The organism is Pseudomonas sp. NPDC087358 (genome assembly GCF_044900785.1).
In the GTDB taxonomy this organism is placed as follows: Bacteria; Pseudomonadota; Gammaproteobacteria; order Pseudomonadales; family Pseudomonadaceae; genus Aquipseudomonas.
Genome location: NZ_JBJDOA010000018.1, coordinates 1 through 106,000, shown reverse-complemented (window position 1 = coordinate 106,000; position 106,000 = coordinate 1). Strand labels below are relative to the sequence as shown.

General features: G+C 60.7%; 88 protein-coding genes. 44 read left to right on the top strand and 44 right to left on the bottom strand.

From position 1 onward, the window contains the following. The 5 genes from ACI2KS_RS27755 to ACI2KS_RS27735 form a co-directional block, all read left to right on the top strand. A partial coding sequence (locus tag ACI2KS_RS27755) for a 30S ribosomal protein S15 (protein WP_400610995.1) occupies positions 1-120 on the top strand: 120 nt, incomplete at its 5' end. Between the two features lie 207 nt (positions 121-327). Then, the gene (gene pnp / locus ACI2KS_RS27750) at positions 328-2,433 is read left to right on the top strand and encodes a polyribonucleotide nucleotidyltransferase (RefSeq protein ID WP_404624233.1); all 2,106 of its coding nucleotides are present in this window, start codon (positions 328-330) and stop codon (positions 2,431-2,433) included. Positions 2,434-2,728: 295 nt separating this feature from the next. Further along, the gene (locus ACI2KS_RS27745; RefSeq protein WP_404624232.1) at positions 2,729-3,079 is read left to right on the top strand and encodes a BON domain-containing protein; all 351 of its coding nucleotides are present in this window, start codon (positions 2,729-2,731) and stop codon (positions 3,077-3,079) included. A gap of 1,048 nt (positions 3,080-4,127) precedes the next feature. Continuing rightward, positions 4,128-5,126: a response regulator gene (locus tag ACI2KS_RS27740; protein ID WP_404624231.1), complete on the top strand. Its 999-nt coding sequence runs from the start codon at positions 4,128-4,130 to the stop codon at positions 5,124-5,126. Positions 5,127-5,129: 3 nt separating this feature from the next. Next, positions 5,130-6,089 (top strand): diguanylate cyclase, encoded by a 960-nt coding sequence (locus ACI2KS_RS27735; protein ID WP_404624230.1) that lies wholly within the window; start codon positions 5,130-5,132, stop codon positions 6,087-6,089. A 2-nt stretch (positions 6,090-6,091) separates the two neighbouring features. Here ACI2KS_RS27735 and ACI2KS_RS27730 read toward each other — a convergent pair whose 3' ends face one another. The 9 genes from ACI2KS_RS27730 to ACI2KS_RS27690 form a co-directional block, all read right to left on the bottom strand. Beyond that, on the bottom strand, positions 6,092-6,271 hold the full coding sequence (locus tag ACI2KS_RS27730) for a hypothetical protein (RefSeq protein WP_404624229.1): 180 nt from the start codon (positions 6,269-6,271) through the stop codon (positions 6,092-6,094). Positions 6,272-6,320: 49 nt separating this feature from the next. After that, positions 6,321-7,124, bottom strand: a complete 804-nt coding sequence (locus ACI2KS_RS27725; protein ID WP_404624228.1) for an ABC transporter ATP-binding protein — start codon at positions 7,122-7,124, stop codon at positions 6,321-6,323. A gap of 35 nt (positions 7,125-7,159) precedes the next feature. Next, the gene (locus tag ACI2KS_RS27720; protein ID WP_404624227.1) at positions 7,160-7,948 is read right to left on the bottom strand and encodes an ABC transporter permease; all 789 of its coding nucleotides are present in this window, start codon (positions 7,946-7,948) and stop codon (positions 7,160-7,162) included. Next, on the bottom strand, positions 7,945-8,856 hold the full coding sequence (locus ACI2KS_RS27715) for an ABC transporter permease (RefSeq protein WP_404624226.1): 912 nt from the start codon (positions 8,854-8,856) through the stop codon (positions 7,945-7,947). The genes ACI2KS_RS27720 and ACI2KS_RS27715 overlap by 4 nt, the downstream gene beginning before the upstream one ends. Before the next feature lie 4 nt (positions 8,857-8,860). Further along, positions 8,861-9,976 (bottom strand): ABC transporter substrate-binding protein, encoded by a 1,116-nt coding sequence (locus tag ACI2KS_RS27710; RefSeq protein ID WP_404624225.1) that lies wholly within the window; start codon positions 9,974-9,976, stop codon positions 8,861-8,863. Positions 9,977-10,012: 36 nt separating this feature from the next. Beyond that, on the bottom strand, positions 10,013-10,924 hold the full coding sequence (locus ACI2KS_RS27705) for a TauD/TfdA dioxygenase family protein (protein WP_404624224.1): 912 nt from the start codon (positions 10,922-10,924) through the stop codon (positions 10,013-10,015). A gap of 417 nt (positions 10,925-11,341) precedes the next feature. Then, positions 11,342-12,103, bottom strand: coding sequence for a hypothetical protein (locus ACI2KS_RS27700; RefSeq protein ID WP_404624223.1), 762 nt, complete (start codon positions 12,101-12,103; stop codon positions 11,342-11,344). A 280-nt stretch (positions 12,104-12,383) separates the two neighbouring features. Then, positions 12,384-13,271, bottom strand: a complete 888-nt coding sequence (locus ACI2KS_RS27695; RefSeq protein WP_404624222.1) for an SMP-30/gluconolactonase/LRE family protein — start codon at positions 13,269-13,271, stop codon at positions 12,384-12,386. A 64-nt stretch (positions 13,272-13,335) separates the two neighbouring features. After that, positions 13,336-14,160, bottom strand: a complete 825-nt coding sequence (locus tag ACI2KS_RS27690) for an NAD-dependent epimerase/dehydratase family protein (RefSeq protein WP_404624221.1) — start codon at positions 14,158-14,160, stop codon at positions 13,336-13,338. 274 nt (positions 14,161-14,434) lie between these two features. Here ACI2KS_RS27690 and ACI2KS_RS27685 point away from each other — a divergent pair, with 274 nt between their 5' ends. The 6 genes from ACI2KS_RS27685 (at position 14,435) to ACI2KS_RS27660 (ending at position 21,636) form a co-directional block, all read left to right on the top strand. Next, the gene (locus ACI2KS_RS27685) at positions 14,435-15,307 is read left to right on the top strand and encodes a substrate-binding domain-containing protein (RefSeq protein ID WP_404624220.1); all 873 of its coding nucleotides are present in this window, start codon (positions 14,435-14,437) and stop codon (positions 15,305-15,307) included. A 110-nt stretch (positions 15,308-15,417) separates the two neighbouring features. Continuing rightward, a complete protein-coding gene (locus tag ACI2KS_RS27680; protein ID WP_404624219.1) occupies positions 15,418-16,929 on the top strand; it encodes a sugar ABC transporter ATP-binding protein in 1,512 nt (503 codons plus the stop codon). Positions 16,930-16,933: 4 nt separating this feature from the next. Continuing rightward, positions 16,934-17,893 (top strand): ABC transporter permease, encoded by a 960-nt coding sequence (locus ACI2KS_RS27675; protein WP_404624245.1) that lies wholly within the window; start codon positions 16,934-16,936, stop codon positions 17,891-17,893. A 118-nt stretch (positions 17,894-18,011) separates the two neighbouring features. Beyond that, positions 18,012-19,097 carry an alcohol dehydrogenase catalytic domain-containing protein gene (locus tag ACI2KS_RS27670; RefSeq protein WP_404624218.1) on the top strand — a complete coding sequence of 362 codons (1,086 nt, stop codon included), beginning with the start codon at positions 18,012-18,014 and terminating at the stop codon, positions 19,095-19,097. A gap of 266 nt (positions 19,098-19,363) precedes the next feature. Then, entirely contained in the window at positions 19,364-20,896 is a 1,533-nt protein-coding gene (locus tag ACI2KS_RS27665) for an FGGY-family carbohydrate kinase (protein ID WP_404624217.1), read from the top strand. A gap of 2 nt (positions 20,897-20,898) precedes the next feature. Further along, on the top strand, positions 20,899-21,636 hold the full coding sequence (locus ACI2KS_RS27660; protein WP_404624216.1) for an SDR family oxidoreductase: 738 nt from the start codon (positions 20,899-20,901) through the stop codon (positions 21,634-21,636). 136 nt (positions 21,637-21,772) lie between these two features. Here ACI2KS_RS27660 and ACI2KS_RS27655 read toward each other — a convergent pair whose 3' ends face one another. Beyond that, complete coding sequence (locus ACI2KS_RS27655; protein WP_404624215.1) at positions 21,773-22,792, bottom strand: LacI family DNA-binding transcriptional regulator; 1,020 nt, start codon at positions 22,790-22,792, stop codon at positions 21,773-21,775. Between the two features lie 274 nt (positions 22,793-23,066). On the opposite strand from ACI2KS_RS27655, the gene ACI2KS_RS27650 reads away from it, so the two are divergent. Beyond that, positions 23,067-24,272 carry an MFS transporter gene (locus tag ACI2KS_RS27650; protein WP_404624214.1) on the top strand — a complete coding sequence of 402 codons (1,206 nt, stop codon included), beginning with the start codon at positions 23,067-23,069 and terminating at the stop codon, positions 24,270-24,272. 3 nt (positions 24,273-24,275) lie between these two features. Then, positions 24,276-24,740 (top strand): metallophosphoesterase family protein, encoded by a 465-nt coding sequence (locus tag ACI2KS_RS27645; protein WP_404624213.1) that lies wholly within the window; start codon positions 24,276-24,278, stop codon positions 24,738-24,740. 331 nt (positions 24,741-25,071) lie between these two features. Here ACI2KS_RS27645 and ACI2KS_RS27640 read toward each other — a convergent pair whose 3' ends face one another. The 3 genes from ACI2KS_RS27640 to ACI2KS_RS27630 form a co-directional block, all read right to left on the bottom strand. Continuing rightward, positions 25,072-25,863: a substrate-binding domain-containing protein gene (locus tag ACI2KS_RS27640; protein ID WP_404624212.1), complete on the bottom strand. Its 792-nt coding sequence runs from the start codon at positions 25,861-25,863 to the stop codon at positions 25,072-25,074. Positions 25,864-26,243: 380 nt separating this feature from the next. Beyond that, positions 26,244-28,166: a methyl-accepting chemotaxis protein gene (locus ACI2KS_RS27635; protein ID WP_404624211.1), complete on the bottom strand. Its 1,923-nt coding sequence runs from the start codon at positions 28,164-28,166 to the stop codon at positions 26,244-26,246. A gap of 255 nt (positions 28,167-28,421) precedes the next feature. Continuing rightward, the gene (locus ACI2KS_RS27630) at positions 28,422-28,925 is read right to left on the bottom strand and encodes a phage infection protein (protein ID WP_404624210.1); all 504 of its coding nucleotides are present in this window, start codon (positions 28,923-28,925) and stop codon (positions 28,422-28,424) included. A gap of 446 nt (positions 28,926-29,371) precedes the next feature. Between ACI2KS_RS27630 and ACI2KS_RS27625 the strand changes: the two genes are divergently transcribed. Beyond that, entirely contained in the window at positions 29,372-30,550 is a 1,179-nt protein-coding gene (locus ACI2KS_RS27625; RefSeq protein WP_404624209.1) for an acyltransferase family protein, read from the top strand. Between the two features lie 53 nt (positions 30,551-30,603). On the opposite strand, the gene ACI2KS_RS27620 is transcribed toward ACI2KS_RS27625, so the two are convergent. Continuing rightward, positions 30,604-31,851 (bottom strand): TIGR03862 family flavoprotein, encoded by a 1,248-nt coding sequence (locus ACI2KS_RS27620; protein ID WP_404624208.1) that lies wholly within the window; start codon positions 31,849-31,851, stop codon positions 30,604-30,606. Between the two features lie 242 nt (positions 31,852-32,093). Further along, positions 32,094-33,011, bottom strand: a complete 918-nt coding sequence (locus ACI2KS_RS27615; RefSeq protein WP_404624207.1) for a histone deacetylase — start codon at positions 33,009-33,011, stop codon at positions 32,094-32,096. 127 nt (positions 33,012-33,138) lie between these two features. On the opposite strand from ACI2KS_RS27615, the gene ACI2KS_RS27610 reads away from it, so the two are divergent. The 3 genes from ACI2KS_RS27610 to ACI2KS_RS27600 all read left to right on the top strand — a co-directional run bounded on the left by ACI2KS_RS27610 (position 33,139) and on the right by ACI2KS_RS27600 (position 35,285). Next, positions 33,139-33,702 carry a GNAT family N-acetyltransferase gene (locus ACI2KS_RS27610; RefSeq protein ID WP_404624206.1) on the top strand — a complete coding sequence of 188 codons (564 nt, stop codon included), beginning with the start codon at positions 33,139-33,141 and terminating at the stop codon, positions 33,700-33,702. A gap of 123 nt (positions 33,703-33,825) precedes the next feature. Further along, on the top strand, positions 33,826-34,695 hold the full coding sequence (gene tesB / locus ACI2KS_RS27605; protein ID WP_404624205.1) for an acyl-CoA thioesterase II: 870 nt from the start codon (positions 33,826-33,828) through the stop codon (positions 34,693-34,695). Further along, positions 34,692-35,285 carry an HAD family hydrolase gene (locus ACI2KS_RS27600; protein WP_404624204.1) on the top strand — a complete coding sequence of 198 codons (594 nt, stop codon included), beginning with the start codon at positions 34,692-34,694 and terminating at the stop codon, positions 35,283-35,285. The genes tesB and ACI2KS_RS27600 overlap by 4 nt, the downstream gene beginning before the upstream one ends. Before the next feature lie 731 nt (positions 35,286-36,016). On the opposite strand, the gene ACI2KS_RS27595 is transcribed toward ACI2KS_RS27600, so the two are convergent. Continuing rightward, positions 36,017-37,006, bottom strand: a complete 990-nt coding sequence (locus ACI2KS_RS27595) for an alpha/beta hydrolase (protein WP_404624203.1) — start codon at positions 37,004-37,006, stop codon at positions 36,017-36,019. 4 nt (positions 37,007-37,010) lie between these two features. After that, positions 37,011-37,898, bottom strand: a complete 888-nt coding sequence (locus tag ACI2KS_RS27590) for a neutral zinc metallopeptidase (RefSeq protein WP_404624202.1) — start codon at positions 37,896-37,898, stop codon at positions 37,011-37,013. Between the two features lie 587 nt (positions 37,899-38,485). On the opposite strand from ACI2KS_RS27590, the gene ACI2KS_RS27585 reads away from it, so the two are divergent. After that, on the top strand, positions 38,486-38,992 hold the full coding sequence (locus ACI2KS_RS27585) for a Bro-N domain-containing protein (protein ID WP_404624201.1): 507 nt from the start codon (positions 38,486-38,488) through the stop codon (positions 38,990-38,992). A gap of 33 nt (positions 38,993-39,025) precedes the next feature. Here the strand turns inward: ACI2KS_RS27585 and ACI2KS_RS27580 are convergent, their stop codons facing one another. The 4 genes from ACI2KS_RS27580 to ACI2KS_RS27565 form a co-directional block, all read right to left on the bottom strand. Further along, positions 39,026-39,970 carry a LysR family transcriptional regulator gene (locus ACI2KS_RS27580; RefSeq protein ID WP_404624200.1) on the bottom strand — a complete coding sequence of 315 codons (945 nt, stop codon included), beginning with the start codon at positions 39,968-39,970 and terminating at the stop codon, positions 39,026-39,028. Positions 39,971-40,041: 71 nt separating this feature from the next. Next, positions 40,042-41,568, bottom strand: a complete 1,527-nt coding sequence (locus ACI2KS_RS27575) for a tripartite tricarboxylate transporter permease (RefSeq protein ID WP_404624199.1) — start codon at positions 41,566-41,568, stop codon at positions 40,042-40,044. After that, positions 41,565-42,098 (bottom strand): tripartite tricarboxylate transporter TctB family protein, encoded by a 534-nt coding sequence (locus tag ACI2KS_RS27570; RefSeq protein WP_404624198.1) that lies wholly within the window; start codon positions 42,096-42,098, stop codon positions 41,565-41,567. The genes ACI2KS_RS27575 and ACI2KS_RS27570 overlap by 4 nt, the downstream gene beginning before the upstream one ends. Before the next feature lie 62 nt (positions 42,099-42,160). After that, complete coding sequence (locus tag ACI2KS_RS27565; RefSeq protein WP_404624197.1) at positions 42,161-43,177, bottom strand: Bug family tripartite tricarboxylate transporter substrate binding protein; 1,017 nt, start codon at positions 43,175-43,177, stop codon at positions 42,161-42,163. Between the two features lie 461 nt (positions 43,178-43,638). On the opposite strand from ACI2KS_RS27565, the gene ACI2KS_RS27560 reads away from it, so the two are divergent. The 7 genes from ACI2KS_RS27560 to ACI2KS_RS27530 all read left to right on the top strand — a co-directional run bounded on the left by ACI2KS_RS27560 (position 43,639) and on the right by ACI2KS_RS27530 (position 52,681). Beyond that, the gene (locus tag ACI2KS_RS27560; protein ID WP_404624196.1) at positions 43,639-44,988 is read left to right on the top strand and encodes an MFS transporter; all 1,350 of its coding nucleotides are present in this window, start codon (positions 43,639-43,641) and stop codon (positions 44,986-44,988) included. Next, positions 44,981-45,937, top strand: a complete 957-nt coding sequence (locus tag ACI2KS_RS27555) for an amidohydrolase family protein (RefSeq protein WP_404624195.1) — start codon at positions 44,981-44,983, stop codon at positions 45,935-45,937. Before ACI2KS_RS27560 ends, ACI2KS_RS27555 begins: the two co-directional genes overlap by 8 nt. Continuing rightward, positions 45,934-46,938 carry a 4-hydroxythreonine-4-phosphate dehydrogenase PdxA gene (locus ACI2KS_RS27550; RefSeq protein WP_404624194.1) on the top strand — a complete coding sequence of 335 codons (1,005 nt, stop codon included), beginning with the start codon at positions 45,934-45,936 and terminating at the stop codon, positions 46,936-46,938. Before ACI2KS_RS27555 ends, ACI2KS_RS27550 begins: the two co-directional genes overlap by 4 nt. 382 nt (positions 46,939-47,320) lie before the next feature. After that, the gene (locus tag ACI2KS_RS27545) at positions 47,321-48,643 is read left to right on the top strand and encodes an MFS transporter (protein ID WP_404624193.1); all 1,323 of its coding nucleotides are present in this window, start codon (positions 47,321-47,323) and stop codon (positions 48,641-48,643) included. A 37-nt stretch (positions 48,644-48,680) separates the two neighbouring features. Next, positions 48,681-49,856, top strand: coding sequence for an L-rhamnonate dehydratase (locus ACI2KS_RS27540; RefSeq protein ID WP_404624192.1), 1,176 nt, complete (start codon positions 48,681-48,683; stop codon positions 49,854-49,856). 237 nt (positions 49,857-50,093) lie between these two features. Continuing rightward, positions 50,094-51,089 carry an AraD1 family protein gene (gene araD1, locus ACI2KS_RS27535; RefSeq protein ID WP_404624191.1) on the top strand — a complete coding sequence of 332 codons (996 nt, stop codon included), beginning with the start codon at positions 50,094-50,096 and terminating at the stop codon, positions 51,087-51,089. An 11-nt stretch (positions 51,090-51,100) separates the two neighbouring features. Continuing rightward, positions 51,101-52,681 carry an aldehyde dehydrogenase (NADP(+)) gene (locus ACI2KS_RS27530; RefSeq protein WP_404624190.1) on the top strand — a complete coding sequence of 527 codons (1,581 nt, stop codon included), beginning with the start codon at positions 51,101-51,103 and terminating at the stop codon, positions 52,679-52,681. Positions 52,682-52,869: 188 nt separating this feature from the next. On the opposite strand, the gene ACI2KS_RS27525 is transcribed toward ACI2KS_RS27530, so the two are convergent. From ACI2KS_RS27525 to ACI2KS_RS27515, 3 genes are all read right to left on the bottom strand, one after another. Next, entirely contained in the window at positions 52,870-54,162 is a 1,293-nt protein-coding gene (locus tag ACI2KS_RS27525; RefSeq protein WP_404624189.1) for an MFS transporter, read from the bottom strand. A gap of 302 nt (positions 54,163-54,464) precedes the next feature. Beyond that, a complete protein-coding gene (trmA, locus tag ACI2KS_RS27520; RefSeq protein WP_404624188.1) occupies positions 54,465-55,550 on the bottom strand; it encodes a tRNA (uridine(54)-C5)-methyltransferase TrmA in 1,086 nt (361 codons plus the stop codon). Continuing rightward, positions 55,547-56,839, bottom strand: coding sequence for an NCS2 family permease (locus ACI2KS_RS27515; RefSeq protein ID WP_404624187.1), 1,293 nt, complete (start codon positions 56,837-56,839; stop codon positions 55,547-55,549). Before ACI2KS_RS27515 ends, trmA begins: the two co-directional genes overlap by 4 nt. 410 nt (positions 56,840-57,249) lie before the next feature. Between ACI2KS_RS27515 and ACI2KS_RS27510 the strand changes: the two genes are divergently transcribed. From ACI2KS_RS27510 to ACI2KS_RS27475, 8 genes are all read left to right on the top strand, one after another. Next, the gene (locus ACI2KS_RS27510; protein ID WP_404624186.1) at positions 57,250-57,774 is read left to right on the top strand and encodes a (2Fe-2S)-binding protein; all 525 of its coding nucleotides are present in this window, start codon (positions 57,250-57,252) and stop codon (positions 57,772-57,774) included. After that, on the top strand, positions 57,771-58,757 hold the full coding sequence (locus tag ACI2KS_RS27505; RefSeq protein WP_404624185.1) for an FAD binding domain-containing protein: 987 nt from the start codon (positions 57,771-57,773) through the stop codon (positions 58,755-58,757). The genes ACI2KS_RS27510 and ACI2KS_RS27505 overlap by 4 nt, the downstream gene beginning before the upstream one ends. Then, complete coding sequence (locus tag ACI2KS_RS27500) at positions 58,757-60,976, top strand: xanthine dehydrogenase family protein molybdopterin-binding subunit (protein ID WP_404624184.1); 2,220 nt, start codon at positions 58,757-58,759, stop codon at positions 60,974-60,976. The genes ACI2KS_RS27505 and ACI2KS_RS27500 overlap by 1 nt, the downstream gene beginning before the upstream one ends. A 306-nt stretch (positions 60,977-61,282) precedes the next feature. Then, positions 61,283-62,224, top strand: a complete 942-nt coding sequence (gene choX, locus ACI2KS_RS27495) for a choline ABC transporter substrate-binding protein (protein ID WP_404624183.1) — start codon at positions 61,283-61,285, stop codon at positions 62,222-62,224. A 138-nt stretch (positions 62,225-62,362) separates the two neighbouring features. Further along, entirely contained in the window at positions 62,363-63,298 is a 936-nt protein-coding gene (locus ACI2KS_RS27490) for an alpha/beta hydrolase (RefSeq protein ID WP_404624182.1), read from the top strand. A gap of 365 nt (positions 63,299-63,663) precedes the next feature. Then, positions 63,664-65,103 (top strand): cytochrome ubiquinol oxidase subunit I, encoded by a 1,440-nt coding sequence (locus ACI2KS_RS27485; RefSeq protein ID WP_404624181.1) that lies wholly within the window; start codon positions 63,664-63,666, stop codon positions 65,101-65,103. Between the two features lie 3 nt (positions 65,104-65,106). Next, positions 65,107-66,114 carry a cytochrome d ubiquinol oxidase subunit II gene (gene cydB, locus ACI2KS_RS27480; protein ID WP_404624180.1) on the top strand — a complete coding sequence of 336 codons (1,008 nt, stop codon included), beginning with the start codon at positions 65,107-65,109 and terminating at the stop codon, positions 66,112-66,114. 65 nt (positions 66,115-66,179) lie between these two features. Next, on the top strand, positions 66,180-66,347 hold the full coding sequence (locus ACI2KS_RS27475; protein WP_404624179.1) for a DUF2474 domain-containing protein: 168 nt from the start codon (positions 66,180-66,182) through the stop codon (positions 66,345-66,347). A gap of 171 nt (positions 66,348-66,518) precedes the next feature. Here the strand turns inward: ACI2KS_RS27475 and ACI2KS_RS27470 are convergent, their stop codons facing one another. Beyond that, entirely contained in the window at positions 66,519-67,643 is a 1,125-nt protein-coding gene (locus ACI2KS_RS27470) for a methyltransferase (protein ID WP_404624178.1), read from the bottom strand. A gap of 160 nt (positions 67,644-67,803) precedes the next feature. Beyond that, positions 67,804-68,040 carry a helix-turn-helix transcriptional regulator gene (locus ACI2KS_RS27465; protein WP_404624177.1) on the bottom strand — a complete coding sequence of 79 codons (237 nt, stop codon included), beginning with the start codon at positions 68,038-68,040 and terminating at the stop codon, positions 67,804-67,806. Between the two features lie 336 nt (positions 68,041-68,376). Between ACI2KS_RS27465 and ACI2KS_RS27460 the strand changes: the two genes are divergently transcribed. Next, on the top strand, positions 68,377-69,153 hold the full coding sequence (locus tag ACI2KS_RS27460; RefSeq protein ID WP_404624176.1) for a ferredoxin--NADP reductase: 777 nt from the start codon (positions 68,377-68,379) through the stop codon (positions 69,151-69,153). A 156-nt stretch (positions 69,154-69,309) separates the two neighbouring features. Here ACI2KS_RS27460 and mscL read toward each other — a convergent pair whose 3' ends face one another. Next, positions 69,310-69,759: a large-conductance mechanosensitive channel protein MscL gene (mscL, locus tag ACI2KS_RS27455; RefSeq protein ID WP_404624175.1), complete on the bottom strand. Its 450-nt coding sequence runs from the start codon at positions 69,757-69,759 to the stop codon at positions 69,310-69,312. A 197-nt stretch (positions 69,760-69,956) separates the two neighbouring features. On the opposite strand from mscL, the gene radA reads away from it, so the two are divergent. After that, positions 69,957-71,327 (top strand): DNA repair protein RadA, encoded by a 1,371-nt coding sequence (radA, locus tag ACI2KS_RS27450; RefSeq protein ID WP_404624174.1) that lies wholly within the window; start codon positions 69,957-69,959, stop codon positions 71,325-71,327. Between the two features lie 196 nt (positions 71,328-71,523). Here radA and ACI2KS_RS27445 read toward each other — a convergent pair whose 3' ends face one another. Continuing rightward, on the bottom strand, positions 71,524-71,892 hold the full coding sequence (locus ACI2KS_RS27445) for a PilZ domain-containing protein (protein WP_404624173.1): 369 nt from the start codon (positions 71,890-71,892) through the stop codon (positions 71,524-71,526). Positions 71,893-72,027: 135 nt separating this feature from the next. On the opposite strand from ACI2KS_RS27445, the gene ACI2KS_RS27440 reads away from it, so the two are divergent. The 3 genes from ACI2KS_RS27440 to yjiA all read left to right on the top strand — a co-directional run bounded on the left by ACI2KS_RS27440 (position 72,028) and on the right by yjiA (position 75,433). Beyond that, entirely contained in the window at positions 72,028-74,097 is a 2,070-nt protein-coding gene (locus ACI2KS_RS27440) for a carbon starvation CstA family protein (protein WP_404624172.1), read from the top strand. Between the two features lie 26 nt (positions 74,098-74,123). Beyond that, positions 74,124-74,321 carry a YbdD/YjiX family protein gene (locus ACI2KS_RS27435; RefSeq protein WP_404624171.1) on the top strand — a complete coding sequence of 66 codons (198 nt, stop codon included), beginning with the start codon at positions 74,124-74,126 and terminating at the stop codon, positions 74,319-74,321. A gap of 125 nt (positions 74,322-74,446) precedes the next feature. Further along, entirely contained in the window at positions 74,447-75,433 is a 987-nt protein-coding gene (gene yjiA, locus ACI2KS_RS27430; protein WP_404624170.1) for a GTPase, read from the top strand. A 138-nt stretch (positions 75,434-75,571) separates the two neighbouring features. On the opposite strand, the gene glyA is transcribed toward yjiA, so the two are convergent. Both glyA and ACI2KS_RS27420 read right to left on the bottom strand, forming a co-directional pair. After that, positions 75,572-76,825, bottom strand: a complete 1,254-nt coding sequence (glyA, locus tag ACI2KS_RS27425) for a serine hydroxymethyltransferase (RefSeq protein ID WP_404624169.1) — start codon at positions 76,823-76,825, stop codon at positions 75,572-75,574. Between the two features lie 557 nt (positions 76,826-77,382). Next, positions 77,383-81,222, bottom strand: a complete 3,840-nt coding sequence (locus ACI2KS_RS27420) for an EAL domain-containing protein (RefSeq protein WP_404624168.1) — start codon at positions 81,220-81,222, stop codon at positions 77,383-77,385. Positions 81,223-81,604: 382 nt separating this feature from the next. Between ACI2KS_RS27420 and ettA the strand changes: the two genes are divergently transcribed. Next, a complete protein-coding gene (ettA, locus tag ACI2KS_RS27415) occupies positions 81,605-83,269 on the top strand; it encodes an energy-dependent translational throttle protein EttA (RefSeq protein ID WP_404624167.1) in 1,665 nt (554 codons plus the stop codon). Positions 83,270-83,461: 192 nt separating this feature from the next. Here ettA and ACI2KS_RS27410 read toward each other — a convergent pair whose 3' ends face one another. Then, positions 83,462-83,959, bottom strand: coding sequence for a GreA/GreB family elongation factor (locus ACI2KS_RS27410; protein ID WP_404624166.1), 498 nt, complete (start codon positions 83,957-83,959; stop codon positions 83,462-83,464). Positions 83,960-84,044: 85 nt separating this feature from the next. Then, positions 84,045-84,404: a hypothetical protein gene (locus tag ACI2KS_RS27405; protein WP_404624165.1), complete on the bottom strand. Its 360-nt coding sequence runs from the start codon at positions 84,402-84,404 to the stop codon at positions 84,045-84,047. Positions 84,405-84,632: 228 nt separating this feature from the next. On the opposite strand from ACI2KS_RS27405, the gene ACI2KS_RS27400 reads away from it, so the two are divergent. Together ACI2KS_RS27400 and ACI2KS_RS27395 are read left to right on the top strand one after the other, a co-directional pair. Next, positions 84,633-85,841 (top strand): multidrug effflux MFS transporter, encoded by a 1,209-nt coding sequence (locus ACI2KS_RS27400; protein ID WP_404624164.1) that lies wholly within the window; start codon positions 84,633-84,635, stop codon positions 85,839-85,841. 677 nt (positions 85,842-86,518) lie between these two features. Further along, entirely contained in the window at positions 86,519-87,211 is a 693-nt protein-coding gene (locus ACI2KS_RS27395; protein ID WP_404624163.1) for an ArsR/SmtB family transcription factor, read from the top strand. A gap of 120 nt (positions 87,212-87,331) precedes the next feature. Here the strand turns inward: ACI2KS_RS27395 and ACI2KS_RS27390 are convergent, their stop codons facing one another. From ACI2KS_RS27390 to ACI2KS_RS27380, 3 genes are all read right to left on the bottom strand, one after another. Then, positions 87,332-88,285, bottom strand: a complete 954-nt coding sequence (locus ACI2KS_RS27390) for an adenosine deaminase (RefSeq protein ID WP_404624162.1) — start codon at positions 88,283-88,285, stop codon at positions 87,332-87,334. Between the two features lie 79 nt (positions 88,286-88,364). After that, on the bottom strand, positions 88,365-89,333 hold the full coding sequence (locus ACI2KS_RS27385) for a 2-oxoglutarate and iron-dependent oxygenase domain-containing protein (protein ID WP_404624161.1): 969 nt from the start codon (positions 89,331-89,333) through the stop codon (positions 88,365-88,367). A 121-nt stretch (positions 89,334-89,454) separates the two neighbouring features. Continuing rightward, a complete protein-coding gene (locus tag ACI2KS_RS27380; RefSeq protein ID WP_404624160.1) occupies positions 89,455-90,552 on the bottom strand; it encodes a BMP family ABC transporter substrate-binding protein in 1,098 nt (365 codons plus the stop codon). Positions 90,553-90,888: 336 nt separating this feature from the next. Between ACI2KS_RS27380 and ACI2KS_RS27375 the strand changes: the two genes are divergently transcribed. Further along, positions 90,889-91,980, top strand: a complete 1,092-nt coding sequence (locus ACI2KS_RS27375; protein WP_404624159.1) for a calcium:proton antiporter — start codon at positions 90,889-90,891, stop codon at positions 91,978-91,980. A 126-nt stretch (positions 91,981-92,106) separates the two neighbouring features. On the opposite strand, the gene ACI2KS_RS27370 is transcribed toward ACI2KS_RS27375, so the two are convergent. The 9 genes from ACI2KS_RS27370 to ACI2KS_RS27330 form a co-directional block, all read right to left on the bottom strand. Beyond that, positions 92,107-93,462 carry an 8-oxoguanine deaminase gene (locus tag ACI2KS_RS27370; protein ID WP_404624158.1) on the bottom strand — a complete coding sequence of 452 codons (1,356 nt, stop codon included), beginning with the start codon at positions 93,460-93,462 and terminating at the stop codon, positions 92,107-92,109. Positions 93,463-93,774: 312 nt separating this feature from the next. Beyond that, positions 93,775-94,461 carry an SDR family oxidoreductase gene (locus ACI2KS_RS27365; protein WP_404624157.1) on the bottom strand — a complete coding sequence of 229 codons (687 nt, stop codon included), beginning with the start codon at positions 94,459-94,461 and terminating at the stop codon, positions 93,775-93,777. A gap of 115 nt (positions 94,462-94,576) precedes the next feature. Then, positions 94,577-95,503, bottom strand: a complete 927-nt coding sequence (locus ACI2KS_RS27360) for an ABC transporter permease (RefSeq protein WP_404624156.1) — start codon at positions 95,501-95,503, stop codon at positions 94,577-94,579. Beyond that, positions 95,503-96,603 carry an ABC transporter permease gene (locus ACI2KS_RS27355; RefSeq protein WP_404624155.1) on the bottom strand — a complete coding sequence of 367 codons (1,101 nt, stop codon included), beginning with the start codon at positions 96,601-96,603 and terminating at the stop codon, positions 95,503-95,505. The genes ACI2KS_RS27360 and ACI2KS_RS27355 overlap by 1 nt, the downstream gene beginning before the upstream one ends. 22 nt (positions 96,604-96,625) lie before the next feature. Continuing rightward, positions 96,626-98,194 carry an ABC transporter ATP-binding protein gene (locus ACI2KS_RS27350; RefSeq protein WP_404624154.1) on the bottom strand — a complete coding sequence of 523 codons (1,569 nt, stop codon included), beginning with the start codon at positions 98,192-98,194 and terminating at the stop codon, positions 96,626-96,628. 619 nt (positions 98,195-98,813) lie between these two features. Continuing rightward, positions 98,814-99,395, bottom strand: a complete 582-nt coding sequence (locus tag ACI2KS_RS27345; RefSeq protein ID WP_404624153.1) for an IMPACT family protein — start codon at positions 99,393-99,395, stop codon at positions 98,814-98,816. Between the two features lie 36 nt (positions 99,396-99,431). Continuing rightward, the gene (locus ACI2KS_RS27340; protein WP_404624152.1) at positions 99,432-100,091 is read right to left on the bottom strand and encodes a TetR/AcrR family transcriptional regulator; all 660 of its coding nucleotides are present in this window, start codon (positions 100,089-100,091) and stop codon (positions 99,432-99,434) included. Between the two features lie 83 nt (positions 100,092-100,174). After that, entirely contained in the window at positions 100,175-101,560 is a 1,386-nt protein-coding gene (locus ACI2KS_RS27335) for a uracil-xanthine permease family protein (protein WP_404624151.1), read from the bottom strand. A gap of 208 nt (positions 101,561-101,768) precedes the next feature. Then, complete coding sequence (locus ACI2KS_RS27330) at positions 101,769-102,689, bottom strand: LysR family transcriptional regulator (RefSeq protein ID WP_404624150.1); 921 nt, start codon at positions 102,687-102,689, stop codon at positions 101,769-101,771. A gap of 149 nt (positions 102,690-102,838) precedes the next feature. On the opposite strand from ACI2KS_RS27330, the gene ACI2KS_RS27325 reads away from it, so the two are divergent. Then, complete coding sequence (locus ACI2KS_RS27325; RefSeq protein WP_404624149.1) at positions 102,839-104,185, top strand: aspartate aminotransferase family protein; 1,347 nt, start codon at positions 102,839-102,841, stop codon at positions 104,183-104,185. Between the two features lie 69 nt (positions 104,186-104,254). After that, the gene (locus ACI2KS_RS27320) at positions 104,255-105,748 is read left to right on the top strand and encodes a CoA-acylating methylmalonate-semialdehyde dehydrogenase (protein ID WP_404624148.1); all 1,494 of its coding nucleotides are present in this window, start codon (positions 104,255-104,257) and stop codon (positions 105,746-105,748) included. The last annotated feature ends 252 nt before the right edge of the window (positions 105,749-106,000 follow it).

Here is a 106,000-nt window from a genome sequence, read left to right as displayed (position 1 = left end):
CACTCCCGTCGTGGTCTGATCCGCATGGTTAACCAGCGTCGCAAGCTGCTGGACTACCTGAAAGGCAAGGACGTGAGCCGTTACAGCGCTCTGATCGCTCGCCTGGGTCTGCGTCGCTAATCAGCGATTGCGCTAGAGGTTGGTTGTCTGTCGTACGTTGGTGGGTTTCCCACTGGCGTATGGCGGGCTCCCAGCCTCAAGTTTTATCTGGATACACGTTTTATCCGTCGCACGTACATCTGGACTGCCGAAGGGTCCGATTCCCCTCGCTGCCCAAGAATTCGCAAGAAACCAGTTCCCCAAGAGCCACAAAGAAGGTAGGACACCGTGAACCCGGTAATCAAGAAGTTTCAATTCGGTCAATCGACCGTAACCCTGGAGACAGGCCGCATCGCCCGTCAAGCTTCTGGTGCAGTATTGGTCACCGTTGACGACGACGTCACCGTGCTCGTGACTGTGGTCGGCGCCAAGCAAGCAGACGCCGGCAAAGGCTTCTTCCCGCTCTCCGTTCACTACCAGGAAAAAACCTACGCTGCCGGCAAGATCCCTGGTGGCTTCTTCAAGCGTGAAGGCCGTCCTTCCGAGAAGGAAACGCTGACCTCGCGTCTGATCGACCGTCCGATCCGCCCCCTGTTTCCCGAAGGCTTCATGAACGAAGTGCAGGTTGTCTGCACCGTCGTTTCCACCAGCAAGAAAACCGATCCGGACATCGCTGCGATGATCGGTACCTCGGCTGCCCTGGCCATTTCCGGCATTCCTTTCGACGGCCCGATCGGCGCCGCTCGTGTGGCTTTCCACGAAAGCACCGGTTACCTGCTGAACCCGACTTACGAACAACAGAAAGCTTCGAGCCTGGACATGGTCGTTGCCGGTACTTGCGAAGCTGTGTTGATGGTTGAATCGGAAGCCAAAGAGCTGACCGAAGACCAGATGCTGGGCGCGGTACTGTTTGCTCACGATGAGTTCCAGGTGGTGATCAAGGCGATCACAGAGCTTGCGGCCGAAGCGGCCAAGCCAACCTGGACCTGGGCGCCGAAAGCCGAAGCCACTGAACTGCTGGGGGCCATCCGCTCCGAGTTCGGCGCTGCGATCTCCCAGGCCTACACCATCACCGTCAAGGCCGACCGTTACGCTCGCCTGGGTGAGCTCAAGGATCAGATCGTCGCCAAGCTGGCTGTTGAAGAAGGCAGCCCGTCCGCCAGCGAAGTCAAAGCTGCGTTCGGCGAAATCGAATACCGCACCGTTCGCGAAAACATCGTCAACGGCCAGCCACGTATCGACGGCCGCGACACCCGCACCGTACGTCCGCTGAACATCGAAGTTGGCGTTCTGCCCAAGACCCACGGTTCGGCGCTGTTCACCCGTGGCGAAACCCAGGCTCTGGTTGTTGCAACACTGGGTACCGCCCGTGACGCACAGCTGCTGGACACCCTGGAAGGCGAGAAAAAAGACCCGTTCATGCTGCACTACAACTTCCCTCCGTTCTCGGTCGGTGAGTGTGGTCGCATGGGTGGCGCTGGTCGTCGCGAAATCGGTCACGGCCGTCTGGCCCGTCGTTCGATTGCAGCCATGCTGCCTGCCGCTGACGTGTTCCCGTACACCATTCGCGTTGTCTCGGAAATCACCGAGTCCAACGGTTCGAGCTCCATGGCTTCGGTCTGCGGCGCTTCCCTGGCCCTGATGGATGCCGGCGTTCCGATGAAGGCACCGGTTGCCGGTATCGCCATGGGTCTGGTTAAAGAAGGCGAGAAATTCGCCATCCTGACCGACATCCTGGGTGACGAAGACCACCTGGGCGACATGGACTTCAAAGTAGCCGGTACCGCCAAAGGTGTTACCGCGCTGCAGATGGACATCAAGATCAAGGGCATCACCGAAGAAATCATGGAGATCGCCCTGGGCCAAGCCCTGGAAGCTCGCCTGAACATCCTTGGTCAGATGAACCAGATCATTGGCCAGTCGCGTACCGAGCTGTCGGAAAACGCTCCGACCATGATCGCGATGAAGATCGACACCGACAAGATCCGTGACGTCATCGGTAAAGGCGGCGCGACCATTCGTGCCATCTGTGAAGAGACCAAGGCTTCGATCGACATCGAAGACGACGGCTCGATCAAGATCTTCGGCGAGACCAAGGAAGCGGCTGAAGCAGCACGTCAGCGCGTCCTGGGTATCACCGCAGAAGCCGAGATCGGCAAGATCTACGTCGGTAAGGTTGAGCGCATCGTCGACTTCGGCGCATTCGTCAACATTCTGCCTGGCAAGGACGGCCTGGTGCACATCTCCATGTTGAGCGACGCTCGCGTTGAGAAGGTCACCGACATCCTGAAAGAAGGTCAGGAAGTCGAAGTCCTGGTACTGGACGTGGACAACCGCGGCCGTATCAAGCTGTCGATCAAAGACGTCGCAGCAGCCAAGGCGTCGGGCGTTTAATCACACCCTGCCTCAGCTGTTGAAAAGAGCCCCTCGGGGCTCTTTTTTTTCGTGCGCAATTAACGGGTTACGCCTGAGATTTCAGCTGGAGGATGAGTCAGAACATGCATCTTGCAACTGGAACTTTCCGTAAACGGGCAATCTGCACGATGGACGAGAATGGCTATATTCATAACCCATTGATTTATATGTATAAACTACGATTCTGCCGGTTGGCACAGCGCTTGCGATATACCTTGTAACCCTGCGGCCAACGAGGTTGGCGCAGATTCTGAGAAAAACAGGAGTTACTCGTATGAAGAAGTTCGCTATTGCTGCCGCTACCGCCACTGCTCTGACCCTGACCCTGGCAAACGTAGCCATGGCTCAGACCTCTACTCAAGCTCCGATGGTCGTAGCTGCTGGTGAAATGACCAAAGCCAAGGAAAGCACTTCCGATACCTGGATCACCACCAAGGTCAAATCCGACCTGCTGACTGAAAAAGGCATCCCAGGCTCCGACATCAAGGTTGAAACCAACAAAGGCGTGGTTTCCCTGTCGTCGACTGTAGCCGTCACTGATGCTCAGAAAAAAACAGCTGTAGCCATCACCAAGAAAATCAAAGGCGTGAAAGCCGTGTCGGCTGACGGCCTGAAAGCCGAGTAACCAGATTTCAAAGAACCGTGAGAAAAGACGATTGACGGCCAGGGAGGCCGTTGGTTGGTCGATTGAAGGTTCATGCGAAGGCCATATGGATGTGGCCATTACAAGCCCTGGCGTTCGCCGGGGCTTGTTCTATTCAGGCAAATGATAATCCCAAAACCACTCAGTGCTCGGCATGTTTAAACTGCACCGGGTGCGTATCACCTGTCATAAAGTATTCACTTCCCTTCATTGCAATCTGTCGAGGTCTCGGCCGGTTGTGTCATAACTATTATGTCTTCGCCGGTAGCGAATATTCAGCGATGCACTTGCAGTGCGGCTGTTAATTCCACGACAGCGACTACCCCAGCAATCCCGCTGCAACCGTCCAAATATGTTTATGTAGATTTTAATACGGATAATAAAAAATCCAACGAAAACATGGCTTTGCGCCATTATTGGATGTATTCGACGTTTGTGCAGTGTTCCGCTCACAGTCGTCAGCCCTGCCGCTGCATCACCAGGCCAGGCAAGCGGGGAGCAATTGATCGCCCCCACGCGTACCGCGAATGCGCGCTTCAGACCCATGTGCCGCCCAAGCCCGCGAGCGAGACGGTGCGCTTGAGGTGCGCTGTATCTGCCGCGTGCACTCTTTTGTGGCCGTTGATGCCATACCCGACCTGCCTAAACATGCGTCCGGTTTACCAGCCATTACACAGGTCGGACGTTCGCCGGCCGGTGTTCAGAGCTCACTAAGTTAAGTGTTAACTTGAATTCGCTAAAATGTCAGGGGAGTTGACTGTTATCACGCAGTTGGAGGTTGATCTGTTGGAATATTGACGTCACAAAACAAGCGGTCGGCCGTTAAATATCATGTGGATCAAGGATATAACTACTGAGCATAGATATTGCATACCACCCAGCCCGCAGTTAGATGAGTGAAGAATGTACCCACTTGTGCCGACAGGTTTCCTGAGAGGTCAGGGCGTGCGTGGGTTAACGTGGCAAAGTAACTAAATGCACTGATACTCCGGGCGATGCCTGAAACTCTTTTGCAGTGAGATTGAAAGCGATGCCCATGATTCCCTTGCTGATTTGCGACGACTCCAATATGGCTCGCAAACAGTTGATAAGGGCCTTGCCTTCCGATTGGGGGGTGTCGGTCACGACAGCAACCAATGGACATGAGGGCCTTGAAGCCATCCGTCAGGGGCTCGGTCAGGTGGTTTTACTGGACCTGACCATGCCGGACATGGATGGCTATCAGGCACTGGCTGCCATTCGCGCAGAAAACCTGCAGGCCAAGGTTATCGTGGTTTCCGGCGACGTTCAGGAAGAGGCCGTGCGCCGCACCCTGGAACTCGGTGCATTGGCTTTCCTGAAAAAACCTGCCGACCCACAGGAGTTGCAGCAGACCCTGGAGCGTCTCGGTCTGCTGGGGCAACCGGCCCAAGCCGTCGCTGTTTCGCCGACAGCTGACCACGCGGCGATCAGTTTCCAGGACGCCTTCCGCGAAACCGTCAACGTCGCCATGGGTCGCGCTGCCGCCTTGCTTGCGCGGGTGCTGGGGGTGTTCGTGCAGTTGCCGGTGCCCAACGTCAACATGCTGGAGGTCGGCGAGCTGCATATGGCACTGGCCGATGCGCAGGGCAGCGATCGCCTGACTGCGGTCTGTCAGGGTTACATCGGCGGTGGCATCGCCGGCGAAGCGCTGTTGCTGTTTCACGATTCGGAAATTGCCGACATGGCGCAATTGATGAAGATTCCGGACAGCGATTATTCCGATATGGAGATGCTGCTGGACTTGTCATCGATTCTCATCGGTGCTTGCCTGAGCGGGATCGCCGAACAGATCGACATCGCGTTTTCCCAAGGCCACCCGCAGGTGCTCGGCGCGCACAGTGGCATCGAGGAGTTGATTCGCATCAATCAGCAACGCTGGAAGAAGACCCTGGCTGTGGAGATCAGTTACAGCCTGGAAGGTCACAACATTCATTTCGACCTGTTGATGTTGTTCACCGAAGACTCGGTAGAGCGGCTTTCCCGAAAACTCGCCTACCTGATGAGCTGAGTCATGAACGATCGTATCGACATCAAAGAGCTGCATTGGCTGCTGACCATCACCCAGAGCATCGACGTCGGCGTGGTGGTGCTCGATCAGGACTATCGGGTCCAGGTGTGGAATACCTTCATGGAAAACCGCTCCGGCGTGCTGCCCTATGAAGCGGCGAACCGTTCGTTTTTCGAGCTGTTCCCCGAGGTCAATCGCGACTGGCTGAAAAAGAAGGTCGACAGCGTGATCACCCTGGGCACCCCGGCGTTCACCATCTGGGAGCAGCGCCCGTACCTGGTGCGCTTCAAGAGCTATCAGCCGATCACCGGGCAAGAAGATTTCATGTACCAGAACACCACGATGTTTCCCCTGCGCTCGACCACGGGCGATGTGACCCATGTCTGTCTGGTGATCTACGACGTCACGGATGTCGCGACCAACCGTCTGCAATTGCAGGCGGCCAACCGCGAACTGCAGAAGCTGTCCAGCACCGATCGCTTGACCGGCCTGTACAACCGGGGCCACTGGGAGGAAGCCCTGCGTCTGGAGTATGCCCGGCATGTGCGTTACGACACCTCGGCGGCTTTGGTGATGTTCGACATCGATCACTTCAAACGAGTCAACGACACCTATGGCCACCAATGCGGTGACAAGGTGATCCAGCGCGTGGCGGACGTGATCCGCGAGCACATTCGCGATTCCGACATCGCCGGGCGTTACGGAGGGGAAGAATTTGCGGTGCTACTGCCCGACACCGATAAATACGGCGGCGGCATGTTCGCCGAGCGACTGCGCGTGGCCATTGAGGCGCAGGAAATCATTCACGAAGGTGAAGTCATCCGCTGCACCATCAGCCTGGGCGTGGCCGACATGAACGTACCGTTAAGCGAGCACAAGACCCTGATCGAATGGGCGGATCAGGCGCTGTATGCCTCGAAGAAAAATGGGCGCAATCAGGTGTCGTTGCACGAAGCGGGGTGATGTCAGGCCTGGACCTGAATGTTGTAACGGTCTTTGATTCTGCCGAAGGCGTGGGAGTCCGGCTTGCCGACGATCTGCCGGGCACCGGCAGTAGTTTCTGCCAATAGGGTCTGGCTGACACAACCGAGGCGTTGGATTTTACTGCCGGTGCCCGGCAGATCGCTGGCAAGCCGAGCTCCCACGGCCTGCGGCCAGAACCAAAGCTGGCAGGCATTCTTACCCCGGCCGGCCTCAAGACAACTCGGCGAAGTCACTCAACACATCATCGCGCAGGGCAATGAAGCGTGCGTCGCTGCGATTGCGCGGGCGTGGCAGGTCGATGTCGACGATGCGCCTGATGCGGCCTGGGTGCGGCTGCATCACTACCACGCGGTCCCCCAGGTACACCGCCTCATCAACGTCGTGGGTGACGTGGACCATGGTGATTTTTTCCTGCTGCCAGATGTGCTGCAGCTCTTTTTGCAAGCGCGTGCGGGTCAGGGCGTCGAGGGCCCCGAAAGGCTCGTCGAGCAACAGCACGCTGGGTCGGTTTACCAGGCCGCGGGCAATGGCCACACGCTGCGCCATGCCGCCTGAAATCTGGTGCGGATACGACTCGGTGAAGTCCTGCAGCCCGACCAGCTGAATATGCTCGCGTACCGTCTCGCGCTTCTGCGCGGGGCTCAGTGGCGCGTTCTTCAGGCCCACGGCGACGTTCTGCTCCACCGTCAGCCAAGGGAACAGGCGGTGGTCCTGAAACACGATGCCGCGTTCAAGGCCGGTGCCTTTGATGGGTTGGTCGTCCAGCAGGATGCGCCCGTCGAACTCTTCATCAAGACCAAGAATCAGCCGCAGCAGCGTCGATTTTCCGCAGCCGCTGGCGCCGACGATGGTGATGAACTCGCCGGGGGCGATGTCCAGCTGGACGTTGTCCAGTACTTGCAGTTGCGTGTCGCTGCTGGCGCTGGAGAAACGTTTACTGATGTTCTCCAGGCGCAGTCCGTTGCCCTGCTGGGCACTGAGAGAATGAGCTGCGAGAGGATGACTGATGGACATGCGATGTTCCCTTTGAATGTGTGATGGAAGCGATATCAGCGAGTGGCAATGCCGTACAGGCGCTGCATGCGCCGCTCAAGCTGGCGCGCCAGGACGTTCAGCGCCCAGCCGACCAGGCCGATGATGACCATGCCGAACAGCACCAGATCCATCATGAAATGTTCGCTGCCGTCGATCAGCGTGTTGCCGATGCCATCGCCCGATACCAGCAGGTATTCGGCGCCAATGGTCGCCAGCCACGAATAGACCAGCCCCAGGTAGATGCCGGTGAAGATCGACGGCAGCGCGGCAGGCAGCATCACCCCGATGATGGTCTGCCAGCGGCTGAAGCCGTACACCTTCGCCACCTCCAGAAAGGCCGGCGGCACGTTGCGCAGGCCGTCGCAGGTATTGACCACCACCGGCACCAGCGCCGCCAGCGACAAAAACACCACCTTGGCGACGTCCCCCAGGCCGAACCACACCGAGATCAGCGGGATCCAGGCGAACAGCGAAATCTGTTTGAACGTGTTGAAGCTCGGCCCGACCAGTCGCTCGAACAGACGCGAGAAGCCCAGCAGGCAACCGAGCACCAGACCCAAGGTGGTGCCGATGAAAAAGCCGCTGAGATTTCGCGCCAGGCTCGACGAAATGGCCCGCCAGAATTGCCCCGACGAAACCTGCTCCCATGCGGTGATCGCGACCTTTTCTGGCGAGACCAGCAGGCCCGACGTGCTCCAGCCCTGACTGGCCACCAGCCACCACACAGCGATGGCCGCAATGGGCACGACCCAGCCGCGATAACGGTGTCGTCCAGCGTTGTGAGTGCCTGCCAATGTGCTCATCCCAGCCTCCCCGGGGTGCTCGCCCGACCTTTGTTCAAACGCCGTTCGATGTATTCAAAGCCGCGATCGATCAACAAACCGACGGTGCCAACCACGACCACGGCCGCCATCACCAGGTCGAGCTGAAACAGTTGCCGCCCGTAGGCGATCAGATAACCAAGGCCTTCGCTGGAAGCCAGCAGCTCCACCACCACCAGCGATAACCACGCCTTGGTAAAGCCCAGGCGCAGACCGGTAAAGATCGGCGCGACGGCCGCAGGCAGGACGATATCGGTGACGATCTGGCGCTGACTGAAGCCATAGGCGCGGCCGACCTCCACCAGACGCTTGGGCACCTGGTGAAACGCCTGCAATGTGCACAGCGTCACCGGCACCAGCGCGGCGTGGGCGATCAGCACGTATTTCAGCGGCTCGCCGATGCCGAACAGCAAAAGGGCGAAGGGCATCCAGCCCAGCACCGGGATCTGCACCAGGGCGTTGAAGGTCGGCAGCAGATAGTCCTCGACGGTTTTCGACAGCCCCATCGCCAGGCCAAGGCTCACGCCCAGCCCTGAGCCGATCATAAAACCCACCAGAACCCGCTGCAGGCTGGCCGATGCGTTGAGCCACAGATCGCCAGTGCTGATCAGATCAGTGAGCGTTTGATAAACGAAGGCGGGCGGTGGCAGCACCTGCTCCGACAGCCAGCCGCGTTCAGTGCCCAGGTACCACAGGCCGAGAAGGGCCAGCGGCAACAACCAGGGCAGGGCGGCGTTCAGTGCGCGGGAACGCCAGGCCGATCGAGGAGGTGAGGCAACCGAGACCCGCCGCGCAGGCCGGGCCGGGAAATGGGGCAGGCGCTCGACGGGGGCCTTGTGCCTGGCCGGCGCCTGTTGCTGGTCGAGTGCCGTCGCAGTGGCTCTGGCCATGGCATCAGCCTCCGTTACTGATCGGTTTGGTCGAGGCCGTGGCGTTACCCGCCGGCTGCTTGCCATCCGCGCCATAAGCGGTCCAGAAACCCTCAAGCCCCTTGGCCTTGAGCGCCGTTTCCAGGTATCGGGTCTCGAACCAGCCATCGATGCTCACCGGCCGACGAATCATTTTTTCCTCCTTGGCCTGATCGGCCACCGCTTGATAGCGCGAGCGCAGGAACTCGTCCACCAGCGGCGAGGAGCTGTCGCGCAGGCTGATGTGCCCGAAATCCGCCTGCAGTGACGCCACCGGCTCGTTGGTCTTGGCCCACTCGCCGATCACCGCATCGCGGTTGCTTTCCTCGGACTCCCACCGGGCGGCGTCGACCAGGGTATCGACCACTTTCTGTACGTTGTCCGAATGCTCCTTTTCATAATCGCCGCGGACCACCAGCGCGCACTGGCGGGTGTAGCGCACCTCGTTTTTCGGGTTGTCGAAGATGATGTCGATCAAGCCCTGATCACGCAGCTTGAACAATTCTCGACCCCCGAATGCAGCATCGACACCCTTGGATGCCAGTGCGGCCTGGCTGCTGCCGCTGTCCAGGTTGATCACCTTCATGTCGCGTTCGGTCAGGCCGTGATCAGCCAGCAGATTGATCGAGACCAAATGGGCATTGGTGCCCCGGAATACCGCGACTTTCTTGTCCTTGAGGTCTTCGATGGACTTGATGTCCGAGCCTTTGGGCACCGCCAGATAGACGTTGGAGCGCACGCCGATTGCGGCCAGCAGCTTGGTGTCCAGGCCGTTGGCGCGACCCACCACTTGCGGCAGGTCACCTTCGTAGGCGAAATCCAGTTGCTTGTTCGACAGCGCCTCGTTCACCGCAGGCCCGGCGCCCTTGAAAAAGAACCACTGGATCTCGGTGCCGGTACCGGCGAAGGCCTTTTCCAGCAGCTGCTGGTTACGCACGATGCCCAGCGGCGAGCCACTGAACGTCACCGGATCGCCGCCACCGGCGCTGGCTACGCCGATGCGTAACACGTCGGCCTCGGCCAAGGGCATCATCAGCAGCGCCGCCAGTGCGGTAGCTACGCTTTTTGTGCTCAATACTGATGTTCGCTTGGCCTTTGCCATGACGGTTTCTTCCTTTGAAAAATGATAGAGGAGCGATCAGGCAGCCAGGTGTTTCTTGTCGGCTTCTGTCTTGGGCGAAAGGGTTTCGGGCGTCGGCTTGATCGCCTGGCTGGAACGTCCGTCGACGCCCACCGGAATGTCACCTGCGACGGTGGTGCGGCGCACGATGCGCTGCGCCTGGCCGTAGTCGTTGATCGCGATGTGCTGGGTGGCGCGGTTGTCCCAGATCACCACGTCGCCCTCGCTCCAGCGCCAGCGCACGGTGTTGTCGATCTGCGTGATGCGCTCATGGAACAGGCGGATCAGCTGTTTTGAATCGTTGCTGCTGACGCCCTGGATCTGTTTGACGAAATGCCCGAGCAGCAGGCTGCGCTCGCCGGTTTCCGGATGCACGCGCACCAGCGGATGCTCGGTTTCATAGACCTCGGCGGTGAACTGCTCGCGGTAGCGCTTGACCCCGGCTTCGCCGGTATCGCGAGGGGCCGCATAGTCGTAGACATTGGTGTGCAGGGCCCGCAGGTTGTCGGCCAGCGCTTTGAGCGGCTCAGGCAAGTCCGCGTACGCGGCTGCGGTGTTGGCCCACACCGTATCGCCGCCATAGGGAGGGATCACCACGCCGCGCAGGATAGAAATCTTGGGGTAGTTGGCCACGAAGGTGACGTCGGTGTGCCAGGAGTTGGCGCGGGTTTCCCTGGAGTCCAGATTGAGAATCGCACTGCTCTGATCGGCCGAGCGCACGGTGGGATGGGGAACCTGATCGCCGAAGCGGCGGGAGAAGCTTTCATGCTGCTCGTCGTTGAGGAACTGTTCACGGAAGAACAGCACCTTGTGTTTCAACAGTGCCTGATTGATGAAGTCGAAGTCTTGCTCCGAGATATCACCGCCCAGCTTGATGCCGTTCAACTCGGCGCCGATTCGGCCTGCCACGGGTTTGATCTGAATCGCCATGTCCTGAACTCCTGTCTAGGTTGTTGTGGCTCAGATCATAAAGATATAAATCAGCAGTCCGCTAATCACCTTTTGTCATAAATATAGAAGAAGAGTTTATGCGAGGGATTTATGAAGATAACCAAACTTCATAAGGATAGTTCGAATGATGAGTGTTGCTTCTGATTCTGGCCGCAGGCCCATAGGGGCGGGCTTGCCCGGCGAGTTGCCGGGCACCGGCAGTAAAACCCGCGCCATTAGCCTGTCGGACATACTGCATTTACGGGACTTGCTGGCGCTTCGCGCCAGATCGTGGCTATCTGGCCAGGCGCGATAAAAATCCCCTGTGGCAGCATGGCTTGCCAGCGGTGGCGTTCGTGAAATCGCCACTGCCGGCAAATCAGACACGTCCGGTCGGACTGCTACCCACGTCGCGCCTCACGTCTGCGGAACGTCCTCACCCATCTCCTGCTCCTCGAGTGTCCCCAGCGATTTACGCAACCGACTGGCCAGTGAGCTGCTGCCATGGACGTTGTGATAATGAAACACCGCGGTAGCGCGCAGGGCGTCTTCGGCCACCGGCAGGTTGGTGTGCAGCGAGCGGTAGCCCCAGAACAGATACATGTGGCCAGGTTGCATGGAAATGCGGGTGAAGGCGTCACTCTCGTTGCTGAACTTGTTCTTCAGATAACGCTGCGCCCACTTGTTATCCACCAGCACCTTGTCCAGCAGGTTGCGCGCGTAGCTACCCCTGATGGGGCGCCGGCTGGGTATCATCAGCAAATCGCCGCGCTCGCCGCTTTCAGGCATGCACAACGGCAGGATGGTGGTCAGCACGAAGGAGTCGTAGTGGAAAATCAGCGATTCCCTGCGCCCGCCATTGCCGGTCAGGCAGCGCAGCGTCTGGGTCATGCCGGTGTCCGCTGAAGGTTCGCCGGTAACGCCGGCAACGATGCGCCGGCACAGGTCGACGAATTCCCGCGAGCCCCCCCAGTCATGAAGGTGCGATCCGGCCACGGCCTGGCGTCCGGAGAGGGCCACATAATCGTTGCCGGCTTCGGCCACGGTTCGGGACACCAGTGCTTGTAAATCCTTTAATTGAGACGGGCTGGCCCAGCCCGGCAAGACAGCGTATCCGTCACTGTCGATGGCCTTGATCAGGCTCAGAACCTGAGCATCCGAGAATGTCGAGTAAGGCATCGGGGTAACCTCAGTGCGTGGTCTTTGTTGCGTTTAGCCCCCCGGACCTACGACTCGAGATGTACCGTTTCAGCTGGGCGAAGCGAGAGACTAGCACCTAGCACAGGTTTTTTTACGTGCAAAGAAGAAATATTTCCAATTGTGTTTTTTCACCCCGAAATGCGGGTTTTTCTGTCCGTTTTTGATACAGATCGGCGCATGACCGCCACCCTGCCTGGGGAGCGGGGTGTAACGATCATGTGTCACAAGTCATTTCCGAATGCGCCTGGGTCCTTGAGGGTCACGCTTTGAATCGAGGCTCCTCGATGCCCTGCACGCCGAGCCGAAGGGCGAACACGCCGCCCGCCAGAGGCTGATCACTCAGGTCGCCAGCCGGACGAATGGAAGTGACGAACAACGTGTCCAGATCACGCCCGCCGAACGCGCACATGGACGGCTTCTTTACCGGCACCGCCACTGAGCGGTCCAGCGTGCCTTCTGGCGTGAAGCGGTGGATCAGACCTTCGTCGTTGCCGCAGATCCAGTAGCAGCCATCGGCGTCGACTGCCGCGCCGTCCGGGCGGCCGGGGAACTGTTTCATATCCACGAAAAGCCGCCGGTTGTGCGGCGTGCCCGTGTCAGTGTCGTAATCGAACGCCCAGATCCTCTGCACCGTAGGATGCGAATCGGAGAGGTACATGACCTTGCCGTCCGGGCTGAAACCCAGACCGTTGGGGACGATCATGTCGGTGATGTGGGGATCGAGTGGCCCCTGCTGGCCGCCGTCGTAGCGATAGAGAGAACCCACCGCGCACGCCTGGGCCATGTCCATGAACATGGTGCCGGCCCAGAACCGACCCTGACGGTCGCAGCGGCCATCGTTGAAGCGCATGTCGGGCCGCGGATGTTCAACGTCGATCAGGCGCTGCGAGGCGAGGGTGCCGTCGTCTTGCGGGCGCACCCGGAACAGCCCGTCTTGCATGGCGGCCAGCCAGCTGCCATCGCCGTAGCTGGCGATACATGCCAGCATCTGCGCTGCTTCCCAGCTGTGCGATTGACTGTCCACCGGGCTCCAGCGGTTCAGGCGCCGGGCCGGAATGTCGACCCAGTACAGCGCCTGTTCCTGCGCATTCCAGACCGGGCACTCGCCCGTAGCGTTGCGTGCATCGAGAATCAATTCTGCCTGCATGGCGATCATTCCGGGTGTAGAGAGGCACACGCCGATCATGCGACCGGCTCATCAGGATGGACGTTTATTCGTCGCCGAAAGGCCCGGACGCCACGAATGCGCCGCCCTGATAGACCATCGCCGGATCGTCAGCGGCGGGCATCGGTTGGGTTTCGACAGCGGCGCGGAACTGCTCGGAACTGTCCTTGGGCTGATAGCCCAGATGACTGGCCAGGCGATTGTCCCACCAGACTTTGCTGTTATCGGAGGCGCCGTACACCACGGTATGGCCGACGTTCGAGGTGAACAGGCCACGCTGGATCAACTGCGTCAGGTCGTCATAACTCAGCCAGCTGCTGAGCATTCGGCGGTTCTGCGCTTCGGGGAAAGAGGAGCCGATGCGGATGCTCACGGTTTCGATGCCGTACCGATCGAAATAGAAACTGGCGACATCTTCGCCATAAGATTTGGACAGGCCGTAGTAACTGTCCGGACGGCGCATGGCGCTGGCGTCGATGGTCTCGTCCTGACGGTGAAAGCCGATCACATGATTGGAACTGGCAAACACCACACGCTTGACGCCATGCCGACGGGCCGCTTCATAAATGTGGAAAACCCCGCAGATGTTCGGGCCCAGGATTTCTTCGAAAGAACGTTCAACCGACACGCCGCCGAAATGCACGATTGCGTCCACGCCTTCGACCAGTTGATGCACTGCCTGCTTGTCGGCCAGATCGCACAGCTGCACTTCTTCATGGGGGCCGGCAGCGGGTGCCATTTCGGCGATATCGGATAGCCGCAGTACCTTGGCAAACGGTCGCAGGCTCTCGCGCAGCACTTTGCCGAGACCGCCAGCGGCGCCGGTCAGCAAAATCCGGTTGAAAGGCGTGTAGGCATTGGATTGAGTCATCGTGGGAAGCCCTGATCTGGTGTTGTTGTTATAAAGGTCATATGTTGTCGTATGACATGGCGGGATTATCGACAGCGCTCGTCGGGGTTGTCAACGCGGACGTCCCTGTTGGTTGCGAACCCCGGTTTTCTCTGCTAGTTTCAAAAATGTTAACGATGACATTTCCGCCTTAACAATAAAAACAACGGGATTTTTCGCTATGACAATCCGCCTCAAGAAGGGCTTTTCCGCCGCCCTTTGTTCGCTCGCCGTGGCTGTAGCGTGCGCCAGCTCCATGACCGTTCATGCTGCCGATGCCGCCAAGGCCGGCCCGCTGAAAATCGGTGCCTCGTTTCAGGAAATCAACAACCCCTATTTCGTGACCATGAAGGATGCCCTGCAGGACGCCACCGCCAGCATTGGTGCGACCCTGTTGGTCACCGACGCGCGTCATGATGTCTCCAAGCAGATCAGTGATATCGAAGACATGCTGCAAAAGGGCATCGACATCCTGATCATCAACCCGACCGATTCGGTGGGTGTGCAATCGGCCGTCAAGCAAGCTCATGACAAGGGCGTGGTGGTGGTCGCCGTGGACGCCCAGGCCAATGGCCCGCTGGATTCGTTCGTCGGCTCCAAGAACTTCGACGCCGGCGTCCAGGCCTGTGATTACCTGGCCAAGAACATCGGCGGCAAGGGTGATGTGGGCATTCTCGATGGCATTGCGGTGGTGCCGATCCTCGAACGCGTACGCGGTTGCAAGGAAGCGCTGGGCAAGTACCCGGACATCAAGATCGTCAGCATCCAGAACGGCAAGCAAGAGCGTGATCAGGCGCTGACCGTGACCGAAAACATGCTGCAGGCACAACCCAACCTCAAGGGCTTGTTCAGCGTCAACGACAATGGCTCGCTCGGCGCCCTGGCGGCTATCGAGTCCAGCGGCATGGACGTCAAGCTGACCAGCGTCGACGGCGCGCCGGAAGCGGTGAAGGAAATCCAGAAGCCGGGCAGCAAGTTCATCGCCACCTCCGCTCAATATCCGCGCGATCAGGTCCGTCTGGCGCTGGGGCTGGCGCTCGCCAAGAAGTGGGGCTCGCAGGTCCCGGCGACCATTCCGGTGGACATCCTGCTGGTGGATCAGGCCAAGGCCAAGACCTTCTCCTGGTAACGGGCGTGTCGCCGCTCGCCTGACCCTCTGTGGCCGGGCGAGCCACACGGTTCGAGGCTGCTCCGTTTTCATCCGGAGCAGCGCTGTGATTGTGCCGCAACGAGGTGCGCATGAGCTGCCTTCTGCAATTGGAAAACATCTGTAAAAGCTACCCCGGCGTGCATGCGCTCAAGTCGATAAACCTGATCGTCGAGCGCGGCGAAATTCACGCCTTGCTGGGTGAGAACGGTGCGGGTAAATCCACGCTGATGAAAATCCTCGCCGGCGTCGAGCATCAGGATCTGGGCAGTATTCGTATCGATGGCGCGGAGCAGCATTTCGCGACCTACAACGAAGCCATCGCCGCGGGCATCGGTATCGTCTTTCAGGAGTTCAGCCTGATCCCTTACCTCAATGCCGTGGAGAACATCTTCCTCGGTCACGAGATCGTCAACGGCCTGGGGCTGCTTCGTAAAAACCAGATGCGCGAAAAAGCCATCGCCCTGTTCGACCGTCTGGGGGTCAAGATCAATCTCGATTGCTCGGTCGAGCACCTGAGCGTCGCCGAGCAGCAATTCGTCGAAATCGCCAAGGCGCTGGCCCTTGAGGCGCGCCTGCTGATCCTCGACGAGCCGACTGCGACCCTTACGCCGTCCGAGGCCGAGCTGCTGTTCGACATCATGCGCGAGCTGAAAAGCCAGGGCGTGGCGGTCATCTTCATCTCCCACCACCTGGAGGAAATCTTTCAAGTCTGCGATCGGATCAGTGTGCTGCGCGATGGCGCCAACGTCGGTGCGCTGACGGTGGCCGACAGCGATATCGACACATTGGTGGAAATGATGGTCGGGCGACGTCTGGAGGCCAGTTTTCCGCCCAAGCCGACCCAGGCGCGCGGTGACGTCGTGCTCGAGGTGCGCGACATTCAGCTGGTGCGCAATGGCCCGCACAACCATTTCAGCCTGCACCGCGGTGAGATCCTCGGCTTCGCTGGCCTGGTCGGCTCCGGTCGTACCGAGCTGGCCTTGGGCGTCATCGGCGCGCTGCCGGTGATCAGCAAGGATGTGCTGCTGCGGGGCAAAGCGGTGCACCTGAACGACCCGGCGCAAGCGCTGGCCAACGGCATCGGGCTGTTGCCGGAAAGCCGCAAGAGCGAGGGCCTGATTGTCGATTTCAGCATCCGCGAGAACATCTCGCTGAACAATCTGGGCAAGTACGAGAGCGCTGCGCATCTGCTCGATCGGCACAAGGAAGACACCACCACCGCCGCGCTCATGAAGCAGCTGTCGATCAAGGCGCCGACCTGCGAAAGCCGAGTACTGAACTTGAGCGGCGGTAATCAGCAGAAGGTGGTGATCGCGCGCTGGATCAATCACCACTGCGACATTCTGATCTTCGACGAGCCCACCCGAGGCATCGATGTGGGCGCCAAGGCGGAGATCTACAACCTGATGCGCAAACTCACCGAACAAGGCTTCGCGATCATCATGATCTCCTCGGAACTGCCGGAAATCATCGGCATGTGCGATCGCGTGGCCGTCTTCAACAAGGGCGCCATCGTCAACGTGCTGGAGTCATCGGCGATCAATCCGCAAGAAGTGATGCGCCATGCCACCGGGAGTCAGAACAGTGAACACCTCCATTAAAACCATGACCACCCAACCCAACCGCATGAAGGTCAACTTCGCCCAGCTGATCCGCTCGCCTGCCTTCTATCCCTTCGTCGGGTTGGTGGTGGTGACGGTCTTCATGATCTTCGCCAGCGACAAATTCCTCACTGGCGCGAATCTGGAAAACATCGCCCGACAGGTGTCGATCAACGCCATCATCGCCGTGGGCATGACCTGCGTGATCCTTACCGGCGGCATCGACTTGTCGGTAGGGCCGGTGATGGCACTGTCCGGCACCTTGACCACCGGGCTGATGGTTGCAGGCGTGCCGGCACCGATCGCGATCCTCATCGGTCTGCTGATCGGCGTGGGCTTCGGTGTGGGCAACGGGATCTTCGTCGCCTACCTGAAAATGCCGCCGATCATCGTCACCCTGGCGACCATGGGCATCGCCCGCGGACTGGGATTGATGTACACCGACGGGTATCCGATTGCCGGCATGCCCGACTGGTTTGCCTGGTTCGGCCGCGGCACGCTGTTCGGTATCCAGGTGCCGATCCTGATCATGCTGCTGACCTATTTCTTCGCCTGGGTGTTGCTGCAGCACACGCGCATCGGGCGCTATGTCTATGCCATCGGCGGCAATGAAGAAGCGGTGCGCCTGTCGGGTGTGCGCGCCTCGCGCTTCAAATTGCTGGTGTACTCGATCAGCGGCCTGACCGCAGCGATTGCCGGGTTAGTGCTGTCATCGCGACTGATGAGTGGCCAGCCCAATGCCGGTGTCGGCTTCGAGCTGGATGCGATTGCGGCGGTGGTGCTGGGCGGTGCATCGATTGCCGGCGGTCGCGGCGTGATCATCGGCACACTGGTCGGCGCGATGCTGCTGGGCGTGTTGAACAACGGTTTGAACATGCTCGGCGTATCGCCTTACGTGCAGAGCGTGATCAAGGGCGCAATCATTTTGCTGGCGATTTTCATCAGTCGGCAGCGGCATAAATAAAGGATATGTGGTGTCTGGGCTTGGTCGCGATGGCGTCGGCACGGACAACGGCTAATTCTGATTTGAAAACAAGTGGCCATTGAGCCAGCACCCAAACATCCCAAACAGGTAAATCGACATGGAACAAAATACAAAAACCACCATGCAAGCCGTCGTCTGCCATGCGCCCAAGGACTACCGCCTCGAAGCTATCAGCAAGCCGGTGGCCCGGGCCAATGAGCTGGTGATTCGCATCGGCGCCTGCGGCATCTGCGCCAGTGACTGCAAATGCCATTCGGGCGCGGCGATGTTCTGGGGTGGAGAGAGCCCGTGGGTCAAGGCGCCGGTGGTGCCGGGTCACGAATTCTTCGGTTATGTCGATTCGATAGGCGAGGGCGCCGCCGAACACTTCGGTGTGAAGCTGGGCGACAAGGTCATCGCTGAACAGATCGTGCCTTGCGAAAAGTGCAAATTCTGCAAGTCCGGCAAGTACTGGATGTGCGAAGTGCACAACATCTTCGGCTTCCAGAAAGACGTCGCCGAAGGCGGCATGGCGCAGTACATGCGCATCCCCAAGACCGCCATCGTGCACCAGATTCCCGAGTCGGTCTCGCTGGAAGACTCGGCGCTGATCGAACCGATGGCCTGCTCGATCCACACCGTCAACCGCGGCGACGTGCAGCTTGACGACGTGCTGGTGATCGCCGGTGCCGGGACGCTGGGGCTGTGCATGGTCCAGGTTGCCGCCCTGAAAACGCCGAAGAAGCTGGTGGTCATCGACATGGTCGACGAGCGTCTGGAGCTGGCAAAGAAATTCGGTGCCGATGTGGTGATCAACCCGAGCCGCGACAACGCCAGGGAGATCATCAACGGCCTCACTGACGGTTATGGCTGCGACGTCTACATCGAAACCACCGGTGTGCCGATTGGCGTGACCCAAGGCCTGGACCTGATCCGCAAACTGGGGCGGTTCGTCGAGTTCAGCGTGTTCGGCGCCGAAACCAGCGCCGACTGGTCGATCATCGGTGACCGCAAGGAATTGGACGTTCGCGGCGCTCACCTTGGGCCGTATTGCTACCCGATCGCCATCGACCTGTTCGAGCGCGGGCTGGTGACGTCCGAAGGCATTGTCACCCATGACTTCGGCCTGGACGACTACGCCGAAGCCTTCGCCCTGGCCGATTCGACCAAGTCGATCAAGGTGCTGCTCAAGCCTGTCAGCTGAGGGCCCGGACACTGGAGAAGCTCACGAGCAGCGCAAAGGCAGCGATCTGCCGCGAACTGTAGGAGCTCACGAGCCGCGCGAGGCAGCGATCGACTGCGAAGCAGTCGCAAAGCCTGAGATCCAGGTGTATCAGGCACGCCGCCGATGCCCTTGTTACCCGCGCTTCGCTGCCTCGCGCTGCTCGTGAGCTCCTACCGTGGTTTGAGTCGATCGAGAGCATCGGGCTGTACCGCTGGAACTACCCAATAACAAGAGAGCCCGCCAAGATGGAATACGTCATCGGGGTCGACATCGGCACTCAGAGCACCAAGGCCTTGCTGGTCGATGCTCAGGGCCGCATCGTCGCGCAGCACAGTCACAGCTACAAGGTCGACACACCGAAACCGCGCTGGGCCGAGCAATGGCCGCAGGTCTGGCTGGACGCGGTGGAAATCTGCGTCGCCGCCTGCATGGGCAAAAGCGCTGTGCCCAGAGACAGCGTCAAATCGATGTGTGTCAGCAGTCTCTACGGTGGCTCCGGAATTGCCGTCGATGCGCAGATCAAACCGCTGTACCCGTGCCTGATCTGGATGGACCGACGCGCCGAAGAACAGGTCGAGTGGGTCAATCAGAACGTCGATCTGCAGCGCCTGTACGGCATCACCGGCAACTCGGTGGACAGCTACTATGGCTTCACCAAAATGCTCTGGCTCAAGGACAAACAGCCGCAGATCTGGGACCAGACCCGTTACCTGCTGCCGCCCAACAGCTATATCAATTATTGCCTGACCGGCGAGGTGGCGGTGGACCACAGCTCCGCTGGCAATATTGGCGGCGTGTATGACGTCCAGGCCCGTGGCTGGTCGGCAGAGATGCTCGATGCGCTGGGCATCCCCCCGTCAATGATGCCAGAGCGGCTCGTGCATTCCGGTGATGTGGTCGGCGGCTTGCTTGCACCATGGGCCGAGCGTCTGGGGCTGCAAGCCGGCACGCCGGTACTGGGCGGCGGCGTGGATGCGGCGATGGCGACCTTCGCAGCGGGCGTGACCCAGGCCGGCAACCACGTGGCGATGATCGGCACCAGCATGTGCTGGGGCTACTTGAATCAGCAGGTCGACGCCCGCCATGGCCTGGTCAGCTTTCCCCATGTCTTCAACGGCGACCAGGATCTGTACATTTTTGGCGGCGCGATCACCGCAGGCGCTTCGGTCAGCTGGTTTCGCGAACAGTTCTGTCAGGCTGAAGAACAACAAGCCAGCGATAGCGGCGAGGACAGCCACGTCATTCTCGAGCGCGCCGCCACGAAAATTCCGCCAGGCAGCGACGGCGTGTTGTTTCAGCCCTATCTGATGGGCGAGCGCAGCCCGATATGGGACGCCAAGGCCAGCGGCAGTTTCGTCGGGCTGAGCCTCTATCACACTCGCATCCACCTGTACCGCGCGGTGCTGGAGGGCGTCACCTTCGCCCTGCGTCACAACATCGAAGCCGGGACCAAGGGCGCGCAATCCCTGGACCCGCGGCTGATCGTGGTCGGCGGCGCGAGCCATTCGGATTTGTGGATGCAGATCATCGCCGACGTCACCAACTTCCCGGTCTACACCATCGTCCAGGAGGTCGAGGCGGCCTTGGGCGCAGCGCTGCTCGCGGCGTACGCGGTGGGCCTGGTGGATGAGGCGCAGGTGCACAAGGGCTGGGTTGAACTGCAACGCCGGGCCGAGCCTCAGGCAGAAAACGTGGCGTTGTACTCGCGTCTGTTCGCCGACTATGTGGCGTTGTATCCGGCGCTCAAACCCATCATGCATCGCTTGCAGGGAGCGTAAATGTGAATACCGCCCATTTTGATTTCAGCGGTCAGCGCGTGCTGGTCACCGGCGCCAGCAGCGGTATCGGTTGGGAAGTCGTTCAACAGTTGCTCGCCAGCGGCGCCGAGGTGTTTGCCATGGGCCGCGACCCGCTGGCGCTGGACAAGCTGGCCGCGCAGGGTTGCCAGGTGCTGCGGGTGGAAATGGCCGATGCGCAGCAACTGTCTGCGGTGCTCGCCGAGTTGCCGGTGCTGCAGGGCTTGGTGAACTGCGCGGGGATTTCCATTCTTGAGGCGGCTACTCAGGTCACTGCCGATGCCTTGGATCAGGTCATGGCAGTCAACGTGCGCGCGGCGGCAATGGTCGCGGGTAGTGTGGCCAGAACCATGATCGGAGCAGGGGTGAAGGGCAGCATCGTCAACGTGTCGAGTCAGGCATCGTTGGTGGCGCTGGACGATCACCTGAGTTACTGCGCATCCAAAGGGGCCATGGACGCCATGACCCGCGTGCAGTGCGGCGAATGGGGCAAGCACGGGATTCGCGTCAACAGCGTCAACCCGACCGTGACCCTCACGCCCATGGCGCAGATGGCCTGGAGCGAGCCGAGCAAACGCGACCCGGCGCTGGCGGCGATTCCGCTGGGGCGTTTTGCCGAAACCGCGGAGGTGGCGGCACCGATTCTGTTTTTGCTCAGTGGCGCGGCGTCGATGATCAGTGGCGTGTCGTTGCCGATCGATGGGGGGTATACCAGCCGGTAGAAATGTCCCCCTTGGATGGCGATGCATGGAACGATGACCAGTAGGCGTGAGCTTGCTCGCGATGCGCCAATTCAGACACTACTCAGAGGCCTGGCACACCGCATCGCAAGCAAGCTCACTCCTGCAGTGACCGATGTCAGTGTGGGCCAGCCCCATTCTCCAGTTCCCCGACAATCACCACCCTGGCCTTGGGCAGATACCGGTTCTGAATCCGCTCCAGCAGCAGGGTCACCGCGCTGCTGCCGGCCAGCGATGCGTCGTGGGCGATGCAGGCAATCGGGATGCCGAAGATATCGGCGAAGGGCAGGCGGTCGATGCCGCAGATGGGCAGGCTTTCATGGGCAATGCCACGGTCGCGCAGGGCTTTCATGGCGCCCAGGGTGATCAACTGGTTGAAGCCGAAAATCGCATCCGGCACGCAATGTTCGTGCAGGTAATCCAGCGTGCTTTGATACGACGGCTCCAGTGTGTAGTCGCCAGCGAACACGTCCAGCTGCACCTGTTTGCCGCTTTCCTCCAGCGCCGCCTTCACGCCCTTGAGCCGCTCCTGGGAAATCCGCGAATGCGCCGGCCCCGTCAGCACCAGCAGACGCTGCATCGCCGGGTTTTGGGCCAGCAGATAGCGTGCGCCTTTGAGCCCGCTGTGGAAGTTGTCCAGCACCACATGGCTGAACGGGGTGTCGTGCAACGCGCGATCAAGCTGCACCACCGGGATGTCACCGTTGCTCAAGCGGCTCAGGTAGTTGGGCTGATACGCCGGTTCGTCCGATACCGGTGAGAGCACGATGCCCGCCACACGATAGCTGAGCAGGGTATCGACCGCCTTGCGCTCCAGCTCCTCCGAGCCATCGGTGTCCACCAGCATGATGGTGTAGCCGTGCTTCTTCGCCTCTCGGGAAATGGCCTTGATCATCTCGCTGTAAAACGGGTTATCCACCGAGGCCGTGATCACACCGATGATCATGCTCTCACTGCGCTTGAGGCTGCGGGCAAAGGCGTTGGGTACATAGTCCAGTTCCTGGGCCACTTCCAGGATGCGCGCCAGGGTTGCCGGCTTGACCAGATCGGGCTTGTTCAACGCACGGGACACCGTGACCGGGGTCATGTTTACGCGGCGGGCGATATCGGAAATCGTGACGGGGGTCTTTTTGCTCATGGACTTCTGGCGGCCTGAAACGGGACAGCATGCAGGACGGCGGCATGCGTGTGCGGGTACGCAAGGCTAGCACGCTGAACAGCAAAAGCGATGCGGCAAACGCACCCGATGTTATCGTTTTCATCACCATATTCCGTGGCTTTGCGCCCAGCTGTTGAAAACCAGTCGAACGCCGGGGCGAGCGCTGCGGTCCATTCGCTAGCGCAATTTTTCCCGACGTCCTGCGTGCAATCGGCCAATAATGCGTGCCTGTCCCAACTGGTCTGGAGGATTCATGACCTTGCCCGCTTCATCTTCTTCACGCGACTTCTTCATCGCCTCCGCTGCGCTGTTGATCGCCATGGTCGGCACCACGCTGCCCACGCCGCTCTACGCGATCTATCAGCAACGCCTGGGTTTCGACGCGAGCTGGTTGACGATCATCTTCTCGATCTACGCCGCAGGGGTGATCGCGGCCCTGTTGGCGGTGGGCAGCTGGTCAGATCAGCTGGGCCGCCGACCCATGCTGCTCGCCGGGTTGTTGATGGGCGCGATCAGTGCGCTGATTTTTCTGTTCAGCGACTCGATTGGCGGCTTGCTGATCGGTCGGCTGTTCTCAGGTTTTTCGGCCGGTATCATGACCGGCACCGCGACCGTGGCGGTGATCGAGCTGGCACCCAAATCCTGGAAGAACGCCACCTTGATGGCGACCGCAGCCAACATGCTCGGGCTTGGGCTCGGGCCGTTGCTGGCCGGGTTTACCTCGCAGTACCTGGCCGATCCCTTGCACCTGGTGTTTTATGTGCACCTGGCGCTGCTGTTGCTCGCGGCAGTGGGTGTGGCGCTGATTCGCGAAACCGTGCAGCGCCCGCCGACCCTCAAACTGAGCATCCAGAAACCCTCGGTGCCGGCGTCGGTTCGCAGCGTGTTCATTTCCGCATCGATCGCCGGGCTCGCCGGCTTCAGCGTTGCCGGGTTGTTCACCAGCATGGTGCCGTCGGTCATGATCCACATCATGGAGCAGCGTGGCGGGCTGGTGATCGGAGCGGTGATCGGTCTGTTTTTCGTGGCGTCGATCGTCGGTCAGGCGTTGCTGCAGTGGCTGCCCAAGGCGCTGCACATGAGCCTTGGCTGCATGGGCTTGATCATCGGCATGATTTGTCTGGGGTTAAGCATTGCCACCGCGCAAGTGTTGCTGCTGGTGGTCGCAGGCTTCGTCGCCGGAGTGGGTCAGGGCATGATCCTGCGTTCGGGCATGGGCGCGGTGACGGCGAACAGCCCAGCGCATCAGAAGGCGGCGGTGACCTCGGCATTTTTCGTGGTGCTGTACGTTTCGATTTCCGTGCCGGTGGTGGCGGTGGGCTTCAGCGTTCAGGTATTCGGCTTGCCCCATGTCGGTGAATTCTTTGCCTCACTGGTGGCGCTGGTCGCCTTGCTGGCAATGATCAGCATGCGGCGAGTGCAGTCCAGGCAAGCTGCTGTTTCGTCCAGCGGGAGCTGATCGATGACAGTGAGAGTCGGGCTCATCTCGGACACCCACAGCCTGCTCCGCCCGCAGGCGCTGGAGGCGCTGCGCGGGTGTGATTATCTGATCCATGGCGGCGATATCGGCAAACCGGAAATCCTCGATGCGCTGAAGCAAATCGCACCGCTGACGGTGGTACGCGGCAACAACGACAGTGACGACGCCTGGGCTGCGGATGTGCCGTTCGACGCGGTTTTGCGCATTGGAGCGCTGGCCATCTACGTGACCCACATCCTGGCCGACGTGCCGGAAACACTGGCGCCGGAAGTCAGCGTGGTGGTCACCGGGCATTCCCACAAACCCCTGCAGCAGACCCGTCACGGCGTGCTGTTCATCAACCCTGGCAGCGCCGGCCCACGGCGTTTCAGATTGCCGGTGACCGTGGGCGTCTTGCACATCGACGGGCTCGACGTGCGGGGCGAGTTGATTGAGTTGAAGCTCTGAGCGTCCTTTGCGCCGGGCAAAGTTTCCAGTAACAGTCCGGCTTGCCGGCGGTGGCGTCATGGGTATCGCCACCGCTGGCAAGCCGTGCTGCTACAGAAAATACACTGTTGATTCTGGCCGCAGGCCCGCAGGAGCCGGCTTGCTGGCGAATGGGGTGTGTCAGTCGAGGGTGGTGTATCTGACCCACCGTGTTCGCCTGGCGGGGTTTGCTGCCGCTTCGCGCCAGATCGCCGGCAAGCCAGGCTCCCACGCCCTCCGGGCAGAGGCATGGGCTCGCCGGCAAGCCGTGTTGCTACAGATATTCAGCCGAGGACCACTCGAATCGACCGGCTTACTTGGCAATCGGGTCCAGGCCGCTGTCCTTGATCGCCCGCGCTGCGGCCGACGAGCTCAGGAATTCGAGGAACTGCCGCGCCTGCTCAGGGTGCTTGCTCTTGGCGACAACTCCCGCTGAATACAAGGTCATCTGCTGTGCCTGATCGGGGATCAGGCCGATGATGTCGATGCCTTCTACCGGCTTCAACTCGCTCAGTTGCTGGAAGCCGATTTCGGCATCGCCGCGAGCGACTGCTTCACCCACAGGGGTGGCGGGAATCATGTGGCTTTTGCTCTGGATGCGATCAGCGATGTGCATCTGGTTGAACAACACGCGGGACAGGTACACGCCGCTGGCGCTGTCGGAATAGGCAATGCTTTTGGCATCAAGCAGCGTCTGTTTGAAGGCGTCCATGGTGCTGATGTCAGGGTGCGGTGCGCCGTGACGCACAGCCATGGCGATGTAGGACTTGCCCAGATCGACGCGGCTTTTGGGGTCGACCTGGCCATCCTTGATCAGCTTGTCCAGCGCCGCACCGACCATCAGCACCACGTCGGCAGGCTCCTGGCGCGCCAGGCGATTGGGGATGGACTGCGGCGTCGCGCCCATGGATGGCGCGACCTCGCCCTGCAGTTTGACGCCTGCGCGCTGTTCATAATCCGGGGTGACAGCCTTGAACGCGCCCATGATGCCACCGGAGCTCAAAACGATCAGTTGCACGGGGGCTACAGGCGTTGCGGCGTGGGTGAAAGCCACAGGAATGAAGGTGATGGCGGCGCTCAGCAGATAGGGCAGAATTTTTTTCATGAAGATGAACCTGACGTGATTAAAAGTGGCTCTGACGAAATAAAAACAGCGCGGGCAGTATGTGGCAATTGCGCGACGAGTAAATCCCTTTCTTGCCGGCACCCATTCACGCACGCCGTTTATTTGCTGTCAGCGGCGATCAGCAGGCGCGGCAAAGCCTTGAGCGGACAGGGCAAAGTGGATCGGGTAATCGCGAAGGGGAGGAAGGGCGTTCAAACGGCTTGCCTGCTCCGTGAGGGCAGTCCGCCAAGTTCGCTGTCGAGTGCCATCGCTGAAAACTCTCGAGGTGTTTTCATGTGCGTTAGAAGACGCTGTTTCGTCTTTAAAATCATTAAAAAAGCCGCGCCGGGACGTTTATCCCGGCGCGGCTTTTTGTCTATCTACACCTTGAAATGGCTGACCAGCATCTGCAGCTGATTGCCCAGGCGAGCCAGCTCGACGCTGGAGGCGGCGGTTTCTTCGCTGGCAGCGGCGGTCTGCTCCGACACATCACGCACGTTGAGGATGCTGCGGCTGATTTCTTCGGCGACCGAGCTTTGCTGTTCGGCCGCAGCGGCGATCTGCTGGTTCATGGCCTGGATGTTGGACACCGTGTTGGTAATGCTTTCCAGCGAAACACCGGCCTTGCGCGTCAGGGCGACGCTGCTGTCGGTCAGTCCGCGGCTGCTGAGCATGATCTCCGACACCTGGCGGGTGCCGTTCTGCAGGGCTGCGACCAGGCCTTCGATTTCCTCGGTCGATTGCTGGGTACGCTGCGCCAGGCCGCGGACCTCATCGGCGACCACCGCAAAACCGCGTCCGGCCTCACCGGCGCGGGCCGCTTCGATGGCTGCGTTGAGGGCCAGCAGATTGGTCTGTTCGGCCACCGCCTTGATCACGTCCATCACCTTGCCGATCTTGTCGCTTTCCTGTTCCAGCACGTTCATGGCGTCGGTTGAACGCACCACTTCGCTGGCCAGCTTTTCGATCTGGGCAATGGCTTGACCGACCACCTTGTCGCCTTCGCGAGCTTCAGTGTCGGCGGTGGACGCGGCGACCGATGCCTGTTCGGCATTGCGTGCGACTTCGTGCACGGTGGCCGACATTTCATGCATGGCGGTGGCCACCTGGTCGGTTTCGACCTTCTGGCTGTTGACGCCTGCGCTGGTCTGTTCGGTGACGGCTGACAGTTCTTCGGCGGCGCTGGCGATCTGCGTGACGCTGTCGCGAATCCCGCCGATCAGGTCTCGCAGGGTAGCGCCCATGCGCTGGATGCCGTGTTGCAGCACGCCGAGTTCGTCCTTGCGGGTCACGATCAGGTCATGTGACAGATCGCCCGACGCGATGCGATCGACCACCGCCAGGGTTTCCTGCAACGGACGGGTGATCTGGCGGGTGATGAGCAGCGCCGCCAACGCGCCGAAGATCAGCGCCAGCAAGGTGCCGGCGATTTGCAGGGTACGGGCCTGCTGGGTGTCCTTGTCGCCAAGGGTCTGTTGAATGTCGGTCAGCTGTTGAGCCAGTTTGACGATCGCAGCGCCCTCATCGGTCATCTCGGCGCGGGCGCCGTTGATGCTGTCGTTGGCAGTCTTGAAGCTCTGCACCGAGTTGCGATAGCCGATCAGCGAGGTCTCCAGCTGCTTGAGGCGATCAGCCTGCGTGCCGCTGAAAATGGCATTGAGCTGCTCCAGGCCGCTGATGGCGCTGGACACCTGACGGACCGCCGCTTCTTCGGTCTTGGCCGTGACATTGGCGGTGTAGCCGCGCACTTCGTAGCGCACCAGCATCACGTCTTCCTTGGCCTTGATGACCGCCTGGTATTGCTCGAAGCGTCGCTCGTCGGTCGGCTCCAGTTTCATCACGTCGTCGTTGATAGCGGCGATCAGTTCGGCTGCTTTGACCGCGTCCACGCCCATGTCGGCGCGGACCTTGGCGCTGGTTCTGTAACCCTCTCGCATTCTGTTCAACGAGTTCTGATAAGCGCTGACCTGATCGGCCAGGGCTTTTATCGGCGGGACGTTTACCGGGTTGCTGAACGTGGACTGCAGAAATTGTTGCTGCGCCTTGAAGCTGTCCAAGGCGTTCTGTGCGTTCTGCGCAACCGCTTCGTCACCGTTGCTGATCATGTATTGCAGACGGGTGATTCGCAGGTCGGTCAGCTTGGCGCTCAGCTTGGCGATGTCCGCGACCCGGTCGCTGCGAAACGTCATGTTGCCCAGGCTGGTCCAGCCAATGAGCGCGAGCAGGGCAGTAAAAACAAGTACAACACCGAACCCAAGCGCCAGTTTCATATTGACGCTGATGTTCGCAAACCAGCTTTTCATCACAATTCTCCAGAATGTCCATTTTTCGAAGTCGTTAGCTGGAGAGTTGTTCTTGTAAAAGCCAGCGAAACATTCAAATGTACGAGTACATCGGCTGGATTCGGGAAATCTGAAAAAAATGTCGGAAAAACGGCGTCAGACTTCTGCCGAGCCTTTGCAGGAAATCGGTCGCAGCGTCGTCAGAAAAAACTTTTGTGCAGATCAGAAACAATCAAGCCCGGCGAAGGCCGGGCTGGGAGGGGGGCAATGCGGGGATCAGCTCAGGCGACTTGCACCGACGTGGTCGGAGCCATCAGCAGCGATACGGCCCAGGTTGGTATGGTCCGAACCGTTCTCGGCAATGCGGTTGGCACCTGTGTGATCGGAGCCATCGGCAGCGATGCGGCCCAGGTGGGTATGGTCCGAACCGTTCTCGGCAACGCGGTTGGCACCTGTGTGGTCGGAGCCATCGGCAGCGATGCGGCCCAGGTTGGTGTGGTCCGAACCGTTCTCGGCAACGCGGTTGGCACCTGTGTGATCGGAGCCATCGGCAGCGATACGGCCCAGGTGGGTGTGGTCCGAACCGTTCTCGGCAACGCGGTTGGCACCTGTGTGATCGGAGCCATCGGCAGCCACACGGTTGATGTGGGTATGCGACGAGCCGTTTTCGGCGACTACCGGGGCGTTGAGCTGCTGACTTGCTTTAACAGCCGGCAGTGCGAAAGCGCTGGTTGCCAGTACGGAGAAGGCCAGGCCAAGAATCAGTGTGTTGGTTTTCATGAGGTTTGCTCCAGAAGTCGTCGTTAGTCACTCGGTATGGAGGCAATGTTACGCGGCGCTGAATTATTAAGAAGTCAATACGAGTGGTAGCGATCATCGCTGCCGTTGATAGTTGGCAGAGACCTGCCCATCAGCGCGCAGCTTGCCTGCGCAGCAGAGTGACCACGCGAAACTGGCAGCACTCCGGATAGGTCATGCGCTATTGACGTAACAGACACTTCGAGCGCGTCAGGAAATCGTCGCTGGCATCCGTGTCGATGACCAAAAGGTCTCGGCATGACTTGTTGGTCATGCCCGTTAAACGCTGGCGTCAACTTTCCCCCCGTGCTGTGTATCAGGGATGAAATATTTCAACTGTCGAGCAGGGGCTGAACAAAATACCGTGTACTGGCTCCAGCCTCCGCCATAGGCGGCGTCTCTTCTTAACTCAGTACGGAAGTTGCGTTATGAAAACTGTTCAGCGATTCACCACACTCGACAGTTTCAGAGGTGTCTGTGCAGTCTTGGTCGTGTTCTACCACTTGCACGTGGTCGGCGCGTTTATCCAGCTGCCATTCTTCCGACGAGACGAGGTCTTGCTTAACTTCTTCTTTGTTCTCAGTGGTTTTGTTCTGGCCCACACCTACGGCATGAAGCCGAGCCTTTCTTTCAAATCCTTCTTTATCTCACGGCTTTTCAGGCTGTACCCGCTGCACTTGGCAATGCTGGCGTTGTTTCTCACCTTCGAAACGGTGCGCTGGCTCGCTTACCTGAAAGGTTTCTCCCTGAACAACGTGCCGTTCACCGGTAACTTCGCACCCCGCGAAATCCTGCCCAACCTGCTTCTGATACAGGCCTGGACAACATTTACCGACACCATGTCGTTCAACTATCCCTCATGGACCATCAGCATCGAGTTTTACATCTATATGCTGTTCGGGCTGCTGTGCACCTTCTCCATGCGCAATCGTTTTTTGATGTCCGCGTTGATTTCGCTGGTGATGTTCGTACTGATCTTTTCGGAAAACGAGCCATTGGTCGAGCGCGCAATGCTCGGGCTTTCATGCTTCTTTGCCGGCAACATTACTTATCTGGTTTACCTGCTGATTCGGGACCGGTTCGTGCCAAGGCTGTGGGTCATGACTGTCCTGGAATGCGCCATGATGTACGCCACCTACTGGGTCGTAATGAACGACTTCGACCATCGCTCGCCACTTGGCAGTCTGGCGTTCTGTGGACTGGTACTGTTGTTTGCCTTTGAAGGCGGGCTGGTATCGGTGCTGCTCAAAACCAGTGTGTTCGTCTTGTTGGGCAAACTGTCGTACTCGATCTACATGACCCATGCGGCTGTGCTGTTCTGCCTGGTGACTCTGTTTATCGTGGCGCAGAAGTTCACCGGCCTGGAGTTGGCGCCGATGGTCGAGGGCCAGCGTTTCATGGATACCGGTTCGGTGTTACTCAACAACATCTATGTGGTCGCGGCCACGGTGCTCTCGGTGGGCGCGGCGGCGTTGGCTCACAAGCACATCGAGATCAAAGGCTACGAACTGGGCAAGCGCTTCCTTGGCGGTTCGGCCAAGCCCAAAGTGGTGGTCGAGAAGCCGGAGCAGTTACCGGCCAATGCAAGAATCGACCGTGCTGCTTGAGGAGTAGGGCATCCTGTTTCGCTGGCCGTTCGGGCCAGCGATCGGCAGCAGCGCTACGCGGCAGACCCTGTGCGCAACCACTGCAGCATACCCAGCCCCGCTGCCCGGCCGCTGGCGAAGCAGGCGGTGAGCAAATAGCCGCCGGTGGGCGCTTCCCAGTCAAGCATCTCGCCGGCGCAGAACACACCTGGCAGCGCCTTGAGCATCAGTCGTTCGTCCATCGCTTCGAACGTCACACCGCCGGCCGTGCTGATCGCTTCGTCCAGCGGCCTGGGTTTGATCAGTGTCAGCGGCAGGCGTTTGATGGCGTTGCTCAGCAAGGCAGGATCGGCGAACGCTTCGGCGGGAGCCAGTTCACGCAACAACGCCGCCTTGACGCCATCGATCCCCAACTGGCTGTGCAGATGCTTGGACATCGAGCGCGAGCCACGGGGTTTGCTCAGGGCTTTGTGCACGTCTGCCAGGCTTTTGCCCGGTAGCAGATCGATGTCTAACGTCGCCCAGCCCTGTTGATTGATCGCCTGGCGTATCTGCGCCGACAGCGCGTAGATCAGGCTACCCTCGACACCGCTCTGGGTGATCACGCATTCGCCCAAGCGCAGGGTGTGCCCTTGCAGGCCGATGGCGACGTTCTTCAGCGGCGCGCCTGCAAACTTGCTGCCAAGCAGCTCGCTCCAGGCCGACACCTCAAAGCCGCAGTTTGCCGCCTCGAGTGCCGCGACCTGCACCCCATGCTGCTCAAGCAGCGGCAGCCAGCCACCGTCCGAGCCCAGGCGTGCCCAACTGGCGCCGCCCAGCGCCAGTAATGTGGCAGCGCAATCGACTGCCAACTCGCCTTCGGGATGGGCGATGCGCAGGCTGTGGTCGGGATTCCAGCCCAGCCAGCGGTGGCGGGTGTGGATAACTACCCCGGCATCACGCAGCCGCTTGAGCCAGGCGCGCAGCAGGGGCGCGGCCTTCATGTCGGTGGGAAACACCCGCCCGGAGCTGCCGACGAAGGTTTCGATGCCCAGACCGTGAATCCACTCGCACAACGCCTGGGCACCAAAACCCCGCAGCAGCGGGGCAACGTGGGGCGCACGTTCGGCGTAGCGCGACACAAACGCCGGATAGGCTTCGGAGTGGGTGATGTTCATGCCACCGACACCCGCCAGCAGAAATTTGCGGCCCACAGAGGGCATGGCGTCGTAGAGATCCACCCTGAATCCTGCCTGGCTCACGACTTCAGCCGCCATCAGCCCGGCCGGGCCGCCGCCGATGATGGTGACTGTGTGTGCTGAGCAGGGCGTGTCTGAAGTCATGGGCAAACTGCGGATCGATGAAGTGGGTCGCGCATTCTACCCGAGGCCCATGGCAAACGAGCGACCTGTGGAAAACTATTGAGCAAAAAACGTACAGTCCTCTCCGGGCCTTGCGTTATAGGGGGTCTGCAGCCTTGCGCTCAGGTTATCCACAGGCCGTTCCACAGCGGATGTGGGTAAATCGTTCAGAGGCAACACGTTGCCGCTTCCGGCCTGCGCCCAGATCAAAACCCGAGCTGCGCTTACAACCCCTCGGAGATCCACACCCGCTGCGCGCTGTGGTGCAGAATCCCGTGGCGCCGTGCCAAAGCTTCACGGTCCTTGCTGTACCCGCCACCGATCACGCCCATCACCGGGATATCCCGGCCCAGGCAATGGCGCATCACCGCTTCGTCACGGCGGGCGACGCCTTGGTCAGTCAGTTGCAGATAGCCCAGCGCGTCATCCTTGTGCACGTCCACTCCGGCGTCATACAGCACCAGGTCGGGCTTATAGAGCGGCAGCAGGTAATTGAGGGTGTCGTCGACCACCTTCAGGTAATCCTCGTCACCCATGCCCATTGGCAACGGTATGTCCCAGTCACTGTTGGCCTTGCGCGCCGGAAAGTTTTTCTCGCAGTGCAGTGAGACGGTGATCGCGTCCTCGGTGTGTTCGAGAATGCGCGCCGTGCCGTCGCCTTGATGCACGTCGCAGTCGAAAATCAGCACCCGATCGACCTGACCGCTCTGCAGCAGGTAATGGCTGATGATGGCCAGGTCGTTGAAAATGCAGAACCCGGCCGGGTAGTCGTAATGCGCGTGGTGAGTGCCACCGGCCAGATGACAGGCCAGGCCATGCTGCAGCGCCTTTTGTGCTGTAAGCAGCGAGCCACCTACCGCACGCACCGTACGTCGGGCAAGATCCTCGCTCCAGGGCAGGCCCAGACGCCGTTGATCCTCGCGCGAGAGGCCTCCGTCCATGTAACGGCGGATATATGAGGGGTCATGAGCCAGGGCGAGGATGTCATGCGGACATACCTGCGGGCGAAACAACTGAGCATCTGTGGTCAGGCCGCTGTCGATAAGGTGATCGTGTAGCAGACGAAACTTGTCCATCGGGAAGCGATGGTCGGGCGCAAACGCCGGGCTGTAATCTTCGTGGTAGATAAGCGGCAGGGACATAGTGCATACACATCGTTTTTGAAGGGCAATCTTGCCAGTTATGAACGCCCGCGCACAGCGCTCAGCCAGCACGCGGGTGCCGGTACACTGGCAGGCAATTCGAGGGGCGGGGCAGGAGAGACGTTCGATGGAGCCGATAGTTGAGCTCAACAGCGCACGCTTGTTGATGCGTCAGTGGCGCGATGATGATTTGCCGGCCTTTGCGCAAATGTGTGCCGATCCACAAGTGATGCGTTATTTTCCGCGGCCCATGACTCGGCTCGAAAGCGCCAAGATGATTGGACGCGCGCGCGGGCATTTCGCTGAATACGGATTTGGCCTGTGGGCGCTGGAGCGCAAGGACACGGGCGAGTTCATCGGTTTCACCGGTCTGAGCGTGGTGGGTTTCAATGCGCCGTTCACGCCGGCGGTCGAGATTGGCTGGCGTCTGGCCAGGGAGCACTGGGGCCTGGGTTACGCCAGCGAGGCGGCCTGGACGGTGCTCGGCTGCGGCTTCGAGCACGTCGAGCTGGACGAGATCGTCTCGTTCACTGCGGTGAGCAATCTGCCCTCGCAGAAAGTGATGCAAGCCATCGGCATGCACAACAGGCCGGCCGACGATTTCAATCACCCAAGCCTGGCGGAGGGTCACCCGCTACAGCCTCATGTGCTGTATCGCATCAACCGGCAGCAGTGGCTTGCGACCTTGTGATTGGCGGGAACCGGGCGGTAAAGATCTGTATCATCTGGCCCAGCCCCGGAGTGTGCGCTACTGAGCGACTTGGGGCCTGTGTGTGATGACTGGTGTGAGATGACTGTGCGTGAGGAGCCCCGAATGAGCCATGTGCTGGATGATCTGGTGTCGCTGTTGAGCCTGGAACCGATCGAAGAAAACCTCTTCCGTGGCCGCAGCCAGGATCTTGGTTTTCGCCAACTGTTTGGCGGGCAGGTGCTGGGCCAGTCGCTTTCAGCGGCCAGCAAGACCGTCGAGGACGAGCGTCATGTCCATTCGCTGCACGGCTACTTTCTGCGCCCGGGCGATGCGCATCTGCCAGTCGTCTATCAGGTGGATCGGGTGCGCGATGGTGGCAGTTTCAGTACTCGTCGCGTGACGGCCATTCAGAAAGGCAACCCGATCTTCACCTGCAGTGCGTCCTTCCAGTACGACGAAGAAGGCTTTGAGCACCAGACTCAGATGCCGCAAGTGGTCGGGCCGGAAAATCTGCCATCGGAGCTTGAGCTGATGCGTCAGCGCGAACATCTGATCCCGGCGCACATGAAAGACAAGCTGCTGTGTCCCAAGCCGATCGAATTCCGCCCTGTCACCGAATCGGACCCCTACAACCCGAAACCGACCGATCCGGTCAAATACGTGTGGTTCCGCGCCGACGGCACGCTGCCGGACATCCCGGCGCTGCACAAATACATGCTCGCGTACGCATCGGACTTCAATCTGCTGACCACCTCGTTGCAGCCCCATGGCAAGACGGTCTGGCAGAAAGACATGCAGATCGCCAGCCTCGACCATTCGCTGTGGTTCCACGGGGAATTGCGCGCCGATGACTGGCTGCTCTACGCCATGGACAGCCCATGGGCTGGCAACTCCCGGGGGTTCTCCCGTGGCAGCGTTTACAACCGGGCGGGCAAGCTGGTGGCGTCGGTCAGCCAGGAAGGCCTGATCCGCCATCGCAAGGACTGGGAGTGAACCTGTCGGCGCTGCGTCACTGGGTGTTCGACATGGACGGCACGCTGACGATTGCCGTGCATGACTTTCCCGCCATCAAACGCGCGCTGGGTATTCCTCAGGAGGAAGACATCCTGGGCCATCTGGCGGCGTTACCTGCCGACGTGGCCGCAGCGAAACACGCCTGGTTGCTGGAGCACGAGCGCGAACTCGCGGTGGCGTCGAAGCCTGCGGCAGGGGCCATCGAACTGGTGCGTGAACTGGCCGGACGTGGTTACCGCCTGGGCATTCTCACGCGCAATGCGCGGGAGCTGGCGCATGTGACCCTGGAAGCCATCGGCATCGCCGACTGCTTCGAGGTCAACGATGTGCTGGGACGTGACGAGGCGCCGCCCAAACCCGATCCCGGCGGTTTGCTGAAACTCGCGCGGGCCTGGAACGTCGAGCCTTCACAGATGATCATGGTCGGCGACTACCAGTTCGACCTGGCCTGCGGGCGAGCGGCGGGCACGCACACCGTGCTGGTCAACCTGCCCGAGAACCCGTGGCCGGAACTGACCGACTGGCATGCCGATGATTGTGTAGCGCTGCGGGCGATGCTCGGCTTTTGATTCTGGCCGCAGGCCGTGGGAGCTTGGCTTGCCAGCGATCTGCCGGGCGCCGGCAGTAGAACCAGACGCCGCAGGACTGTCAGATGCATCGCATCCTCAAGGTTCGCTGCCGGTGCCCGGCAGATCGTCGGCAAGCCAGACTCCCACGCCTGCGGCAGACGCCAGACCTCACTCGCCCGTTGATGATCGCCCCAACGCTCTGCGTCATAACGCCGCCTTCGACACACCTCCCATGACGACTGGCATGCCGATGATTGTGTAGCGCTGCGGGCGATGCTCGGCTTTTGATTCTGGCCGAAGGCCGTGGGAGCTCGGCTTGCCGACGATCTGCCGGGCACCGGCAGTAGAACCAGACGCCACAGGACTGTCAGATGCATCGCATCCTCAAGGTTCGCTGCCGGTGCCCGGCAGATCGTCGGTAAGCCAGACTCCCACGCGTGCGGCAGAAGCCAGACCTCACTCGCCCTTTGACGATCGCCCCAACGCTCTGCGTCATAACGCCGCCTTCGACATCCCCCATAACCTGTAGGAGCCAGCTTGCTGGCGAAGGCGGTGGGTCAGATACATCGATGTCGACTGACACCCCATTCGCCAGCAAGCCGGCTCCTACGGCCTGCGGCCAGAATCAACATTACGTCCTTTGCAGCAAGGCTTGCCGGCGGTGGTGATAACAAGAAAGCTGCCGCCGGCAAGCCGTACTGCTACAGATGAAGGCGATACCGCTCGGGACCTCAATTGTCCTTGAACAACGCCGCCTGGCCTTCAGGTGAGGTGAAGATCGCATCGCCGTTGTGGCCGACGCCCTTGACCTCGACCAGGCGCTGATTCAGGCCTTCGGGGTGACGTTTGCTCAGGTAGTCGAAGAAGTTGTGCCCGCGCAGCAAACGATACGGTCCTTGGGCTTGGGCGCCGCAATCCTTGTCTAGCGCCGGATGATTCGGGTCGGTGTCCAGTTCGCCCAGCAAGTACGTGATGTCGCGCTTCACGTACGCCGCTTCAAGCTCGGCAGGCGTTTCCTTGCCGGCATAAGCTGGCAGTTTGTTCAGACCGTATTTCCAGGTATCGAAAGTCGGGCAGCTCGTCGCATCCACAGGCATCGGCCGGGTCGCGTCGAAATACGCATACGACGACGGGTTGGCGATCACGTAGCGCAACTTGATGCCTTCCTTCTTCAGCAGCACGTCTTCCTTGCCGCCGATCATCGCGTAGCGCTGCACCACCTGGGCGCCACCGGAGTGACCGGCGATCACGATTTCCTTCAGGTTGGGGAACAGCTTGCTGTCGCTCAGGCGTTTGAGGATGTGGTCGATGACCACGAACGAACTGATCGGCTTGGTGCCCATCGATTTGTCGCCGGCCATCCAGTCATTGGCGTGCCAGCGCAGGACGGTTTCCGGCAAATGGTGGGCAGCGATGTCTTTCTCATCGAGGAACTGCGGCGCGATCAACAGCGTTTTCGAGCGCTGCCTGGACTGATTGGCAGCGCGCTCGACACTGCGCAGATAGGTTTGCGCATTGCGCAGGCGACCGTGGAAAACGATCACCACCCGCTGAACCTGCGGGCTGGGAAGTACCCAGCTCTTGCTCAGCCCCAGCGTCGCCTGGGACGTGCCGTTGATCAGCAGCCGGTCAGGGCTGATGGATTTGACCGCCTGATCCGCAGCATGAGCCGTCACGCTCATCAGGGTGCCCAACAACAGGATCGAAAGCGGTTTCATCATGTGATCAGAGGCTCTTGGCGGCGAATGTATCGCATTGGTTGATTTGTCCCTGGGCAAAACCTGTCTTGAACCAGCGAACCCGCTGGGCAGACGTCCCGTGGGTGAACGAGTCCGGTACTACACGCCCTTGGCTCTGCTGCTGCAAACGGTCGTCGCCGATGGCGTTGGCAGCGTTCAGCGCCTCTTCAATATCACCAGGTTCAAGCCAGTTCAAACGCTTTTGTGCGTTATTGGCCCAAACCCCCGCAAGACAGTCCGCCTGCAGTTCCTGGCGAACCAGCAGGCCGCTGTCGCCTTCCATGCGCATGCCACGCTGACGGGCGGCGTCAACTTTAGCCGAAACCCCGAGCAAGGTCTGCACATGATGGCCAACTTCATGCGCGATCACGTAAGCCTGGGCGAAATCTCCGGCCGCCTTGAAGCGCTGGCTCATCTCGCGGAAGAAATCCATGTCCAGATACACCTTCTGATCACCCGGGCAATAGAATGGCCCGCTGGCGGAGGTCGCAAAGCCACACGCCGACTGCACCTGGCCACGGAACAGAATCAGCGTCGGATTCTTGTACTGTCGTCCGCCCTGCTGGAAGATCTGGCCCCAAGTGTCTTCAGTGTCGCCCAGGATCGCCCGCACGAAATCGGCCTGCTCATCATTGGCCGGCGGTGCCTGACGGGTTTGTGGACTGACGGCCGTCGTCTGCTGCGTGCCCACTTGGCCTGCGATCTGCCCGAGAATCTGCATCGGGTCCTGCCCGGTCAACAGGCCGATCGCGACAATGATCACGATCCCGCCAATGCCCAACCCCTTGCCACCGATGCGCATGCCACCGCCGCCACCCGAGTCGTCGCGTGCATCGACGACGTTGTCACTGCGACGTCCTTTTTTCCACAGCATGGGGGATTCCTCTTTTTGTCTCGTAGGAAGTGTAGACGGCGGGGGAGGCCAGGCGTCTGACTGCTGGGACTTAAGAGGGGGTGAGGCGGGATTGGTTCAGAGCGTGCGTTGGTGTTCTGCGGGCACGCCCTGGAGAGGGGAGTTACTGGGACGCTTTGATCGGGTAGTACAGGATTGCCCCATAAGCGCCATTTCCCACATTTTCGTCAGTGAGAGCAGGAAATGGGCTTGGTTGTAGGACCTTTCTGAATTCCTGCCAGCGGGTTGTTCAGTGGCAAAGCCGCCGCTAGTCTTCGCTTCGTCGCTGATATCAGTGACCGGATTTGACGATCCGACTTACCACAGCACAAGCGTCCTGACAGGTTTCGAACGTTACGTTTGAGGCAGGTGTTATGGCAGCTGTGCGTCGGAGGCCTCAAGGTCTGCCGGATATGCTGTGGTGCCGGTTCGTCAACCTTCGCACAGCTGCCACCCTATCTTCGGTTTGCTTGGGCGGCAGCTCCATTCAGGGGAGCTTCATCAATGCAGGAAATGCGTATTTTCAAAATATTGCCCAAGTTCTTCACGCAGCAAAGAGGACCAAGGCGATGACCGACTGCTTCGAACCGCAACACTTCATCCGCCACAATCGCCAACTCCGCGCCCTTAAACTCGAGAACCAGGCCTGGTTCTGCCTTCAAGACGTCGCCCGCCTCATGGGCAAAGCCCTCGACGAACGCGCCACCCACAAACTCGACTCCGACCAGCGCCGCACTGCCCGGCTTACCAGCAGCGGGCAATGGAGTAAGCAGCTGCTCATCAGTGAGTCCGGCCTGTACGCCATGCTCGTTCATCACTATGTCCCGGAAAACCGCGCGTTGCGCCAGTGGCTGACGCACGACGTGTTGCCGGTGCTGCATGAAAAAAACCAGCCCCATGTGCCCCGTCCCCAAACCGTGAAATGGCCACAGAGCAAGGTCGGGATGGTGCAATGGCAAAGCGAATATTGGGTGCGCTTGCGCGATGTGCCGCAGGTGATGGAAGGGCCGCGTACGCGCGGGCTCGGCTTCTGGAAAAAGTCCGTGAGTTTCTGGCGAGGCAGGCTGGAGGCCTGAGCGGGTCGATGCAGCCCGTTCAGGATGCGGGCATCAACCCTGCTGATCCGGCTGCTCAGCCTTCACCGAATTAATAAACGCCTGCATCGCAGACGACTGGATGCGATGCCGACGGGTGATCAATCCATAAGGCGGCAGACGGGCTTCGAAGCTGATCGGCAGCACGGCCAGGAGATCGCGACCTGGGTAGTCCTCGACCACGGACACCGGGGTGACGCCGAGCATGTCGGTCTGCTGCACCAGCGACAGCAGGGTCATGATCGAGGTGGTTTCGACGATGCTGTTGGGGATGTCTACCCGTGCATTGTGAAACACCTGATTGATGATCGCGCGCATAGGACTGGGGTGCTGCTGCAGGACCCAGGTTTCATTTTGCAGTGCCGCCCAACTCAGGTCCTTGGCATGCACCAGCGGGTTCTGCGCACCGGCAATCACGCACAGCGCTTCCTCGCCGAGGCTGTCGAACAACAGTTCTTCGGCCCGGGCACCGCCGGGAATCCGCCCCAGTACCACGTCCAGCTGATCCTGCAGCAGGGCCTGCACCAGCACGTCGCTGGTGTCGACCTGAATGCTCATCGACAGCCGCGGGTGGCTCTGCTTGAGATTGGCGATGGTGCGCGTCAGCAGGCCGGACGCCAGCGCCGGGATGGCGCCGACCGCCACGCGCCCCAGATTGCCGGACTCCAGCGCCACCAGTTCCTCACGCATGCCGCTCAGTTCGGCGAACACCATGCGTGCGTAATAAATCACCGTGTCACCAAACGGCGTTGCGCGCATGCCACGGGGCAGGCGCTCGAACAGCTCCACGCCCAGCAGATCCTCGGCCTCGTGGAGCATTTTGGTCGCCGCCGGTTGAGTCATGCCGATGTTGTCGGCAGCGCGGCGCAAGGAGCCGAATTCCTGCAGGGCCAGCATCAGCCGCAACTGGCGCAAGCGCAGGCGACTGTGGATGACATTGGCCTCAGGAATTCTGGTCATGTGATTGGCTCGCGCTAAAGGTTGCGGCGAGCCTGACAAGAACTGCAGGGCATTTCCAGCATTGCTTGTCATCACAGGGTTTTCGGCTTGATCGAGTGACGATTGCGCCAGCCGAAGGCGGCTTGAATGCCACCTGAGATCAACGGCCAGAACAACATCAGCAACGCAGCGGTGGTCAGGCTGCCCACCAGCGGATTGGACCAGAAGATGCCCAGCTGCCCGTCGGAAAACAGCATCGACTGGCGGAATGCGTCTTCGGCCTTGTCGCCCAGCACCGCCGCCAGCACCAGGGGTGCAATCGGATAGCCGAGTTTCTTGAACAGGTAGCCCAGCGCGCCGAAGCCCAGCATCAGCATCACGTCGAACATCGAGTTATGCACCGAGTAGGCACCAATGGCGCAGATCATGATGATGATCGGGGCAATGATCGAGAACGGGATGCGCAGGATCGAAGCGAACAACGGCACGGTCGCCAGCACCACCAGCAGGCTGACCACGTTGCCCAGATACATGCTGGCGATCAGGCCCCAGACGAAATCATGCTGCTCGGCGAACAAGGTCGGGCCTGGGTGCAGACCCCAGACCATCAACCCGCCGAGCATCACCGCCGCCGTGGCCGAGCCCGGAATACCCAGGGTCAGCATCGGCAAGAGCGCGCTGGTGCCCGCAGCATGGTCGGCGGTCTCGGGGGCGATGACGCCTTCGATCTCGCCTTTGCCGAAGTTGTCGCGATTCTTCGAGAAACGTCGGGCAATGCTGTAGCTCATGAAAGACGCCGCGGTCGGTCCGCCAGGCGTCACGCCCATCCAGCAGCCGACGATAGTGCTGCGCAGAATGGTAAACCAGTATTTGGGCAGCTTGGCCCAGGTGCGCAGGATGATCATCGGCGTAATGCGCGCATGTTCGCCGCGAAACACCAGACCCTCTTCGACGGTGCAGAGAATTTCGCCAATACCGAACAGGCCGATCACCGCCACTTCGAAACTGATCCCGGTCATCAGCGCCGGTTGATCGAACGTCAGGCGCAGGTTGCCGGAAACTGTGTCCATGCCGACGGCGGCCATGGCGAAGCCGATCATCATCGCGACCACGGTTTTCAGCGGCGGGTTCTTGCTCATGCCGATGAAGGTGCAGAACGCCAACAGGTACACCGCGAAGAACTCCGGTGAACTGAAGGTCATGGCGAATTCGGCGATGCGGGTCGACAGGAACGTCAGCAGCAGCACGCCTGCCAGCGCGCCGATCAGTGCGGAACTGAAGGCCGCGGTCAATGCCTCGGCAGCGCGGCCGTCTCGGGCCATGGGATAGCCGTCGAAGGTGGTTGCCACCGAGGACGGCTCGCCGGGGATGTTGAACAGGATCGAGGTGATCGACCCGCCGAACAGCGCCCCCCAATACATGCACGAGAGCAGGATGATCGCCGAGACCGGCGACATGGTGAAGGTGATCGGCAGCAGCAGGGCAACGCCGTTCGGCGCGCCCAGACCCGGCAGCACCCCGACCAGAATGCCCAGCAGTACACCCACCACCATCAGGCCGATGTGGCCAGGGGTGAGAATCAGGTTCATGCCTTGCAGCAGAGAATCGAACTCGCTCATTTCAACGATCTCCCGGCCATGGCGATCAGGTCACCCATGGGGCCTGCGTCCAGTGGCACCTTGAACCACAGGGCGAAAATCAGATAGCTGGCGAGCACCGCACCCACCGATACCGAGCCAATCATCAGCTTGCCGTAGGGCTTGGCGCGAAGCTTGTCACGCCACATGAACCAGGCAATGAACGCCGCCGAGGCCAGGTAGATGCCGGTGAACGGCATGGCGCAGACGAACAGGGCAATAGGGATGAACACCGACAGCACTTGCTTGAACTCGCCGCGGCTGACAAAGCTGATGCTCAGCGGTTTCCAGCGAATAACCGTCAATACGGCGTTGCCCAGGCTGGCGGCTGCCAGCAGCAGGCCGATGTAGAACGGAAAATAACCAGGCTCGGGGCCCGAGTCGCCCCAACCGATGCCTTGTTCGACGCTGCCGAACATCACCACTGCCCCGATCAACAGGGTGAACAGGCCAAGGCCCAGCTCCACCCAGCGGGTGGCGACCAGCGGGGTCGAATGAGAAGAATTGGACATCAAACACCTCCAGCGAATGACTGCCGCTGCCTGAGATCACAGGCACGCGGCAGCAGGGCGGATCAGTTGCGCAGCCAGCCGGCTTCCTTGAAGACCGGGGTGACGCGCGCGGTGTCTTTTTCGATGTAAGCGGTCAGTTGATCGCCTTCAAGGAAGGTTGGCACCAGCGCGTTCTGCGTGACATAGGCCTTGAATTCGGGGGTCTGCGACACTTTGCGCATCAGTTCGATGTAGAAGGCACGCTGTTCGGCGCTGACATCACCAGGCATGAAGATGGTGCGTGGGAAACGGTACTGATCGATACCCAGACCGGCTTCGTGGCACGTAGGTACATCAGCCCAGGATTTGTCGCCTGCGACCTTTTCGGTGTAGCCCATGCGGTCTTTACTGAATACGCACAGTGGCTGCACCTGATCGCCGCGCCATTGGCTGATGCTTTCGGCGGGGTTGTTGACGTTGGCGGCGATGTGTTTGCCGGCCAGTTGGGTTGCTGCTTCGCTGCCGCTCTTGAACGGGATGTACACAAGCTTAGTGTCGTTGGTCTGGTTGAGCAGCAGCGTCAGGGTCTGGTCGACGTCCTTGGACTGGCTGCCGCCCATGCGCATTTTCGAGGGGTCGGTCTTGACCGCTTCGTAGAAGCCTTTGGCGTCTTTCCACGGTGCGTCTTTATAAGTCCAGAGGATGAAGTCATCTTCGGCGACGGCTGCGACCGGGGTCAGCTCCTGCCATTCATAGCCGAGCTTGGACACCAGTGGCAGCAGATAGATGTTGTTGGTGGCGATCACCAGTTTGTCCGCGTCGCCCTTGGAGACCTTCATGTCGAGGAAGGCTTCGGCGCCATTGCCGCCGCCCTTGTTCAGAACCACAGTGTTGACGTCCAGCAGCTTGTGGGTGCTGATGATCGACTGGATCAACCGACCGAGTTGATCGGTGCCACCACCAGGACCACCGGCCACGACGATCTCGACATTCTTGTCTGGTTGCCATGCGGCGAGGGCGAGGGTGGGGAGCGCCGTGGCGCACATCAGCGTGCAGCCGAACAGCAAACGGGACGCGCGTCGGGAAGATGCGGTTCGCATGGTGATCCTCTTTGTTGTAGTTGTTATGAGTGGCTGTCTTGTCGATCAGCCATGCGCTGAGTGTGTGGAGGTTGCTATGCCGCGTCTAGTCAAAACATCACATACACCGATAGCCTGGGGTTATAGCAGCTGAGGCTCCACTGACCCTGTAGGAGTGAGCTTGCTCGCGATCACGTTGGTGCATTCGCCACAGGTTCAGCGCGTGACTCTACGAATCGCGAGCAAGCCTCCTACGGGTTTCATCGGTCATCGCGAATCGCGAGCAAGCTCACTCCTACAGGTTTGGGGAGTGCGGGGAGGCAGCCATTACCAGAAACACTGTTTGCTATACCCTCCAGCTATCACCCTATCTTGAGTTTTGATTAGACGGTTATCGCTAAGCCTTCGATAGTGACGGCCAAGACCGGCGTTCTCACAGAAGACCGCCAACAATAAAAACAACAACACCGAGGTACGCACCCATGGCTCGCAGCAGCGCCGACGTGCATCTGTCCGCGACAGGTGAACCCTATGCCCCTCCCGTTTCCAGCGTCGCCAGTGCGACCAAGGCCAGTACGGTTCGCTGGCGCATCTTCGCAATCATCTTCGTCCTGACCATGGTCAACCTGATCGACCGCGTTTCGCTGTCCATCGCCATGCCGACCATCGCCAAGGAGTTCACCCTTTCTCCGGCCATGCAGGGCCTGATCCTCAGCAGCTTCTTCTGGGCCTATGCGCTGTTGCAGATCCCCGGCGGCTGGATGATCGACCGCTTTGGTCCGCGCCGGGTGATTACCTGGTCCACTGGCTTGTGGGGCACTTTCCAGGTGCTGGCAGGCTTTGCCACCGGCGGTGCGTCGCTGTTGTTCGCACGGATGTTCCTGGGTGCCGCCGAAGCACCGTTATTCCCGTCCGGCGGCAAGTTGATCTCGCTGTGGCTGGCGCCCAGCGAGCGCAGCCGGGGTGCGGTGATGATGGACAGTGGCAGCCCGCTGGGCGTGGCACTGGGTGGCTTGATCATCGCTTTCCTGATCGTGTCGCTGGATTCCTGGCGCTCGGCCTTTGTCATCGCCGGTGTCGCGACACTCTTGTTGGGCCTGTTGTCGTGGCGCTATCTGCGTGACGATCCGTCGGTTCATCCACAGGTCAATGAAGCGGAGCTGGCGAAAATCAACGCCGGTCGCGAAACCCCTGCCGCCGAAGCTGCACGGGCCAAGGTCAAGGGCCTGGGCATCGCCGCGCGCTCGCTGACCGGCCTGCTGATCGGCCGCTCGACATGGGCCATGGTCTATTTCGGCTTGCTGACCTGGGGCCCGAGTTATCTGGCCCAGGCACGCGGCTTCGATATCAAGGGCATCGGTTTTGCCACCTTCGTGATCTTTATCTGCGGCTCGCTCGGCTCGCTGACGGGCGGCTTCCTGTGCGATGGCCTGATTCGCAAGGGCGTGCGCCGTGGTCTTGCGGTCAAAGGCCTGCTGACCTTCTCCGGTGTCATCGCCCTGGGCGCGCTGCTGCTGTTACCGCATCTGAGCGACCCGATTGCTGCCGTTGCGCTACTGGCCATGACCGCGTTCTTCCTGATGTGGGGCAGCCTGTACTGGAGCTTCCCGGCATTGCTGGCGGCGCCGGCGCGGGTGGGGCTGATCGGCGGGGTGATGAACCTGGCGGGCAGCATCGGTGGGATCTTCGTGCCGATCCTGGTGGGCGTGATCCTGCAATACTTCGGCGGTTTCGGCGCGGTACTGGGGTTCTTCGCCATCTGCGCGGCGTTGTTCGTCCTCGCCACCTTGCTGATCAGCCTCGACGGGCAGCGTGAGGTGAGCAATGGCTGACCTGTACAGCGGGCCGATCGTCGATGCCCATCATCACTTCTGGGACCCGCAGACCAACTATCACCCTTGGCTCGCGGAGGGGGCCAACATCCCGTTTCGCTATGGAGACTACTCGGCGATCAAACGCCGCTATCTGCCGCCGGAATACTTCGCCGACGCCGGTGAGCATCACGTCGTGCAGACCGTCTACGTCGAGACTGAGTGGGACCCGAGCGATCCGATTGGCGAGACGCGTTTCATCGAACAGATCGCCGCGCGCTATGGGGTACCCAATGCAGTGGTGGCGCAGGCCTGGCTCGATCACCCGGATGCCATTGCGGTGCTCGCCGAGCAGGCATTGTTCACCAGCGTGCGCAGCGTGCGGCACAAGCCGGGCGGGCCGACTTCGCCGCAAGAGGTGGGCGAGCAACGCACGCTGATGAGCGATGAACACTGGCGCCGCAGCTACGCGACCCTGCACGACCTGGGCTTGCGCTTCGATCTGCAGACCCCCTGGTGGAACCTGCCGGAAGCCGAGCGCCTGGCGCAGGATTTCCCCACCACCACACTGATCCTCAACCACGCCGGGCTACCGTCCGATCGCAGTGAGGAAGGCCTTGCCGGTTGGCATGCGGCCATGGCCAGACTCGCCGAACAGCCCAACGTGGTGGTGAAGATTTCCGGGCTGGGGCAGCACGGCAAGCCGTGGCGCGTCGAGGACAACGCCTGGATCGTGCGCGAGATCATTGCCATGTTCGGCACCGAGCGCGCGATGTTCGCCAGCAATTTTCCGGTCGACAGCCTGTGTGGCTCGTTCGATGACATTTACAGCGGTTTCAAACACATCGTTCGTGATCTGCCGCGTGCCGATCAGGAGCGTCTTTTCTACAGCAACGCGCAACGCGTCTACCGTTGCGAACCGTGCGCCGTGGCACGTCCGTGGCAAGAACAGATGAGGAGTCAGGCATGAACAAAACCCGAATTGCGATGGTATTGGGTGACCCTGCGGGCATTGGCCCGGAACTGATCGCGCGCTTGCTCAGCGATGCCAAGGTGCGCAGCCAGGCGCACGTGCTGCTGATCGCCGACGAGGCAGAAATGCGTCGCGGCATGGACATCGCCGGTCTGTCGTTTCCCTATCGGCAGATCGACTCGCTGGACACCCTGGACTTCAGCGACGACACGCCGCTGTTCTACAACTTTCGCGGCGACACCGTGGGCGAATTCGTGCGCAGTGAAGCCAGCGCCATCGGTGGTCGCTACTGCCTCGACACCTTGAAGATCGCGGTCGAACTGACCGCCGCCAAGGTCACCAATGCGGTGTTGTTCGGCCCGCTGAACAAGACCTCGCTGCACATGGCCGGCATGGAGCATAACGACGAGTTGCACTGGTTCGCCGAGTTGCTGGGCTTCGACGGGCCGTTCTGCGAATTCAACGTGATGGACAAACTGTGGACCTCCCGCGTGACCTCTCACGTCGCGCTGTCGGCGGTGCCGGGCATGCTGACCCAGCAACGGGTAATCGAGGCGATCCGGTTGATCGATACCGCGCTCAAGCGCAATGGCCTGGCGGCGCCGCGCATCGGCGTGTGCGGCTTGAACCCGCACAACGGCGACAACGGCTCGTTCGGTCGCGAGGAAATCGACATCATCGGCCCGGCGGTCAAGACCGCTCAGGCACAGGGCATGCAGGCCGAAGGGCCGTATCCGGGGGACACGATCTTCTTGAAGGTGCAGGGCGACGCCAGCGCATTCGACGCGGTGGTGACCATGTACCACGACCAGGGCCAGATCGCGATCAAGCTGATGGGATTCTCGCGCGGGGTGACGGTGCAGGGTGGCCTGCCGATCCCGATCACCACCCCGGCTCACGGCACCGCATTCGACATCGCGGGGCAGGGCAAGGCCAATGTCGGCGCCATCGGCCAGGCCTTCGAAATCGCCTGCCGCATGGGCCAGAGCAACGTCTGATGGGGTGAAGGGTTAACGCTTCATAAACAGCCACGTTTTGACCGCAGGACGTTTTGATGAGCGTCTTGCGGTTTTTTTTGCCTGCGAGTTGGCGGCCGATTGCCCGGTGTTTGCAGATCCGCTTCTGCCGAAGGCGTGGGCGCCGGCCTGCTACAGCCTTATCCCTCCTATAACCCCTACGCCAGATAAGCCAATCGAGCGATCACCTCTGGCTATCACTGGATACGCATAAGTGATTAGCCGAAGCCCCTCACTGCTGGCTAAATTCCTTGCATCGATGTGCGGCGCAGAGCTGCCATGGCCCAGGCCCGACGCGTCGAATAACAACTACAAAAAGCCAGCCCCGCCCCATGTGGATGACTGGCACCTGAGGAACACACAGATGACAGCTCCTGTTTCTGCGCAGGCTCTTGAACGGGCCATTTCCAAAAGCCGGCTCCGCCTGCTGCCTTTCCTGATTCTCATGTACATCCTGGCCTTCATCGACCGCTCCAACGTCGGCTTTGCCAAGGCTGCGCTGGCCGCCGACACCGGGCTGGGCGATGCCGCATTCGCCTTCGGTGCGAGCATCTTCTTCATTGGTTATGCCTTCTTCGAGGTGCCGAGCAACTACATGCTGCACAAACTCGGCGCCAAGGTCTGGCTGTGCCGGATCATGGTCACATGGGGCCTGGTGTCGGCGGCGATGATGTTCGCCCACAGCGCCCAGACCTTCTACGTGCTGCGCTTTTTGCTGGGGGTGGCCGAAGCCGGTTTCTTCCCCGGCATCATTCTCTACCTCACCTATTGGTTTCCCTCCAAAAGCCGGGGTCAGGCGCTGGGTCTGTTCTACTTCGGCCTGCCGCTGGCACTGGTGCTCGGCAGCCCGCTGTCTGGCTGGCTGCTGGACTTCCACGGGGTGTTCGGCCTGACCAACTGGCAGTGGCTGTTCGTGGTCGAGGGCTTGATGGCTTCCGTGATCGGTATCGCCGCCTACTTCTACCTGGTCAATCGCCCTGCACAGGCTCGCTGGTTGAGCGACGAAGAAAAGACTGCACTGATTGGCGCGCTCACAGAAGAAGACGCAAGGAAGAAAGCCAGCCCGCATGGCTTCCTCGGTGCCTTGCGCAATGCTCGAGTGCTGAAGTTCTGCCTGGCGTATTTCACGATCCAGATGAGCGTCTACGGTGTGGTGTTCTATCTGCCGACCCGCATCGCCGGTCTGCTGGACGGCCACGTCGGCCTGAACGTCGGCCTGATCACCGCCATCCCGTGGATCTGTGCGCTGATCGTTACCCGCCTGATCACCCGCTACGCCGACCGCACCGGTCAGCACCGGCGTCTGGCCGTGTGCATGTTGACCATGGCAGCACTGGGCATTGCCGCCTCGGCCATGGGCACCAGCATGGTGCCGGTGGTGATCGCGTTCTGCTTTGCCGCAGCAGGCTTCGTTTCCGTGCAACCGCTGTTCTGGACCATCCCCACCAATTACCTCAGTGGCGCGGCGGCAGCGGGCGGCATTGCCTTGATCAACTCGATCGGCAACCTGGGCGGCTTCGTCGCGCCGAACCTGAAGACCATCATGGAAGCGAGCTACGGCGACCCGCGTGCCGGCATGTTCGCCCTGGCAGCGGTGGGCATCCTCGGCGCCATTCTGATTTCCCGTTTGAAGCAACACGACACACCGGCTTCTCCAACTCCGCTGACCCCTGTGCAGGTTGGCTGATCTCAATTCAAGCAGTGGCTATAAAGGAATCGTATTCATGAAAATCAAGGCAATCCGTACCCGCGTCTTCGAATGGAAAGGCAAAGTCGTGCCACCTCAGGCGCACTTCTGCACCAACGCCAGCGACATTCTTTTCGAGCGCGGCGATGCCATGGGCTCCTTCCGGTTTCACGGCTGGCTGGTGGTTGAAGTCGAGACCGACAACGGCATCGTCGGCATTGGTAACTGCGCATTGGCACCGCGTGTGGCCAAGGAAATCATCGACACCTACCTGGCGCCGATCGCCATCGGTGAAGACCCGTTCGACAACGAATACATCTGGCAGAAAATGTACCGTCAGACCCACGCCTGGGGCCGCAAGGGCATCGGCATGGCCGCCATTTCGGCGATCGACATCGCCATCTGGGACATCATGGGCAAGGCGGTGAACAAGCCGGTGTTCAAACTGCTCGGCGGGCGCACCAAGGAAAAAATCTGGACCTACGCCTCCAAGCTTTACGCCAACGACAACCTGGACCTGTTCCTTGAGGAAGCCCAGGGCTATCTGAGCCAGGGTTTCACGGCGATGAAAATGCGCTTCGGCTACGGTCCCAAAGATGGCCCTGCCGGCATGCGCAAGAACATCGAGCAGGTCCGCGCGCTGCGTGAGCTGACCGGCCCGGATGTCGACATCATGCTCGAGTGCTACATGGGCTGGACCCTGGAATACGCCCGCCGCATGCTGCCCAAACTGGCCGAGTTCGAGCCGCGCTGGCTGGAAGAGCCGGTGATTGCCGATGACCTTGAAGGCTACGCGGAGCTCAAGAAGATGGGCATCATGCCGATCTCCGGCGGCGAGCACGAGTTCACCTCCTATGGCTTCAAGGACATGCTCGAGCGCCGCGCCGTCGACGTGATCCAGTACGACACCAACCGCGTCGGCGGCATCACCGCAGCGCGCAAGATCAACGCGATGGCCGAAGCCTGGTCGGTGCCGGTCATTCCCCACGCCGGCCAGATGCACAACTACCACCTGACCATGTCCACCACCGCCTCGCCGATGGCCGAGTTCTTCCCGGTATTCGACGTCGAGGTCGGCAACGAATTGTTCTACTACGTGTTCAAGGGCGAGCCTGCGCCGGTCAACGGCTACATCCAGCTGGACGACAACAAGCCGGGCCTGGGCCTGGAAATCTCCGATGAGTACCTGAGCGAGTTCAACATTATCGAGTGATGTCCCGGCAGATCGCGCGTCGTCTGATGCTGCGATCTGCTGTTGGTTCTGCCCGAAGGGCGTAGGAGCAAGCTTGCTCGCGATCTGGCGCGAAGCGGCAGTAAAACCTGTCATTGCGTTGTGTCAGACGAAACTCGATCGCAGGATTCACGACTGCTGCGCAGCCGATCGCGAGCAAGCTGCGTTCCCACGCCCTGCACAGAAGCCAGATCGCATGCCCATTTACGGAGAGAAACAATGCGCCTGATTCAATTCGAAAACAGCCAGGGACAACGCCAGGTCGGCGTCGTCGAGGGCTCGCAGGTCAATGTTGTACGCAATACCGCAAGCACCCGCGAACTGGCCCTGGCGGCGATTCGCAGCCAGCACAGCCTGGAAGCTGAAGTTCAGAGCCGCGGCAGCGAGCCGGGCCCTGAGTACGCAGGTCTGTTGCAAAACGGTCAGATCCTGCCACCGCTGGACCATCAGGACCCGGCCCACTGCCTGATCAGCGGCACCGGTCTGACGCACCTTGGCAGCGCCTCTGCGCGCGACAAGATGCATCAGCACGACGGCCAGGTCGAAGCCGGCATGACCGACACCATGAAGATCTTCAAATGGGGCATCGAAGGCGGCAAACCTGCGCAAGGCCAGGTCGGTGCTCAACCGGAGTGGTTCTACAAGGGCGACGGCAGCATTGTCGTGCGCCCCGGTGCGGACTTCCCGGTGCCGGCCTTTGCCGAAGACGCCGGTGAGGAACCGGAGCTGACCGGGCTTTACGTCATCGGCGACGATGGCCAGCCCTACCGTCTGGGTTATGCACTGGGCAACGAGTTCTCCGACCACGTCATGGAACGCCGCAATTACCTGTACCTGGCTCACTCTAAATTGCGTTATTGCGCTTACGGGCCGGAGCTGCGGGTGGGCGAATTGCCGCGTCATCTATCGGGCATGAGCCGGATCAAGCGCAACGGCGAGGTGATCTGGGAGAAGGAATTTCTCAGCGGCGAGGACAACATGTGCCACAGCCTGGCCAACCTTGAATATCACCACTTCAAGTACGCGCAGTTTCTGCGACCCGGCGATGTCCACATTCACTACTTCGGCACCGCGACCCTGTCGTTTGCCGATGGCGTGAAAACCCAGCCCGGCGATCGCTTCGAGATCAGTCTCGACGCTTTTGGCGCGCCGCTGGAAAACGGTATCGGTGAAGGGCCGCGTCCTGTGGCGATCGGTCAGATCAAAGCGCTTTAAAGGAATCTCTGATGTCTTCGAATCTCGGACACAACTTCATCGGCGGCCAGCGCAGCGCGCAAGGCTCCGTGCAGCTGCACAGCCTCGATGCCAGCACCGGTGAAGCGTTGCCGCATGCCTTCGTGCAAGCGACTGAAGCGGAAGTCGACGCGGCCGCCAAGGCAGCTGCGGCGGCTTTCCCGATCTACCGCAACCTGCCAGCCGAACAACGCGCGCAGTTCCTCGATGCCATTGCCGATGAACTGGATGCGCTGGGTGATGATTTCGTCGCCACTGTCTGCCGCGAGACGGCGCTGCCAGCCGGGCGTATCCAAGGTGAGCGCGGGCGCACCAGCGGGCAGATGCGTCTGTTCGCCAAGGTGCTGCGACGTGGCGACTTTCACGGTGCCCGCATCGACCGAGCGTTGCCCGATCGTCAGCCGCTGCCGCGTCCGGATTTGCGTCAATGCCGTATCGGCGTGGGTCCCGTGGCGGTGTTCGGCGCCAGCAATTTCCCCTTAGCGTTCTCCACTGCTGGTGGCGATACCGCCTCGGCGCTGGCGGCCGGCTGCCCGGTGATCGTCAAGGCCCACAGCGGCCATATGGCCACGGCTGAACGGGTCGCCGAAGCCGTGAGCCGCGCTGCCGAACGTACCGGTATGCCAAAGGGCGTATTCAGCATGATCTTCGGCAACGGCGTGGGCGAATGGCTGGTCAGGCATCCGCTGATACAGGCGGTGGGCTTTACTGGCTCGCTGCGCGGCGGCAATGCGTTGGTGAAAATGGCGTCCGAGCGGGCGCAGCCGATTCCGGTGTTTGCCGAGATGTCGAGCATCAATCCGGTGTTCGTATTGCCTCAGGCGCTTGAGGCGCGTGGTGAGAAGATTGCCTCGGAGCTGGCGGCTTCGGTGACCTTGGGTTGTGGGCAGTTCTGCACCAACCCCGGTTTGGTGATCGGTCTGCGTTCGCCTGCGTTCAGCCGTTTTCTCGAGCAGCTGAGCGCCAACATGAACGATCAGGCGCCGCAGACCATGCTCAACGCCGGCGGATTGGTCAGCTACAGCAAGGGCCTGGAGCATTTGCACGGGCACGCCGGTGTGTCCCACCTTGCCGGTAGCCCACAACATGGCAGTCAGGCGCAGCCGCAGTTGTTCAAGGCCGATGTCAGTTTGCTGCTCAATGGCGACGCGCTGTTACAGGAGGAGGTGTTCGGGCCGACCACCATCGTCATCGAGGTCCAAGACCAGGCGACGCTCAAGGCCGCGCTGGCAGGTTTGCGCGGGCAACTGACGGCGACCGTGATCGGTGAGGCCGATGAGCTGGCAAGCCATGCCTGGCTGATGAACGCCCTACAGGAAAAAGTCGGACGGGTGCTGCTCAACGGTTACCCGACCGGCGTCGAGGTGTGCGACGCAATGGTTCACGGTGGCCCTTATCCGGCGACGTCGGACTCGCGTGGCACCTCGGTGGGTACGCTGGCCATCGACCGTTTCCTGCGCCCGGTGTGCTTCCAGAATTACCCGGATGCGCTGTTGCCAGAAGCGCTGCAGAACGCCAACCCGCTGAAGATCCGGCGATTGGTGGATGGGGATATCACCGATTCAGCGCTGTAGGAAGGCGAGGATGGTCGGAGCCTGTCGCTGTGAACCTTGATTGCTGCCACGCTCTGCGTGGTAGCGGCTTGCCGGACGCTCCGCGTCGCCTGTGGTGACGTGGAACGTCATGGCCTGCACCCGGGAGCGTGGGACCGGTCAATCGCGAGCAAGCTCACTCCTACAGGGGGCTGATCAGCCGAGGTCGATCAAACCCGCGCTGTCTGCTTTTCGGTCACTTCGGCCGGCGATGCGTCGGCGAAGTGGTTCACCTGACGCAACGCCTTGAAGCCCCACATCCAGGTGCCGACCACCCCCAGCGTACACAGGCCGCCGATGATCGCGGCAGGCACTGCGCCCCATAGCGCGGCGCTGCTGCCTGCGCGGAATTCGCCCAGTTCGTTGGATGAGCCGATGAACAGCATGTTCACCGCGTTGACCCGCCCACGCATGTCGTCCGGGGTGGAGAACTGCACCAGTGTCGAGCGGATGTAGACGCTGACCATGTCCGCCGCACCGGCAATCATCAGCGCCAGCAACGACAACCAGAACAGCGTCGACAGGGCGAACACCAGATTGGCCAGGCCAAATACCGCCACCGCGATGAACATCACCAGGCCGACGTTGCGGTCGAACGGTCGCACGCTTAGATACAGCCCCGTGCCGACCTCGCCCAGGCTCATGGCGCTGCGCAACGCGCCCAGCCCTTGTGGACCCAGGTGCAGGACTTCGTGGGCGTAGATCGGCAACAACGCCACCACGCCGCCGAGCAGCACGGCGAACAGGTCCAGCGAGATGGTGCCCAGGATGATTGGCCGCGAGCGGATGAAGGCAATGCCTGCGGTGAAGCGTTTCCAGGCAGTGGATTCGAGAATCTGCTTCTTGCCGGCGTACAGCACCGGGACGCGGATCAGCAGCAGCACGCCGGCGATGAAGCTGGCCATGCACACCGAATAGGTCAGGCCACCGCCGCCGGCCGCATACAGACCGCCACCGACCAGAGGCCCGGCGATGGTGGCAATGCGCATGATCATGCTGTTGGTGGCAATCGCCGAGGCCAGTTTTTCCCGAGGCACTACCTGGGGCAGCAGGCTTTGCAGTGCAGGGCCGGTGAAGGCGCGAGCACAGCCGAACAGCGCCAGCGTGGCGTAGATCAGGCGGGTGTCTTGATGATGGGTGACGGAAAACAGCATCAGCATCAGGCTGCACACGGCTTGCACCGACCAACTGATGGTCAGGATCAGTTTGCGGTCGTAGCGGTCGATCAGATCGCCGGCGGGCATCAGCAACAGCAACATCGGGATGAACTGCGCAAGCCCCACATACGCCAGGGAAATCGGGCTGCGGGTCATGTCGTAGACCTGCCAGGCCACGACCACGGCCTGAATCTGCATGGCGAACACAGCGGCGAGGCGGGCGGTCAGAAAGGCGAAGAAACCGGGCTGCCGAAGCACGCTCTCAGAGGTGGATTCGGAACGTGATGCGGGCGATTCGGAACTCAAGGCAGGACATCCATCGAAGCGAAAGACGGCCCAGTGTTATACACCTGTAAGCAGGTATATGCCTCTTACTGTCAGAAATTTAATCATCGGTGATGAGGCATTGATGATTGGACATGGCGCGCGCGTGCGCTGCACCACCCTGTAGGAGTGAGCTTGCTCGCGATTGGCCATCTCAGGCGACATCCATATGTCGAATGTACCGACGAGATCGCGAGCAAGCTCACTCCTACAGTTAGCGCCGCACCAGCGTGTGATCGTTCCCACGCTCTGCGTGCCGAACGATCATCGGCCGGAAGCAGGCCTCAGCGCCGGACCAGCAACACGCCCGACTCCATATGGTGGGTATAGGGGAACTGGTCGAACAGCGCGCAGCGCTCCACCCGGTGGGTGTCGTGCAGTTGCGCGATGTTGGCGGCCAGGGTTTCCGGGTTGCAGGAAATGTACAGGATGCGCTCGAAACGTCGGGTCAGCTCGCAGGTGTCGGGGTCCATGCCCGCGCGCGGCGGGTCGACGAAGACACTGCCGAAGTCGTAGCTTTTCAGGTCGACACCGGCCAGACGGCGGAATGGACGTATATCGTTCAGCGCCTCGGTCAGTTCTTCAGCCGACAGACGCACCAGCGAGACGTTATCCACAGCGTTGTCCGCCAGGTTGCTCAAGGCGGCGTTGACCGAGGTCTTGCTGATCTCGGTGGCCAGCACCTTGCGCACGCGGGTCGCCAGCGGCAGGGTGAAGTTGCCGTTGCCGCAGTACAGCTCCAGCAGGTCGTCGTCACGCTCGCCCAACGCTTCATAGGCCCAGCTCAGCATCTTCTGATTCACCGTGCCGTTGGGCTGGGTGAATGCGCCTTCCGGCTGGCGATAGCTGAAGGTACGCCCGGCAACGTCCAGTTGTTCAGTCACGTAGTCACGGCCGATCACCAGGCGCTGGCCCTTGGAGCGACCGATGACACTGACCTTCAGCTCCGCTGCCAGTTGCTCGGCTTCCAGCGTCCAGGCGTCGTCCAGCGGGCGGTGATAACACAGGGTGATCATGCCGTCACCGGCCAGCGTGGTCAGAAAATCGACCTGGAACAGCTTGTGATTGAGCGTCTTGCTGGCTTCCCAACGGTCGCGCAGCACCGGCATCAGCGCGTTGATCTGCTGGCTGGCGATGGGGAAATCATTGATCAGGATCGGCGTGTGCTTGTCGCCCGGGGTGAACATCGCGTAATGACGCTTGCCGTCGTCGCGCCACAGACGGAATTCGGCGCGCAGGCGGTAATGCTCGCGCGGTGAGTCGAATACCTGTGGCTCGGGAGCACCGAACGGCGCCAGCAGCTCGCGCAGCCGATCGGCTTTTTCGTCGAGCTGACGGCTGTAGCTTGCGGGGTCGAAGGTAGAACTCATGGGTAGAAGCCCAGCTTGATCACGAACAGGATCGACAGCACCACCAGTGCCGAATTCAGCTCACGGCCGCGTCCCGACAACAGCTTGATGACTGTCCAGGAAATGAAGCCGAAGGCGATGCCGTTGGCGATGGAGTAGGTGAACGGCATCGCCAGCGCGGTGATCACCACAGGCGCCGCTTCGGTGATGTCGTCCCAGTTGATTTCCGCCAGCCCCGAGGTCATCAGCACCGCGACGAACAGCAGCGCAGGCGCAGTGGCGTATGCCGGTACGCTGCCTGCCAGGGGGGCGAAGAACAGCGCCAGCAAGAACAACACGGCAACCACGATGGCCGTCAGACCGGTACGGCCGCCAGCACTGACGCCTGCGGCCGACTCGATGTAGCTGGTGGTGGTCGAGGTGCCCAGCAGGGAACCGGCCATGGCGGCGGTGCTGTCGGCGATCAGCGCACGGCCCATTTTCGGCATGTGGCCGTCCTTGCCCATCAGGCCCGCGCGCTTGGCGACGCCGATCAGGGTGCCCGAGTTGTCGAACAGATCGACGAACAGGAACGAGAAGATCACGCTGGTCAGACCGATGTTCAGGGCGCCAACGATGTCCAGTTGCAGGAAGGTCGGAGCCAGCGAAGGCGGCATCGACACCACGCCGCCGAAGGGCGAGAAGCCCAGCACGATGGAGATGATGGTCACCGCCAGGATGCCGATCAGCACCGCGCCGCGCACTTTCAGGGCTTCCAGTGCCACGATCAGGGCAAAACCGAGCGCCGCCAGCACCGGTGCCGGTTTGGCCAGGTCGCCCAGACCGACCATGGTCGCCGGGTTGCTGACGACGATTCCGGCGTTATGCAGGGCGATCAGCGCCAGGAACAGGCCGATACCCGCGGCAATCGCCGAACGCAGCGGCAGCGGGATGCTGTTGATGATCCACTCGCGAATGCGAAAGATCGACAGCAGGAAGAACATCACCGCCGAGATGAACACCGCGCCCAGCGCCACTTGCCAGGTGTGGCCCATGTGCAGGACCACGGTGTAGGTAAAGAACGCGTTCAGGCCCATGCCCGGTGCCAGCGCGATCGGGTAGTTGGCGATCAGGCCCATGACCGTGGAGCCGATGGCGGCAGCCAGACAGGTCGCGACGAACACTGCGCCTTTGTCCATGCCGGTCTCGCCGAGGATGCTCGGGTTGACGAACAGGATGTAGGCCATGGCCAGGAACGTGGTGACCCCGGCCAGGATTTCGGTGCGCACATTGGTGTCATGTGCCTTGAGTTGAAACAGCCGCTCCAGCATGTGTGGCTCCCCGGTGACGCATCGCGCCATTAATGAAATCGACTAAAACAGCAAAGCACAGCCAGCCGAAACAGCCTGCACAAATTCTGCCAGTCACAAAAAGCCGCGCATCATACCAGCGTCCCCGGGGAAAGGCTGCTGGCGTTGATCGGCCGCTGCGCAGCCGATTGTGACCGCTGTAGCCGTCCGGCTTGCCGGCGCTGACACTCATGCGATTGCCAGCGCCGGCAAGCCGTGCTGCTGGAGGGGCCAGGGCAGGCCTGCAGCTGACGGCCTGGCGAGGCTCGCTCATCACAAAGCCTGAACGTTTGCCGAAATCTGCAAGTCGTACCTCTTGATGGACATGTCAGAAGACGCAGAGCGAGCACCACAGCAACTGCGCTGATCGAGTACCTACCGTGAGGTTTCCCATGAGCGCGACGAACACCAACACCTTTGCGGAGCATTCCATTGCTCTGACACTCAATGGCCAGCCCAGGCAGTTGAATGTACAACCCTGGACGACTTTGCTGGACCTGCTGCGCGAGCAGCTGGATCTGGTGGGAACCAAGAAGGGCTGTGATCATGGCCAGTGCGGCGCGTGCACGGTGTTGCGCGACGGCAAACGGATCAACGCCTGCCTGACCCTGGCGATCATGTGCGACGGTGCCGACCTGACCACCATCGAAGGGCTGGCCGAAGGCGATGTGCTGCATCCGATGCAGCAGGCCTTCATCAAACATGACGCCTTCCAGTGCGGCTACTGCACCCCGGGGCAGATCTGTTCCGCAGTGGGGCTGGCCAATGAGGGCCGGGCGAAAACCGACGGCGAGATCAAGGAGCTGATGAGCGGCAACCTGTGCCGCTGCGGCGCTTACAGCAATATTCGCGCGGCGGTAGTGGAAGTCCTGCCACAGATGAGCGGCGCACCTGATCAGGGAGGGCGCAACGCATGAATCCCTTCAGCTATAGCAAACCGCTCGATGTGGGACAGGCGGTCAACCTGGCCGGCCCTGCCAGTCGCTTCATTGCAGGGGGCACCAATCTGCTCGACCTGATGAAGGAAAACGTCGCCCGGCCCGAGCATCTGATCGACATTACCGGCCTGCCATTGAAAGAAGTACGCCAGACCGAAAGTGGCGGGGTAATGATTGGCGCCCTGGTGAGCAACGCCGACCTGGCCTGGCATCCGCTGATCGAGAGCCGCTATGCGTTGCTCTCCCAAGCCGTGCTGGCAGGTGCTTCGCCGCAACTGCGCAATATGGCCAGCACCGGTGGCAATCTTCTGCAGCGCACCCGTTGCTACTACTTCTATGACTCGAACGTGCCCTGCAACAAGCGCGAACCGGGCAGCGGCTGCCCGGCCAAGGACGGGCTGAACCGGATTCACGCCATTCTCGGTGCCAGTGACCAATGCGTGGCGACCCATCCCTCGGACATGTGCGTGGCCCTGGCCGCGCTTGAGGCGGTGGTGCATGTGCAAGGCCGCGCCGGTAAACGCAGCATCGAATTCGCTGATTTTCATCGCCTGCCGGAGGACTCCCCGGAGCGGGACAATCAACTGGCGGACGATGAGCTGATCACCGCTGTCGAACTGCCACCTGCGCGTTTTGCCGGGCACAGCCATTACCTGAAGATCCGCGACCGTGCCTCTTATGCCTTTGCCCTGGTCTCCGTGGCCGCAGCACTGGAGCTCGATGGCGATGTCATCAGTGACGTGCGTCTGGCGCTGGGTGGTGTGGCGCACAAACCGTGGCGCGACAAGGCGGTGGAGCAGTCGCTGATCGGCAAGCAGGTGTCACGGGAAAACCTTGTGGCGGCCGCCGATGCGATGCTGCGAGACGCCCAGCCGCTTGCGCACAATGCATTCAAGATCAAGTTGGCACGCCGCGCGATTGTCCGCGCGCTGAGCGACGCGGCCGTGGGAGGGAAAGTCTGATGAACGCGAACACTCCAGCTTTCGGAAAAGCGTCCCCCGTCGGGCAGCCGCTGGACCGGGTCGACGGTCATCTCAAGGTGACCGGCCAGGCACGCTATGCCGGTGAATACCCAGAGCGTGGTCTGCTGCATGGCAGCGTGGTGTCCAGCAGCATTGCCTGTGGCCGGGTGGTCAGCATCGATACTTCAGAGGCGCTGCGGGTGCCCGGCGTGGTGGCGGTCATCGACCACACCAACCGGCCGCACGTGGCCAGTTACGACAAGGATTACGAAGACGCGGATTCGGCCACGGGCTCGCCGTTTCGTCCGCTGTATAACGACCGGGTGCTGTATAGCGGGCAACCGCTGGCCCTGGTGGTGGCGCACACCCTTGAGCTGGCGCGCCACGCCGGGTCGCTGGTACGCATCGAGTACGAAACCCAGGCGCACCAGACCGATCTGCTTCTCGCGCAGGACAGCGCCCACCCCGCGCCGGCTGAAACCCCGAAACCTCGCGGCGATTTCGCCGCGCAGTTTGCCGCTGCGGCGGTGACCGTGGATGCCCATTACAGCACCCCCAACGAGCATCACAACCCCATGGAGCCGCATGCCTCGACCGTGTTGTATCGCGACGATGGCAGCCTGGACATCCACGACAAGACCCAGGGCACGCAGAACTGTCAGGACTACCTGCACAAGGTTTTCGGCCTGGAAAAAGACCGGATACGCATCCTCGCGGCGTTTGTCGGCGGGGCATTCGGCTCGGGCCTGCGCCCGCAGTATCAGTTGCCGCTGGCGGTAATGGCGGCGCTGCAACTCAAGCGCTCGGTGCGCGTGACCCTGACCCGCCAGCAGATGTTCACCTTCGGCTACCGCCCGAACACCTTGCAGCAGCTGCGGCTGGGGGCGTCCGCCGATGGCCGGCTGCAGGCTGTCGGCCATGACGTGATCGGCCAGACCTCGCGCTTTGAAGACTTCACCGAACACGTGGTCGAGTGGAGCGGCATGCTCTACCAGTGCGACAACGTGCAATTGACCTACAAGTTGGCGCCGCTGGACGTCTATACCCCGCTGGACATGCGTGCGCCCGGGGCAACGTCGGGCATGGTCGGTCTGGAATGCGCCATGGACGAACTGGCCTGCGCACTGGGCATCGATCCGGTGCAATTGCGGGTGATCAACTTCGCAGCGCGCAATGGCAACGAGGACAAGCCCTACTCGAGCAAGGAGTTGCGCGCCTGCTATGAGCAAGGCGCCGAACGGTTTGGCTGGAGCAAGCGCAATCCGGAACCGCGCAGCATGCGTCAGGACCGCCAACTGGTGGGTTGGGGCATGGCGGGCGGCGTCTGGGAAGCGATGCAGATGAAAGCCAGCGCCAAGGCCAGTGTCGATGCGACCGGCAAACTGACAGTCAGCAGCGCTACCACGGACATCGGCACCGGCACCTACACGGTCATGACCCAGATCGCGGCCGAAGCGGCGGGCGTCACGCCCCAGGATGTCACCTTCGTGCTGGGGGATTCCTCGCTGCCGACCGCGCCGTTGCAAGGCGGCTCATTTACCGTGTCCTCGGTGGGCACGGCGGTGCAACAGGCCTGCCGGGCGCTGCGGGCAAAACTGCTGGACGCGGTGCGCATGGCCCATCCGCAGTTTGCGGTCGTGGACATGCAGGACGTCGGCTTTGGTGATGGCTACCTGCACATTGAAGACCAGCGATTTGCCTATGGCGATATCGTCCGCGAATCCTCCCATGACGTGCTGGAAGTGCAGATCGATGCCGAACCGGACAAGAAACGCGAAGGCTACGCCACCGCTACGCACTCGGCGGTGTTCGTCGAAGTGCTGGTCGATGAGGATCTGGGCAGCATCCGGGTCAATCGGGTAGTCAGCGCGATTGCGGCGGGCAGGGTGGTCAACCCGAAGACCGCAGGCAGCCAGATTCTGGGCGGTGTGGTGTGGGGTATCAGTCAAGCGTTACAGGAAGAAACCCAGACCGATCACAACCTGGGTCGCTTCATGAACCACAGTCTGGCCGAGTACCACATTCCAGTGAACGCCGACATTGGCGACATTGAGGTGATATTCGTCGAGGAAAACGACGAGATCGTCAATGAGCTAGGCTCCAAGGGCGTGGGCGAGATAGGCATCGTCGGAGTGGCGTCGGCCATCGCCAATGCGATCTATCACGCAACCGGCAAGCGAGTGCGCGAGTTTCCCATCACCCTGGATAAGGTCCTCTAGACCGCCGCAGCGCTGAAGAGTGAGCTTGCTCGCGATGGCCTGAGTCCTGTTGCAACTGCAGGGGCTGTATGAAAGCTATCGCGGGCAAGCTCACTTCCACATGCGGACATCGCTTTGCGATGCCTGTCCGCCGTCTTTACCAATGTCGCCCCAGTGCAACCACAGGTCGCGCTGGTGCGCTTCGTGCAAGGGGCTGCTGCGTAATTTGCACCAACGCGGCAGCATTCGGATTGCCGTGGGTCTTCAAGCCTTGAAAAACTGCCGAAAAGAGCTGAATAAAATAACGAGCCGACCCGAGGAGCACGCATGAAGAGATTTATCCGTCAGATCAGTTGCGGTGTGTTGCTGCTGAGCAGCACCGCGTTGATGGCAGCCGAACCTGCCAAGTGTCAGAGCGTGCGGATGGGCGTGGTCAACTGGACTGACGTGGTCGCCACCAGTGCGGTTGCTGAAGTGTTGCTGCAAAATATGGGTTATGACGTCAAGCAGACCAGCGCCGCTCAGCAAATCGTATTCGGCGGCTTGCGTGATGATCGTCTGGATGTGTTTCTGGGCTACTGGAAACCGGCGATGGACAAGAACATCGCACCATTCGTGGCCGCCAATCAGGTCAAGGTCCTTGATGCGCCGAGCATGAGCGATGCCCAGGCGACCCTTGCGGTGCCCGATTACGTGGCTGCGGGCGGGCTTAAAACCTTCGGCGACATCGCCAGGTTCAAGGACAAGCTGGGCGGCAAGATCTACGGCATCGAGCCCGGTACCGGCGCCAATGCCAATATCAAGGGCATGATCGACAAGAACCAGTTCGGTCTTGGCGGCTTCCAGTTGGTGGAGTCGGGCGAGGCGGGCATGCTCGCGGCGGTACAGCGGGCCATCAAGCGTAACGAGTGGGTGGTGTTCGTGGGCTGGGCTCCGCACCCGATGAACATCAACATGAAAATCGCCTACCTGACCGGCAGTGAAGACGTGTTCGGTCCTGGCGAAGGGGCTGCGACCGTGTCGGTAGTCACCGCACCCGATTACGCCAGCCGTTGCCCGAATGTCAGCAAGCTGATGAGCAACCTGAAATTCACCGCGGCACAGGAAAGCCAGATGATGGTGCCGATCATGGACCGCAAGGCGCCGAACGTTGTCGCCAAACAGTGGCTCAAGGATCACCCTGAAGACACCCGCCGCTGGCTCGAAGGCGTGACCACCTTCGACGGCAAGGACGCGGCTGCGGCGGTGCAGCTAGCGGTGAACAAATAACCGCTCGCACGCTGATGCCTGTAGCGGTCCGGCTTGCCGGCAGTAGCGCTGTTGAAGTCGCTACCGCCGGCAAGCCGGGCTGCTGCAGGCGTTTATCGTCGACCTCTGATGCGCAAGGCGACGCGTGTTGATCGGAGCATGTGCATGACCTACCCCCTGTCGCCAGAGATGGCCGGCTTCATCGAAAAGACCTTGAGCTTCAGCGTGCCGTCGCTGGAGATAGGTGACCAACGCCGTTCCTATTCGCGCATGTGCGAAGCTTTCACCCCCATCCGCTCCCCGGACCTGGAGGTCAAGGACTTCCTGCTGTCCGGGGTTCGCGTGCGCAGTTACCGGCCGCATCGTCTGTCCCTCGAATATCCTGCCCCGTGCGTGGTGTATCTGCACGGCGGTGGCTGGGTCGTGGGGGATCTGGACTCCCACGACTTTCTCACCGCGGCCCTGGCGGTGGATCTCAACGCCGTGGTCATTGCGGTCGACTATCGGCTGGCGCCTGAACATCCGTTTCCGGCCGGCTTTGGCGACTGCCTGGCGGTCTGGCATGGCTTGCAGATTCAGGCGCCGCGACTGGACATCGACCCACACCGGATAGCGATTGCCGGCGACAGTGCCGGTGGCAATCTGGCCGCGGCAGTGTGTCTGGCCTTGCGCGAAGCCGGCGAGCGGCAGCCGGTGGGGCAGGCGCTGGTGTATCCGGGGCTGGGCGGCGCCGACGACCTGCCGTCACGCAGCGAATGTTTCGATGCGCCGTTGCTCAGCACCGCCGACCTTGGTTTCTATGAGCAGTTGTATGTGCAGCAGGGCGAGCAGTCGCCTTATGCCATGCCCCTCAACGCCACGGATTTTCGACGGTTGGCACCGGCGTTCATCGCCGTGGCCCAGTTCGATCCGCTGCGCGACGACGGGGTCAGTTACGAACGGGCCCTGCGCGAGGCAGGTGTTGCCACCGAGTTCGAGCCAGGGTTGGGCCTGGTCCATGGCGGCCTGCGCGGCAAGGGGCTGGTGCCGGAGGTGGATGCGGTTTACCGGCGACTGGTTGCCGCCCTGCTGGGGTTTTTGCGCGGCCCTTTGTAGCCGTGAGCTTGCTTGCCATTGTTGATTCCGACGCCACCGGGGTGCCTGACACACAGAATCGCGAGCAAGCTCACTCCTACACGTGTTGATGTAACGCATGCATCAACGGGTGAGACAACTCGTCACGCGACAAAAGACCACGCGGTTCATGTGCCGAAATGGGACTACTCTTTTAGCGTCGGTTGACCTGAATCAAATCTCAGAGCGCTTTTGATTGATCGGGCGACTTGACACCACTCCCGCGTCCCGACGCCGAGCGCGAAACTAAAAAGAACAAACGCAAACCGTCGCACTCAATACACCGTGGGGGCAGTAGCTGCAGGCCCCGGGGCCTGAAGCCAGTACCACCTGATAGAGGAAGACCTATGTTCGGTTTAGAGGCACTCGATCTCGCCCGAATTCAGTTTGCGTTCACTGTTTCATTCCACATCCTGTTTCCTGCCATCACCATCGGTCTGGCGAGCTTTCTCGCGGTGCTCGAAGGCTTGTGGCTCAAGACCCATGACAACACCTACCGTGACCTCTACCACTTCTGGTCGAAGATCTTCGCCGTGAACTTCGGCATGGGTGTGGTTTCCGGACTGGTCATGGCCTATGAGTTCGGCACCAACTGGAGTCGCTTCTCCGACTTCGCCGGAGCCATTACCGGGCCTCTGCTGACGTACGAGGTACTCACGGCGTTCTTCCTCGAAGCAGGTTTCCTTGGGGTCATGCTCTTCGGCTGGAACCGCGTAGGCCGTGGCCTGCACTTCTTCGCCACGGTCATGGTGGCCGTCGGTACGCTGATCTCGACGTTCTGGATCCTGGCCTCCAACAGCTGGATGCAGACGCCCCAGGGTTACGAGATCGTCGATGGTCGGGTGATCCCGGTGGACTGGCTGGCGGTCATCTTCAACCCCTCGTTTCCTTACCGTCTGACGCACATGGCAATCGCCGCGTTCGTCGCCACGGCGTTCTTCGTTGGCGCTTCCGCCGCCTGGCACCTGTTGCGCGGCCGCGATAACCCGGCCATTCGCAGGATGCTGTCGATGGCCATGTGGATGGCGCTGATCGTCGCGCCGATCCAGGCGGTGGTCGGTGATGCCCACGGCTTGAACACCCTGGAGCATCAACCGGCAAAAATCGCCGCGATCGAGGGCCACTGGGAAAACGTCGGTGACGAGCCGACGCCGCTGATCCTGTTCGGCATTCCCGACATGAAAGAAGAACGCACCAAGTACGCGGTTGAAATCCCCTACCTGGGCAGCCTGATCCTGACCCACAGCCTGGACAGACAGATCCCGGCGCTTAAATCCTTCCCGCCTGAAGATCGCCCCAATTCGACCATTATCTTCTGGTCGTTCCGGGTCATGGTGGCGTTGGGCATGCTGATGATCGCCGTCGGGCTGTGGAGTGCCTGGCTGCGCTGGCGCGGCGGGCTGTACAGCAATCGGCTGTTCTTGCGCCTGGTCATGTGCATGGGACCGGCGGGTCTGATCGCCATGCTGGCCGGCTGGTTCACCACTGAAATCGGCCGTCAGCCGTGGGTGGTGTACGGGCTGATGCGCACCGCCAATGCGTCTTCCAATCACAGTGCAGGGCAGGTCGGGCTCACCCTGGTGTTGTTCGTGGTGGTCTACTTCATGCTGTTCGGCACCGGCTTCGGCTACATGATGCGCCTGGTGCGCAAGGGGCCGAAAACCCACGAAGGCGACGACACGCCGCACGGTGGCCCGGGGCAGAAACGCACACCGGCACGTCCGCTCTCTGCCGCACACGAAGGCAGCGAAGATGGCCAGCACGACCGCCTGACAGAGGGGAACTGAGTCATGGGTATTGATCTTCCACTGATCTGGGCCGTGATCATCATCTTCGGCATCATGATGTACGTCATCATGGACGGCTTCGACCTCGGGATCGGCATTCTCTTCCCGTTCATGAAAGACAAGACCGACCGCGACGTGATGATGAACACCGTCGCGCCCGTCTGGGACGGCAACGAAACCTGGCTGGTACTGGGCGGCGCCGGTCTTTTCGGAGCATTCCCTCTGGCCTACTCGGTGGTGCTCGAAGCGCTGTACCTGCCGCTGATCTTCATGCTCATCGGCCTGATCTTTCGAGGGGTGGCGTTCGAGTTCCGCTTCAAGGCCAGCGACGAGAAGCGTCATCTGTGGGACAAGGCGTTCATCGGCGGCTCGCTGGTGGCGACGTTCTTCCAGGGCGTGGCGCTGGGCGCGTACATCGATGGCATCCCGGTGGTCAACCGCGCTTATGCCGGCGGTGGGCTGGACTGGCTGACACCGTTCTCGCTGTTTTGCGGGCTGGCGCTGATCGTCGCGTATGCCCTGCTCGGGTGCACCTGGCTGATCATGAAGACCGAAGGCAGTCTGCAGAAGGCCATGCATGATCTGGCAAGGCCGTTGGCCATTGTCACGCTGGTGGTGATGGGGATCGTCAGTCTGTGGACGCCGCTGGCGCATCAAGACATCGCCGACCGCTGGTTCAGCGTGCCAAACCTGTTCTGGTTCATGCCCGTGCCGGCGCTGGTGCTGCTGACCATGTACGGGTTGTTCAAGGCCGTGGAGCGCAATGCGCACTACACGCCGTTCCTGTTGACGCTGGTGTTGATATTCCTCGGCTACAGCGGCCTGGGCATCAGCCTGTGGCCGAATATCATCCCGCCGGCGATCTCGATCTGGGATGCGGCCTCGCCGCCGCAGAGCCAGGGCTTCATTCTGGTGGGGACGCTGTTCATCATCCCGTTGATCCTGGGTTACACCTTCTGGAGCTATTACGTGTTCCGCGGCAAGGTGACTCACGAAGACGGTTACCACTAGTGAATGTCGGCCCCGCCAGGCTCGTTCGAGGGGCGGGGCCGGGTTTGACGCAAGAGGGTTCAGTGATGTCCGGTAAAGAATCGTTTCATGACGAAGATCCAGCGCAGAAAAAGCCCCTGTGGCAGCGGATCGGTTGGCTGGTGGTCATCTGGACGGGCAGCGTGGTTGCACTGTTCATCGTCGCCAGTCTGTTGCGCATGTTCATGACCGCGGCGGGGATGAAGTCACACTGAGTGTATTTACCCAATAAAAAACCCGCTTCGGCGGGTTTTTTTACGCGATGTCGTCGGCCCGCCAGGGCCCTTGTAGGCGTGAGCTTGCTCGCGATACGTACGCCCCGACACCGCTGAGGCGTCTGGCCCAAAGAATCGCGAGCAAGCTCACTCCTACAGGGGAGGTGGTGGTTATTTACGTGCCTTGAGGATCACGAACTTCGGTGTTGCACCTACCTGTTCTACGCCGCGAAACAGCCGGGCGAGCTTGCTGTGGTACCCCAGGTGGCGGTTGCCGACAATGTACAACGCGCCACCGGTGACCAGCGCCGAGCGCGCCTGCTGGAACATCCGCCAGGCCAGAAAATCGCCGACCACTTGTTGCTGATGAAACGGGGGATTGCACAGCACCACGTCCAGCGAGTCGGGTGCCTGGTCAGCGAGTCCGTCGCCTGGCTGAATGACCGCGTCGCGGCCGGGCAACGCCAACTGCCAGTTTTCCCGGGCTGATTGCACCGCCATGAATGACTCGTCCACCAGCGTGTAGTGCGCGTACGGGTTGGCCAGCGCACTGGCTATGGCCAGCACGCCATTGCCGCAACCCAGATCGGCGACCCGTGCCGACCCCAGGTTTTTCGGCAGGTGAGGCAGAAACGCACGGGTACCGATGTCCAGGCCGTCGCGACAGAACACGTTGGCATGGTTGATCAGCTCGATCTTCGGCTCATCCACGCTGTAGCGGGTCGGAAACGGCGAGGGCTGCGGCGCTTTGACCTCGGGGGTACAGAACAGCAGCCGGGCCTTCTTGACCGCCAGCGATGCTTGAACCGGGCCGATGTACTCTTCCATCAACTCGCCCGCCGAGCGAGGCAGGTGTTTGATCATGCCGGCAGCGACCACTCGGGCACCGGGCGCCAATTGACCTTGCAGGCGAATCAGTTGTTCTTCCAGCAGCGCCAGGGTCTTGGGCACGCGGATCAGCACCCAGTCGAAGGGCCCGGTCAGCGGCTCGCTGGCGGGGATCACCGGCACGGCGTCATACGCCTGGCCATTGCGCACCAGGTTCTTCTCCAGCCCCTGAACCGCCAGGAACGAATCGCTGCTGCTGAACACGCTGGCGTGCGCCGCAAGGCTGGCAGCCAGGGCGCCGAAACTGTCGTTGAGCACCAGCACGCGAGTCTGCAGGGTCAGCCCATGTTCGGCGACATGGTTGAGCAGGTACTCGTCGGCGGCGTCGAATGCCTGCAACGGTTCATCCGACTGCTCCGGCTGGCGAATCAGGTCGAGCTGGGCGAAAGGCGTGGTAAGCAGGGGCATGTGCAGGAAAACTTCCATTCGTTGGCAACGCGGTCAGGCGCTCGGCGGGTGTCACGTAAGCAGCTGATCCAGCAGGCTCACGACGTCCGCGATTTTACGTGTTTTTCCACCTTTGGCCCTGAGGTTTTTCGCGGCGGGCGTCTGCTGCACTGTCGATCCGCTAGAACAGGCCCTGCAACGCGGCCTGCACCACGGCCGAGGTCTTGTTGTTGACGCCGATCTTGCGGATGGCACTGCCAATGTGGAAATTCACCGTGCGCGATTTCAGATCGAGGATCATCGCAACTTCAGCGGCTGTCTTGCCCTCGGCTGACCATTTCAACACCTCGACTTCCCGTGACGTCAGGCCCTTGTAAGACAAGTTCTCGGCATTGAGCTCCAGATCCAGATGTTCCATTACGAGCCTCCATGGCTGTCCATAACTGACGGGCGTTTTGTTTGAAGTCTAGAAAAAGACGCCACAGCCGGATGAACAGTTCAGGTGGCACTGATGGGCGGGAATGTGGGCACATGGCCAGATGATTTGATATTTGCCAGTGTTATCAATCAGTTGAAAACGTCAGGGGGAGGGGTTAGAGGCCGTCGCAATAACCGCTATTGCGAAACGCTCTAAAACTTCATCAGTCCTGGTCTCTTGGCCTCGTCGATGCCACTACAAACCGGCGGTGTTTATCCGGGTCGGTTTGCGGGACACTGGGCACCTTGATTCGAGCAAATGGAGCCCGGTCCGCCCATGACTGCCAGTGCAGAAAAATTCACCCGGCAAACGCTGTTGCAGGTCACCCCGCTGACCCCCAGTCTGTTTACCTTTCGCACTACCCGCGATCCGGGGTTCCGCTTCACGGCAGGACAATTCGCACGCCTGGGTGTGACCAAGGCTGACGGAAGCACGGTCTGGCGGGCGTATTCGGTGGTGTCCTCGCCCTTTGATGAATTCCTCGAGTTTTTTTCCATCGTCGTGCCGGGCGGGGAGTTCACCAGCGAACTGAGCCGATTGCGCGAAGGCGATACGCTGATGGTGGAGAAACAGGCGGTCGGTTACCTGACGCTGGACCGGTTCAACGATGGCCGCGATCTGTGGATGCTCTCCACAGGCACGGGCGTTGCGCCATTCCTGTCGATCCTTCAGGACTTCGAGGTGTGGGAGAAATTCGAGCGCGTCATTCTGGTGTACAGCGTGCGCGAATCCAGCGAGCTTGCCTATCAGACCCTGATCGACGAACTCATGCGCCGCGACTACCTGGCCGAATACGCTCACAAGTTCCGCTTCATTGCCACGGTGACCCGCGAGCAACATCCCGGCGCGCTGCATGGGCGCATTACCACGTTGATCGACAACGGCGAGCTGGAAGCAGCCGCCGGGGTGGCGCTTGAGCCGGAGCACTCACGGGTGATGATCTGCGGGAACCCGCAAATGATCGACGACACCCGAGCCATCCTCAAGACCCGCGACATGCGCCTGGCCTTGACCCGCAAGCCGGGGCAGGTAGCGGTGGAGAATTATTGGTAGGGGCGGGTTTGGCTTTGATTCTGTACGCAGGGCGGGGGAGCTGAACCCGCGCTGACGTTCTGTAGCAGCACGGCTTGTCGGGGGTGGCGTCGGCAAGATCGCTACCACCGGCAAGCCGTGCTGCTACAGGGCCGCGTTCCCGGCCCTGGCGAAGGGTCAAACCAACCGATCAGGACTCACAGCCAGTGGCGCAGCCGGTTTGCTGTTTTGCTCCTTGAGCAGGTCACGGATCTCGGTCAGCAGGGTTTCCTGCGGGGTTGGAACGGGCGGCACGGTGGGCGCCTTGGCTTCTTCGCGTTTGAGGCGGTTGATGGCCTTGACGCCCATGAAGATGGCAAACGCCACGATGATGAAGTCGATAACGGTCTGGATGAATTTGCCATAGGCCAGCACCACTGCCGGTGCGGTGCCCTCTGCGCCTCTCAGGGTGACCGCCAGATCACTGAAGTCCACGCCGCCAATCAGCAGCCCCAGGGGCGGCATGATTACATCGCCGACGAACGACGAAACGATCTTGCCGAATGCTGCGCCAATGATGATACCGACGGCCATGTCGACCACGTTTCCTTTGACGGCAAAGGCTTTGAACTCGCTTAGTACGCTCATGGTGTATTCCTTTGTTACAGATGAGGTGGTGGATGCAGTGTATGTCAGGCACATGCATCACGCGTAATCCCTGCAATCGACCGGCTTTGGGCGGTTTAGTTTTATTAAATCGTCCAAAAAGGTGTCCGCAGCCCTGCGCGCACGCCTGTCTTTGAACCATGGGTTATGATTGCCCCTTTTTTTACGGCGGGGGTTTCATGGCCAAGGCCAAACGCATGTATGGCTGCACCGAGTGCGGCGCGACCTTTCCCAAATGGGCCGGGCAATGCGGCGAATGCGGCGCGTGGAACACCCTGGTCGAGACGGTCATTGAAAGCGGTGGCGCAGCCGCCCCCAGTGGGCGTGCAGGCTGGACCGGCCAGCAGGCACAGATCAAGACCCTGGCCGAAGTCAGCGTCGAAGAGATTCCGCGTTTCTCAACCAACTCCGCCGAGCTGGACCGTGTGCTCGGTGGCGGATTGGTGGACGGCTCGGTGGTGCTGATCGGCGGTGACCCGGGCATCGGCAAGTCAACCATCCTTTTGCAGACCTTGTGTGCCATCGCCGAGCGCATGCCCGCGTTGTACGTCACTGGCGAAGAGTCGCAGCAGCAGGTCGCCATGCGCGCCAGACGCCTGGGCCTGCCGCAGGACAAACTGCGGGTGATGACCGAAACCTGTATCGAAACCATCATCGCCACCGCCCGTATCGAGCAGCCCAAGGTGATGGTGATCGACTCGATCCAGACCATCTTCACCGAGCAGCTGCAGTCGGCCCCGGGCGGCGTTTCGCAGGTCCGCGAGAGCGCCGCGTTGCTGGTGCGTTATGCCAAACAGAGCGGTACGGCGATCTTTCTGGTCGGCCACGTGACCAAGGAGGGCTCACTGGCTGGCCCACGGGTGCTGGAGCACATGGTCGATACCGTGTTGTATTTCGAAGGTGAGTCCGACGGGCGGCTACGTTTACTGCGCGCGGTGAAAAACCGTTTTGGCGCAGTCAATGAACTGGGCGTGTTCGGCATGACCGACAAGGGGCTTAAAGAGGTCTCCAATCCGTCGGCGATTTTTCTCACCCGCGCGCAGGAAGCGGTAGCCGGCAGCGTGGTCATGGCCACCTGGGAAGGCACCCGGCCGATGCTGGTCGAGGTTCAGGCGCTGGTCGATGACAGCCACTTGTCCAACCCGCGGCGGGTCACGCTGGGGCTGGATCAGAATCGTCTGGCGATGCTGCTGGCGGTCCTGCACCGGCATGGCGGGATCCCCACACACGACCAGGACGTGTTTCTCAACGTGGTCGGCGGGGTCAAGGTGCTGGAAACCGCTTCCGACCTGGCGCTGATGGCCGCGGTCATGTCCAGCCTGCGGAACCGCCCGCTGCCAGCCGACCTGCTGGTGTTCGGCGAGGTCGGCCTGTCCGGCGAAGTACGTCCGGTGCCCAGCGGCCAGGAGCGCTTGAAAGAAGCCGCCAAACATGGCTTCAAGCGCGCCATCGTGCCCAAGGGCAACGCGCCCAAGGAGTCTCCGCCAGGGCTGACGGTAGTTGCCGTGACCCGGCTCGATCAGGCACTGGATGCGTTGTTCGAGGAATAGTGCGTAGCGGCGTACCAGGATGTGACTGTGCGCCACATCCCGGTACGCCGCGTGACCTGTAGGAGACGTCGGAGGTTACGGCGGCAGCGAACGCGCTGTGTCAGCTATGAAGATGCTGACTGACAACCCGCATTCGCCAGCAAGCCGGCTCCTACAGTTGAGAATGCGTAGGCCATGCATTCTGTGCTCGGCGCCGTCAAACCTGAATCAACGCCGCCAGTTCGCGCTCTAGCTCGTCGTGATCGGCCAGATTGAGTTCGATCAGGCGCCGCAGGTGGGTTACCGACTCCAGGCCAATGTGCTCGCAAACGAAGCCCAGATGGCCATGATCGTCATGGGTCAGCCGCACTTCCATACGCACCTCGGTGTCGACATTCAGATGGATGTGGGCAGTGAAGGGCTCGCCCGGATCACCCAGCCAGGGGTCAGGCCGCTCCACCAGCAGCCCCTTGAGCGAAAGGTCGATCAGGTGCACTGCCCAGCTTTTGGAGCCTTGGCTCAGCTCGGTCCTGGCATCGAAGGCAATACGTTTGAAGCGACGGCGGTCTTGGTTGGAATCTGTCATAAGGCGACTGCTCCTTGGGTCATCTGACTATAGGCCAAATCCCGCGCTAGACCATTGTGGGGGTGGCCTTTCGCTCCAGCGGCGCTAAACTCTGCTGGCTGCTCCAAACACGTCCACTCTGCTGGAAACAAAAAAATGAAAAATAATAATAGTCTGCTGCGCCACGTGCCCTGGCTGATTGTTGCGATTCTCGGGGCATGGGCCCTGGGAGTGGTTGCATTGCGTCGGGGAGAGGCAATCAACGCACTCTGGATCGTGGTCGCCGCGGTCGCCATCTATCTGGTCGCTTATCGCTACTACAGCTTGTTCATCGCCACCCGCGTCATGCAACTGGACCCGAATCGGGCAACCCCAGCGGTGCTGAACAATGACGGTCTGGATTACGTTCCGACCAACAAACACATTCTTTTCGGTCACCACTTCGCCGCCATCGCCGGGGCAGGGCCGCTGGTCGGCCCGGTGCTGGCCGCGCAAATGGGCTACCTGCCCGGCACTCTCTGGCTGATCGCCGGTGTGGTACTGGCAGGCGCCGTACAGGATTTCATGATCCTGTTCCTGTCCACCCGCCGTAACGGTCGCTCACTGGGTGACATGGTCCGTGAGGAAATGGGCCGGGTGCCTGGCACCATCGCCCTGTTCGGCTGTTTCTTGATCATGATCATCATCCTCGCGGTGCTGGCGTTGATCGTGGTCAAGGCCCTGGCCGAGAGCCCATGGGGGATGTTCACGGTCATGGCGACCATCCCGATCGCGATGTTCATGGGCATCTACATGCGCTTCATTCGCCCGGGCCGAATCGGCGAGATCTCGGTGGTGGGCGTGGTCCTGTTGCTGCTGTCGATCTGGGTCGGTGGCCAGGTGGCAGCCAGTCCTGAGTGGGCGCCGCTGTTCACCTTTACCGGCGTGCAGATCACCTGGATGCTGGTCGGCTACGGCTTCGTGGCCGCCATGCTGCCGGTGTGGCTGGTGCTCGCGCCGCGCGACTACCTGTCGACTTTCCTGAAAATCGGCACCATCATCGCCTTGGCGATCGGCATTCTGATTCTGGCGCCTGAGCTGAAAATGCCCGCCCTGACCCAGTTCACCGACGGCACCGGCCCGGTCTGGAAGGGCACGTTGTTCCCCTTCCTGTTCATCACCATTGCCTGCGGCGCGGTCTCCGGTTTTCACGCGCTGATCTCCTCGGGCACCACGCCCAAGCTGCTGGATAACGAGGTCAACGCGCGTTATATCGGCTACGGCGGCATGCTGATGGAATCCTTCGTGGCGATCATGGCCATGGTCGCCGCTTCGGTGATCGAGCCAGGCGTGTACTTCGCCATGAACAGCCCGGCGGCGATCGTCGGCTCTGACGTTGCCTCTGTCGCGCAGATGGTCAGCAGCTGGGGCTTCGTGATTACCCCGGATCAACTGGTGGCGGTGGCCAAGGACATCGGTGAGAACACCGTCCTGGCACGTGCCGGTGGTGCGCCGACGCTGGCGGTGGGTATCGCGCAGATTCTGCATCAGGCGTTCCCCGGCCAGAACACCATGGCATTCTGGTACCACTTCGCGATCCTGTTCGAGGCGCTGTTCATCCTGACCGCGGTAGACGCCGGCACCCGTGCCGGTCGCTTCATGCTTCAGGACCTGCTCGGCAGCTTCGTACCGTCGCTCAAACGCACCGAATCCTGGACTGCCAACGCCATTGGCACCGGCGGCTGCGTCGCGCTGTGGGGATACCTGCTGTATCAGGGCGTAATCGATCCACTGGGCGGCATCAACACCTTGTGGCCGCTGTTCGGTATCTCCAACCAGATGCTGGCGGGTATCGCACTGATGCTGGCCACCGTCGTGCTGATCAAAATGAAGCGTCAGCAGTACGTGTGGGTGACCATCGTGCCTGCTTCGTGGCTGTTGATCTGCACTGTGACGGCTGGCTTCATCAAGCTGTTCGACCCAAGCCCGGCCGTTGGCTTCCTGGCGCTGGCAAAAAAATACAGCGCCGCCGCTGATGCCGGTCAGATCCTCGCTCCGGCCAAGACCGTCGATCAGATGCAGCACGTGATCTTCAACGCGTACACCAACGCGGTATTGACTGCGCTGTTCCTGTTCGTGGTCTTGAGCATTCTGTTCTACGCGATCAAAGTAGGGCGGGCGGCATGGACCAAAAAAGAACGTACCGACAAGGAAGCGCCATTCCAGGCCTTCCCGAAAGCCAATTGATTGCGCCGTGAGGCGAGGAGCTGTGTATGTTCAATGACCTGAGTCGTCTGGGTAAATATCTGGGCCAGGCAGCACGCCTGATGGTGGGCATGCCGGACTATGACAACTACGTTGAACATATGCACAACACCCACCCGGACAAACCGGTGATGTCGTACGAGGCGTTCTTTCGCGAACGCCAGGATGCGCGTTATGGCGGCAAGGGTGGGCCCAAGTGCTGTTGATTCGCTAGGCCTCTTGTAGGAGTGAGCTTGCTCGCGATGGACTCAACGATTATGCGTGTTGTCTGAGTACACATGTTTTCTTGAGTTCATCGCGAGCAAGCTCACTCCTACAGTTTTTTAAGTACATGGGAGTTTTTGTTTTGCTCACACCCATTCCCGTCACCGTTCTGAGCGGTTTTCTCGGCGCGGGCAAGACCACGTTGCTGCGTCATCTGCTCAAGGAAGAGCACGGCCTGAAAATCGCCGTGATTGAAAACGAATTCAGCGATGCCGGTGTCGACACCCAATTGCTCGGTGATGAGCCTGTGCAGGTGATGACCCTGTCCAACGGCTGCGTGTGCTGCACCATCCACACCGACCTGACGAAAGCGCTGTTCCTGTTGCTGGAGCGCCTGGACAGTGGCGAGATCGCTTTCGACCGTCTGGTGATCGAGTGCACTGGCCTGGCTGACCCGGCGCCTGTGGCACAGACCTTTTTCATCGACGAAGAGTTGCGCGAGCGCTACATCCTCGATGGCATCATCACCCTGGTGGATGCGGCCCACGCCGACACGCATCTGCAGCAGACCATCGCCCAGGCGCAGATCGGTTTTGCCGACCGCTTGCTGGTGAGCAAGACCGACCTGGTGGACGAGGCGGCTTTCAATGCCTTGAGCGAACGGCTGGCGCGGATCAATCGGCGAGCGCCGATCCGCGTGGTCGAACACGGCAAGATCGATCTGGCCGAGTTGCTGGATGTACGGGGTTTTAACCTCAATGCCGATGTCGGTGGCATGGTCCTGCGTCCGCTGGCGCCTGCCGGCCGCTCCATCGACCGCATCAGCAGCCTGGTCCTGCGTAGCGACAAGGCGCTGGATATCGACAAGCTCAGCACCTTCATGAACGACCTGCTGGAAGACCACGGCAAGCAACTGCTGCGCTACAAGGGCGTTTTGAGCATCGCCGGAGAAGACCGCAAACTGGTGTTTCAGGGTGTGCTCAAGCTCTATGGCTTCGACTTCGATGTGGAGTGGGGCGCGGACGAGAAGCGCGAGAGCGTGATCGTGTTCATCGCCGATGATTTGCCGCAAGAGAAGATCCGGGAGGGGTTTGCCGGAGTAGTGGCGGACTGAAAAGGCCGGCCATTGAACAACCGCTGCGCGGCAGACACACCGCTGAACAACCTACAGAAGTAGGCTTTGAACCCAAGAGTACTTGCCCACAAAAAAGCCCGGCTCAAGCGCCGGGCTTTTCATTTCAAGCAACGGCTATCAAGCGCCGTAAACCGGCAGCTTGGCGCAGATGGCTTTGACTTTCTCGCGAACGCTGTCGATCACCGCTTCGTTGGAAAGGTCAGCCAGGATGTCACAGATCCAGCCAGCCAGTTCCTTGCACTCTGCTTCCTTGAAGCCGCGAGTGGTCACGGCCGGAGTGCCGAAGCGCAGGCCGGAGGTGACGAACGGGGAACGTGGGTCGTTTGGCACAGAGTTCTTGTTCACGGTGATGAACGCCTTGCCCAGAGCGGCATCAGCGTCTTTACCGGAGATGTCCTGCTTGATCAGCGACAGCAGGAACAGGTGGTTCTCGGTACCGCCGGAGACCACGTCAAAACCGCGCTCGATGAACACGCCGGCCATGGCCTTGGCGTTCTTCACCACTTGCTGCTGGTAGGTTTTGAACTCAGGTTGCAGTGCTTCCTTGAAGCAGATCGCCTTGGCAGCGATGACGTGCTCCAGAGGACCGCCCTGGCCGCCCGGGAATACAGCGGAGTTCAGCTTCTTCTCGATCTCGGCATTGGCGCGCGCCAGGATCAGGCCGCCACGTGGACCGCGCAGGGTCTTGTGCGTGGTGGTGGTGACGACATCGGCGAACGGAACCGGGTTGGGGTAAACGCCCGCAGCGACCAGACCGGCCACGTGAGCCATGTCGACGAACAGGTAGGCGCCGACCTTGTCCGCGATTTCGCGGAAACGCGGGAAGTCGAGAATCTGCGAGTAAGCCGAGAAGCCGGCAACGATCATTTTTGGTTTGTGCTCGACCGCCAGGCGCTCGACTTCGTCGTAGTCGATCAGGCCGTTGCCGTCGATGCCGTACTGCACAGCGTTGTACAGCTTGCCGGAGGAGGAAACGCTGGCACCGTGAGTCAGGTGACCACCGTGGGCCAGGCTCATGCCCAGGATAGTGTCGCCAGCATTGAGCAGGGCCAGGTAAACGGCGCTGTTGGCTTGGGAACCGGCGTGTGGCTGGACGTTGGCGTAATCGGCGCCGAACAGCTCCTTGGCACGGTCGATGGCCAGTTGCTCGACGATGTCGACGTATTCGCAGCCGCCGTAGTAACGCTTGCCCGGGTAGCCTTCAGCGTACTTGTTGGTCAGCACCGAGCCCTGGGCTTCCATGACAGCCGGGCTTGTGTAGTTTTCCGAGGCGATCAGCTCGATGTGCTCTTCCTGGCGCTTGGCTTCTTGCTCCATAGCGGCATACAGGTCGGAGTCGTACTTGGCGATAGTCAAATGACGGCTGAACATGGCGGTCCTCGGGGATCAGGCGGTAGAAAAGGGAGGCATTCTAACCCATCGGCTTTTATCTGGCATATGAAAGGCAGTCATGTGCTGGACAAGCGGTTTTCATGCGCACGAGAAGGTGATGCCCGGCCCCTGTAGGAGTGAGCTTGCTCGCGATGGTCCCGGTCAGACGATACTGAGGTGCCTGACCCACCGCATCGCGAGCCAGCTCACTCCTACGATGGTCCCGGCCAGACGATACTGAGGTGCCTGACCCACCGCATCGCGAGCAAGCTCACTCCTACGATGGTCCCGGTCAGACGATACTGAGGTGCCTGACCCACCGCATCGCGAGCAAGCTCACTCCTACGATGGGCCCGGTCAGACGATACTGAGGTGCCTGACCCCCCGCATCGCGAGCAAGCTCACTCCTACGATGGACCCGGTCAGACGATACTGAGGCGCCTGACCCACCGCATCGCGAGCAAGCTCACTCCTACGATGGTCCCGGCCAGACGATACTGAGGCGCCTGACCCACCGCATCGCGAGCAAGCTCACTCCTACAGGGGAGCGGTGGGGGTCAATCCAGCATAAACAACGCATCGTTGCTGAACTGCGCTTCGAAACGCGACGCCGGCATCGGACGGCCGAACAGATAGCCCTGCACCTCGTCGCAACCGTGTTCGCGCAGGAACTCCAGTTGCTCGTGGGTTTCAACGCCTTCGGCGATCACCGCCAGATTGAGGCTGTGGGCCATTGCGATAATGGCGCGAGCGATCTGCGCGTCCTGCTCGCCAGAGGGCAGTCCGTCGACGAACGTGCGGTCGATCTTGAGTACGTCGATGGGGAATTGCTTGAGGTAGTTCAGCGACGAATAACCGGTGCCGAAATCGTCTACCGCGATGCTCAGGCCCAGGCGTTTGAGCCCGGCGAGGATCTGCATGGCCTCACTGACTTCGCGCATCAGGATACTTTCGGTCAGTTCCAGCTCCAGGCAGGCAGGCGGCAGGCCGGTTTCCTGGAGGATATTGGCGATGCGCATGCCCAACTGCCCATCGGAGAACTGTCTCGCCGAGATATTGACCGACACTTTAGGCACCCGGACCTTGGCCAGGTGCCATTCGCGTAATTGGCGACAGGCCTCCTTGAGCACCCATTCACCGACTTCCACCACCAGCCCGAGCTCTTCGAGCACCGGAATGAAGTCGCCCGGCGGCACCAGCCCGCGACGCGGATGACGCCAGCGCAACAGCGCTTCGGTACCGGTCAGGCGCTTGCCGTCGCCACTGAACTGCGGCTGGTAATACAGCGTGAACTCTTCCTGCTCCAGGGCATGGCGCAGATCGCTTTCCAGCTCCAGGCGCTCCAGGGCGCTGGCGTTCATGTCAGCCTGATAGAACTGGAAGTTGTTTTTGCCGCGTTCCTTGGCGTGGTACATGGCGGTGTCGGCGTTTTTCATCAACTGGCTGAGCTCATTGCCGTCCTGCGGGCTCAGGGCGATGCCGATGCTCGCAGTGACGAAGAACTCGCGGCCTTCGAGGACGAAGGGTTTTACCAGGCTGGCGAGGATCTGCTCGGCCACATGGATGGCCCGAGTCAACGCAGCCTGCTGGGTCGCCCCCGGTTGCAGGAGCAAGGTGAACTCATCACCGCCCATGCGCGCCACGGTGTCGTCATCGGCGACGCATTCGAGCAGCCGCGAGGCCATTTCCTGCAACATGCGGTCGCCGGCGGCATGTCCCAATGAGTCGTTGATCGGCTTGAAGCGGTCGAGGTCCAGGAACATCAGCACCACCCAGGCATGCTGACGCTCGGCATGCTGCAAGGCAGTGTGCAGACGGTCCTGAAACAGCGTGCGGTTGGGCAGATGCGTCAGCGCGTCGTAGTACGCCAGTCGGTGGATGCGCTGCTCGCTGGCCTTGCGTTCGCTGATGTCGCTGAAGAAGCAAACGTAGCTGGCCAGATCGCCTTCGTCATCGAACACCGCGGTGATGCCGACCCACGCCGGGTAGTGCTCGCCATCTCGACGTTTGAGCCAGAGTTCACCTTCCCAGCTGCCGCGCTGATGCAGCTGCTTGAGGATGTAACCCATGTGCGCTTCCTGCTGATCCTCCACCGTCAGCATCATCGGCAGTTGGTCGAGCACTTGCGACACGGCATACCCGCTGACCCGACTGAACGCGTCGTTGGCCTGGACGATATAGCCTGCAGGGTCGGTGATCAGGATCGCGGAGGTGGAATGCTCGAATACCGTGGCGGCCATGCGCAGGTCTTTTTCCGCGCGGCGCTGCTGACTGATATCACGGCCCACGCCGAGAATGCCTTCAAAGGTGCCTCCTTCATCCCACACCAGTACCAGCCGCAGCTCCACCGGAATCTTGCGGCCGTCAGCGCGCAGGCAGTCGAACAGGAAAAACTGTGTGGTGACCTCGTTGCGCAGGGCGGCCAGCGCCTCGGGTTTGCCCAGCCCTTTGCCGACCCGGCGCAGCAGGGCGTGCAGACTGGCCAGTTGCTGGGGGTTGGCGATGATCGCGTTCCAGCCGTTTGCCTGGATCCACTCGGCGCTGTAACCCAGCACGGCGTTGACCGAAGGGCTTACGTAATTGGGCTTGAGTTTGTGGTCGGTGGAAAAGATCACATCGCTGATGCTTTCGGCCAGCATGCGATAGCGCTGCTCGCTGTCGCGCAGGGACTGGCTGGCCTCGACCTGCTCGGTGATGTCCTTGGCCACGCCGATGATCCGGGTCACCTGACCGTTGTCGTCCGGCGCCAGGGGCTGTTCGCGAATGTCGAAGCGCCGCCAGCTGCCGCGTTTGTCTCGAAAGCGCAGGTGGCATTCAGTGAGCGCGCTATGCCCCTGCTGGCTGCGCGTCTGACGCAGTTGTTCGTAGCCCTCGCTGTCGTCCGGGTGCAGCAGGATCTCCCAGAAATACTCGCCCATCTGCTGCAGCTCATCCTTGCTGTAGCCCAGGGTCTGGCCCAGATGGTGGTTGCTGTAGATCATTCTGCGGGTGCTGACGTCCTGCACATACAGGTGGTCGGGGACTGTGCGCACCACGTCGGACCAGAAACTCTCGCGCTCCAGCAGCGCCAGCTCGGTCTGCTTGCGATTGGTGATGTCATTGATGCTGAGAATCACCGCATTGAAGTCTTGCGCCTGCTCTGGCAAACGCATCACCAGCCATAAATGCTGGTCGTGACCATCGGCGTCGGGCAGCAGGATCTCGAGTTCCAGCTGCTGCTGTCCGTCGAGCACGGCACTGATGATCTGTTCACCGATGCCTTGACGCGAGCGAGGGCAGCCTTCGATCAACTGCTGCCAGACGCGCTCTGCCGAATCGGCACGAAGCAGGCTGGCTGCGACCTGATTGACTTCGGTAATGCGCAGTTGATGCAGCAGCCCCGCAAGCTGCTCCGGATGGTGGTTCAGGCGCGTGCGCAGTTCTTCTGCACTGTGCAACTGCAGCAGTCGCAGCTGCTCGGGCAGGTCGGACAGATCCAGGACGCACAGCGCGACGCCGGTGCCTTCGAAAATATCCTTGTAGCGGCGGCGGCTCTCATGCAGTTGCAACTGTCGGCGTCGCAGGCTGCGAAGGGCCAGCAGCGGCACGATGGAGCAGAGCAGGGCGACCAGGCATTTGATGATCAGCGGGGCGATCAAGGCCTGGCGAGTCTTGTTGGCGTCGAACAGGCCGCGCAATTGCCAGTCACTGTTGGTCAGGGGTTGCAGGAGAACGGTCTGGATATTGGTGGCAGAAGCATCGGCGTGGGCTGTTTCACTCTGATAGATCAGACGCTGCGTCGCGCTGTTTTCCAGCTGCCAGATGGGCTGGAAATCCTGATCGCTTTGCCGGGTCAGGGATTTGAGCACCTGGGGGTCCAGGCGTATGGCCCAGTAGCGCTCTATGTCGCTGCCCGGTTGGCGAACCAGCAGATAGACCCGCGAGCCGTCACCCGCATCGGTGTAATAGTAGGGGCTGCCCTGGATACGCTCACGCATCTGCGTCAAAAACACGGCGTCCTGGCTGTCGGGCGCGCTGTCGGATAGCACATTGGCGGCGCTGTCGAGCCAGGCAACGCTTTGCAGACCAGGCATCGACTGACGCAGGCGCGTGATCGCTGCAGCGTGCTCATCGGCAGATTGCAGCTTGCCCTTGGCATCATCCAGTACATTGAGAGCGACTTGAGCACTCAGGGCCATGTTCAAGCTCAGTCGATCAGCCAGCTGAATGCTGTAGTCAACGCTGCGTTGATGCTGACGTTCCTGGGTCTGCTGAAACTGCTCGATCAGCTGCCATAACAAAAGCACGAGCATGAGCAGCACCAGTATCGCCAGCGCGCCTTTGAGCGAGCCTCGAAAAGGCACGGCCGCTGCGCTTTTAAGAGGGCGCAAGGGAGAAGTGGATGTTGGTGTGGACAAACTTTGATCCTGACTGCTGGACTGAATCAGCGTGTGCGAAGTGCACTATAAGCTCGGCGCCCAAAGGGCGGCTAGCATGCCCTGACTTGTGGCTAAGTGCCAGCCCAATTGGGCTGCACGGTTTGCCCTGTCGACTGCATTCGGGTAGCTTTGCGCGACGCGCGATGTGCCCGATTTCTGCAAGCCTTTCACATTGCTTGCAAACATTGCTCCAGCTTTATTACCGATCCTCGGAAGTTGTGTCGCGCCAGTGGGTCAAGCCTTGATCAATTCAAGGCCCGGAACCGCCCGACGGCAAGTTGCGAAGCTAAATAAAAGCTATTTTTGCGACGGAGCACTAAGCTCGCGCCATTATTCACAGTCATAACCAGGTTTTCATTCCATGGCTCAATACGTCTTCACCATGCATCGGCTGAGCAAAGTTGTTCCGCCGAAGCGGGAAATCCTGAAAAACATCTCCCTGTCGTTTTTCCCCGGCGCCAAGATCGGCGTGCTCGGCCTCAACGGTTCGGGTAAATCCACGCTGCTGAAAATCATGGCCGGCGTCGACACCGAATTCGATGGCGAAGCGCGCCCGATGCCGGAGCTCAACATCGGTTATCTGCCGCAGGAACCTCAGCTGGACCCGAACAAGACCGTTCGCGAAGTGGTCGAGGAAGCGGTCAGCGTGATCAAGGACGCGCAGGCGCGTCTGGACGAGGTCTACGCCGCTTACGCAGAGCCGGATGCCGACTTCGACAAGCTGGCTGCCGAACAAGCCAAGCTTGAGTCCATTCTTCAGGCCAGCGATGGTCACAACCTGGAGCGCCAGCTGGAAGTCGCCGCCGATGCGCTGCGACTGCCTGCCTGGGATGCCAAGGTCGAGCACCTGTCCGGTGGTGAAAAGCGTCGCGTGGCGCTGTGCCGCCTGCTGCTGTCTGCCCCCGACATGCTGCTGCTCGACGAACCGACCAACCACCTGGACGCCGATTCCGTCGCCTGGCTTGAGCACTTCCTGCACGACTTCCCGGGCACCGTGGTCGCGATCACGCACGACCGTTACTTCCTGGACAACGTTGCCGGCTGGATTCTGGAGCTCGACCGCGGCGCGGGTATCCCTTATGAGGGCAACTACTCTGGCTGGCTGGAAGCCAAGTCCGATCGTCTGGCCCAGGAGTCCAAGCAGCAATCGGCCCATGAGAAGGCCATGAAAGAAGAGCTGGAGTGGGTGCGCAAAGGCGCCAAGGCTCGTCAGTCCAAATCCAAGGCCCGTCTGCAACGCTTCGAAGAAATGCAGTCGCAGGAATTCCAGAAGCGCAGCGAAACCAACGAGATCTACATCCCGGCCGGCCCGCGTCTGGGCGACAAGGTCATCGAATTCAAGAACGTCTCCAAAGGCTATGGCGATCGCGTGCTGATCGACAACCTGTCGTTCGCCATGCCTAAAGGCGCCATTGTTGGCGTGATCGGCGGTAACGGTGCCGGTAAGTCGACGCTGTTCCGCATGCTGATGGGCAAGGAGCAACCGGATTCGGGCTCCATCGAGATCGGCGACACGGTGCAGCTGGCCTGTGTCGATCAAAGCCGTGACGACCTGGACGGCAGCAAGACCGTGTTCGCGCAGATTTCCGACGGTTCCGACCAGATCAAGATCGGCAGCTACGAAATCCCGTCGCGCACCTATGTCGGCCGTTTCAACTTCAAGGGCGGCGATCAGCAGAAGTTCGTCAAGGATCTATCCGGTGGTGAGCGCGGTCGTCTGCACCTGGCGTTGACCCTCAAAGAAGGCGGCAACGTGTTGCTGCTCGACGAACCGTCCAACGACCTCGACGTCGAGACCCTGCGTTCCCTGGAAGAAGCCCTGCTGGACTTCCCCGGCGCTGCGATTGTGATCTCCCACGATCGGTGGTTCCTTGACCGTGTGGCGACGCACATCTTGGCCTACGAAGACGATTCGCAGGCGGTGTTCTTCGAAGGCAACTACACCGAGTACGAAGCTGATCGCAAGAAGCGCCTGGGCGATGCCGCTGCACAGCCGCACCGCGTGCGTCACAAAAAACTGGCCTGATCAGGGCGGGTGTCATGAAAAACGGAGCCTTCGGGCTCCGTTTTTCGTTGGGCGCTTCCCGGTCCTTGTGAATACACGCGACTCTTGTAGGAGTGAGCTTGCTCGCGATGCGCCCGTTCACACCATGGAGATACCTGACACCGCATCCCGAGCACGCTCACTCCCACAGGGCAGGCACACAGGTTCGTCTGTTCAAACACCGGCCTCGATCCGCAGCACCTCGATCATCTGATCCCCGGCTGGACGCTTCCATGTCACTTCATCGCCCACCTGAGCACCGAGCAGCGCCCTGCCCAAGGGCGATGCCCAATTGATCAAGTGGCTGGCGGCATCGGCCTGGTCCTCTCCCACCAGTTGCACGCGTTGCTGATGGTCCTGTGCATCGGCAAACGTGACCCAACTGCCGATCTGTACCTTTTCGGTGGAGACCGCAGGCATGACCACCTGCGCGCTCTGCAGGCGTTGGTTGAAGTAGCGCAAATCGCGCTCGATATCGGCCAGACGCTGTTTATCCGATCCGTCACCACGGGTCGACTGCTCGCTGTGCTGGCCCTGCAACGAAGCAACATGGGCTTGCAATTGGGCAAGCCCGCTGGCGGTGACGTAATTGCGATGTGCGCTGACCTGTCGCTCGACCGGCTGACTGGCCTGGGCGGCGGCGTGGTCTTCATTGACGAAGGCGCGGCTCATGGCGTGCTCCCTGTTCATGGTTCCTGAACGTTGGGCCACGCTGGCGCGGGGGAAGTTTCATCGATCACAAGACAGTCCCGCTGGCTCAATGCGAGCGATACGCCTTGGCGGCATCCTGGGTTTTCTGCTGCTCCCAGGCTCGGTCGCGATCATTCCAGATGCTGTCCCGGCCCTGATCCTGAACATTGCGATTTGCCAATTGCGACTGACATTGGCGGAACCCATCGCTCCATCCCTGAGCGTAGATGGTGTCGCGAAGATAACGCTGCACATCCTTTTTATACTGCCCTTTCATCACATCCACTGATTGCCGCCCGCTGGCGCAACCGTCCTGGAACCCGTCGGCGAATGCAGGCGGATAACCTTCGGCCATTAACTGGTCGTGGGTAGACTGACAACCGGCGACAACCACTAGGCACCCCAGCAAAACCCAACGCGCTTTCATTTCCGTATCCTCGACTGATACCAAAAGTCTAGAAGCACATCTGTGAGTTACTTGTAAAAACGGCGTGAGAAATCCATTAGCCGATGTTCGGTAGGGCGGCGTTAGTTCCGCATTTGCGCCGGGCGGACGCATTGCCTGAAAAATCTTTTAGTAATTTTCCTGTGGACGGTCTGAGAAGATGCAGGGTTGTTAAACTGTCGAGCTGCGCGAAACTGCTTAGGAAGATGAATGAACCTTAGAACCATCCTGATTCTTGGCGCCTTGAGCGCTTTTGGCCCGTTGGCCATTGATTTCTATTTACCCGGTTTCCCGGCAATCGCCCTGGCGTTCGCAACGGATGAGAAACACGTTCAGCTGACGCTGGCCTCTTATTTCCTGGGCCTGAGTATCGGTCAACTGGCCTATGGGCCAATCGCCGACCGTTTTGGCCGACGCATCCCGCTGTTGTTCGGCGTCGGGCTGTTCACCCTGGCCTCGCTGGCGTGCGCCTTCGCGCCCAGCCTGGAATGGCTGATCGGCGCGCGATTTGTCCAGGCCCTGGGCGGTTGTGCAGGCATGGTGCTGTCGCGGGCAATCGTCAGCGACAAATGCTCGCCGGTGGATTCGGCGAAAGTGTTTTCGCAACTGATGCTGGTGATGGGCCTGGCGCCGATTCTGGCGCCGATGCTCGGCGGGCTGCTGGTGAACGTCTACGGCTGGCAGACAATCTTCCTGACCTTGACGGTATTCAGTGCGTTCACTGCGGTGGCGGTCGGTACCGGACTGCCTGAAAGCATGCCGGCGGGCCATCCGCGGCTGCCGCTTTCCGGCGCGCTGGGGTCTTACTGGCGGTTGCTGGGCGACCGCATCTTCCTCGGCCATGCCCTGACCGGCGGCATTGCCATGGCGGGGATGTTTTCGTATATCGCAGGCTCGCCGTTCGTATTCATCAAGCTCTATGGCGTTCCGGCCGAGCACTACGGCTGGCTGTTCGGCACCAACGCGGCGGGCTTCATCCTCATCGCCCAGGTCAACGCGCGGCTGGTCGGGCGTTTCGGTCCGGCCTGGCTGCTGTCGCGCGCGGTCTGGCTGTACCTGGCGGCGGCGGCGGTACTGCTGGGCATAGCCTCGCTGCACACCGAGAGACTGTGGCCCTTGCTCATCCCGTTGTTCATCTACATCGCAAGCCTGGGTTGCATTATCCCCAATGCCTCGGCGTGTGCCATGTCTGGGCAGGGCAAGCGCGCCGGCAGTGCCTCCGCGTTGCTCGGTTGCCTGCAATTCAGCGTAGCGGCCGGGGCTGCGGCGCTGGTCGGCGTGCTGCACGACGGGACTGCGGTGCCCATGGCCGTGGTCATCACGCTGTGCGGCGTGCTGGCGGCCGGGCTTTCGGTGATGACTCGTCGCGCGCAGAAAATTCGCGATGCGCACGTGCCTCATACCGACTTCCGCATCTGATCGAGGCGGGCGACGTGCTGTCACGTTGCCCGCCTGAGCGTGAGGATTTGTTGGCATCAGCGCGTGGGAAAACTGCGTTTGATCTTCAATAACGTGAAAAACTTTGGCTCGCCCGTAGTTGTTTACTACTTAAGAAAAAGACATTTCTGACAAGGCGATTTTTCCGGAAAAAAAGGACACTTTTTTTCAGAGATAAATCCACGCCGGGCAGTTGTCCTGAAGATTTTTTTCATGAGGGTTTCTGGAATATTTGCTGTAGGCAATTGCCTCGCCTTTGCCGCGGTGGCGCAGCGACGAATTCTCCCCAGCCCTTGTATCTCATGCTGTGTGCAACCTTCGCGAGTGTTTGCGACCCGGCTGCCAGCGCGTGACCTTTACCCAATGTTCTGCCCCCCGACTGGCATCCTTGAACTTCCGGCCAAGGGCGGCTAATTCAATGTCCGGATACAGCGCTTATACTATGCGGCCATAATGGATCCGATTTAAGGGCCTGTGGCTGAAACTGTCGGGCGTGTATCGGAAATCTGTATGCGGCGACGAGATTTTGTTTGCCCGGAGTTGCCATCAGGTGATGCAGATCAAAGTCATCGTTTGCTCGTTGCAGCGATGATAACTGCACAGCGCCAGTGGCGAGCCGGTCATCGTAGTAGACGAATGTGTCAACAGGGAGTTAAGACATGGAACATGCACCTTGCATCAGCCAGATTGCCGCACTGCTGGCGGATCCAAAGCGCAGTGCGATGATGTGGGCATTGATGGATGGCGCCTCGCGGGCGGCTGATGAACTGGCGTTGCTGGTCGGCTTGTCCACTTCCTCGGCGGGCGCGCATCTGGCGCGGCTGGCCTCCGGCGGCTTGCTGCGGCTGGAATCGCGAGGAAGGAAACGCTTTTTCAGGCTGGCCGCTCCGGAAGTCGGCACTGCGGTCCAGGCACTGGCCAGTGCCTCGATGATCAGTGCCGAGGTGGTCAGCCGCAGTGTCGCGCAGCCGTTGCCGCCCCTTCCGGTACGCCACGCGAGCGTGTGTGCCGATCATTTGGGCGGAGAGTTGGCGACCGAGCTGTATCAGCGAATGCTGGAGGCGGGCTGGATCGAGCAGTCCGATCAGCGCCTGGAGGTCACCAGCGTCGGGATTTCCCGATTTGCCGAACGTGGCATCTTCGTTCCGGCGCTAGCCCACCGACAGCGTGAAACCGTCTGCGCCTGCGCTGACTGTAACGATGTCAGTCCCCACCTTGGCGGAGCCTTGGGCGCCGGGTTGCTGCAGTTGTTCATGCAGTTGGGCTGGCTGCGGACCACCGGGGAAGCCAGCACACTGCAGGTTTCATCCAATGGTCAGCGGGAGATCAGCAAGATCGCCTCGGCAGCTTGAACCTGCGCTTGAGGCGCAGGCATCTCCTGTTACAGCATGGCTTGCCGGGGGTAGCGATCTTCGAAGGTGCTACCGCCGGCAAGCCGTGCTGCCAAGGCACATCGTCACACTCGAAAGCGGTTACGGCTTGACCAGCCGTGCATCGAGACTGTTCTGCGCCAGGCGCCGGGCCTGATCTTCAGTCATGCCCAGATGGGTGTGCAGCGCATGGAAGTTCTCGGTCACGTAGCCGCCGAAATACGCCGGGTCATCGGAGTTGACGGTCACCTTCACGCCGCGCTCGAGCATGTCGAGAATGTTGTGCTGGCTCATGTCATCGAACACGCACAGCTTGGTGTTGGACAGCGGGCAGACCGTCAGCGGAATCTGTTCGTCGATAATGCGCTGCATCAGGCGCTCGTCTTCGATGGCGCGTACGCCGTGGTCAATGCGCTGGATCTTCAGCAGGTCCAGGGCCTCCCAGATGTACTCCGGCGGGCCTTCTTCGCCGGCGTGGGCCACGGTCAGGAAACCTTCGTTGCGCGCACGATCGAACACCCGTTGAAATTTGCTCGGCGGGTGACCCATTTCCGAACTGTCCAGCCCGACCGCAACGAAGGCGTCGCGGAACGGCAGCGCCATGTCCAGCGTGCGTTCGGCTTCTTCTTCGCTCAAGTGGCGCAGGAAGCTCAGGATCAGGCCGCTGCCGATGCCCAGTTGCTGTTTGCCGTCCTTCAAGGCACCGGCGATGCCAGCGAGCACCACTTCGAACGGGATGCCCCGATCGGTGTGCGTCTGCGGGTCGAAGAACGGTTCGGTATGGATAACGTTCTGCGCCTTGCAGCGCTGCAGGTAGGCCCAGGTCAGGTCGTAGAAGTCCTGCTCGGTACGCAGGACATCTGCGCCTTGATAGTAAAGGTCGAGAAACTCCTGCAGATTATTGAAGGCATAAGCCTTGCGCAGGGTTTCGACGTCATTCCAGGGCAGGGCGATCTTGTTGCGTTCGGCCAGTGCGAACAGCAACTCAGGCTCCAGCGAGCCTTCCAGATGCAGGTGCAGTTCGGCCTTGGGCAGGGCGTTCAACCAGTCGTACATGTGCTTTTCTCATCAGGTGCAATGGCGGGCATTCTACAGAGTCGAGCACGGCGGCTGGGTGAAAACCTGACCGAAAGGTTCAGACCGTCGCTTGTGGCTCCCTTCTATAAGCGTAGGTATCGGCAAAACGCGACAACAAAAACGCGGCGCAGGTGGTCGGCGGGTACAGCGGCGGATGCTGGTCGTCGGTGCAACCTGGCAGGCATTCAATCGGTGTATCGGGGTGCGGCTCGGCGAAGAACGGCATCGAATAGCGATCCACGCCCAGTGGGCTGATCACTCGATGCGGTGTCGAGACGTACTGATCGTTGCTCCAGCGCGCCATCATGTCACCCAGGTTGACCACGAAAGTGCCTTCGATCGCAGGTGCATCGATCCACTGTCCTCTGACATCGCGCACTTGCAGACCTCCCGCGGCATCCTGATACAGCAGCGTGATGCAGCCATAGTCGGTATGCGCGCCGGCACCTTGCTGTTGTTCGCTGCTGGCGGTGTGGCGGGGCGGGTAGTGAATCATCCGCAGCACGCTGACCGGTTGATCGAAGCGTTGATCGAAGAAGTCGCGCTCGATGCCCAGCGCCGGGGTCATGGCCCGCAGCAGCGTCAAGGCAAGGGCTTGCATGTCCGTGTAGTGCTGCTCCATCAGACTCGCCCAACCCGGCATATCCGGGTGGCGATTGGGGCCGCGCAGCGGCTTGCCGTCCAGCACATCGGGATGATCGGCAGGCAGGTGCAGGCCCATGTCGAAGGTTTCCTTCAGATCACTGGGCAGACCGGGGTCCAGCTGTTCGGTGGCGATGGCCCCGTAGCCGCGATGATGCTGGCTTTGGGTAATGTCGATGCTGAGTTTTTCTGCCGTGGGCCGGGCAAAAAACTGCCGGGCGCTGCCGATCACCTGCTCGACGCGTTCGGCGCTGATCGGATGGCCGGTTATGTAGAAGAATCCCCACTGGCGACAGGCGGCGTCGATCTGCCGGGCCACCTGGTGCCAGGCCTGGTCGTCACTGCCGTAGAGCGCGCAGATGTCGATGACGGGAAGCGGGTTCATGGAAGCTCCAAGGCAAGTGAGTTTGTCCTGTAGCAGTCCGGCTTGCCGGCGCTAGCGATTGCGATTGCGAGGGCGCCACCGCCTGCAAGCCGGACTGCTACAAGGGAAAGGTGTGATCGCCTTACTTGGGCAATTCTGCCTTCACCCCTTCAACGTAATAGTTCATCGACGCAAGTTCGGCATTGGTGGCGATGCTGCCTGCCGGAATCTTCACCGCACCGGTCTGGTCCTTGATAGGCCCGGTGAACGGGTGGAACGCGCCACTTTCGATGTCGGCGATGATCTTCTGCGCTTGGCCCTTGACGTCAGCCGGCACCAGATCGCTGATCGGCAGTTCCACCGTGCCTTCCTTCAAACCGCCCCAGTAGTCCTGGGATTTCCAGGTGCCGTCGAGGACTGCCTGAGTGGCCTGGATGTAATGCGGGCCCCAGTTGTTGACGATCGAGGTCAGCACCGCCTTGGGACCGAAATGCGCCATGTCCGAGGCATAACCCACGGCATAGACACCACGGCGCTCGGCCGCCTGGATCGGTGCGGGGCTGTCGGTGTGCTGAAAGATCACGTCCGCACCCTGGTCGATCAGGGCATTGGCGGCGTCCGCTTCCTTGCCCGGGTCGAACCAGGAGTTGACCCACACCACTTTGATTTCAGTGCCGGGGTTGTACTTGTTCAAGGCCAGCTGGATCGCGTTGATGTCACGCAGGACTTCCGGGATCGGGAACGAGGCGACATAACCGATCTTCCTGGTTTTGGTCATCTTCGCGGCGAGGAAACCACCCACGTAGCGGCCCTCATAGGTGCGGGCCAGGTAGGTGCCCATGTTCTTGTCCTGCTTGTAGCCGGTCGCGTGTTCGAAGGTCACTTTCGGGAACTGCTTGGCGACTTTCAGCGTCGGGTTCATGTAGCCGAACGAGGTGGTGAAGACCAGGTCGTAGCCGCCCTTGGCCATGTTGCGGATGACCCGCTCGGCGTCCGCGCCTTCCGGGACGTTTTCGACAAAACTGGTGGTCACTTTGTCGCCCAGTGCCTTGGCCATGGCCTGACGGCCCTGTTCATGCTGATAGGTCCAGCCGTGATCGCCGATCGGACCTATGTAAACGAACCCGACCTTGAGGGGGTCGGCTGCAACGGCCATCAGACTGGAACTCAGACCAACGACAGCGGCCATGGCGCACAGCAGTTTTTTCAGCGGACGACGTGAGTGAGGGGTGGAAAGCATGCAGGTCGAGCTCCTTTGGTCTTGTGGGCCGGGCCTTCGAGGCGGGGCGTTCGACTCAATGCAAAAAGCTGACCAATAAGACAGGTCTAGCGGTGTGGCGGCCCGCCGGCGCTCCGGCCGATGGGCAAGTTGGTTTGCTTGATCACAGACGGTGCGACCGCGTTCGCCGATGCCGTGAACCGGTGCACGATCTTCAGTCACAGCGTCACGGGCCCGGCTAAGTGGCGGTTGGCGGGTCGGGCATTGAAACCTTTGCTTACAACACACACTCTCAACCGCTTGAGCGGTTTTAATTCATGGATGTGCGGCCTGGGTCGCAAAGGCTAAAAGGCAGCGATGGGCACGATTCTCAAGCAAGAAAAATTTCTTCTGTTGGCAGTGATTGCGACCTGCCTGGCGTATCCGTTCGAGCATCAGTTGCTCGGCCATGGGCATACCGTCGCGCTGATCAGCGGGGTTGCTTTGGTGGTGTTCATTGTTTGCGCTTCGATGCGCGTGGCGCACCATGCCGAATTGCTCGCGGAGAAATTCGGTGACCCCTACGGGACCATGATCCTGACCCTGTCGGCGGTGCTGGTCGAGGTGGTGATCCTGGCGATCATGATGAGCAACGAGCCCTCGCCGACGTTGGTGCGCGATACGATCTATTCGGCGGTCATGCTCGACATCAACGGCATCCTCGGGCTCGCGGCCTTGATGGGCGGGCTCAAGCACGGCGAGCAGTCCTATAACGACGACTCTGCGCGCTCCTACAGCGTGATGATCCTGACCGCGATGGCGGTGTCGATGGTGGTGCCCGAGTTCATTCCCGAATCGAAATGGAAGGTGTATTCGGCCTTCACCATTGGTGCAATGATTTTGCTCTACGGCCTGTTCCTGCGCATGCAAGTCGGGCCGCACAGCTATTTCTTCAGCTACAGCTACCCCGACAAGAAACGCCGCAAGGATCAGCCAGAGCAAGCCAGCGAGCCGGTAAACCTTTCATTGTCCATCGGCACGCTGGTATTTGGCGTGGTGATCATCGGCGCTTTGGCCGAGGTGATGTCCAAGACCGTGGACCTGGGACTGGAAGGCAGCGGCGCGCCGCCGGTGATGACGGCGATCCTGGTGGCGGCCATTTCCGCGGCACCGGAGATCCTCACCGCGTTGCGCGCGGCACTGGCCAACCGTATGCAGTCGGTGGTCAATGTGGCGCTGGGGGCTTCGTTGTCGACGGTGATCCTGACGGTGCCGGTGATGGAAGCGATGGCGCTGTACACCGGCCAGCCGTTTCAGATGGCGATGACGCCGGTGCAGACGGTGATGATCTTCGTCACCCTGCTGATCAGCGCCATCAACCTCAACGACGGCGAAACCAACGCCATCGAGGGCATGACCCACTTCGTGCTGTTCGCCACGTTCGTGATGCTGTCGTTGTTGGGGTTATAGAAGCCCCTTGACGCTGAAATAACCTGTAGGAGTGAGCTTGCTCGCGATTGAGATATATCAGTCGTAACTTCTTGGCTGACACACCGCAATCGCGAGCAAGCTCACGCCTACAGAAAAGCGTTTGAATCAGCCTCTGATCAACTGCGCCGCCGCCTGCCGGTGGTCGGCGATCAGGCCCTTGAGATCCAACCCTTCCACCTGACCGTCGATCACCCGCCATTTGCCGCCGATCATCACTCGATCCGCGCGATCCGCCCCGCAGAGCAGGAGCGCCGATACTGGATCATGGCTGCCGGAAAAGCGCAGCTCGTCGAGTTTGAACAACGCCAGATCTGCCTGTTTGCCCACCGCCAACTCACCGATGTCGCTACGGCCCAAGAGCTTGGCCGAACCTTTGCTCGCCCAGCCCAGGACCAACGCCGGGGTGATCTTTTCTGCGCCATAGCGCAGGCGTTGCAGGTAAAGCGCCTGCTTGGCTTCCAGGATCATGTTCGACGCATCGTTGGATGCCGAGCCGTCGACTCCCAGTCCGATGGGTGCACCGGCAGCGATCAGGTCCAGGGTCGGGCAGATGCCGGATGCCAGGCGCATGTTCGAGCTCGGGCAGTGGCAAATCCCGGTGCCTGCTTCACCCAGGCGGGCGATTTCCTGCTCGTTGAAGTGAATGCCGTGGGCCAGCCAGGTACGGGGTCCGAGCCAGCCGACGCTGTCCAGATAATCAACTGTGCGCAGGCCAAAACGCTGCAGGCAGAAATCTTCTTCATCCAGGGTTTCGGCAAGGTGTGTATGCAGGCGGACGTCGAGGCTGTGCGCCAGCTTGGCGCTTTCGGACATGATCTCGGTCGTCACCGAAAACGGCGAGCAGGGCGCCAGCGCAATCTGAATCTGCGCACCGTCGCCTCGCTCATGATAGGTGTCGATCAAACGCTGACTGTCTTGCAGAATCACCTGGCCCTGTTGCACGGTCTGCTGCGGAGGCAAGCCGCCATCGGCTTCGCCCAGGCTCATGGAACCGCGCGTGAGCATCGCGCGCATGCCCAGTTCGCGCACGCTTTGCACCTGGACATCGATGGCGTTTTCCAGCCCGTCCGGAAACAGATAGTGATGGTCGGCAGCCGTGGTGCAGCCCGACAGCAACAGTTCGGTCAGCGCCACCTTGCTCGCCAGTGCCAGTTTTTCCGGAGTCAGCCGCGCCCATACCGGGTAGAGCGTCTTGAGCCATGGGAACAGCGGCTGATTGACCACCGGAGCCCAGGCTCGCGTCAGGGTCTGATAGAAGTGATGATGGGTGTTGATCAGCCCCGGCAACAGCACATGCTCGCGCGCATCGAACACCTGATCGCAGGGCTGCGAAGGTGATTGACCGGCGCCAAGCAGTTCAACGATCAAACCGTCCTCGACCACCAGCCCGCCTCGGGCATCGAGATCGTTGGCAGTAAACACGGCTAGGGGGTTTTTCAACCAGATACGGATCGCAGGCATCGGCCGGCTCCTCTGAAAAATGGGTTCAGGTCGCCAGCTCAGTGTTGCCCTGTCTGCTGATCCAGGGTCGCCGCGGCATCGAACGAGCCGCCAGGCGAGGGTGCGGAGTTTAGATCCAGGCCGCACGCCGATGCAACCAGGCGCGGTGGATGTGTTCTGTAGCAGCACGGCCGAGCGGCGTGCCGTTTGCCGGCGGTAGCGGTCTTCCTACCGTTACCGCCGGCAAGCCGACCATCTACAGGGAATACGCTGGATCAATGGCCCTTGAGGCCTGTAACGCAGCGCGGCGTCAGCAGTTCAGTGGGAGGGACGTCACCAGGGAATCGTCTCGCCCTTGTAATTCACAAAGTGATGACCGCCTTCACCGGCAAACCGCTCGAGCTGCTCGACGATTCCGCGCACGCTGGTCTGCACGTCGATGTCGGCGCCTTCGCCGCCCATGGCGGTGCGGACCCAGCCGGGGTGCATCGACAGGACGGTGGGTTTGTTGTCGCCCAACTGGCCGACAAAGGTGCTGGTCATGGAGTTCAGCGCCGCCTTGCTGGCCTTGTACAGCGCCATCTCCGGCGCATCGGGCATGGTCACGCTGCCCAGCACCGAGCTCATGAAGGCGATGACGCCGTTCTCGGGACGAATCTGATCGACGAAGCGTTTGGCCAGGCGAATCGGTGCAACGGCATTGGTCAGGAAAAGCTGGCCAAGTTCACCGGCCGTGGCATCGGTCGGATTGTCATGCTTTGGCCCCATGACGCCAGCGTTGACGAACAGCAGATCAAATATCTGGCCCTTGAGGTTGTGGGTGAGCACTTCCAGCGAAGACTGCTCGTCCATGTCCAGCGTCTGGATATGAACGCCAGGCACAGCCTTCAGGTCGTCGGCGTGGTGTGGGTCACGCACGGTGGCGGTCACCTCCCAGCCTTGTTCGATCAGTCGTTTGACCAGTCCCAGACCCAGGCCGCGGGAAGCGCCGATGATCAATGCGGTTTTGTTGGCAGGCATGAATGCAACTCCTTGAAGATCGAAACGAGGCAGTGTCAGCAGACACCCACAAGGGGTTGACCGCGCCGGGCACAAGGAATTTGCTTTTCCGGCGCAACGGTCATTGTCTGCCTGATCAGTGCCCTGACTGCCACGGTTGCCCCAGGGACACCGGTGCGTACAGTCGGGTGCGCAATGCGTTGCGCGACAGTAACACCAGCACCACGATGGTCGCGACATACGGCAGCATCGCCAGCAGGTTCGAAGGAATCGCCAGGCCGATGCCTTGTGCCACCAGATACAGAATGCTGGCGAAGCCGAACAGGTATGCGCCCAGCAGCAACCGTCCTACGCGCCAGCTGGCAAATACCACCAACGCCAAGGCGATCCAGCCACGTCCGGCGCTCATGTTCTCGGCCCACATCGGGGTATAGGCCAACGACAGATAGGCGCCGGCCAGCCCGGCCATCGCTCCGCCGAACAACACCGCCACGGTGCGCACGAGTAGCACCGGCAGGCCCATGGCACTGGCGGCGTTGGGGTTTTCTCCTACAGCTTGAATGATCAAACCGACCCGGCTTTTCAGAAGAGTCCACGCAACCACAGCGAACAGCGCGAAGGACAGGTAAACCAGAATGTCCTGGGCGAAGAGCATCCGCCCGATCAGCGGGATGTCGCTCAGATACGGAACGAGGACCGGTTCGAAGCCCGACAGCGGTTTGCCGACCCAGGCCGCGCCGACGAAGCTCGACAAGCCGACACCGAAGATCGTCAGGGCCAGGCCGGTAGCCACTTGATTGGCGTTGAACACCAGGGCCACCAGGGCAAACAGCGACGACAGCAGCATGCCCGCCAATATCGCCAGCAAGACGCCCAGCCACAGACTGCCTGTGCTGAACGCAACGATGAATCCGGTCACTGCCCCGAACAGCATCATCCCTTCCTGCCCCAGATTGAGCACACCGCTCTTCTCGCAGACCAGCTCGCCCAGCGCCACCAGCAACAGCGGAGTGCCGCAGCGCACGGTGGCGAAGAAAATATTACTCAGCAGATCGATATCCATCACACGGCTCCCGGCACAGCGGCCATCTGGCGGCGGGCCCAGCGCAGTTTGAGGCGCGGGCGGTAGAGAATCAGCACATCGCAGGCGAGCAGGAAAAACAGCATCATTCCCTGAAACAGCTGGGTGATCGCCTGTGGCAGGTTGAGGGTCATCTGTGCGCTTTCGCCGCCCAGATACAGCAACGCCATCAGCAGGCTGGAGAACAGAATCCCGAGAGGATTGAGGCGGCCAAGAAACGCCACGGTGATGGCGGCATAGCCGTAACCGGGCGAAACCTGCGGCACCAATTGGCCGATCGGGCCGGTGACTTCGCAGACCCCGGCCAGACCGGCCAGCCCACCGCTGATCATCAGCGCCAGCCAGATCAGACGTTTCTCGCGAAAGCCGACGAACCCGGCCGCGCGTTTATCCAGGCCCAGCACTTTTATCTGAAAGCCGACAAAGCTGCGCTGCAGCAGGACCCAGACGGCGACCAGCGCCAGCAATGCAAAGTACACCCCGGCGTGGACGCGACCGTCTGCGGTCAGCAGGGGCAGGCGGCTGGCATCGCCGAACATGGCCGACTCAGGGAAGTTCATGCCGGCAGGATCTTTCAGCGGGCCATGTACGAAATACAGCAGCAGGTTGAGGGCGATGTAGTTGAGCATGATGCTGGTGAGAATTTCGTTGGCATTGAAGTGCGTGCGCAACCAGGCGGTCAGGCCGGCCCAGGCAGCGCCAGCAGCAATGCCAACGAGCAGAATAAGCGCCAGCACCCAACGGCTTTCGATATCAATGACATTGACCGCCACCGCGCTGCCGGCCAGTGCACCGATCAGCAGTTGGCCTTCGGCGCCGATGTTCCAGATGCGCGCCTGGTAGGCGACTGCCAGGCCAAGGGCGCAGAGCAGGATCGGCAATGCCTTGACCATCAATTCAGACACGCCGTATAGATCGCTGACGGGCGCGATCAATAGCGTGTGCAGGGTCAGCAACGGGTCCAGACCCAGCACGATAAACAGCAGCGACCCCGACAGCAGTGTCAGTACCGCCGCCAGCAAGGGGGAAAACCACAACATGGCGCGCGATTCGTGCCCACGCGGTTCCAGTGAAAGCAACATTGATGTCTCCATGTGTCAGCCGTTAAGCGAGCGGCGTGGCATCGGGTTGGGAAGGGGAGGCGTGATCGTGGTCGAACTGTCCGGCCATCCAGCCGCCGACCTGCACCGGGCTGGTCTGAGCCGTGGGCACCAACGCCGACAGGCGTCCGCCGGACAAGGCCGCCACCCGATCGCTGATCTGGAACAACTCGTCGAGGTCTTCGGAGATCACCAGAATCGCCGCGCCAGCATCACGCAGGGCGATCAGGGCGCGATGGATGGCCGCCGCCGCTCCCACATCCACACCCCAGGTCGGGTGCGCTGCGACCAGCAGCTTCGGGTTTTGCAATATTTCGCGGCCCAGGATGAATTTCTGCAGGTTGCCGCCCGACAAGCTGCGAGCGGCGGTTTTGGCGTCCGGGGTTTTCACAGCGAAACGCTCGATGATGGTCTTCGCCAATGCCTGGACCTTGCCCCGCTGAATCAGGCCGTGGCTGACCAGACCTTGCCCAAAGGCGGTCAACAGGGCGTTGTCGGCCAGGCTCATCTCCGGCACAGCGCCATGACCCAGACGTTCGGCCGGGACAAACGCCATCCCTCGTTTGCGTCGTGCGTCCGGACGCAAGTGGGCGACGGCCTGCTCGGCAAAACGTACCTGCGCCGCGCTTGTCATGGCGAGTGTCTGCTCGCCGCTGAGCAAGGCGAGCAATTCATCCTGACCGTTGCCAGCGACCCCGGCGATGCCGACGATCTCCCCGCTGCGCACCGCAAGATCGATATCGAGCAGAGAACAGCCGAACGGATCGGGGTTGTGCCATGACAGCTTCTCGACTTGCAGGAACGCAGCGCCGCCCGTGGCTTTCGGATAGTCGGCGGACAGACCTTCAGCATCGCCAACCATCAGCCGCGCCAGTTGCAGGTCGCTGCATTCGGCGGGTACACAGTGCCCGGAGACCTTGCCCCCGCGTAGCACCGTAGCGCTGTGACACAACGCCCGCACCTCGCCCAGTTTGTGACTGATAAACAGAATGCTGCAGCCCTCGGCGGCCAGTCGACGCAGGGTCACGAACAGATCATCGGCCTCATGCGGGGTCAGCACGGAAGTGGGTTCATCGAGAATCAACAGCCGGATGTCTTGCATCAGGCAGCGAATGATCTCGACCTTTTGCCGCTCGCCAATGGACAGGCTATGCACCAGTCGTTGTGGCTCGACGGCCATGCCATAACGCCGGGACACCTCACGAATCCTCGGCTCCAGCTGCTTGGGCGTGCATGCCGCAGCGCCCATGGCCAGTGCGATGTTCTGCGCCACGGTCAGGGTTTCGAACAGGGAGAAATGCTGAAACACCATGCCGATGCCCAGATCTCGTGCCTGAGCGGGGCTGCGCATGGTCAACGGCTGGCCTTGCCAGATGATCTGACCGGCGTCGGGTTGAACGACGCCGTAGATGATCTTCATCAGCGTGCTCTTGCCTGCACCGTTCTCACCCAGCAGGGCGTGGATTTCGCCCGGCGCAATGGTCAGGTCGATGGCGTCGTTGGCAAGACAGCCAGGATATCGCTTGGTGACATGGCGCAGTTGCAGGCGCGGGTGACTATTGGACTGGGGCATGACGGACTCGGTGAAAAGTGGATCGCCACTGCACTTAGCAATTTCTTGGCCAGCTGGTCAGGTTTTGGAGTCGTTTCGAGTATTCAGTCGCTCATCGCTCGATATGTCGAACGCCAACCCTGTAGCTGCACGGCTTGCCAGCGATAGTAAGGTTACCGACGCCGCCGTTGGCAAGTCGTGCTGGCTAGGATCCGGATGGTGTTCACGCTGCAGACGGCACCACGAACGGGCGCCTGATTTAACCGGCGAATCAATTTGGTTCAATAATTTTGGATGAAAAATGATCAAGTGCCGGCGAGTGAGATATCCCCGGCCCCGTAGGCAGCCTTGCACTTGTTATCCACAGGTTGCTCCACAGTTAATGTGCGCAAGCGCAAAACCCTGGCATAAGACGGGGCCAGTTAGGAGCCACTGGCGATAACGGGGCTTAACGTGCTGTTTTCTGGCGGTTTTCTGCGGTGGATAAGTAAATTGATCAAAGATTGATCAGTAGCCTGTAAGCCACACCATTCAAGGCCTGCGGCCTGATGTGCTCAGCTTGTCCACAGGCAGGTGCACAGTAGATGTGGGCAACCTGCAAGACCGGCGATGCTGACAAGGCGGTTCGAGAAACGCAGGTTTATCGTTGCAGGATGATGCGACCACGACTGATATCGGAGACATGGCGCTGGAAGGTTTCGATTTGCTCGGGGCCCAGGGCAATCGACATCTCCACGCCATTGGCGGTGAAGGTTTCGTGCTGAACCAGGCCGTTGAGTTCGGCCAGGCGCAATTTGATCAAGGTCAGCTCGCTGAAGCTGCACTCCAGACTCAACGAAACCCGATTGATCAGTGGCAGACGCTCGGCCTGTTGCAGGCATTTGTTGGCGCCGCCGCCGTAGGCCCGGGCCAGGCCACCGGTGCCTAACTGGATGCCGCCGTACCAGCGAATCACCAGTACCACGACCTGATCGAAATCCTGAGCCTCGATAGCTGCCAGGATCGGTCGGCCTGCCGTGCCACCTGGCTCGCCGTCGTCGGTGCTGCGGTATTGCGCCCCCAGTTTCCACGCCCAGCAATTGTGGGTGGCATTGAGGTCGCTGTGCTGCTCGATGAACGCCTGGGCTTGGGCCGGGGTGTTGATGGGAGCGGCAAAGGTGATGAAGCGGCTCTTGCGAATCTCTTCGCGATACTCGCAAGGGCCGACGAGGGTAGAGGGCATGACGTGTCCAGCTGCAAACTATGGTTTTTCGAGGATTCAGAGCGGTGGCGTGAGCCCGCAGCCCTTGAGAATAATGCGGATCAGATTATCGCCAGCCTCTTCCATGTCTTGCTTGGTCAGGCGCGTGCGGCCGGTCACCTGGCAGATTTGCGTGGCGAAGTCGGCGTAATGCTGAGTGCTGCCCCACAGCAGGAAAATCAGATGCACCGGGTCGACCGCGTCCATCTTGCCGGCGTCGATCCAGGCCTGGAACACCGCGGCCCGGCCCTGGAACCATTGGCGGTAATCCTGGCTGAAATACTCGTTCAGGCACTCTCCGCCGCTGATGATCTCCATGGCAAAAACCCGCGAGGCCTGCGGCTGGCGCCGGGAGAACTCCATTTTCGCGCGAATGTAGTGAGTCAGCGCCTGGGCCGGATCATCCTCGACCTTGAGGTTATTGAAGGTGCTGTCCCACAGCTCGATGATGTTGCTCAGAACCGCAATGTACAGCCCCAGCTTATTGCTGAAGTAGTAGTGCAGGTTGGCCTTGGGCAGCCCGGCATTTTGCGCAATGGTGTTCATGCTGGTGCCTTTGAAGCCGTGACGTGCGAACTCGTCCTCCGCAGCTTTGAGGATCGTTTCTTCGTTCTTCTGGCGAATACGGCTCGCCGGCTTGCCGGCGTTGGCGCTGTGAGCGGGGACTTCAAGGGTCATGTGCGGTTCCAGACGGATCATTGGCTGCGACGGGGTGAACAGATAACGCACCCGCGACGATCCGACAAGCGTTGGCAGAGCAATTAATGCTCAAGAGCCTCGCATGCCGGCTTTTTTTCCGCGCAAGGCGTCGTACCCTCCGGCAACAGCAGGCACATCACCACTGCTGTCAGGCCGCCACTGGTGATGGCCGAGTCAAACAGGTTTTGTACCAGCTGCGGCAAGTGATGCAGCAAGGTCGGTTGCGCGGCGATGCCCAATCCAACGCCGAACGAAGTCGCGATGATCAGCATGCTGCGCCGGTCCAGCGGTGCTTGCGCGAGGATGCGCACGCCAGCCGCGGCGACGCTGCCGAACATCACCAGGGTTGCGCCGCCGAGCACTGGCTTGGGGATCTGTTGAAGAATCGCACCGATGACCGGGAACAGTCCAAGCATGAACAGGATGACGCCGATATACAGGCCGACATAACGACTGGCTACTCCGGTCAGTTGGATCACGCCGTTGTTCTGCGCAAAGGTGGTGTTGGGGAAGGCACTGAACGTTGCGGCGATCATGCAACTCACGCCGTCACCGAGTACGCCGCCCTTGAGGCGGGCGATGTAGCCCGGACCTTTGATTGGCTCGCGGGACAACATGCAGTTGGCGGTCAGATCGCCCACCGTTTCGATGCTGCTGATCAGATAAATCAGCGCGACCGGCAGGAAGGCTGCCCAATCAAAACTCACACCGAAGCGGAACGGGATCGGAATACTGATCAACGCGACATCGCTGATGGCATGTGGAACCAGTTTGCCGCTGAACCAGGCGGCAATGCTACCGACCGCCAGGCCAATGATGATCGCCGACAGGCGCAGCCAGGTGATGTTCGAACGGTTGAGCAGGATGATCACCAGCAGCACGAAGGCGCCCAGTGCCAGGTTGATGGGTTCGCCGAAATCGGGCGCGTTGAAACCGCCGCCCAGGTCAGTGACGCCGACCTTGATCAGACTGACGCCGATCAGGGTAATGACGATCCCCGTCACCAGCGGGGTAATGACCCGTCTTAGCTGACCGATGAAACGGCTGAGCACGATCTGCACCATTGCACCGAAGAAACAGACTCCGAAGACCATCGCCATGATGTCTTCCGGGCTGCCGCCACGCTGCTTGACCATGAAGCCTGCCGACAAGACCGCACCCAGAAACGCAAAGCTGGTCCCCTGCAGGCAGATCATGCCCGCACCGATACCGAATGGACGACGTGCCTGGATGAATGTGCCTACGCCTGAAACCATCAAGGCCATGCTGATCAGGTAGGGCAGGTACGCGCTCAGTCCCAATGCCGAGCCAATGATCAGCGGCGGAGTGATGATTCCCACGAACGCGGCGAGTACATGCTGGATGGCAGCCAGCGTCGCCGGGGCGGGTTTGGGTCTGTCGTTGAGGCCGTAGATCAGGTCGTTATTGTCTGGCGCTTCGGGCTGCATGCTGGACTCTCGGATTTTGTGTTTGGCCAAGTGGGTAAGGCGCCTGACGTCTGCGCCTTTTACCCATCTCGTCTCTACTGCAAAAACCTGTCCAATCGATCAGGTAGACTTCGGAGATATCCTATATTTTGTATTAAAAACAATTAGTTAAAATTTAGTAACGGTATTTAAAGTTCGCCGGATCGGTCTGACAGCAGCGCATCAGGCTTCATCGTGTGGCAGCCAGGCTTTCCAGGAAACTTTCCAGCACCAAATGAGGGCGGCGTCCCTTGCGGGTCACGGTCACCAGGCTCAAATCATAAAAGCGTGCTTGCGGTTTCAGGGCGCGCAACCTGCCTTGCTGGACCCAAAGGCTCGCGTAGTGATCCGGCAGATAGCCAATATAGCGTCCGGTCAGGATCAGGAACGCCATGCCCTCGCGGTCCGAAGCGCTGGCGGTGCATTTGAGTGCCTGATAATGAGCCTGGATGTCGGCTGGCAAGCGAAACGTCGGCGCGATGGCTTCCTGATTTGCCAGTCGCTCATCGCCCAACTGGGCGTCCTCCACGTAAAACAAAGGATGCCCAACGGCGCAGTAGAGCAAGGACCGCTCGCTGTAAAGCGCCTGGTATTCCAGCCCCGACAAGGCGCTGGCCTGCGGCACGACCCCTACATGCAGGCTGCCGTCGAGTACGCCTTGCTCCACCTCGTTGGGCGCGATCATGCGGATGTTGATGTGCACATCCGGACCCCGTTCCTTGAGCTGCGAGAGCGCGTGGGTGATGCGCATGTGGGGCAGGGTCACCAGATTGTCGGTCAGCCCGATGTTCAGCTCGCCTCGCAGATGTCGGTGAAGGCCATTGACCTCTGTACGAAAACTCTCGAGAGCGCTCAACAGTTGCAGAGATGACTGATACACCTCGCGGCCTTCTTCCGTCAGAGAAAATCCTGCTCGACCACGCTGACACAGGCGCAGTCCCAAACGTTGCTCCAGATCGCTCATCTGTTGGCTGATCGCCGAGCGACCAATGCCCAGCGCGCTTTCTGCGGCTGAGAAGCCGCCTGACTCGACTACGCTTCGAAAGATACGCAGCAGACGGATATCAAAGTCGCTGACTTGTGCCAGCGGATCGGGGCGACGAACGCTCATAGTTTAGTAATCAGCCAACTGAAGATCATAAAAGCAGGATTTTCCAGACTTTATGCCCGTGGCAACTTAGCTGCAACCCGGTCCTGCTTCCTGCGTCTGTGTAAAAGGTGGGAAGACAGGACACCCACGCCCTTGTGAGGTTAGTTCCAATGAACATGCCCGAATCGTCCGATATGTCCCTCGCCAGCCAGCTCAAGCTTGACGCTCACTGGATGCCTTACACCGCCAACCGCAATTTCCAGCGCGATCCACGACTGATCGTTGCGGCCCAGGGTAGCTATCTGACAGACGATAAGGGGCGCAAGATCTACGATGGCCTTTCTGGCCTGTGGACCTGCGGCGCTGGTCATACCCGCAAGGAAATCCAGGAAGCGGTCTACAAGCAACTGGGTACTCTCGATTACTCCCCGGCGTTTCAGTTCGGCCATCCGCTGTCCTTTCAACTGGCGGAAAAAATCACCGACCTGACCCCAGGCAACTTGAATCACGTGTTCTATACCGACTCCGGTTCAGAATGCGCTGACACCGCGGTGAAAATGGTCCGTGCCTACTGGCGCCTGAAAGGCCAGGCCAGCAAAACCAAGATGATCGGTCGTGCCCGTGGGTATCACGGTGTGAACATCGCCGGCACCAGCCTGGGCGGGGTCAACGGCAACCGCAAAATGTTCGGGCAGTTGATGGACGTCGACCACCTGCCTCACACACTGCTGGCCAGCAATGCGTATTCCCGTGGCATGCCAGAGCAGGGGGGTATCGCACTGGCGGACGAGATGCTCAAGTTGATCGAGCTGCATGATGCATCGAACATCGCCGCAGTGATCGTCGAGCCAATGGCCGGCTCTGCCGGGGTGATCGTGCCGCCACAGGGCTACTTGAAGCGTCTGCGCGAAATCTGCGACCAGCACAATATCCTGCTGATTTTCGACGAAGTGATTACCGGGTTCGGCCGCACCGGATCGATGTTCGGTGCTGACAGCTTCGGCGTCACGCCTGATTTGATGTGCATCGCCAAGCAAGTCACCAACGGCGCGATTCCGATGGGCGCGGTGATCGCCAGCAGCGAGATCTACCAGACCTTCATGAACCAGCCGACGCCTGAGTACGCTGTGGAATTCCCTCATGGCTATACCTACTCGGCACACCCGGTGGCCTGCGCGGCCGGTCTTGCTGCCCTGGATATCCTTCAGCGCGAGAATCTGGTGCAGCAAGTCGCGCAAACCGCGCCGCACTTCGAGAACTCGCTACACGGCCTCAAAGGCAGCAAGAACGTGATCGACATCCGTAACTACGGTCTGGCGGGAGCGATTCAGATTGCCGGCCGTGACGGCGACGCTATCGTTCGGCCATTCGAAGCGGCGATGAAACTGTGGAAGGCTGGCTTCTACGTGCGTTTCGGCGGCGACACGCTGCAATTCGGGCCGACCTTCAACAGCAAGCCTCAGGATCTGGATCGCATGTTCGACGCGGTCGGCGAAGCCCTCAACCAGATCGACTGATCTGCTCTTTTACTTCTCAACAGGCGCAGCTTCGGTTGCGCCTGCGGGCAACTTTTCTCGGAGTTACGCATGAGCACCATCCAGCACCTGATCCACGGCGAGTTCGTCAGCGACAGCGGGCGTACGGCAGACGTCTTCAACCCGTCCACCGGTCAGGCCATTCACAAGGTACCGTTGGCCAGCCGCGAGACGGTTCAGCAGGCCATTGATTCGGCCAAGGCCGCATTTCCGGCGTGGCGTAATACCCCGCCAGCCAAACGCGCCCAGGTGATGTTCCGCTTCAAGCAACTGCTCGAGCAGAACGAGGCGCGCATTGCCCAATTGATCAGCGAAGAGCACGGCAAGACGCTGGAAGACGCCGCCGGTGAACTCAAGCGTGGTATTGAAAACGTCGAGTACGCCAGTGCCGCCCCGGAGATCCTCAAGGGCGAGTACAGCCGCAACGTCGGTCCGAACATCGATGCCTGGTCGGATTTTCAGCCATTGGGCGTGGTTGCGGGTATCACGCCTTTCAACTTTCCGGCCATGGTTCCGCTGTGGATGTATCCGCTGGCGATCGCGTGTGGCAACTGCTTTATCCTCAAGCCTTCGGAGCGAGATCCGAGCTCGACCCTGTTGATCGCCGAGTTGCTGCATGAAGCAGGGTTGCCCAAGGGCGTGTTGAACGTGGTGCACGGCGATAAAACGGCTGTGGATGCGCTGATCGAGGCGCCTGAGGTCAAGGCGTTGAGTTTTGTCGGTTCCACGCCGATTGCCGAGTACATCTATAAAGAGGCAACGGCGCGCGGCAAACGTGTCCAGGCGTTGGGCGGGGCGAAGAACCACGCGGTGCTGATGCCCGATGCAGATCTGGACAATGCGGTCAGTGCATTGATGGGCGCGGCGTACGGTTCGTGCGGTGAGCGCTGCATGGCGATCTCGGTTGCAGTCTGCGTGGGCGATCAGGTGGCCGATGCATTGGTGGCCAAGCTGGTTCCCCAGATCAAGGCGCTGAAGATCGGGGCGGGCACCCGTTGCGGTCTGGACATGGGGCCGTTAGTGACAGGTCAGCATCGCGACAAGGTCATTGGCTATATAGAAGATGGCGTCAGCGCGGGTGCCAGGCTGGTGGTCGATGGCCGTGGGCTGACGGTCGCAGGGCATGAAGACGGTTTCTTCCTCGGCGGCTGCCTGTTCGATCAGGTCACCCCGCAGATGCGCATCTATAAAGAAGAGATCTTCGGGCCGGTGCTGTGCATCGTGCGGGTGAACAGCCTCGAGCAGGCCATGCAACTGATCAACGATCATGAATACGGCAATGGCACCTGCATCTTTACCCGTGACGGTGAAGCAGCGCGGCTGTTCTGTGATGAAATCGAAGTCGGCATGGTCGGTGTCAACGTACCCTTGCCGGTTCCGGTGGCGTATCACAGCTTCGGCGGCTGGAAACGTTCACTGTTCGGCGACCTGCATGCCTATGGCCCGGATGGCGTGCGTTTCTATACTCGCCGCAAGGCCATTACCCAGCGCTGGCCGCAACGCGCTAGCCACGAAGCGTCGCAGTTCGCCTTCCCAAGTCTCTGAAGCGCAGTCGCGAGCTTCAGCTATAAGCTGCAAGAAAGGGCATAAAACGCACCTCTTGCAGCTTGCAGCCAGAAACTTGCAGCTTTTATTGAAATAGGTGTTGACGCCCCTCTGGATCTGTCTATAATTCGCCCCACTTCCGGCGCAGACGAAACGTAAAACTCCTTGATAATCAAAGAGTTGGACGAAGTAAGCAGTGAGGAAGCGCTTCGGTTCAGATGCTTGAATCGACAGCGGTGAGAAAGGAGTTGA

Excerpts from the sequence above, each read along its gene's own strand:
- ACI2KS_RS27400 (WP_404624164.1), top strand. The coding sequence starts at position 84,633 with ATGAACCTTAGAACCATCCTGATTCTTGGCGCCTTGAGCGCTTTTGGC.
- ACI2KS_RS27405 (WP_404624165.1), bottom strand. The coding sequence starts at position 84,404 with ATGAAAGCGCGTTGGGTTTTGCTGGGGTGCCTAGTGGTTGTCGCCGGT.
- ACI2KS_RS27475 (WP_404624179.1), top strand. The coding sequence starts at position 66,180 with ATGTCCGGTAAAGAATCGTTTCATGACGAAGATCCAGCGCAGAAAAAG.
- radA (WP_404624174.1), top strand. The coding sequence starts at position 69,957 with ATGGCCAAGGCCAAACGCATGTATGGCTGCACCGAGTGCGGCGCGACC.
- ACI2KS_RS27490 (WP_404624182.1), top strand. The coding sequence starts at position 62,363 with ATGTGCATGACCTACCCCCTGTCGCCAGAGATGGCCGGCTTCATCGAA.
- glyA (WP_404624169.1), bottom strand. The coding sequence starts at position 76,825 with ATGTTCAGCCGTCATTTGACTATCGCCAAGTACGACTCCGACCTGTAT.
- ACI2KS_RS27705 (WP_404624224.1), bottom strand. The coding sequence starts at position 10,924 with ATGGCGATTCAGATCAAACCCGTGGCAGGCCGAATCGGCGCCGAGTTG.
- ACI2KS_RS27690 (WP_404624221.1), bottom strand. The coding sequence starts at position 14,160 with ATGACTCAATCCAATGCCTACACGCCTTTCAACCGGATTTTGCTGACC.
- ACI2KS_RS27565 (WP_404624197.1), bottom strand. The coding sequence starts at position 43,177 with ATGCGAACCGCATCTTCCCGACGCGCGTCCCGTTTGCTGTTCGGCTGC.
- ACI2KS_RS27335 (WP_404624151.1), bottom strand. The coding sequence starts at position 101,560 with ATGCAGCCCGAAGCGCCAGACAATAACGACCTGATCTACGGCCTCAAC.
- ACI2KS_RS27540 (WP_404624192.1), top strand. The coding sequence starts at position 48,681 with ATGAAAATCAAGGCAATCCGTACCCGCGTCTTCGAATGGAAAGGCAAA.
- ACI2KS_RS27380 (WP_404624160.1), bottom strand. The coding sequence starts at position 90,552 with ATGCTTTCCACCCCTCACTCACGTCGTCCGCTGAAAAAACTGCTGTGC.
- ACI2KS_RS27555 (WP_404624195.1), top strand. The coding sequence starts at position 44,981 with ATGGCTGACCTGTACAGCGGGCCGATCGTCGATGCCCATCATCACTTC.
- ACI2KS_RS27505 (WP_404624185.1), top strand. The coding sequence starts at position 57,771 with ATGAATCCCTTCAGCTATAGCAAACCGCTCGATGTGGGACAGGCGGTC.
- tesB (WP_404624205.1), top strand. The coding sequence starts at position 33,826 with ATGAGCCATGTGCTGGATGATCTGGTGTCGCTGTTGAGCCTGGAACCG.
- ACI2KS_RS27485 (WP_404624181.1), top strand. The coding sequence starts at position 63,664 with ATGTTCGGTTTAGAGGCACTCGATCTCGCCCGAATTCAGTTTGCGTTC.
- ACI2KS_RS27435 (WP_404624171.1), top strand. The coding sequence starts at position 74,124 with ATGTTCAATGACCTGAGTCGTCTGGGTAAATATCTGGGCCAGGCAGCA.
- ACI2KS_RS27560 (WP_404624196.1), top strand. The coding sequence starts at position 43,639 with ATGGCTCGCAGCAGCGCCGACGTGCATCTGTCCGCGACAGGTGAACCC.
- ACI2KS_RS27580 (WP_404624200.1), bottom strand. The coding sequence starts at position 39,970 with ATGACCAGAATTCCTGAGGCCAATGTCATCCACAGTCGCCTGCGCTTG.
- ettA (WP_404624167.1), top strand. The coding sequence starts at position 81,605 with ATGGCTCAATACGTCTTCACCATGCATCGGCTGAGCAAAGTTGTTCCG.
- ACI2KS_RS27685 (WP_404624220.1), top strand. The coding sequence starts at position 14,435 with ATGACCGTTCATGCTGCCGATGCCGCCAAGGCCGGCCCGCTGAAAATC.
- ACI2KS_RS27320 (WP_404624148.1), top strand. The coding sequence starts at position 104,255 with ATGAGCACCATCCAGCACCTGATCCACGGCGAGTTCGTCAGCGACAGC.
- ACI2KS_RS27515 (WP_404624187.1), bottom strand. The coding sequence starts at position 56,839 with ATGCTGGAGCGGCTGTTTCAACTCAAGGCACATGACACCAATGTGCGC.
- ACI2KS_RS27340 (WP_404624152.1), bottom strand. The coding sequence starts at position 100,091 with ATGACCCTTGAAGTCCCCGCTCACAGCGCCAACGCCGGCAAGCCGGCG.
- ACI2KS_RS27590 (WP_404624202.1), bottom strand. The coding sequence starts at position 37,898 with ATGCTGTGGAAAAAAGGACGTCGCAGTGACAACGTCGTCGATGCACGC.
- ACI2KS_RS27545 (WP_404624193.1), top strand. The coding sequence starts at position 47,321 with ATGACAGCTCCTGTTTCTGCGCAGGCTCTTGAACGGGCCATTTCCAAA.
- ACI2KS_RS27640 (WP_404624212.1), bottom strand. The coding sequence starts at position 25,863 with ATGAAAAAAATTCTGCCCTATCTGCTGAGCGCCGCCATCACCTTCATT.
- ACI2KS_RS27670 (WP_404624218.1), top strand. The coding sequence starts at position 18,012 with ATGGAACAAAATACAAAAACCACCATGCAAGCCGTCGTCTGCCATGCG.
- ACI2KS_RS27385 (WP_404624161.1), bottom strand. The coding sequence starts at position 89,333 with ATGAACCCGCTTCCCGTCATCGACATCTGCGCGCTCTACGGCAGTGAC.
- ACI2KS_RS27325 (WP_404624149.1), top strand. The coding sequence starts at position 102,839 with ATGAACATGCCCGAATCGTCCGATATGTCCCTCGCCAGCCAGCTCAAG.
- ACI2KS_RS27655 (WP_404624215.1), bottom strand. The coding sequence starts at position 22,792 with ATGAGCAAAAAGACCCCCGTCACGATTTCCGATATCGCCCGCCGCGTA.
- ACI2KS_RS27530 (WP_404624190.1), top strand. The coding sequence starts at position 51,101 with ATGTCTTCGAATCTCGGACACAACTTCATCGGCGGCCAGCGCAGCGCG.
- ACI2KS_RS27695 (WP_404624222.1), bottom strand. The coding sequence starts at position 13,271 with ATGCAGGCAGAATTGATTCTCGATGCACGCAACGCTACGGGCGAGTGC.
- ACI2KS_RS27740 (WP_404624231.1), top strand. The coding sequence starts at position 4,128 with ATGCCCATGATTCCCTTGCTGATTTGCGACGACTCCAATATGGCTCGC.
- ACI2KS_RS27620 (WP_404624208.1), bottom strand. The coding sequence starts at position 31,851 with ATGACTTCAGACACGCCCTGCTCAGCACACACAGTCACCATCATCGGC.
- ACI2KS_RS27575 (WP_404624199.1), bottom strand. The coding sequence starts at position 41,568 with ATGAGCGAGTTCGATTCTCTGCTGCAAGGCATGAACCTGATTCTCACC.
- choX (WP_404624183.1), top strand. The coding sequence starts at position 61,283 with ATGAAGAGATTTATCCGTCAGATCAGTTGCGGTGTGTTGCTGCTGAGC.
- ACI2KS_RS27635 (WP_404624211.1), bottom strand. The coding sequence starts at position 28,166 with ATGAAAAGCTGGTTTGCGAACATCAGCGTCAATATGAAACTGGCGCTT.
- yjiA (WP_404624170.1), top strand. The coding sequence starts at position 74,447 with ATGGGAGTTTTTGTTTTGCTCACACCCATTCCCGTCACCGTTCTGAGC.
- ACI2KS_RS27345 (WP_404624153.1), bottom strand. The coding sequence starts at position 99,395 with ATGCCCTCTACCCTCGTCGGCCCTTGCGAGTATCGCGAAGAGATTCGC.
- mscL (WP_404624175.1), bottom strand. The coding sequence starts at position 69,759 with ATGAGCGTACTAAGCGAGTTCAAAGCCTTTGCCGTCAAAGGAAACGTG.
- ACI2KS_RS27615 (WP_404624207.1), bottom strand. The coding sequence starts at position 33,011 with ATGTCCCTGCCGCTTATCTACCACGAAGATTACAGCCCGGCGTTTGCG.
- ACI2KS_RS27375 (WP_404624159.1), top strand. The coding sequence starts at position 90,889 with ATGGGCACGATTCTCAAGCAAGAAAAATTTCTTCTGTTGGCAGTGATT.
- ACI2KS_RS27360 (WP_404624156.1), bottom strand. The coding sequence starts at position 95,503 with ATGGATATCGATCTGCTGAGTAATATTTTCTTCGCCACCGTGCGCTGC.
- ACI2KS_RS27510 (WP_404624186.1), top strand. The coding sequence starts at position 57,250 with ATGAGCGCGACGAACACCAACACCTTTGCGGAGCATTCCATTGCTCTG.
- ACI2KS_RS27585 (WP_404624201.1), top strand. The coding sequence starts at position 38,486 with ATGACCGACTGCTTCGAACCGCAACACTTCATCCGCCACAATCGCCAA.
- ACI2KS_RS27390 (WP_404624162.1), bottom strand. The coding sequence starts at position 88,285 with ATGTACGACTGGTTGAACGCCCTGCCCAAGGCCGAACTGCACCTGCAT.
- ACI2KS_RS27370 (WP_404624158.1), bottom strand. The coding sequence starts at position 93,462 with ATGCCTGCGATCCGTATCTGGTTGAAAAACCCCCTAGCCGTGTTTACT.
- ACI2KS_RS27550 (WP_404624194.1), top strand. The coding sequence starts at position 45,934 with ATGAACAAAACCCGAATTGCGATGGTATTGGGTGACCCTGCGGGCATT.
- ACI2KS_RS27725 (WP_404624228.1), bottom strand. The coding sequence starts at position 7,124 with ATGTCCATCAGTCATCCTCTCGCAGCTCATTCTCTCAGTGCCCAGCAG.
- ACI2KS_RS27470 (WP_404624178.1), bottom strand. The coding sequence starts at position 67,643 with ATGCCCCTGCTTACCACGCCTTTCGCCCAGCTCGACCTGATTCGCCAG.
- ACI2KS_RS27595 (WP_404624203.1), bottom strand. The coding sequence starts at position 37,006 with ATGATGAAACCGCTTTCGATCCTGTTGTTGGGCACCCTGATGAGCGTG.
- cydB (WP_404624180.1), top strand. The coding sequence starts at position 65,107 with ATGGGTATTGATCTTCCACTGATCTGGGCCGTGATCATCATCTTCGGC.
- ACI2KS_RS27460 (WP_404624176.1), top strand. The coding sequence starts at position 68,377 with ATGACTGCCAGTGCAGAAAAATTCACCCGGCAAACGCTGTTGCAGGTC.
- ACI2KS_RS27330 (WP_404624150.1), bottom strand. The coding sequence starts at position 102,689 with ATGAGCGTTCGTCGCCCCGATCCGCTGGCACAAGTCAGCGACTTTGAT.
- ACI2KS_RS27680 (WP_404624219.1), top strand. The coding sequence starts at position 15,418 with ATGAGCTGCCTTCTGCAATTGGAAAACATCTGTAAAAGCTACCCCGGC.
- ACI2KS_RS27665 (WP_404624217.1), top strand. The coding sequence starts at position 19,364 with ATGGAATACGTCATCGGGGTCGACATCGGCACTCAGAGCACCAAGGCC.
- ACI2KS_RS27465 (WP_404624177.1), bottom strand. The coding sequence starts at position 68,040 with ATGGAACATCTGGATCTGGAGCTCAATGCCGAGAACTTGTCTTACAAG.
- ACI2KS_RS27700 (WP_404624223.1), bottom strand. The coding sequence starts at position 12,103 with ATGCCTTACTCGACATTCTCGGATGCTCAGGTTCTGAGCCTGATCAAG.
- ACI2KS_RS27350 (WP_404624154.1), bottom strand. The coding sequence starts at position 98,194 with ATGCCCCAGTCCAATAGTCACCCGCGCCTGCAACTGCGCCATGTCACC.
- ACI2KS_RS27720 (WP_404624227.1), bottom strand. The coding sequence starts at position 7,948 with ATGAGCACATTGGCAGGCACTCACAACGCTGGACGACACCGTTATCGC.
- ACI2KS_RS27745 (WP_404624232.1), top strand. The coding sequence starts at position 2,729 with ATGAAGAAGTTCGCTATTGCTGCCGCTACCGCCACTGCTCTGACCCTG.
- ACI2KS_RS27715 (WP_404624226.1), bottom strand. The coding sequence starts at position 8,856 with ATGGCCAGAGCCACTGCGACGGCACTCGACCAGCAACAGGCGCCGGCC.
- ACI2KS_RS27365 (WP_404624157.1), bottom strand. The coding sequence starts at position 94,461 with ATGCCTGCCAACAAAACCGCATTGATCATCGGCGCTTCCCGCGGCCTG.
- ACI2KS_RS27445 (WP_404624173.1), bottom strand. The coding sequence starts at position 71,892 with ATGACAGATTCCAACCAAGACCGCCGTCGCTTCAAACGTATTGCCTTC.
- ACI2KS_RS27395 (WP_404624163.1), top strand. The coding sequence starts at position 86,519 with ATGGAACATGCACCTTGCATCAGCCAGATTGCCGCACTGCTGGCGGAT.
- ACI2KS_RS27645 (WP_404624213.1), top strand. The coding sequence starts at position 24,276 with ATGACAGTGAGAGTCGGGCTCATCTCGGACACCCACAGCCTGCTCCGC.
- ACI2KS_RS27630 (WP_404624210.1), bottom strand. The coding sequence starts at position 28,925 with ATGAAAACCAACACACTGATTCTTGGCCTGGCCTTCTCCGTACTGGCA.
- ACI2KS_RS27675 (WP_404624245.1), top strand. The coding sequence starts at position 16,934 with ATGACCACCCAACCCAACCGCATGAAGGTCAACTTCGCCCAGCTGATC.
- trmA (WP_404624188.1), bottom strand. The coding sequence starts at position 55,550 with ATGAGTTCTACCTTCGACCCCGCAAGCTACAGCCGTCAGCTCGACGAA.
- ACI2KS_RS27735 (WP_404624230.1), top strand. The coding sequence starts at position 5,130 with ATGAACGATCGTATCGACATCAAAGAGCTGCATTGGCTGCTGACCATC.
- ACI2KS_RS27650 (WP_404624214.1), top strand. The coding sequence starts at position 23,067 with ATGACCTTGCCCGCTTCATCTTCTTCACGCGACTTCTTCATCGCCTCC.
- araD1 (WP_404624191.1), top strand. The coding sequence starts at position 50,094 with ATGCGCCTGATTCAATTCGAAAACAGCCAGGGACAACGCCAGGTCGGC.
- ACI2KS_RS27610 (WP_404624206.1), top strand. The coding sequence starts at position 33,139 with ATGGAGCCGATAGTTGAGCTCAACAGCGCACGCTTGTTGATGCGTCAG.
- ACI2KS_RS27625 (WP_404624209.1), top strand. The coding sequence starts at position 29,372 with ATGAAAACTGTTCAGCGATTCACCACACTCGACAGTTTCAGAGGTGTC.
- ACI2KS_RS27710 (WP_404624225.1), bottom strand. The coding sequence starts at position 9,976 with ATGGCAAAGGCCAAGCGAACATCAGTATTGAGCACAAAAAGCGTAGCT.
- ACI2KS_RS27440 (WP_404624172.1), top strand. The coding sequence starts at position 72,028 with ATGAAAAATAATAATAGTCTGCTGCGCCACGTGCCCTGGCTGATTGTT.
- ACI2KS_RS27410 (WP_404624166.1), bottom strand. The coding sequence starts at position 83,959 with ATGAGCCGCGCCTTCGTCAATGAAGACCACGCCGCCGCCCAGGCCAGT.
- ACI2KS_RS27500 (WP_404624184.1), top strand. The coding sequence starts at position 58,757 with ATGAACGCGAACACTCCAGCTTTCGGAAAAGCGTCCCCCGTCGGGCAG.
- ACI2KS_RS27570 (WP_404624198.1), bottom strand. The coding sequence starts at position 42,098 with ATGTCCAATTCTTCTCATTCGACCCCGCTGGTCGCCACCCGCTGGGTG.
- ACI2KS_RS27355 (WP_404624155.1), bottom strand. The coding sequence starts at position 96,603 with ATGTTGCTTTCACTGGAACCGCGTGGGCACGAATCGCGCGCCATGTTG.